This window comes from Bradyrhizobium sp. BRP20 (genome assembly GCF_020194215.1).
In the GTDB taxonomy this organism is placed as follows: Bacteria; Pseudomonadota; Alphaproteobacteria; order Rhizobiales; family Xanthobacteraceae; genus Bradyrhizobium; species Bradyrhizobium yuanmingense.
In genome coordinates this window covers 1-111,750 of record NZ_JADYVY010000020.1, presented here as the reverse complement: position 1 = coordinate 111,750, position 111,750 = coordinate 1, and the positions used below count along the sequence as shown (strand labels likewise).

General features: G+C 65.2%; 107 protein-coding genes, 1 tRNA gene and 1 pseudogene (1 of these 109 only partly in view). 55 read left to right on the top strand and 54 right to left on the bottom strand.

All coding sequences use genetic code 11. The features are described from left to right. Together I6F33_RS32430 and I6F33_RS32425 are read left to right on the top strand one after the other, a co-directional pair. Positions 1-996, top strand: partial view of an FAD-dependent monooxygenase gene (locus I6F33_RS32430; protein WP_225145232.1) — the 3' portion only. 168 nt of this gene lie to the left of the window's left edge; the window shows 996 of its 1,164 coding nt (coding positions 169-1,164); the start codon falls outside the window, past its left edge; the stop codon is at positions 994-996. Further along, complete coding sequence (locus I6F33_RS32425; protein ID WP_225145231.1) at positions 993-2,606, top strand: benzoate-CoA ligase family protein; 1,614 nt, start codon at positions 993-995, stop codon at positions 2,604-2,606. Before I6F33_RS32430 ends, I6F33_RS32425 begins: the two co-directional genes overlap by 4 nt. Before the next feature lie 153 nt (positions 2,607-2,759). On the opposite strand, the gene I6F33_RS32420 is transcribed toward I6F33_RS32425, so the two are convergent. Both I6F33_RS32420 and maiA read right to left on the bottom strand, forming a co-directional pair. Then, on the bottom strand, positions 2,760-3,272 hold the full coding sequence (locus I6F33_RS32420) for a MarR family winged helix-turn-helix transcriptional regulator (protein ID WP_225113689.1): 513 nt from the start codon (positions 3,270-3,272) through the stop codon (positions 2,760-2,762). Beyond that, complete coding sequence (gene maiA, locus I6F33_RS32415) at positions 3,262-3,894, bottom strand: maleylacetoacetate isomerase (protein ID WP_109145513.1); 633 nt, start codon at positions 3,892-3,894, stop codon at positions 3,262-3,264. Before maiA ends, I6F33_RS32420 begins: the two co-directional genes overlap by 11 nt. A 212-nt stretch (positions 3,895-4,106) precedes the next feature. Between maiA and gtdA the strand changes: the two genes are divergently transcribed. After that, complete coding sequence (gene gtdA / locus I6F33_RS32410; protein WP_225145230.1) at positions 4,107-5,147, top strand: gentisate 1,2-dioxygenase; 1,041 nt, start codon at positions 4,107-4,109, stop codon at positions 5,145-5,147. Positions 5,148-5,267: 120 nt separating this feature from the next. Here the strand turns inward: gtdA and I6F33_RS32405 are convergent, their stop codons facing one another. From I6F33_RS32405 to I6F33_RS32390, 4 genes are all read right to left on the bottom strand, one after another. Continuing rightward, positions 5,268-6,089, bottom strand: coding sequence for an ABC transporter permease (locus I6F33_RS32405; RefSeq protein ID WP_225145229.1), 822 nt, complete (start codon positions 6,087-6,089; stop codon positions 5,268-5,270). After that, entirely contained in the window at positions 6,082-6,855 is a 774-nt protein-coding gene (locus I6F33_RS32400) for an ABC transporter ATP-binding protein (RefSeq protein ID WP_057027464.1), read from the bottom strand. Before I6F33_RS32400 ends, I6F33_RS32405 begins: the two co-directional genes overlap by 8 nt. Before the next feature lie 358 nt (positions 6,856-7,213). Beyond that, on the bottom strand, positions 7,214-8,218 hold the full coding sequence (locus I6F33_RS32395) for an ABC transporter substrate-binding protein (protein WP_225145228.1): 1,005 nt from the start codon (positions 8,216-8,218) through the stop codon (positions 7,214-7,216). Between the two features lie 30 nt (positions 8,219-8,248). Continuing rightward, complete coding sequence (locus I6F33_RS32390; protein ID WP_225141031.1) at positions 8,249-9,616, bottom strand: FAD-dependent oxidoreductase; 1,368 nt, start codon at positions 9,614-9,616, stop codon at positions 8,249-8,251. A 112-nt stretch (positions 9,617-9,728) separates the two neighbouring features. Between I6F33_RS32390 and I6F33_RS32385 the strand changes: the two genes are divergently transcribed. Next, the gene (locus I6F33_RS32385; RefSeq protein WP_225113683.1) at positions 9,729-10,001 is read left to right on the top strand and encodes a hypothetical protein; all 273 of its coding nucleotides are present in this window, start codon (positions 9,729-9,731) and stop codon (positions 9,999-10,001) included. Between the two features lie 3 nt (positions 10,002-10,004). Here the strand turns inward: I6F33_RS32385 and I6F33_RS32380 are convergent, their stop codons facing one another. Continuing rightward, a complete protein-coding gene (locus tag I6F33_RS32380) occupies positions 10,005-10,808 on the bottom strand; it encodes an enoyl-CoA hydratase-related protein (RefSeq protein WP_225145227.1) in 804 nt (267 codons plus the stop codon). Between the two features lie 151 nt (positions 10,809-10,959). Here I6F33_RS32380 and I6F33_RS32375 point away from each other — a divergent pair, with 151 nt between their 5' ends. Next, a complete protein-coding gene (locus I6F33_RS32375; protein ID WP_225145226.1) occupies positions 10,960-11,934 on the top strand; it encodes a ketopantoate reductase family protein in 975 nt (324 codons plus the stop codon). 3 nt (positions 11,935-11,937) lie between these two features. On the opposite strand, the gene I6F33_RS32370 is transcribed toward I6F33_RS32375, so the two are convergent. Together I6F33_RS32370 and I6F33_RS32365 are read right to left on the bottom strand one after the other, a co-directional pair. Beyond that, positions 11,938-12,615: an alpha/beta family hydrolase gene (locus tag I6F33_RS32370; RefSeq protein ID WP_225145225.1), complete on the bottom strand. Its 678-nt coding sequence runs from the start codon at positions 12,613-12,615 to the stop codon at positions 11,938-11,940. Positions 12,616-12,733: 118 nt separating this feature from the next. Then, positions 12,734-13,390, bottom strand: a complete 657-nt coding sequence (locus I6F33_RS32365; RefSeq protein WP_225145224.1) for a TetR/AcrR family transcriptional regulator — start codon at positions 13,388-13,390, stop codon at positions 12,734-12,736. Positions 13,391-13,462: 72 nt separating this feature from the next. Between I6F33_RS32365 and I6F33_RS32360 the strand changes: the two genes are divergently transcribed. Then, positions 13,463-14,404, top strand: a complete 942-nt coding sequence (locus tag I6F33_RS32360) for an SDR family NAD(P)-dependent oxidoreductase (RefSeq protein WP_225141042.1) — start codon at positions 13,463-13,465, stop codon at positions 14,402-14,404. A gap of 122 nt (positions 14,405-14,526) precedes the next feature. Here I6F33_RS32360 and I6F33_RS32355 read toward each other — a convergent pair whose 3' ends face one another. After that, on the bottom strand, positions 14,527-16,083 hold the full coding sequence (locus I6F33_RS32355; protein WP_225145223.1) for a long-chain fatty acid--CoA ligase: 1,557 nt from the start codon (positions 16,081-16,083) through the stop codon (positions 14,527-14,529). Further along, a complete protein-coding gene (locus tag I6F33_RS32350; protein ID WP_225127095.1) occupies positions 16,080-16,817 on the bottom strand; it encodes a TetR/AcrR family transcriptional regulator in 738 nt (245 codons plus the stop codon). Before I6F33_RS32350 ends, I6F33_RS32355 begins: the two co-directional genes overlap by 4 nt. A gap of 88 nt (positions 16,818-16,905) precedes the next feature. On the opposite strand from I6F33_RS32350, the gene I6F33_RS32345 reads away from it, so the two are divergent. Genes I6F33_RS32345 through I6F33_RS32325 form a run of 5 tightly spaced genes read left to right on the top strand, consistent with a single transcriptional unit; the run spans position 16,906 to position 20,965 of the window. Further along, entirely contained in the window at positions 16,906-18,087 is a 1,182-nt protein-coding gene (locus tag I6F33_RS32345; protein WP_225127096.1) for a lipid-transfer protein, read from the top strand. A gap of 8 nt (positions 18,088-18,095) precedes the next feature. Next, positions 18,096-18,551 (top strand): MaoC family dehydratase N-terminal domain-containing protein, encoded by a 456-nt coding sequence (locus I6F33_RS32340; protein ID WP_225145222.1) that lies wholly within the window; start codon positions 18,096-18,098, stop codon positions 18,549-18,551. Continuing rightward, positions 18,548-18,958 carry a MaoC family dehydratase gene (locus tag I6F33_RS32335; protein ID WP_225127098.1) on the top strand — a complete coding sequence of 137 codons (411 nt, stop codon included), beginning with the start codon at positions 18,548-18,550 and terminating at the stop codon, positions 18,956-18,958. The genes I6F33_RS32340 and I6F33_RS32335 overlap by 4 nt, the downstream gene beginning before the upstream one ends. Positions 18,959-18,978: 20 nt before the next feature. Then, on the top strand, positions 18,979-19,806 hold the full coding sequence (locus tag I6F33_RS32330; protein ID WP_225145221.1) for an SDR family NAD(P)-dependent oxidoreductase: 828 nt from the start codon (positions 18,979-18,981) through the stop codon (positions 19,804-19,806). Between the two features lie 13 nt (positions 19,807-19,819). Next, positions 19,820-20,965, top strand: coding sequence for an acyl-CoA dehydrogenase family protein (locus I6F33_RS32325; RefSeq protein ID WP_225127100.1), 1,146 nt, complete (start codon positions 19,820-19,822; stop codon positions 20,963-20,965). Positions 20,966-21,140: 175 nt separating this feature from the next. On the opposite strand, the gene I6F33_RS32320 is transcribed toward I6F33_RS32325, so the two are convergent. Then, complete coding sequence (locus tag I6F33_RS32320; RefSeq protein ID WP_225127101.1) at positions 21,141-22,121, bottom strand: helix-turn-helix domain-containing protein; 981 nt, start codon at positions 22,119-22,121, stop codon at positions 21,141-21,143. Between the two features lie 120 nt (positions 22,122-22,241). Between I6F33_RS32320 and I6F33_RS32315 the strand changes: the two genes are divergently transcribed. Next, on the top strand, positions 22,242-22,967 hold the full coding sequence (locus tag I6F33_RS32315) for an alpha/beta hydrolase (RefSeq protein ID WP_225145220.1): 726 nt from the start codon (positions 22,242-22,244) through the stop codon (positions 22,965-22,967). A 44-nt stretch (positions 22,968-23,011) separates the two neighbouring features. Here I6F33_RS32315 and I6F33_RS32310 read toward each other — a convergent pair whose 3' ends face one another. The 3 genes from I6F33_RS32310 to I6F33_RS32300 form a co-directional block, all read right to left on the bottom strand. Next, complete coding sequence (locus I6F33_RS32310) at positions 23,012-24,151, bottom strand: amidohydrolase/deacetylase family metallohydrolase (protein WP_225127105.1); 1,140 nt, start codon at positions 24,149-24,151, stop codon at positions 23,012-23,014. Positions 24,152-24,304: 153 nt separating this feature from the next. After that, positions 24,305-24,691 carry a DUF2569 family protein gene (locus I6F33_RS32305; protein ID WP_225145219.1) on the bottom strand — a complete coding sequence of 129 codons (387 nt, stop codon included), beginning with the start codon at positions 24,689-24,691 and terminating at the stop codon, positions 24,305-24,307. 171 nt (positions 24,692-24,862) lie between these two features. After that, positions 24,863-24,939, bottom strand: a tRNA-Arg gene (locus I6F33_RS32300). Positions 24,940-25,076: 137 nt separating this feature from the next. On the opposite strand from I6F33_RS32300, the gene I6F33_RS32295 reads away from it, so the two are divergent. Further along, a complete protein-coding gene (locus I6F33_RS32295; RefSeq protein WP_036014526.1) occupies positions 25,077-25,436 on the top strand; it encodes a VOC family protein in 360 nt (119 codons plus the stop codon). Between the two features lie 7 nt (positions 25,437-25,443). Here the strand turns inward: I6F33_RS32295 and I6F33_RS32290 are convergent, their stop codons facing one another. From I6F33_RS32290 to I6F33_RS32275, 4 genes are read right to left on the bottom strand one after another with little or no spacing between them, the layout of a single operon-like run. Continuing rightward, complete coding sequence (locus tag I6F33_RS32290) at positions 25,444-26,400, bottom strand: tripartite tricarboxylate transporter substrate-binding protein (RefSeq protein WP_225145218.1); 957 nt, start codon at positions 26,398-26,400, stop codon at positions 25,444-25,446. 47 nt (positions 26,401-26,447) lie between these two features. Next, positions 26,448-26,819, bottom strand: coding sequence for a dimethylsulfonioproprionate lyase family protein (locus tag I6F33_RS32285; protein WP_225145217.1), 372 nt, complete (start codon positions 26,817-26,819; stop codon positions 26,448-26,450). A gap of 26 nt (positions 26,820-26,845) precedes the next feature. Continuing rightward, on the bottom strand, positions 26,846-27,484 hold the full coding sequence (locus tag I6F33_RS32280; protein WP_036026331.1) for an RraA family protein: 639 nt from the start codon (positions 27,482-27,484) through the stop codon (positions 26,846-26,848). A 21-nt stretch (positions 27,485-27,505) separates the two neighbouring features. Further along, positions 27,506-29,023, bottom strand: a complete 1,518-nt coding sequence (locus tag I6F33_RS32275) for an AMP-binding protein (protein WP_109141715.1) — start codon at positions 29,021-29,023, stop codon at positions 27,506-27,508. A gap of 231 nt (positions 29,024-29,254) precedes the next feature. Between I6F33_RS32275 and I6F33_RS32270 the strand changes: the two genes are divergently transcribed. Continuing rightward, positions 29,255-29,878: a hypothetical protein gene (locus I6F33_RS32270; protein ID WP_057027447.1), complete on the top strand. Its 624-nt coding sequence runs from the start codon at positions 29,255-29,257 to the stop codon at positions 29,876-29,878. A gap of 163 nt (positions 29,879-30,041) precedes the next feature. Here the strand turns inward: I6F33_RS32270 and I6F33_RS32265 are convergent, their stop codons facing one another. Both I6F33_RS32265 and I6F33_RS32260 read right to left on the bottom strand, forming a co-directional pair. Next, positions 30,042-30,257, bottom strand: a complete 216-nt coding sequence (locus I6F33_RS32265) for a hypothetical protein (RefSeq protein ID WP_074448068.1) — start codon at positions 30,255-30,257, stop codon at positions 30,042-30,044. 20 nt (positions 30,258-30,277) lie between these two features. Next, on the bottom strand, positions 30,278-31,279 hold the full coding sequence (locus tag I6F33_RS32260) for a 2-dehydropantoate 2-reductase (protein ID WP_225145216.1): 1,002 nt from the start codon (positions 31,277-31,279) through the stop codon (positions 30,278-30,280). A gap of 161 nt (positions 31,280-31,440) precedes the next feature. Between I6F33_RS32260 and I6F33_RS32255 the strand changes: the two genes are divergently transcribed. Next, complete coding sequence (locus I6F33_RS32255) at positions 31,441-32,007, top strand: YidB family protein (RefSeq protein ID WP_036014559.1); 567 nt, start codon at positions 31,441-31,443, stop codon at positions 32,005-32,007. Between the two features lie 33 nt (positions 32,008-32,040). Next, positions 32,041-32,307, top strand: a complete 267-nt coding sequence (locus I6F33_RS32250; RefSeq protein WP_036014563.1) for a GlsB/YeaQ/YmgE family stress response membrane protein — start codon at positions 32,041-32,043, stop codon at positions 32,305-32,307. Positions 32,308-32,454: 147 nt separating this feature from the next. Here the strand turns inward: I6F33_RS32250 and I6F33_RS32245 are convergent, their stop codons facing one another. Continuing rightward, a complete protein-coding gene (locus I6F33_RS32245) occupies positions 32,455-33,240 on the bottom strand; it encodes an SDR family NAD(P)-dependent oxidoreductase (protein WP_225145215.1) in 786 nt (261 codons plus the stop codon). Between the two features lie 247 nt (positions 33,241-33,487). Between I6F33_RS32245 and I6F33_RS32240 the strand changes: the two genes are divergently transcribed. Genes I6F33_RS32240 through I6F33_RS32230 form a run of 3 tightly spaced genes read left to right on the top strand, consistent with a single transcriptional unit; the run spans position 33,488 to position 36,560 of the window. After that, positions 33,488-34,552 (top strand): acyl-CoA dehydrogenase family protein, encoded by a 1,065-nt coding sequence (locus I6F33_RS32240; RefSeq protein ID WP_225145214.1) that lies wholly within the window; start codon positions 33,488-33,490, stop codon positions 34,550-34,552. Positions 34,553-34,569: 17 nt separating this feature from the next. After that, positions 34,570-35,730, top strand: coding sequence for an acyl-CoA dehydrogenase family protein (locus I6F33_RS32235; RefSeq protein ID WP_225145213.1), 1,161 nt, complete (start codon positions 34,570-34,572; stop codon positions 35,728-35,730). A 17-nt stretch (positions 35,731-35,747) separates the two neighbouring features. Continuing rightward, entirely contained in the window at positions 35,748-36,560 is an 813-nt protein-coding gene (locus I6F33_RS32230) for an enoyl-CoA hydratase/isomerase family protein (RefSeq protein WP_109141718.1), read from the top strand. 186 nt (positions 36,561-36,746) lie between these two features. Here the strand turns inward: I6F33_RS32230 and I6F33_RS32225 are convergent, their stop codons facing one another. From I6F33_RS32225 to I6F33_RS32215, 3 genes are all read right to left on the bottom strand, one after another. Then, positions 36,747-37,493, bottom strand: a complete 747-nt coding sequence (locus I6F33_RS32225) for a hypothetical protein (protein WP_225145212.1) — start codon at positions 37,491-37,493, stop codon at positions 36,747-36,749. A gap of 2 nt (positions 37,494-37,495) precedes the next feature. After that, a complete protein-coding gene (locus I6F33_RS32220) occupies positions 37,496-38,284 on the bottom strand; it encodes an enoyl-CoA hydratase (protein ID WP_225145211.1) in 789 nt (262 codons plus the stop codon). 195 nt (positions 38,285-38,479) lie between these two features. Further along, complete coding sequence (locus tag I6F33_RS32215) at positions 38,480-39,685, bottom strand: ABC transporter substrate-binding protein (RefSeq protein ID WP_225145210.1); 1,206 nt, start codon at positions 39,683-39,685, stop codon at positions 38,480-38,482. A 392-nt stretch (positions 39,686-40,077) separates the two neighbouring features. On the opposite strand from I6F33_RS32215, the gene I6F33_RS32210 reads away from it, so the two are divergent. Both I6F33_RS32210 and I6F33_RS32205 read left to right on the top strand, forming a co-directional pair. Continuing rightward, a complete protein-coding gene (locus I6F33_RS32210) occupies positions 40,078-40,848 on the top strand; it encodes a thermonuclease family protein (RefSeq protein ID WP_225145209.1) in 771 nt (256 codons plus the stop codon). A gap of 134 nt (positions 40,849-40,982) precedes the next feature. Beyond that, positions 40,983-42,374 (top strand): M48 family metalloprotease, encoded by a 1,392-nt coding sequence (locus I6F33_RS32205; RefSeq protein WP_074448070.1) that lies wholly within the window; start codon positions 40,983-40,985, stop codon positions 42,372-42,374. Positions 42,375-42,479: 105 nt separating this feature from the next. On the opposite strand, the gene I6F33_RS32200 is transcribed toward I6F33_RS32205, so the two are convergent. After that, positions 42,480-43,724 (bottom strand): MFS transporter, encoded by a 1,245-nt coding sequence (locus I6F33_RS32200; protein ID WP_225145208.1) that lies wholly within the window; start codon positions 43,722-43,724, stop codon positions 42,480-42,482. Between the two features lie 186 nt (positions 43,725-43,910). Further along, positions 43,911-45,158 (bottom strand): MFS transporter, encoded by a 1,248-nt coding sequence (locus tag I6F33_RS32195; RefSeq protein ID WP_225145207.1) that lies wholly within the window; start codon positions 45,156-45,158, stop codon positions 43,911-43,913. A 187-nt stretch (positions 45,159-45,345) separates the two neighbouring features. On the opposite strand from I6F33_RS32195, the gene I6F33_RS32190 reads away from it, so the two are divergent. Then, positions 45,346-47,412: a prolyl oligopeptidase family protein gene (locus tag I6F33_RS32190; protein WP_036014588.1), complete on the top strand. Its 2,067-nt coding sequence runs from the start codon at positions 45,346-45,348 to the stop codon at positions 47,410-47,412. Between the two features lie 117 nt (positions 47,413-47,529). On the opposite strand, the gene I6F33_RS32185 is transcribed toward I6F33_RS32190, so the two are convergent. Further along, positions 47,530-48,204, bottom strand: coding sequence for a DUF938 domain-containing protein (locus I6F33_RS32185; RefSeq protein WP_036014591.1), 675 nt, complete (start codon positions 48,202-48,204; stop codon positions 47,530-47,532). A 284-nt stretch (positions 48,205-48,488) separates the two neighbouring features. On the opposite strand from I6F33_RS32185, the gene soxX reads away from it, so the two are divergent. The 9 genes from soxX to I6F33_RS32140 all read left to right on the top strand — a co-directional run bounded on the left by soxX (position 48,489) and on the right by I6F33_RS32140 (position 55,404). Then, positions 48,489-48,782 carry a sulfur oxidation c-type cytochrome SoxX gene (soxX, locus tag I6F33_RS32180; RefSeq protein WP_225113698.1) on the top strand — a complete coding sequence of 98 codons (294 nt, stop codon included), beginning with the start codon at positions 48,489-48,491 and terminating at the stop codon, positions 48,780-48,782. 27 nt (positions 48,783-48,809) lie between these two features. Next, positions 48,810-49,307: a thiosulfate oxidation carrier protein SoxY gene (soxY, locus tag I6F33_RS32175; protein ID WP_036014597.1), complete on the top strand. Its 498-nt coding sequence runs from the start codon at positions 48,810-48,812 to the stop codon at positions 49,305-49,307. A 15-nt stretch (positions 49,308-49,322) separates the two neighbouring features. Then, positions 49,323-49,634 (top strand): thiosulfate oxidation carrier complex protein SoxZ, encoded by a 312-nt coding sequence (soxZ, locus tag I6F33_RS32170; RefSeq protein ID WP_036014600.1) that lies wholly within the window; start codon positions 49,323-49,325, stop codon positions 49,632-49,634. Beyond that, complete coding sequence (gene soxA / locus I6F33_RS32165) at positions 49,634-50,497, top strand: sulfur oxidation c-type cytochrome SoxA (protein WP_225145206.1); 864 nt, start codon at positions 49,634-49,636, stop codon at positions 50,495-50,497. The genes soxZ and soxA overlap by 1 nt, the downstream gene beginning before the upstream one ends. After that, positions 50,494-50,799, top strand: a complete 306-nt coding sequence (locus I6F33_RS32160; RefSeq protein ID WP_036014604.1) for a hypothetical protein — start codon at positions 50,494-50,496, stop codon at positions 50,797-50,799. Before soxA ends, I6F33_RS32160 begins: the two co-directional genes overlap by 4 nt. 50 nt (positions 50,800-50,849) lie before the next feature. After that, a complete protein-coding gene (soxB, locus tag I6F33_RS32155; RefSeq protein WP_225145205.1) occupies positions 50,850-52,601 on the top strand; it encodes a thiosulfohydrolase SoxB in 1,752 nt (583 codons plus the stop codon). Positions 52,602-52,732: 131 nt separating this feature from the next. Further along, positions 52,733-53,770 carry an MBL fold metallo-hydrolase gene (locus I6F33_RS32150; protein WP_225127113.1) on the top strand — a complete coding sequence of 346 codons (1,038 nt, stop codon included), beginning with the start codon at positions 52,733-52,735 and terminating at the stop codon, positions 53,768-53,770. Between the two features lie 86 nt (positions 53,771-53,856). Then, positions 53,857-54,030, top strand: coding sequence for a hypothetical protein (locus I6F33_RS32145; protein ID WP_036026278.1), 174 nt, complete (start codon positions 53,857-53,859; stop codon positions 54,028-54,030). Positions 54,031-54,195: 165 nt separating this feature from the next. Next, complete coding sequence (locus I6F33_RS32140; protein WP_225145204.1) at positions 54,196-55,404, top strand: MFS transporter; 1,209 nt, start codon at positions 54,196-54,198, stop codon at positions 55,402-55,404. A gap of 196 nt (positions 55,405-55,600) precedes the next feature. Here the strand turns inward: I6F33_RS32140 and I6F33_RS32135 are convergent. After that, positions 55,601-56,928, bottom strand: a pseudogene (locus I6F33_RS32135) (MFS transporter). A 144-nt stretch (positions 56,929-57,072) separates the two neighbouring features. Here I6F33_RS32135 and I6F33_RS32130 point away from each other — a divergent pair. The 4 genes from I6F33_RS32130 to I6F33_RS32115 are packed head-to-tail and all read left to right on the top strand — an operon-like array spanning position 57,073 to position 61,671. After that, the gene (locus tag I6F33_RS32130; protein WP_036014611.1) at positions 57,073-57,726 is read left to right on the top strand and encodes an ABC transporter ATP-binding protein; all 654 of its coding nucleotides are present in this window, start codon (positions 57,073-57,075) and stop codon (positions 57,724-57,726) included. Next, complete coding sequence (locus I6F33_RS32125; protein WP_225145203.1) at positions 57,723-60,185, top strand: ABC transporter permease; 2,463 nt, start codon at positions 57,723-57,725, stop codon at positions 60,183-60,185. Before I6F33_RS32130 ends, I6F33_RS32125 begins: the two co-directional genes overlap by 4 nt. Continuing rightward, a complete protein-coding gene (locus I6F33_RS32120) occupies positions 60,175-61,257 on the top strand; it encodes a lipocalin-like domain-containing protein (RefSeq protein WP_225145202.1) in 1,083 nt (360 codons plus the stop codon). Before I6F33_RS32125 ends, I6F33_RS32120 begins: the two co-directional genes overlap by 11 nt. Positions 61,258-61,284: 27 nt before the next feature. Continuing rightward, positions 61,285-61,671, top strand: a complete 387-nt coding sequence (locus I6F33_RS32115) for an MAPEG family protein (RefSeq protein WP_057027794.1) — start codon at positions 61,285-61,287, stop codon at positions 61,669-61,671. Positions 61,672-61,884: 213 nt separating this feature from the next. Here the strand turns inward: I6F33_RS32115 and I6F33_RS32110 are convergent, their stop codons facing one another. The 9 genes from I6F33_RS32110 to cobS form a co-directional block, all read right to left on the bottom strand. Next, positions 61,885-63,075 carry an ABC transporter substrate-binding protein gene (locus I6F33_RS32110; RefSeq protein WP_036014626.1) on the bottom strand — a complete coding sequence of 397 codons (1,191 nt, stop codon included), beginning with the start codon at positions 63,073-63,075 and terminating at the stop codon, positions 61,885-61,887. Positions 63,076-63,361: 286 nt separating this feature from the next. Beyond that, positions 63,362-66,526, bottom strand: coding sequence for an efflux RND transporter permease subunit (locus I6F33_RS32105; RefSeq protein ID WP_225127125.1), 3,165 nt, complete (start codon positions 66,524-66,526; stop codon positions 63,362-63,364). Continuing rightward, the gene (locus I6F33_RS32100) at positions 66,523-67,722 is read right to left on the bottom strand and encodes an efflux RND transporter periplasmic adaptor subunit (protein WP_036026265.1); all 1,200 of its coding nucleotides are present in this window, start codon (positions 67,720-67,722) and stop codon (positions 66,523-66,525) included. The genes I6F33_RS32105 and I6F33_RS32100 overlap by 4 nt, the downstream gene beginning before the upstream one ends. 286 nt (positions 67,723-68,008) lie before the next feature. Continuing rightward, the gene (locus I6F33_RS32095) at positions 68,009-68,416 is read right to left on the bottom strand and encodes a hypothetical protein (protein WP_109141731.1); all 408 of its coding nucleotides are present in this window, start codon (positions 68,414-68,416) and stop codon (positions 68,009-68,011) included. A 115-nt stretch (positions 68,417-68,531) separates the two neighbouring features. Then, a complete protein-coding gene (locus tag I6F33_RS32090; protein ID WP_225145201.1) occupies positions 68,532-69,644 on the bottom strand; it encodes an NADH:flavin oxidoreductase/NADH oxidase in 1,113 nt (370 codons plus the stop codon). Positions 69,645-69,849: 205 nt separating this feature from the next. Continuing rightward, positions 69,850-70,818: a tripartite tricarboxylate transporter substrate binding protein gene (locus I6F33_RS32085; protein ID WP_225145200.1), complete on the bottom strand. Its 969-nt coding sequence runs from the start codon at positions 70,816-70,818 to the stop codon at positions 69,850-69,852. Between the two features lie 54 nt (positions 70,819-70,872). Next, positions 70,873-71,976: an esterase-like activity of phytase family protein gene (locus tag I6F33_RS32080; RefSeq protein WP_225145199.1), complete on the bottom strand. Its 1,104-nt coding sequence runs from the start codon at positions 71,974-71,976 to the stop codon at positions 70,873-70,875. After that, positions 71,973-73,874, bottom strand: coding sequence for a cobaltochelatase subunit CobT (cobT, locus tag I6F33_RS32075; RefSeq protein WP_225145198.1), 1,902 nt, complete (start codon positions 73,872-73,874; stop codon positions 71,973-71,975). Before cobT ends, I6F33_RS32080 begins: the two co-directional genes overlap by 4 nt. Before the next feature lie 142 nt (positions 73,875-74,016). After that, positions 74,017-75,015 carry a cobaltochelatase subunit CobS gene (gene cobS, locus I6F33_RS32070; protein ID WP_225145197.1) on the bottom strand — a complete coding sequence of 333 codons (999 nt, stop codon included), beginning with the start codon at positions 75,013-75,015 and terminating at the stop codon, positions 74,017-74,019. A 294-nt stretch (positions 75,016-75,309) separates the two neighbouring features. On the opposite strand from cobS, the gene I6F33_RS32065 reads away from it, so the two are divergent. Both I6F33_RS32065 and I6F33_RS32060 read left to right on the top strand, forming a co-directional pair. Continuing rightward, a complete protein-coding gene (locus I6F33_RS32065) occupies positions 75,310-75,963 on the top strand; it encodes a DedA family protein (protein WP_225145196.1) in 654 nt (217 codons plus the stop codon). Positions 75,964-76,103: 140 nt separating this feature from the next. Further along, positions 76,104-77,003 (top strand): EamA family transporter, encoded by a 900-nt coding sequence (locus I6F33_RS32060; protein ID WP_225145195.1) that lies wholly within the window; start codon positions 76,104-76,106, stop codon positions 77,001-77,003. Here I6F33_RS32060 and I6F33_RS32055 read toward each other — a convergent pair. The 4 genes from I6F33_RS32055 to I6F33_RS32040 are packed head-to-tail and all read right to left on the bottom strand — an operon-like array spanning position 77,000 to position 79,473. Beyond that, positions 77,000-77,482 carry a DUF1178 family protein gene (locus I6F33_RS32055; protein ID WP_225145194.1) on the bottom strand — a complete coding sequence of 161 codons (483 nt, stop codon included), beginning with the start codon at positions 77,480-77,482 and terminating at the stop codon, positions 77,000-77,002. The genes I6F33_RS32060 and I6F33_RS32055 overlap by 4 nt on opposite strands. Then, positions 77,479-78,357 (bottom strand): carbon-nitrogen hydrolase family protein, encoded by an 879-nt coding sequence (locus I6F33_RS32050; protein WP_036014649.1) that lies wholly within the window; start codon positions 78,355-78,357, stop codon positions 77,479-77,481. The genes I6F33_RS32055 and I6F33_RS32050 overlap by 4 nt, the downstream gene beginning before the upstream one ends. Beyond that, a complete protein-coding gene (grxC, locus tag I6F33_RS32045; protein ID WP_036026245.1) occupies positions 78,354-78,629 on the bottom strand; it encodes a glutaredoxin 3 in 276 nt (91 codons plus the stop codon). Before grxC ends, I6F33_RS32050 begins: the two co-directional genes overlap by 4 nt. A 34-nt stretch (positions 78,630-78,663) precedes the next feature. Continuing rightward, on the bottom strand, positions 78,664-79,473 hold the full coding sequence (locus tag I6F33_RS32040) for a ComF family protein (protein WP_225145193.1): 810 nt from the start codon (positions 79,471-79,473) through the stop codon (positions 78,664-78,666). Positions 79,474-79,537: 64 nt separating this feature from the next. On the opposite strand from I6F33_RS32040, the gene I6F33_RS32035 reads away from it, so the two are divergent. Next, positions 79,538-80,386, top strand: a complete 849-nt coding sequence (locus tag I6F33_RS32035; RefSeq protein ID WP_225145192.1) for a methyltransferase domain-containing protein — start codon at positions 79,538-79,540, stop codon at positions 80,384-80,386. 120 nt (positions 80,387-80,506) lie between these two features. Here I6F33_RS32035 and I6F33_RS32030 read toward each other — a convergent pair whose 3' ends face one another. Then, positions 80,507-80,917, bottom strand: coding sequence for a (deoxy)nucleoside triphosphate pyrophosphohydrolase (locus I6F33_RS32030; protein ID WP_036014656.1), 411 nt, complete (start codon positions 80,915-80,917; stop codon positions 80,507-80,509). A gap of 137 nt (positions 80,918-81,054) precedes the next feature. On the opposite strand from I6F33_RS32030, the gene I6F33_RS32025 reads away from it, so the two are divergent. Beyond that, entirely contained in the window at positions 81,055-82,380 is a 1,326-nt protein-coding gene (locus tag I6F33_RS32025; protein WP_225145191.1) for a TadE/TadG family type IV pilus assembly protein, read from the top strand. Positions 82,381-82,423: 43 nt separating this feature from the next. Here the strand turns inward: I6F33_RS32025 and argJ are convergent, their stop codons facing one another. Together argJ and I6F33_RS32015 are read right to left on the bottom strand one after the other, a co-directional pair. Continuing rightward, entirely contained in the window at positions 82,424-83,665 is a 1,242-nt protein-coding gene (gene argJ, locus I6F33_RS32020) for a bifunctional glutamate N-acetyltransferase/amino-acid acetyltransferase ArgJ (RefSeq protein ID WP_036014660.1), read from the bottom strand. A 100-nt stretch (positions 83,666-83,765) separates the two neighbouring features. Continuing rightward, positions 83,766-84,680: a peptidylprolyl isomerase gene (locus tag I6F33_RS32015; protein ID WP_225145190.1), complete on the bottom strand. Its 915-nt coding sequence runs from the start codon at positions 84,678-84,680 to the stop codon at positions 83,766-83,768. A gap of 352 nt (positions 84,681-85,032) precedes the next feature. Between I6F33_RS32015 and secA the strand changes: the two genes are divergently transcribed. Continuing rightward, complete coding sequence (gene secA, locus I6F33_RS32010; protein WP_225145189.1) at positions 85,033-87,873, top strand: preprotein translocase subunit SecA; 2,841 nt, start codon at positions 85,033-85,035, stop codon at positions 87,871-87,873. A 477-nt stretch (positions 87,874-88,350) separates the two neighbouring features. Further along, complete coding sequence (locus tag I6F33_RS32005; protein ID WP_074448072.1) at positions 88,351-88,755, top strand: DUF6006 family protein; 405 nt, start codon at positions 88,351-88,353, stop codon at positions 88,753-88,755. Positions 88,756-88,841: 86 nt separating this feature from the next. On the opposite strand, the gene I6F33_RS32000 is transcribed toward I6F33_RS32005, so the two are convergent. Next, on the bottom strand, positions 88,842-89,285 hold the full coding sequence (locus tag I6F33_RS32000; RefSeq protein ID WP_025032676.1) for a MarR family winged helix-turn-helix transcriptional regulator: 444 nt from the start codon (positions 89,283-89,285) through the stop codon (positions 88,842-88,844). A gap of 37 nt (positions 89,286-89,322) precedes the next feature. On the opposite strand from I6F33_RS32000, the gene I6F33_RS31995 reads away from it, so the two are divergent. From I6F33_RS31995 to ligD, 9 genes are all read left to right on the top strand, one after another. Next, positions 89,323-89,577: a hypothetical protein gene (locus I6F33_RS31995; RefSeq protein WP_162131185.1), complete on the top strand. Its 255-nt coding sequence runs from the start codon at positions 89,323-89,325 to the stop codon at positions 89,575-89,577. After that, positions 89,465-90,649, top strand: a complete 1,185-nt coding sequence (locus I6F33_RS31990) for a substrate-binding domain-containing protein (protein ID WP_036026234.1) — start codon at positions 89,465-89,467, stop codon at positions 90,647-90,649. The genes I6F33_RS31995 and I6F33_RS31990 overlap by 113 nt, the downstream gene beginning before the upstream one ends. A 151-nt stretch (positions 90,650-90,800) precedes the next feature. Beyond that, positions 90,801-92,315 carry an amidase gene (locus tag I6F33_RS31985; protein ID WP_036014727.1) on the top strand — a complete coding sequence of 505 codons (1,515 nt, stop codon included), beginning with the start codon at positions 90,801-90,803 and terminating at the stop codon, positions 92,313-92,315. Positions 92,316-92,351: 36 nt separating this feature from the next. After that, a complete protein-coding gene (locus I6F33_RS31980; RefSeq protein WP_225145188.1) occupies positions 92,352-93,209 on the top strand; it encodes a branched-chain amino acid ABC transporter permease in 858 nt (285 codons plus the stop codon). Between the two features lie 4 nt (positions 93,210-93,213). Continuing rightward, a complete protein-coding gene (locus tag I6F33_RS31975; RefSeq protein WP_225145187.1) occupies positions 93,214-94,431 on the top strand; it encodes a substrate-binding protein in 1,218 nt (405 codons plus the stop codon). A 6-nt stretch (positions 94,432-94,437) separates the two neighbouring features. Beyond that, positions 94,438-95,541 (top strand): branched-chain amino acid ABC transporter permease, encoded by a 1,104-nt coding sequence (locus I6F33_RS31970; protein ID WP_225145186.1) that lies wholly within the window; start codon positions 94,438-94,440, stop codon positions 95,539-95,541. Further along, complete coding sequence (locus I6F33_RS31965) at positions 95,531-96,262, top strand: ABC transporter ATP-binding protein (RefSeq protein WP_225145185.1); 732 nt, start codon at positions 95,531-95,533, stop codon at positions 96,260-96,262. Before I6F33_RS31970 ends, I6F33_RS31965 begins: the two co-directional genes overlap by 11 nt. After that, positions 96,255-96,950: an ABC transporter ATP-binding protein gene (locus I6F33_RS31960; RefSeq protein ID WP_036014686.1), complete on the top strand. Its 696-nt coding sequence runs from the start codon at positions 96,255-96,257 to the stop codon at positions 96,948-96,950. The genes I6F33_RS31965 and I6F33_RS31960 overlap by 8 nt, the downstream gene beginning before the upstream one ends. Before the next feature lie 111 nt (positions 96,951-97,061). After that, on the top strand, positions 97,062-98,879 hold the full coding sequence (gene ligD / locus I6F33_RS31955) for a DNA ligase D (protein ID WP_225145184.1): 1,818 nt from the start codon (positions 97,062-97,064) through the stop codon (positions 98,877-98,879). Between the two features lie 20 nt (positions 98,880-98,899). On the opposite strand, the gene I6F33_RS31950 is transcribed toward ligD, so the two are convergent. The 4 genes from I6F33_RS31950 to I6F33_RS31935 form a co-directional block, all read right to left on the bottom strand. Further along, positions 98,900-100,441 carry a murein L,D-transpeptidase family protein gene (locus tag I6F33_RS31950; RefSeq protein WP_225145183.1) on the bottom strand — a complete coding sequence of 514 codons (1,542 nt, stop codon included), beginning with the start codon at positions 100,439-100,441 and terminating at the stop codon, positions 98,900-98,902. A gap of 490 nt (positions 100,442-100,931) precedes the next feature. Then, complete coding sequence (locus tag I6F33_RS31945; protein ID WP_036014693.1) at positions 100,932-101,894, bottom strand: acetyl-CoA carboxylase carboxyltransferase subunit alpha; 963 nt, start codon at positions 101,892-101,894, stop codon at positions 100,932-100,934. Positions 101,895-102,165: 271 nt separating this feature from the next. Beyond that, a complete protein-coding gene (gene xerD, locus I6F33_RS31940; RefSeq protein WP_225145182.1) occupies positions 102,166-103,122 on the bottom strand; it encodes a site-specific tyrosine recombinase XerD in 957 nt (318 codons plus the stop codon). Between the two features lie 17 nt (positions 103,123-103,139). Continuing rightward, positions 103,140-103,286, bottom strand: coding sequence for a hypothetical protein (locus I6F33_RS31935; RefSeq protein WP_036026218.1), 147 nt, complete (start codon positions 103,284-103,286; stop codon positions 103,140-103,142). Positions 103,287-103,460: 174 nt separating this feature from the next. Here I6F33_RS31935 and I6F33_RS31930 point away from each other — a divergent pair, with 174 nt between their 5' ends. From I6F33_RS31930 to I6F33_RS31920, 3 genes are all read left to right on the top strand, one after another. Next, a complete protein-coding gene (locus I6F33_RS31930) occupies positions 103,461-104,087 on the top strand; it encodes a shikimate kinase (RefSeq protein ID WP_036042618.1) in 627 nt (208 codons plus the stop codon). Then, on the top strand, positions 104,084-105,226 hold the full coding sequence (gene aroB / locus I6F33_RS31925) for a 3-dehydroquinate synthase (protein WP_036014703.1): 1,143 nt from the start codon (positions 104,084-104,086) through the stop codon (positions 105,224-105,226). Before I6F33_RS31930 ends, aroB begins: the two co-directional genes overlap by 4 nt. 67 nt (positions 105,227-105,293) lie before the next feature. After that, complete coding sequence (locus tag I6F33_RS31920) at positions 105,294-106,646, top strand: hemolysin family protein (protein ID WP_036014704.1); 1,353 nt, start codon at positions 105,294-105,296, stop codon at positions 106,644-106,646. A 200-nt stretch (positions 106,647-106,846) separates the two neighbouring features. Here I6F33_RS31920 and I6F33_RS31915 read toward each other — a convergent pair whose 3' ends face one another. After that, positions 106,847-107,116: a BolA family transcriptional regulator gene (locus tag I6F33_RS31915; protein WP_050995968.1), complete on the bottom strand. Its 270-nt coding sequence runs from the start codon at positions 107,114-107,116 to the stop codon at positions 106,847-106,849. Between the two features lie 127 nt (positions 107,117-107,243). Here I6F33_RS31915 and I6F33_RS31910 point away from each other — a divergent pair, with 127 nt between their 5' ends. Then, positions 107,244-107,873 (top strand): J domain-containing protein, encoded by a 630-nt coding sequence (locus tag I6F33_RS31910; RefSeq protein WP_036014711.1) that lies wholly within the window; start codon positions 107,244-107,246, stop codon positions 107,871-107,873. A gap of 111 nt (positions 107,874-107,984) precedes the next feature. Here I6F33_RS31910 and I6F33_RS31905 read toward each other — a convergent pair whose 3' ends face one another. Continuing rightward, on the bottom strand, positions 107,985-109,079 hold the full coding sequence (locus tag I6F33_RS31905) for a citrate synthase/methylcitrate synthase (RefSeq protein WP_225145181.1): 1,095 nt from the start codon (positions 109,077-109,079) through the stop codon (positions 107,985-107,987). Positions 109,080-109,155: 76 nt separating this feature from the next. Here I6F33_RS31905 and I6F33_RS31900 point away from each other — a divergent pair, with 76 nt between their 5' ends. Beyond that, positions 109,156-110,376 carry a citrate synthase family protein gene (locus I6F33_RS31900; RefSeq protein WP_036014714.1) on the top strand — a complete coding sequence of 407 codons (1,221 nt, stop codon included), beginning with the start codon at positions 109,156-109,158 and terminating at the stop codon, positions 110,374-110,376. A gap of 93 nt (positions 110,377-110,469) precedes the next feature. Here I6F33_RS31900 and ubiG read toward each other — a convergent pair whose 3' ends face one another. Further along, positions 110,470-111,237: a bifunctional 2-polyprenyl-6-hydroxyphenol methylase/3-demethylubiquinol 3-O-methyltransferase UbiG gene (gene ubiG / locus I6F33_RS31895; protein WP_036026212.1), complete on the bottom strand. Its 768-nt coding sequence runs from the start codon at positions 111,235-111,237 to the stop codon at positions 110,470-110,472. 14 nt (positions 111,238-111,251) lie between these two features. Then, a complete protein-coding gene (locus I6F33_RS31890; protein WP_036014717.1) occupies positions 111,252-111,719 on the bottom strand; it encodes a PH domain-containing protein in 468 nt (155 codons plus the stop codon). Positions 111,720-111,750 lie beyond the last annotated feature (31 nt).

Genomic DNA, 111,750 nt, shown 5'->3' with positions numbered 1-111,750 from the left:
GACGACCCCGATACGGTCGATGCGATCGCCCCGCACATGGAGAGCTGGGAGAACATCACGCTGCACCTGCATGGCGACAGCGTCGCCATCGACGGCGTCGGCTTCTCATCGATCGGGCGACTGGATCTGCTCAGATTCCTGCAGCAGCGCGCGCTCGATGTCGGCGTGACCCCGCGCTTCGACACGCAGATCCAGGCGATCGACCAGCTCAACGGCCACGATCTGATCGTCGCCGCCGACGGGCTGAACTCGCTGGTGCGCCGCGCCTATGAGGGCGATTTCGGCACCTCGCTGTCCTACTCATCCAACAAGTTCGTCTGGTACGGCACCTCGAAGCGCTTCGACACGCTGTCGCAGACCTTCGTGAAGACCGAGCGCGGCGCCTTCAACGCCCATCACTACCGCTATTCGCCGACCATGAGCACCTTCCTGGTCGAATGCGATTACGCCACCTGGCAGGCCTATGGGTTCGCCTACAAGGACGTCGAGCAGTCCAAGGGCGCCTGCGAGGAGGTGTTCGCCGACACGCTCGGCGGCCATTGCCTCGTCTCCAACAAATCGGTCTGGCGCAATTTTCCCTGGATCTGGAACGAGCACTGGTCGTTCAAGAACATGGTGCTGCTCGGCGACGCCCTGCATTCGGCACATTTCTCGATCGGCTCGGGCACGCGGCTCGCGATCGAGGACGCCATCGCCCTCGTCAAGGCGCTGGAGTCGGACGCGCATCTTGCGACCGCGCTGCATCGCTATCAGGCCGCGCGCAAGCCCATCGTGCAGAAGCTCGTCAACGCGGCGCGCACCAGTGCGTTCTGGTACGAACATTTCGCCGAGCACATGAAGCTTCCCCTGATGGACTTCGCCTACAGCTACATCACCCGCTCCGGCCGCATCGACGATTCCCGGCTGCGTGCGATGTCGCCGGCCTTCATGGCCCGCTACGAGGCGGCCAGGAACGCCGGAGACGGCGCCGAAGACAAGGGCGGAGATGCGGCATGAGCCACGACATCCGTGACCAGGTGCCGGCGGACAGCGATGGCGCGCGCGAGGTCGGCTTTGCCGTTCCCGACATCTACAATGCCGGCCGCGTGCTGTTCGACAATCTCGGCAAGGGCCGCGGCGACAAGCTCGCTCTCCTGGGGCCGGCAGGCACGCGCACTTATTCCGAGCTCTGCGCGGAGGCCTGCCGCTGGGGCAACGGTTTCGCCTCGCTTGGCCTTGCGCGCGGCGATCGCGTGCTGTTGTTTCTCGACGACACGCCGGCCTACCCCGCCGCCTTCTTCGGCGCCGTGCGCGCCGGCTTCGTGCCGTTGCTGATCAACACGTTGACGCCGCCGGACTTGTTGCAATTCTACCTCGCCGATTCCGGCGCGACCGTCGCGGTGGCGGATGCGGAATTCGCAGCGCGCTTCAATGCCGAGGCTTGCAGGGAGACCAAGCTGCATACGCTGATCGTCGCCAACGGCGCGGCCGGCGAGCACGCGGCGCCGCGGGCGCTCGCGGCGGCGAGCTGGCTCGCGCAATTTTCTGCTGAGCTGGCGGAAGCGCCGACGCGGCGCGACGAAATGGCGTTCTGGATGTACTCCTCCGGCTCGACCGGACGGCCCAAAGGCATCGTGCACCTGCAGCACGACATGGCCTACACGGATGCCGCCTTTGCGCGGAACGTACTGAAGCTGACGCCTGACGACATCTGCTTCTCGGTGCCGAAGATTTTCTTCGCCTATGGCTTCGGCAATTCCGTCACCTTCCCGTTCTCGGCCGGCGCCGCAACATTGCTGCTGCCGGGCCAGCCGAAGCCGGCAGCGATCTTCGCGGCGATCGAGCAGTACAGGCCCACGGTCTTCTTCGGCCTGCCGACGCTCTACACCGCGCTGACCAAGGCCGAAGGCGCGGACAAGACGGATTTCTCGTCGCTGCGCATGGCGCTCTCCGCCGCCGAGGTGCTCTCGGCCGAGGTCTTCAACGGCTGGAAGACGCTGACGGGGCTCGAAATCGTCGAAGGCCTCGGCTCGACCGAGGTGCTGCACATCTATCTCTCCAACCGGCCCGAGCAGAAGAAGCTCGGCGCTGCGGGCCTGCGCGTTCCCGGCTACGAGGTCGCGCTGCGCGACAAGGACGGCCGCGACGTCGGCGACAACGAGGAAGGGATTCTGTGGGTGCGCGGCGATTCCAACACGCCGCTCTACTGGAACCGGCCGGACAAATCCGCCGAGACCATCCGCGAGGGCGGCTGGATCTATACCGGCGATCGCTTCGTGCGGGATGCCGACGGCTTCCACTTCTTCCGTGGCCGCGCCGACGATCTCATCAAGATCTCCGGCCAGTGGGTCTATCCGCTCGAGGTCGAGCTGTGCCTCGCCGATCACCCCGACATCCGCGAATGCGCGGTGTTCGCCGCCGAGCTGCCGGACCGTCGCATGACGCTGAAGGCGGTGGTGGTGATGAACAGCCGAGCGGTCGACCAGAGTGAGGCGACGCGCAGGCTGCAGGACTATGTCAAGGGCAGGCTGCTGCCCTACAAATATCCGCGCGAGGTGATCTTCATCGACGAGCTGCCGAAGACCGGCACGGGGAAGATCGATCGGCAGGCGTTGCTGCGGATGTGAGGCGCGCTGTCATCGACCGGCTTGACCGGGCGATCCAGTACTCCGAGACGGTAGCGGTTGAATCGAGACGCCGCGGGGTACTGGATTCCCCGCCTGCGCGGGGAATGACAGTCGAGATTGAGGGCGACAGTGTCGCTCTACAACTGGAGCCCCTCACCCAGCCTTCCCAAGATGCTCCAGCGCGTCCTCCGCGCGCAGCGGCACGCGGGAGGCTTCGTTGTTGAGATCGACCAGCTGCGCCAGCAGGCCCATCAGCGCCTTGCGGTCGGCGGGCTTGAGCGGCTCCAGCATCCGGGCCTGGGCGCGCTCGACGGCGGGGATGATCTCGCGCAGGATCGCGGCGCCGGACTTCGTCAAGTACAGGAGCTTGATCCGCTTGTCTTCCGGCGCCGGCTTGCGCTCGATATAGGCCTTGGCCTGGAGACGTTCGATCACGCTGCCGAGCGTGGAGCGGTCGAAAGCGATCACCGCCGACAGCCGCGTCGCGTCGATGCCGGGATGGGTGTGGATCGCGACCAGCGCGGCATATTGCACCGGCGTGAGGTCGAACGCCTTGCACTCCTCCATGAAGATCGAGACGGCGATCTGCTGCATGCGCCGGAACAGATAGCCCGGCGCGGCATAGACCGCGTCGATCGTGATCGGAGGGGGCGGCTTACTCGGCATCGGGCTGCTTCTCCGGCGCGGCATCGGCAAATGCCGGCAGTGCCTTGGCGGCGGCCTCGGCCTGGAGCAGGCGCGGATAGGCGGAGACGTCGACGCCGAAGCGGCGCGCATTGCCGAGCTGCGGCACGAGGCAGAGATCGGCCAGCGTCGGCGCATTGCCGAAGCAGAATGGGCCCTTCTCGTCCTTGATCAGCGTCTCGCAGGCCGACAGGCCCTCGCGGTTGACCCAGGCGGCCCAATCCTGGACCTTCTCCTCGGGCAGGCCGAGCTCACGCAGCCGCGCCAGCACTTTCAGGTTCTGCACCGGATGGGTGTCGCAGGCGATCGCCAGCGCAAACGCCCGCACCTTGGCGCGGCGCAGCGGATCCTTCGGCAACAGCGGCGGATTGGGATGGGTCTCGTCGAGCCATTCGATGATGGCGACCGATTGCGTCAGCACTCCGCCCGCATCGTCCTCCAGCGCCGGCACCAGGCCCTGCGGGTTGATGGCGAGATAGCTGGGGGCGCATTGCTCGCCCTTCCGCAAATGATGCGGCAGATGCTCGGCGCCGAGCCCCTTGAGGTTCAGCGCGATCCGCACGCGATAGGCGGCGCTGGAGCGGAAATAGCCGTGCAGCTTCATTGAGACTCCCTGCTTTTGTCATTCCGGGGCGACGCGCCAGCGTCGAGCCCGGAATCCATACTCCCGATCGTGGTTATGGATTCCGGGCTCGCCGGGCCACGCGTTGCGCGGCCCTTCGCCCCGGAATGACAACCTTGTATGTCATCCGTCACGTTGACGCTACCTAGATCCTCAGTATACTGTCAATCAACAAACGATCGGGAGCAGCAACCATGGAAGCCGTGACCAAGACGCCGGAACGCGAGGCGTTCTACCGGAAGATCGACGGCGAGAATCTCACCGCGCTGTGGACGGTGATGAGCGACCTGATCACGCCGGAGCCGAAGAGCGCCTGCCGGCCACACCTCTGGAAGTTCGACGTCATCCGAGACTACATGACGGAGGCCGGCAAGCTGATCACCGCCAAGGAAGCCGAGCGGCGCGTGCTGGTGCTGGAGAACCCGGGGCTGCGCGGGCAATCCAAGATCACGACCTCGCTCTATGCCGGCGTGCAGATGGTGGTGCCCGGCGACGTCGCGCCTGCGCACCGCCACAGCCAGTCGGCGCTGCGCTTCGTGCTCGAAGGCAAGGGCGCCCACACCGCGGTCGACGGCGAGCGCACCGCGATGGAGCCTGGGGACTTCATCATCACACCGTCGATGACCTGGCACGATCATTCCAACGAAACCGATCAGCCGATGTTCTGGCTCGACGGCCTCGACATTCCCCTGGTGCAGTTCTTCGACTGTTCCTTCGCCGAAGGCGCGAAAGAGGACCAGCAGAAAATTACAAAACCCGCGGGCGACAGCTTTGCCCGCTATGGCCACAACCTCCTGCCCGTCGATGTGAAGCGGAGCTCGAAGACTTCGCCGATCTTCAGCTATCCCTATGCCTACACGCGCGAGGCGCTGGAGAAGGCCAGGGCGAGCCAGGAATGGGATGCCTGCCACGGCCTGAAGCTGAAGTTCAGCAATCCCGAGACGGGCGATTTCGCGATGCCGACCATTGGCACCTTCATCCAGCTGCTGCCGAAGGGTTTCAACACCGCGCGCTATCGTTCGACCGATGCGACGGTGTTCTGCCCGATTGAGGGTAAGGGTCGGAGCCGCGTCGGCGATACAATGTTCGAATGGGGCCCGCGCGACCTGTTCGTGGTGCCGAGCTGGCATTGGGTGACGCACGAGGCGGATGAGGACGCCGTGCTGTTCAGCTTCTCGGATCGGCCGGTGCAGCAGAAGCTGGATCTGTTCAGGGAAGACCGCGGGAACGCGTGACGGTCGCCGGTCTCGTAGGGTGGGCAAAGGCGCCCTTGCGCCGTGCCCACGTCTTCGCGACTCATGAAGGAATGGTGGGCACGCTTCGCTTTGCCCACCCTACGGCGCCGGTGATCGTATCTAACGCCAGTGCAACAGCCGCATCTCCAGCCAGCCGATCACCTTCCCGACCGCCAGCCCAAACACCGACAGGATCACGACGCCCGCGAGCAGCTGATCGGTCTGCATCAGGTTGCCGGCCTGCAGCACGAAGGCGCCGATGCCGTGTTGGGCGCCGATCATCTCGGCGCTGACGACCAGCAGCAGCGCGACGGAGGCGGTGATGCGGAAGCCGGCGAGGATCGCCGGCAGCGCGCCCGGCCAGATCACCTTGCGCACGATGGTGGCGAACGGAACGTTGAAGCTCTGCGCCATGCGGATCAGGTTGCGCGGCACGGCATCGACGCCGCTATAGACCGAGATTGCGGTCGAGAAGAATACCCCTAACGCAATCGTCGCGATCTTCGGCTCTTCACCGATGCCGAGCCACAGAATGAGCAGCGGCAGCAGCGCGATCTTCGGGATCGGAAACAGCGCCGAGATGAAGGTGATGCCGACGCTGCGCGCGAGGCGCGACAGGCCGATGGCGAAGCCGACGGCGACGCCGGCCGCCGTTCCCAACAGCCAGCCGACGCCGATCCGCAGCAGCGAGGCCGAAAGATGCTGCCAGAGTGCGCCGGAAACAGCGAGCTGATAGATCGCGCGGACAATTGCGGAAGGAGTCGGCAGAAACAGCGCATTGACGAGGCCGGCGCTGCCGGCGGCCTGCCAGATCGCGATAAGCAGGCCGAGCGCGATCCAGCCGCCGTACCGGCTCGAGGCAGGCACGAAACCGGCGCCGCGGAAGCGGACGGGCCGCGTCGCTTCGTTCTTGGCCGTGTCCGTTGCCGCGCGATCAAGCATGCTGGACCTCGCGCTCGGCATCGATCGCCTCGTTGCGGATCAGCGACCAGATCTGGTTCTGCAGCACCAGGAGCTTTTCGCGCGCCGCCGCTTCGCCGCGCGTCGCCCGCGCCATCGGCACGGTGACGACCTCGCGGGTGCGGCCAGGACGGCGCGACAGCACCACGATGCGGTCGGCGAGCCGCGCGGCCTCTTCGAGATTGTGGGTGACGTAGACCGCGCCCATGCCGCCATCGGCAAGCAGGCGGATGAAATCCTCCAGCAGCAGCTCGCGAGTCTGCGAATCCAGCGCCGACAGCGGCTCGTCCATCAAGAGGATCGCGGGCCTCACCGCAAGCGCGCGCGAGATGCCGACGCGCTGGCGCATGCCGCCGGAGAGCTGCTTTGGATAGGTCTGGCGAAAATCGGTGAGGCCGGTGCGGCGCAGCGCATCCTCGACCAGCGCGCGGCGCTGCGCGGCCGAGAGCTGGGTGTGCAGCAGCGGGAATTCGACGTTTTCCTCCACCGTCGCCCAGGGCAGCAGCGCGAAGTCCTGGAACACGAAGGTCAGCGGATTGAGACTGTCCGCCGGCGGCGCGCCGCGCAGCTCGGGCGCGCCGGAGGTCGGCTGCAGCAACCCGCCGAGGATCGACAGCAGCGTGCTTTTGCCGCAGCCGGAGGGCCCGACGATCGCTACCACCTCGCCGGCCCCGACGGTGAACGAGACGTCGTCGAGCACGGCGAGATCGCCGAAGCGATGGGAGATGTGGCTGGCGATCAGGTCCATGAGGCGCACCGTTTCTGCTCGGGCTGGTGTGCGCGCTCTTCACCCTTCTCTGGAGGGGGAGGGCATAGGCCGCCTATGGCGGCCGTCCCTGAGAACGCCGAAGCCAAGCTTCGGCTATGTCGTATTGAGCGAAGCGAAATGCGAACCGGGGTGGGGTGACAGTCTATCGGCGCGGATGCTGGCAATTCCTGCCCCCGAACTTCCCGCGAATGGTCGGAGCAAGCGACAGATAGACCACCGCCGTGGCTCACCCCGCCCCGCTCGCTCCGGACGATGCTGCGCATCGCCGGTGCGATCGACCCTCCCCCTCCAGGGGAGGGTGGCAGATCGCCTGCCGCGGGAGTTTGCACAATCAGCATCAATCCACCTTCACGAATTCCTTCGCGATGATCGCTTCCGCATCAAAGCCCTTGTCGACGAAGCCCTGCTCCTGCAGCCATTTGATCTGGTTGTCGACGTTCTTCACGTCGAGCTTGCCGTCGGGATCGATATAGGCGCAGTTGCCGACCACCTGCTCGACCGGCAGGTTGGTGTACTTTGCGATGATCTCCAGCAGCGGCCTGGTCTTGTCGTTGATCGGGGCGACACCGTCCTTCATCGCGGCAAGGATGACGTCGTGATATTCGCGGTCGGCTTTCGCGAGCACGCCGAGGAATTTCGTCACCAGCGCCTTGTTGGCCAACGTCTTCGGCGCGGCGAATACCGCGCCCAGCTGCCACGGCGTCTCGTCACCGACCCAGCCTAGGAATTTCGCGCCGCCCTCGTCCATCAGCTTTCGCGCGGTCGAGATCGGCAGCAAGGCGGCATCCACGGTCTCGCCCTTGAGCGCGGCGGCGGCATTCGACAGCGATTGCAGCGGCACGATCTTCACGTCCGCCAGCTTGAAGCCGTATTTGTCGGCGAGCAGGCCGAGCGAATAATGGAAGCTCGATCCGACCTGCGTCATCGCCACACGCTTGCCCGCAAGGTCCTTCGGCGTCTTCAGGCCGCTCGCATAGGCATTGTTGCTGGCGAAATAGCCGATCAGGGGATAGCCCGGCTTCTCGCGGCTCATGCCGCCGATCACCTTCAGCGTGCCCTTGCCTCCGAGATTGTAGAGCCCGGCGGTGAAGGCGGTGACGCCGAAATCGACGTCGCCCGAGGTGGTGGCGACCGCAATCGGCTGCGCCGCGTCGAAGAATTTCAGCTCGACCTCCAAGCCGGCCTCACGGAAATAACCCTTGTCCTGCGCGATGAAGACCGGCGCCGACGAAGACAGGCGGAGCACGCCGATCCTGGCTTTCAGCGGATCCTCGGCCCATGCCGTGCCCATAGCCAAGATCGCCATCAGGCCCCCTACCGCGAGCCGCGCAATCCCGATCATCCCGTTTCCTCCGCTTTGTCTTGCAGTGCGTTACAGGCCTTCGGGCACCGCCTGGTCCCGTCCGATGAAGGCGCCCTGTTGTTTCAACGTTTCCTGCAACTTTTCAATGGGGATTTCGCGTGGAATCCGGTTTCCGGACAGCGCCAGCGCGGCGGCGGAACCGGCGGCCTCACCCATCGCGAAGCAGGCACCGGAGACCCGGGCGGCCGACTGGCCCTCGTGGGTCATCGAGGCGCAGCGGCCGGCGACCAGGAGATTGTCGACGCCCTCAGGGACCAGCATCCGGTAAGGCAGCTCATTATAGCCGCGCGATTCCGGGATCGGCGGGAAGGTGAAGACGACGTCGCCGGGCACATGGGCCTCGATCGGCCAGCCGTTGACGCCGATGGAATCCGCGAACGAGGCGCAGCCGAGCACGTCCTCGCCGCTGAGCTGGTAGCCACCCTTGATGCGGCGGGTCTCGCGGATGCCGAGCTGTGGCGGCAGGTCGACGATGTAGGACTTCTCAAATCCGGGCACCGTGCTGCGCAGGAATTCGTACGCGGCGAGCGCCTGCTTGCGGCCTTCGATCTCGCCGCGGGTGAGATCGTCGGGCTCGATGCCGTTGATGGCATGACCGTCCTCGCGCGCCACCTGCGTAAAGTTCACCCGCCATTCGATACCGGATTTCTGTGGCCGCACGATCGCGCTTCTGCGCGGAAACCTGTGCGTGCCGGCCGCTACGGCCTTTTCCATCAATTGCGGAATGGTGCGCCAGGCCTCGCCGGCCTTTGCGGGATCGATGCCGTTGAGACGGAGCATCATCGAGGGGTAGAGCGGATGGCCATGCTCGTCGCCGATCTCGAACGGCGCGCCGGCCCACACGGCGAGATCGCCGTCGCCGGAGCAGTCGATGAAGATCTCCGCGCGCACCGCCTGCCGGCCGGCCTTGGTCTCGATCAGCATCGCGTCGATGCGGCGCTCATCGGCCATCACGACGCTGGCGCCGAGGGCGTGGAAGAGCATATTCACCTTATGGCTGGCGAGCAGCTGGTCGGCCGCGATCTTGTAGGCGGCGGTGTCATAGGCCTGGGCAAAAACCTTGCCGAGGATCAGATGCGGCGCGTTGAGGCCGTTCAAGCGATCGATCCGCGCCAGCAGCTCCGAGGCGAGCCCCTGCACCAGCCGCCGGTGCTCGCCATGGACATTGCCGTGCAGGCCGCAGAAATTGGTGACGCCGGCCGCTGTGCCCATGCCGCCGAGAAAGCCGTAACGTTCGATCAGCAGCGTCTTCCGCCCCGCGCGCGCCGCTGCGGCTGCCGCCACGATGCCGGCCGGCCCGCCGCCGAGCACGACGACTTCATATTCGCCATAGAGCGGTACTTTGCGCGCTGGTTCGTCGATCGTCGTGGCCCACATGGCGCGTTCCTTCCCGGAATCTGGTTCGAACTGGATCACGGCTTAGCCGGCGGTCCTCATGCCCGCAAGATCGCGGTTGCTCGCTAACGGTGGACCTGAGACAAGTGCAGGCATGGATTCGATCATCGTCAGATACTGCTTCGCCGCTTCTATCGCCCTCGCGATCTCGGCCGTTCCCGCCTCGGCCGTGGAGCAAAACTGCCGCTTCATCCCCGCCAAGCCCGATCGCGAGGCCTGCTACAAGCGGCAGGAGGAAGACCTGTCGGCTAAGCGCAAGCCGGCCACGCCGGCGGCTGAGAGCACGACGCTCGACACGCTGCGCCAGTTGCGGCAGGACGACGACGCGGTCTATCGCAGCATCAACAACATCTGCCGCGGCTGCTGACGCCTAACCTTTGCCACTGCCCCAATTCGCCGCCCGCTTCTCGGCGAAGGAGGCCAGTCCCTCCGCCGCCTCCGCGCTCTGGCGCTTGAGCGAATGCAGCTCCACGAGCCGGGTGTAAGCGCCATCGTCCACGGCCATGCCGCCGAACGAGCTCTCCAGCGCGAGCCGCTTGGTTTCGGCCATGGCCTCCGGTCCGTTGGCGAGCAGCTGCTCGACCACCTTGGCGCCTGCGGCCTCGAGATCGGCGAGCGGCACCACCTCGTGGACGAGGCCGATGCGGCGGGCGTCCTCGGCGCCGAAGCGCTCGCCGGTCAGCGCGTAACGGCGGACTTGCCGTACACTAATGGCATCGCAGAGCTGCGGGATGATGATCGCCGCGGTCAGGCCCCAGCGCACCTCGGTGATCGAGAACAGGGCGTTGTCGGCGGCAATCACGACATCGCAGGCCGCGATGACGCCGGTGCCGCCCCCGAAGCAGCCGCCCTGCACCAGCGCGACGGTCGGAAGCGGCAAAGTGTTGAGCCGCTGCACGGCCTCGAACGTCGCCCGCGAGGCCGCCTCGTTCGCCTCAGCCGATTGCGGACGCACACTGTTGATCCATTTGAGATCGGCGCCGGCCTGGAAGTGCTTGCCGTTGCCCCGGAGCACGACGACGCGCAAATTGGGCTTGCTGCCGAGGTCGTCCATGGCCGCGAGCACGCCTGAGATCAGCGCGCCGTCATAGGCGTTGTTGACCTCCGGCCGGTTCAACGTGACGGTCGCAACCCCGCGTTCATCGAGGCTCCACAGGACGGGGCTGGTACTCATCGGCGGTCCTCCGGTTGTTTGCCGCACACTATGGCTGAGCGCGCCTGCCCTGATCCATATCTTTCCGGCGTAGGGTGGCCGCGTCCATCGCATGGCGGCTTGTGTCATGCTGGCGCCGGGCGACACCACGGGATGGACACGGGATATCAACATGCGCATCTGCATTTTCGGCGCAGGCGCCGTCGGCAGCCACATTGCGGTACGGCTGGCGCGCGCCGGCCATGAGGTCAGTTGCGTGATGCGGGGGGCGCATCTGGAGGCGGCCCGCGCGGGTGGGCTCAAGCTGCGCGTCGGCGATTCCGAGGTCGGCGCCAAGGTGAACGCGTCAGGCGACCCGGCCCAGCTCGGCCCGCAGGACGTCGTGATCTCGACCTTGAAGGCGACGGCGCTTCAGGGACTGGTTTCCAGCATCAAGCCGCTGCTCCAGGACGATACCGCGATCGTGTTCGCCCAAAACGGCATTCCCTGGTGGTACGGCATCGGCCTGCCGCCGCGGCACCCGACGCCGCCGGACATTTCATTCCTCGACCCCGGCGGACGCCTGCGCGCCTGCATCCCGAAGGAGCGGATCGTCGGCGGCGTGATCTTCTCCTCCAACGAGGTGATCGCGCCCGGCGTGGTGCAGAACCTGACGCCGGACCGCAACCGCCTCCTGATCGGCGAATGCGACGACCGCAATTGCGAGCGGATCACGAAACTGCGCGGCGTCTTCAACGATGCGCGGCTGGAATCGCCGCCGGTCGCCGAGATCCGCGAGGCGATCTGGTCAAAGCTGCTGACCAACATGTCGCTGTCGGTGCTGTGCCTGCTCACCGGCCAGACCGCGCGCGGCGTGCGCGACGACCCCGCCTTCACGGAGGTGATTCCGCGCATGCTGAACGAGGCCAACGAAATCGCCCAATACTTCATTCCCGAGGTCAAGCGTGCCAGCCGCAGCGGCCCCGCCCCCAATCACAAGCCGTCGCTGCTGCAGGATTACGAGCTCGGCCGCGCCATGGAAATCGACGTGCTGGTGAAGGCGCCCCAGGCCTTCGCGCGCACCGCCGGCCTGTCCACGCCGACGCTCGACCTGATCGCCGCGCTCGCGATCCAGAAGGCGCGCGACAAGGGGCTTTATTCCGCGTGAGCCTCAGGCGAGCGCATCGATCCAGGCCGCGAGCGTGTCCAGCACCTCGTTGAGCGCCTCGTCATTGCTACGGCCGGATTTCTTGAGCACCGCAAAGGAATGGTCGCCGCCTGCGACCTCATGCAGCGTCGCCTTACGCCCGAGCCGCTCGATGACGGGCTCGAGATGGGCAAGATCGGCAAGCTCATCGCGTGTGCCTTGCAGGAACAGCATGGGAATCGCGATTGCAGCGAGGTGCTCGGCGCGCTCGCTCGACGGCTTCTTGGCAGCATGGAGGGGAAAGCCGAGGAAGGCCAGCCCTTTGACATCGGGGAGCGGCGACCTCGACTGCGCCTGCGAGGTCATGCGGCCGCCGAATGATTTTCCACCGGCAACGAGCTTCAGCCCGGGGCAGAGCCGCCCCGCCTCCGCGACCGCGGCGCGCACGCTCGCGTGTGCGATTGCGGGCGGGTCAGGACGTCCCTTCTTCGCTTCCATGTAGGGAAAATTGAAGCGGAACGTCGCAATGCCGCGTTCGGCAAGGCCGGCTGCAACCTTCTCCATGAAGGAATGCCGCATGTCTGCGCCGGCGCCGTGCGCCAGGACGTAGCAGGCGCGCGCGTGGGTCGGCTGCGTCAGGATCGCCGAGATCGTGCCGATGCGCTCGATGTCGAACTTGAGCTCTGTCGTCTTGCCCGTCATGACCGCCTCGATTTGCATCTAAAGCGCGATGAGATCTGGATGAACGTCATCGCGCTTCAGGTTGTTGTTCGCGCATGATCTTTCCGGAAAACCGCTTCGCACTTTTCCGGATCATGCTCTAGCGGCGCGTGCCGCTCGCGGGCCAGAGATAGTTCAGGACCTGATCGAGCGTCATCATGATCTCGCGGCGTCCGGCCTCGTTGTTCACAGAGCCGAATTTCTCCTCGAGCGCAAGCTTGGCGAAGCCGTGAACGGTGGACCAGGCTGCCGCAGCCGCCGTCTTCGCCTCCTTCGCGGTGCCGCCGGTCAGCTCGGCGACGACGACCTCGAACGCATGGCCGGCGGCCCTGCTCGCCTGCTTCAGGCGCGCATCGTCGGCAACCAGCCGCTTGTTGGCAAACATCATCTGGAAACGGCCGGGATGCCTCAACGCAAAATCGACATAAGCAAGCCCCTGGGCATGGAGCTTGTCGCGGGTGCCCTGCTTGCCGGAGGCCGCCTCGCGCAAGGCGCCGGCAAGCGCGTCGTAGCCGCGGATCGCCACTTCGGTGAGAAGGCCCTGGGCGTTGCCGAAATGATGCGACGGCGCGGCCGGCGAAACGCCGGCGCGGCGTGCGGCTTCGCGCAGCGTGAAGGCTTCCGCACCCTGCTCGGCGAGAATGGCTTCGCTCGCGGCGATCAGCGCCTCCTGCAATTCGCCGTGATGGTATCCGACCTCCGGCTTTGCCTGGGTCGGAGCGGTGCTGCGCTTGGCGGCGGGGGACCGTTTCTTCATGTAACTTGACACTGTTCAGATTGCAGCATATCTATCTTAACACTGTTCAGATTGAGCGGACCGGAGTTCGAAATGACCGAAATGCAGAATATCACCGCGAGCCATCCCGTAAAGCGGCGTCATCTGGTCGGGGGCGCGGCCCTCGGCATGCTCGCAGGTGCCGTCGGCGGCCTCGCCGGCGGCGTGGCGCTCGGCCAGGGCGCGGCGCTGCCGCAGCAAAAGCCGAGCGGCAAGCAAAGGTTCGCGGGCAAGGTCGTCATCGTCACGGGCGGCACCTCCGGAATCGGGCGGGCCGCAACGCTGATGTTCGCCGCCGAGGGCGGCCGCGTCGCCTTTTGCGGGCGCAACACCGACCGTGGCAAGCAGGTGGAGACCGAGGTGCGCGAGTCCGGCGGCGAGGCCGTCTTCGTTCGCGCCGACCTGCGCCACGAATCCGAGGTGAAGGCGCTGGTCGATACGACCATCGCGCGCTACGGGCGGCTCGACGTCGCCTTCAACAATGCCGGCATCTCAATCGAGAAGCCGCTGCATGAATTCAGCGCGGCCGAATTCGACGACGTGATCGGCACGGATCTGCGCGGCGTGTTCCTGTCGATGAAATATCAAATCCCGCACATGCTGGAGAAAGGCGGATCGATCGTCGTCACCTCCTCGTCCAACGCCATTGCGACGTCGGCCAAGCGCTCGGCCTATTCGGCTGCCAAGCGGGGACTGGTCGGCCTGGTGCAGGCCGCGGCACTCGACTACGCAAAGCATGGCATCCGCATCAACACCTTGATCCCCGGCACCACGGACACCCCGATGATCCGCCGGCTCGCCGGCATGGAGGGCCTGCCCGATGCGGCCTGGCATATCGGCATCGCGCAATGGGCCAAATCCAACGTCCCGGGGTTACAGCGCGTGGCAGCGCCTGAGGAGATCGCGGCTTTTGCGCTGGTGCTGGCCTCCGACGATCATCCCTACACGACCGGCGGCCAGTTCGTGATCGACGGCGGCAAGACGGCTCATGGCTAGATCGGACGCAGCCTGAAAACACAGTTCATGGCGATCCCGGTGGGCGTATCCGCGCGACCACGATCTGGAAAACATCAATCTTCGCGCGTCCTCGGCGCGCAGGCCGTAACGCGCGGGAGCCGTCAGCTGACCCGCCGTTCCCGCCCCTCCCAGAACGGCCTGCGCAGCTCGCGCTTCAGCACCTTGCCGGCACCGGACAACGGCAGTGGCGTCTCGGTGATCTCGATGCTGCGCGGACATTTGTAGCCGGCAATCAACGTCTTCGTGAACTCGATCAGCTCGCCGGTCGAAACCTCTACGCCGCTGCGTTTGACCACGACGGCATGGACCTGCTCTCCCCATTGCTCATTGGGAATTCCGATCACGGCGCATTGCAGCACCGACGGATGCTGCGCCAGCGCGTTCTCGACCTCGACCGAGTACACATTCTCCCCGCCCGAGATGATCATGTCTTTCACCCGGTCGACGACATAGATGAACCCGTCCTCGTCCATGTAGCCGCCATCGCCCGTGTGCATCCAGCCGTCGACGACGGCGCGCGCGGTCTCCTCCGGCCGCTCCCAATAGCCCATCATCACGGTGTCGCCGCGCACCACGATCTCGCCGACGGCGCCCGCCGGCAGCGGCTGGTCGTTCTCGTCGACGATCCGCACCTCGCAACCGAGCGTGGCGCGGCCCGCACCGCGATGACGTCCCTTTCTGCGCCCCTCCGCGACATGCTCGTTCGCATGTAGCAGCGTCGCGATCGGCGACAATTCGGTCATGCCATAGGCCTGGGTGAAGCGCACATGCGGCAGTGCGCGCGCGGCACGATCGAGCACCGCCTCGCTGATCGGCGAGGCCCCGTAGATGATGTTCTTCAGGGACGACAGGTCGTATTTGCCGATCGCGGGGTGATCGACGAACATCTGGATCATCGTGGGCACCAGCAGCACGTCTGTGACGCGCTCGTTCTGCATCGCAGCCATCACGCCTTCGGGCGTGAAGCCCTGAACGATCACGTTCGAGCCGCCGGAGAGCAGCAGCGAATACATCGCCGCCCCGTTGGCAAGGTGAAACATCGGAGCCGCATGCAGATAGATCGCGCTTGCCGGAAACAGGCCTTCGCCGAGTGCGTTGAGCGCATTGGCCATCAGATTCTGGTGACTGAGCATCACGCCTTTGGAACGGCCGGTGGTGCCGCCGGTGTAAAAGATGCCGGCGAGATCGTCGCTTTTGCGCATGGCGTCGGGCACCCGAGCGCTGCCCGCAACCAAAGCCTCATAGCTCTCCATCCCCGCCGGCGCCTCGCCATCGTCGGCATAGATCAGCTTCAGCCCCGGAATGGCGCCGGCGATCTGCGCGCCAACCTGCGCAAAGGCCTTGTCGACCAGCAGAACGGACGCGCGGCAGTCGCGCAGCGCATCCTCGTTCTCCAGCTCGCTCCAGCGAATGTTGAGCGGCACGATCACGCCGCCCGCCCAGCCGGTCGCCAGATAGAGCTCGAGATAGCGGTCCGAGTTGAAGGACAGCACCGCAACACGGTCGCCGTTCCCGACGCCGCGCGTGCGCAGGCCGCCGGCCAGCCGTGTAACGCGCTCGCCGAGTTCGCCCCAGCTGCGCCGCCGCTGGCCATAAACGGTCGCCAGCCCATTCGGATTGATCTGCAGCGCCCTGCGCAGGCCGTGCGTGATGTTCATCCCGTTCCTCCTCCCGTGCGTTTCTTCCCTGTTGCTTTGCGTCCTGAGTTGCGCCCTTGCGGCGCCCTCGGCGTCTTCTTTGTCATTTGCAGCCGAACCTCGGCCGCTAGGCCGTCCGTCAGCCGCACCGTGAACTCGTCGGCGATCGCGGTCGGCGACAGCTTGCCCTCCCGTCGATACCAATGGCCGATCCAATTGAGCGAACCCGCGATCGCGAAGGCTGCAAGCTTGGGATCGCAAGGCCTGATCGAACCGTCGGCGATGCCCGCGGCAATGTAACGCCGGAAGGTGGCGTCGATCCGCCTCTTGGCGGCGCGTGCGACACCGGCGTTCCGCTCGGCCAGATCGCGCAAGTCGAAACGCACCAGGCTCGCGCCGAAATCGGTTGCCATCAGCGTGGCATAGGCGTGAACCAGCTTGCGCAGCTTGGCGAGACCCGAACCGCCGCCGGCGTTGATCTCCGTGATCACGCCGTCAACGAGTTCGGCGCCCATCGACCAGCATTCGAACAGGATCTCGTCTTTGCCCCGGAAGTAATTGTACAGCGCGGGCTTGGTGATGTTCAGCCGGTCCGCAACCTCGTTCAGCGTTGCGCGATGATAGCCCTGCTCCAGGAACAGCTGCACGGCGGCGCGCAGCACCGCCTCGCGCTTCTCGTCGCGGGCGCGGCGCCGGCTCTCGAACGGCAGCCAGGGCGAAGGCGATGACGGCGGAGCGGGCGGCGCTGAATCCATGGTCGGTCGCTTGACTCTGGTGGAGATCGGACGATATGTTACCCATGGGTAATAAAAAGTCCAATGGGTAATTTATTGGGAGGAATCGATGTCTGACGTGGTCGTCGCCGGGGTCGGCATGATTCCGTTTGCCAAGCCGGGCGCCAGCGCCCCCTATCACGAGATGGGAACGGAAGCCGTCAAGCTCGCGCTCGCCGATGCCGGCCTCGGCTACGAGAAGATCGAGCAGGCCTATGTCGGATACGTCTATGGCGATTCCACCTGCGGGCAGCGCGCGCTCTACCCCGTCGGGATGACCGGCATCCCCATCGTCAACGTCAACAACAATTGCTCGACCGGATCGACCGCGCTGTTCATGGCGCGGCAAATGATCGCAAGCGGGGCGCTGGATTGCGTGCTGGCGGTCGGCTTCGAGCAGATGAAGCCCGGCGCGCTCGGCAGCGTCTATGCCGATCGCCCGAGCGCGTTCGAGGAGTTCGACGCGGCTGCGGACCAGCTGATCGACGCTCCCGGCATTCCGCTGGCGTTGCGCTATTTCGGCGGCGCCGGGCTCAGCCACATGAAGAAATACGGCACGCCGCTCGACGCCTTCGCCAAGGTGCGCGCCAAGGCGAGCCGACATGCGAAGAACAATCCGCTCGCGCTTTTCCGTAAGGAAGTCACGGCGGACGATGTGATGAACGACCAGGTGATCTGGCCCGGCGTCATGACGCGCCTGATGGCGTGCCCGCCGACCTGCGGCGGCGCCGCCGCCGTGCTGGTCTCCGAGCGGTTTGCGGACAAGCATGGCATCGGCAAAGAAGTACGCATCGCGGCGCAGGCCATGACCACCGATACGCCCTCGACCTTCAAGGCCGGCGACATGATGCAGCTGGTCGGCTACGACATGGCCAAAGAGGCGGCAGGCCGAGTCTATGAAAGCGCCGGCATCGGCCCCGCCGATCTCGATGTGGTGGAGCTGCACGACTGCTTTGCTCATAACGAGCTCATCACCTACGAGGCGCTCGGCCTCTGCGGCGAGGGTGAAGCCGGCAAGTTCATCAATGACGGCGACAATACCTATGGCGGCCGGATCGTGACCAATCCGTCCGGCGGATTGCTGTCCAAGGGACATCCGCTCGGCGCCACCGGGCTTGCGCAGTGCTACGAGCTGACGCGGCAGCTGCGCGGCACCGCAGGCTCGACGCAAGTCGAGGGTGCCAAGGTCGCGCTCCAGCACAATCTGGGCCTCGGCGGGGCCTGCGTCGTCACGCTCTACAAGCGGCACTGATATCGGCCATGGTCGACCAGTCCGCCGTAGGGCGCAGCTTCACGCCGGTCACCGCGCGCGTGGAGCCCGGCCGTCTCCGCTACTTCCTCAACACGCTGGGTGAACAGAACCCGGTCTACCGCAATGCGGACGCTGCGCGGGCGGCCGGATTCACCGGCATGCCGGTGCCGCCGACCTATTTGTTCTGCCTGGAGATGATGGACGTCGACGACCCATTCGAGATGTTCAGCGCGCTCGGCATCGACCTTGCCCGCGTGCTGCATGGCGAGCAGAGCTTCGTCTATCACGCGCCGGTTCTGGTCGGCGACACCCTGACGTTCCGGCCACGCGTGACCAGCGTGACCGACAAGAAGGGCGGCGCAATGACGCTGATCGGCATCCGGTGCGAGGTGACCAACCAGGACGGCGTGCATGTCGCCGATACCGCGCGCACCATCGTCGTCCGCAACGAGGCGGCGTCATGACGGCATCCGAAGACATAAAGGCCGGCGAGCGCATCGTCCACAAGGTCTTTCCGCCGATCACCCGCCACACGCTCGCGCTCTATTGCGGTGCATCGGGCGATCATAATCCGATCCACGTCGACATCGACTTCGCCAAGGCGGCCGGATTTCCCGATGTGTTCGCCCACGGCATGCTGGTGATGGCCTCTCTTGGGCAGGCGCTGACGGATGTGGTGCCGCCGTCGAAGCTCCGCAGCTTTGCGACCCGGTTCGTCTCGATCACTCAGCTCGGCGCCAAGCTCACTTGCGAAGGCACCGTGACCGAGCTCTTCGTCGAGGACGGCGAGCGTCGCGCAAGGCTCGCGCTCACCACCAAGGACGATCGCGGCGAGGTCAAGCTCGAAGGCAGCGCCGTCGTCGCGCTGTGACAGCAAGAGGACTCATTCAAATGACAAGACTGCAGGGAAAGGTCGCGCTCGTCACCGGCTCAGGCCGGGGCATCGGACGCGCGATCGCGCTCAAGCTGGCGCGCGAAGGCGCCAGGGTGGTCGTCAACGACCTCGATGCCGAGCCCGGCAACGCCGTGGTCGCGGAGATCGAGGCACTCGGCGGCAATGCCACTGCCGTGAACGGCAGCGTCGCCGAGGCGGGCTTCGCCGGTCGCTTCGTCGGCGCCGCGCTGGACAAGTTCGGCGGGCTCGACATCATCGTCAACAATGCCGGCTATACCTGGGACTCCACCATCCAGAAGATGACCGACGAGCAGTTCCAGGCCATGCTCGACGTCCACCTCGTCGCGCCGTTCCGGATCCTGCGCGCGGCCGCCGAGCCGATCCGCGTCTTCGCCAGGAAGGAGGCCGAAGAGGGACGCGAGGTGTTCCGCAAGGTCGTGAACATCTCCTCCATCGCGGGTCTCTACGGCAATGCCGGGCAGGCCAGCTATTCCTCGGCCAAGGCCTCGCTGATCGGCTTGACCCGAACCATGTGCAAGGAGTGGGGCCGCTACAAGGTCAACGTCAATTGCGTCGCCTTCGGCCTCATCAACACCCGCCTGACCCAGCCGATCGAGGCGCAGCAGAAGACCATCGACGTCGCCGGCCGCGACATCAAGGTCGGCGTGCAGCCGCACATGCTCGAAGCCATGTCGCGCATGATCCCGCTCGGCCGCGGCGGTACGCCGGAAGAGGCAGCCGATGCCGTCTATCTGTTCTGCAGTCCGGAATCCAATTATATCAGCGGTCAGGTGGTCGTCGCCGGCGGCGGCCTGATTGTCTGAGAGCGAGGCGCTGATGCAGTACCGATCGTCGTGGATGACCGAAGAGCTGGACACGTTCCGCGACCAGTTCCGCAAATATCTCGCCAAGGACCTGGCGCCGCATGCCGAGAAATGGCGCGAGCAGAAAATGGTCGACCGCTTCGCCTGGCGCGGGCTCGGCGAGATGGGAGCGCTGCTGGCGAGCGTGCCGGAGGAATATGGCGGTCTCGGCGCCACCTTCGCCTATGACGCCGCCGTGCTCGACGATCTCGAGAGCACGGTGCCAGAGCTGACCACCGGCGTCTCCGTGCACAGCGCCATCGTCGCGCATTACATCCTCAATTACGGTTCGGAGGAGCAGAAGAAACGCTGGCTGCCGAAGATGGCGTCCGGCGAGATGGTCGGCGCCATCGCCATGACCGAGCCCGGCACCGGCTCGGACTTGCAAGCTGTCAAGACCACGGCGAAGAAGCAGGGCAATTCCTACGTCATCAACGGCCAGAAGACCTTCATCACCAACGGCCAGGCCGCCGATCTCGTCATCGTGGTCGCGCGCACCGGCGAGCTAGGTGCCAAAGGCATTTCGCTGATCGTGGTCGAGACCGCGGGCGCGGACGGCTACAAGCGTGGGCGCAACCTCGACAAGATCGGCCTGCACGCCTCCGACACCTCGGAGCTGTTTTTCGACAACGTGACCGTGCCGCCGGAAAACCTGCTCGGCAAGGAGGAGGGCCAGGGTTTTGTCCAGTTGATGCAGCAATTGCCGCAGGAACGCCTTGCGCTCGCGGTCGGCGCCGTCGCCTCGATGGAGCGCGCGGTCAAGCTCACCACCGACTACACCAAGGAGCGCAAGGCGTTCGGCAAGCCGCTGATGGATTTCCAGAACACCGCCTTTACGCTGGCCGAGCGCAAGACCGAGGCGATGATCGCGCGCGTCTTCGTCGACTGGTGCATCGAGCGCCTGATCGCCAAGGACCTCGACACCGTGACGGCCTCGATGGCGAAATATTGGTGCTCGGAGAAGCAGGTCGAGACCGCCGACGAATGCCTGCAGCTATTCGGCGGCTACGGCTACATGCAGGAATACCCGATCTCGCGCATCTTCATCGATTCCCGCATCCAGAAGATCTATGGCGGCACCAACGAGATCATGAAGCTGCTAATCGCGCGGTCGCTGTGAGGCGCTCCACCTCGCCCCGCTTGCGGGGAGAGGTCGATCGCGTAGCGATCGGGTGAGGGGGACTCTCCACAGGTCCGTCTCTCACCGTATTCGCGGAAGCAGCCCCTCACCCCAACCCTCTCCCCGTAAGAACGGGGAGAGGGGGCTCATCGAGCGAGTCGCCGCGCAGTTTCTCTCACCGCGCGCGCCAGTCGCGCGGCCGGCAGCCGAAGCGCTGCTTGAAGCGGCGGGTGAAGTGGGAGAGGTCCGAAAAACCCCAATCGAACGCGATGGCGCCGATCGCGCGCTCCGCCATCGCGGGAGTCCTGAGATCCCTGGCCGCGCCGTCGAGACGATGGTCGATGACGTAGTCGGTGAAGCTGGAGCCCGATCGCGCCAGCAGCTTGTGCACGTAGCGCTCGCTGATGCCGACGGCGGCGGCGACGTCTGCGACCGCAAGTCCCGGCTGGCGGAGCCGCCGGTGGATGGCACGTTTCACCGCCAGCGTGGTTGCATCGGCGAGACTCTCGGCTTCAGCTGCGTGCAGGCGGCTGCTTCGCGACAGGCTCACGGCAACCAATTCGATCAGCGCCCGGAACAGCCGCACACCTTCGTCCTCGCCCATCTGCAGCGCGCCCTCGCTGAGCGTGCGCGCGGTCTCGACAATGAGGTGGCCGACGACGGGATCGTCCGAGAGGCGTGCCGCAACGACGTCGAACGAAGCCGGCAGCCGTTCACGCAAGGCTTCTGCCGGCACCCAGAACGAGGCGACGCGCAGCTGCGGACCACGATCGTGCAGGAGCGCGAACTGGCGGTCGCTGTCGAAGATGCCGACCTGTCCGGGCGACAGGCTGATCTCGCGACCGTCCTGCTGGATGCGGCAGCGGCCGGCCAGCTTCAGGTTGAGGTAGAAGCAGCTGCGATCCGACGCCGCAATATCGGCCGCGGAACGGCGCACCAAATGCTCAGGGAAGCTGACGCGGTTGATCGCGGCATTACCGAGACGGACGTGCTCGACGCTGGCGGGAAAGCCGCTTGCCGCCGCCGGCTCCGGCGTCAGATTCATGAAAGCCTGGCAGATTGCCTCGCGATAATAGGCGAATTGCTCGTGAGGCCGTACACCCACCGTATTCCAGGCCGAGTGGCGCGACGGGACGGGGCGCTCGATCTGCTGCATCGGTTCACTCCGAGACCAATACGGTTCACTTCCAGCCAAGCGGCAAATCGGCCGCCGGTCCACACTTGCCGTACGGCGACGCTGCGCCGATCTAACCACACCCTCGGGAGGAGCCACAACATGTCGACCTACGTTCTCGTCCATGGCGCCTGGCACACAGGTGCCGAGCTCGAGCCGGTCGCGGCGCCGATCCGCGCCGCCGGCCATCAGGTCCATACCCCCACCATCAAGGGCAACCGTCCGGGCGATGCCAAGACGACCGGGCTGAAGGACGCGATCCAGTCGATTGCCGACTACCTTGCCCAGAACAGCCTGAAGGACGTCATCCTGCTCGGCCATTCCTATGGCGGCATGGTCATCACGGGGGTCGCCGACCTCGCGCCGGAGCGCATCCGCCGTCTGGTCTACTGGAATGCCTTTGTGCCCAACGACGGCGAATGCCTCAACGACATGGTGCCGCCGCACTATCTCGGGCTGTTCGACGCCATCGCGGCCGAGCGCGGCGACGGCTCGGTGGTGCTGCCCTTCCCGATCTGGCGCGAGGCCTTCATCAACGATGCCGATCTGGAGACGGCGCAGCGCGCTTATGACGTGCTCAATCCGCATCCGCTGGCGACCTTCAGCGACAAGATCGCGCTCAAGAGCAATCCGGCCGAGATGCCGCTGGCCAAATCCTACATCAACTGCACCGAGGATACCGCGATGCCGCACAGCCATGGCTGGCATCCGCGCCTGTCGGAGAAGCTCGGCCTGTTCCGCCTGGTGCAGGTGCCGGGAAGCCACGAACTGTGCTTCTCGGACCCGGCGCGGCTCGCCAAGGCGATCATGGAGGCGGGACGCGACTGATCAGTGCGTCATGCGAGCACGTGGTCACGATCCGCGCGCGCCGCTCAATTCGGATGCCACCAGCGGCCGCCGATGACGACGCCTTCGGACACGATCTTGCGATCGCCGATCAGGTGCTCGCCGACGACGTCTTCATAGTCGAACTGGCCCTGCCGCACCGAGATCAACGTGGCGTCGCCGACGCTGCCCGGCTTGAGGCTGCCGAGCTCAGGACGCCGCAGCGCCATCGCCGCATTCACCGTCGATGCCGCGATCACATCCGGCAGCTCCATGCCCATGCACAGGAACTTCGACATGGTCGTCACCTGGTCATAGGCCGGTCCGTCGATGCAGAGCTGATGGATGTCCGAGGAAATCGTGTCCGGATGGAAACCATTGGCCAGCATGGCGCGCGCGGTCTTGAACGCGAACGAACCCTTGCCGTGGCCGATATCGAACAGCACGCCGCGCTCGCGCGCTTCCAGCACCGCCTTCTTCACAGTGCCTTGCGCCGTCGCCGGCGTGTTCGGGAAGGGGCGGAACGCGTGGGTCAGCACGTCGCCGGGACGCAGCCGCGCCAACACGTCCTCATAGCTCGGCGGCGGATGGTCGATATGCGCCATCAGCGGCATGCCGACCTCGTTCGCGACCTCGAGCGCGATGTCGAGCGGCACCGCGCCCGACGTGCCCGAGGAATGCAGGCCCACGCGCACCTTGATGCCGACGATGAGATCGCGGTTGGCATCGGCCACTTCGGCCGCCTCGATCGGATTCATCAGGCGCAGCTCCTCGCTCTCGCCGACCATAATCCGGTGCGAGAAGCCGAAGATGCCGGCATGCGAGACGTGCAAATAGGCGAGGATGCGGACCTGGCTCGGCTCGATCACATGCTTGCGGAAGCCGGCGAAATTGCCGGGGCCAGCGCTGCCGGTATCCACCGCCGTGGTGACGCCGGAGAGGCGGCAGAACTCCTCGGCATCAATGCCGAGCGAGGTGCCGCCCCAGTAGACATGGGTGTGGAGATCGATGAGTCCCGGCGTCACGATGAACCGGGAGACGTCACGCACCTCCGTGCCCGGATCCGCCTTGAGCCCTGTGCCAACAGCGGCAACCTTGCCGTTCGAAAATGCGACATCCGTCACGGCATCGAGCTTCTGCGAGGGGTCAATGACCCTTCCGCCGCGAAGGATCAAGTCAAAAGGCATCATGGTCTCCGGGTATGGCAACGGACAGGCATGGACCGGGCTGGAAGGTGCCCCTTCCGGCCCGGCCCCTTCTGTTAGCAATTTTTGCACCAGCCGAGCAAATTAGCGGGCATCCTGTCCGCTCGGCTTGCGGGCCGCCAGATGCATGACGGCTTACTCCGTGAACGTATTCGCGACTCTACGGGAGCGAAGGACATAGGTTATCCAAATCGCGGCACTGATCGCACCGACGACCATTCGTGCGACTTGAAGAGGTTCGATAGTGAAAAAATCACCGAACGGACGGTTCAAGCCGATGGAAAAGATCGATGCAACCCAAACCAGATCGATCAACGGGATCAGTACCGCACAGATCATCTGCACAATGAAGAACGCTGGAAATCTACGGGAATGCATGAACAGGAGCACCGCCGTCCAGATTGCGAGACCGATCAGCGCGACGTTCATCGCAATCTCGCCCCAAAATACGATTGAGAATTGCACCCAGGTCTCGCTGGAGATCGACTGCACATATTGCGCGGTATTGACGACTAGGCGCACGATGCCGATCGCGCCGCTGCCCGCCCTCAGCGTAGTACCATGAGTCCGCCATGCAAGGCCCCCTGCACCCGCCGTATTTTAGCCGGCTGTCGGCACACGTCACGATGGAATAACGCTTGGGGGGAATACCGGCGTTGCGTGCCCTAGGCGCGGCGCAAACGCGCGGAAAAGTGGCGATCCCGGGAAGACTCGAACTTCCGACCTACGGTTTAGGAAACCGCCGCTCTATCCGGCTGAGCTACGGGACCGCGGAACCCGTGGGTGCGGGCTCGGCCCCCTCATAGCAGAGCAAAATGCGGTTCGCCAGCCGTCAGGCGGGCGAGATCGATCGTCAGCCTGAACGGGGCGGCTATACTTCCAGGCCCCGCCCAACGGAGCAGCTCACATGATCGAAAGCATCAGCGCCATCACGCTCGGCACGCATGACATGGGGCGCGCCGTGCACTTCTACCGGTCGCTGGGGTTCGAGCTCTTGTATGGTGGCGAAGCCGCCGCATTCACGAGCTTTCGCGTCGGCCCCGGTTATCTCAACCTGACGGCACAGCCGGACGACAAGCGCTGGTCCTGGTGGGGCCGCGTCATCTTCCATGTCGCCGATGTCGACGCAACCTATGAGCAGGCGCGCGCCGCCGGATGGCAGCCGTCAACCACGCCGCGCGACGCCGAATGGGGCGAGCGCTACTTCCATCTCACCGACCCCGATGGCCATGAGCTCAGTTTCGCACGTCCCCTTCGCCGGGCATGACGGGGCCTCACGCCTTGATATTGTTGTCCTTCACGACCTTGCCCCAGGTGGCGACCTGCTTGTCGAAGAAGGTCTTGAAGGCGGCGCCGTCCTGGAGCAGCAGCGTCATGTGTTGCGTCTCCTTCAGCTGGGCGGCGGTCGCGGGCTCGCTCAGGATCTCCTTGGACGCCGCCGCGAAGGCCGCGACGACGTCCGGCGGCGTGCCCGTGGGCGCGAAGATGCCCCACCAGGCCAGCGTCTCGAAGTCCGGGAAGCCGGCCTCGATCGCGGTCTGAGTATCAGGCAGGGCCGGCAGCCGCTCGCGGCCGAGCTGCAGGATCGGACGCAGCATATTCGTGCCGAGCTGGGCGGCGACCAGCGCCGCCGATCCCGCGATGAGATCGACGTGGCCGCCGAGCACGTCGTTCATGGCCGGCCCGCCGCCGCGATAAGGCACGTGCATGATCTCGACACCGGCCTTGCTGCCGAGCACGGTCGTGGCGAGATGGCCGAGCGTGCCGATGCCGACCGAGGCGTATTTCACCGCGCCGGGGCTTGCCTTGCAGGCGGCGACCACGTCGGCAAAGCTCTTGTAGGGGCGGCCGGCGCCGGCCGCGATCACGTAAGGCGCGGTGCCGATCAGCAGCACCGGCATCAGCTCGCGCTCGACATCGACCGGCGGCTTGTCGAGAATCGACGGGATCACCGCGTGGGAATCGAAGGTGACCAGGAAGGTCGAGCCGTCGGCCGGACTCTTGGCGACCTGCGCAGCGCCGAGCGCACCGGCCGCGCCCGACTTGTTCTCGACCACCACGATGCGACCAAGCTTGGTCTGCAGGTTCGTCTGCAGCAGCCGCGCCATGGCGTCGGTCGATCCGCCCGGCGGGAACGGCACCACCAGCGTGATTTTGCCGGCCTGCGCCATCGCCGGCGTCAATGCGAGAATAGCCGGCGCGGCCAGCAGCGCCCGTCGTGTGATCGTCATGGTCCCCTCCCTTTATGTGTAGCGCTTTGCTTTTTTGCTTTTGAGCGCTAGGTCGTGCCGAAGCCTGATCCTGCTTTTCTGTATTCTGGCCGAGGCGGACTGAAGATGTCCAGCACGCGGGCGCCGTCCGGCCCGGCGCGCATGGTGTGCGGCACGTTCCCGGGCGTGCGCCAGAAATCGCCCTTCTTCACCGGGATTTCCTCCTCGCCCTGGACGCGGATGGCGGAGCCGTCGAGCAGCACGCCCCACTGCTCCTCGGGGTGATGATGCAGCGTGCCTTGCGCATGCGGTGCCAGCGTCACCACCGATAGCATCGCCTGCTCGCCGGAGAAGATGCGCGTGGTCACGCCGGCGGCAAGCTCGCGGAAGAGTCCGTCGCTGGCATCATCGAGATTGTGGAATTCGTCCTTCTGGCTCACGCCATCCTCCCTTCACGCTCCTCTGATCAGGACTTGCCGTAGGCGCCCTGGTAACGGCCCTCGCGGATCGCCTTCAGCGTCTCCTCCTCGCGCGCGACCTGGACACGCACCGCTTCCAACAGGGCGGCCGCGCCGGCAGCGGGAAACGACACCACGCCGTCCTCGTCGCCGACGACGATGTCGCCGGGCGCAATCACGCTGCCGCCGATCGTCACCGGCACGTTGATCTCGCCGGGGCCGTTCTTGTAGGGACCGCGATGGATCACTGCGCGGGCGTAGCAGGGGAAGTCGTCGGCCGCGAATGCTGCGACGTCGCGGATCGCGCCGTCGATTACGTAGCCTTCGGCTTTGCGCCATTGCGCGATGTTCTTCATGATCTCACCGATCAGCGCGCGCGTCTCGTCGCCGCCGCCGTCGACCACGATGACGTCGCCGGGCCCGACCAGATCCAGCGCGCGGTGGATCGCGAGATTGTCGCCGGGACGGGTGCGCACGGTGAAGGCCGTGCCCACCAGCTTGCCGCCGCGGTGATAGGGCCTCAGCCCCACTGCGCCGGGCAGCCGGGCGAGATTGTCCGAGATCACCGAGGTCGGCGCGTCCCTGAAACCTTCGATGATATTTGCCGGCGGCTTCGGCACGCTGCTCGCTACGATGGTGATCGTCATGTCAGTCCTTCCTTGCTTGTCTCATTCGGCATGCGCCCGCGCCTTCGAAGGCAAGATCCGGAACGCGCGCCCCTCCTTCATCCACGTCGCACGCTCATCGCGCAACAGGGTGCGCCGAACTTTTCCGGAATCGTCGCGCGGCGGGGCGCTGACGAATTCGAAGCTTTCGGGATGCTTATAGCGGCTGAGCCGGTCCTTGAGAAAATCCGCCATGCCGTCGGCAATGGCCTGCCCGTCCGCATCGGGCTCCGGCTCGATGATGGCATGCACACGCTGGCCCAATTCCGGATCGGGCAGGCCCACCACGACGCAGGAGCGCACACCGGGAGCCTCGGACACCGCGGCCTCGACCTCGGCCGGATAGATGTTGGCGCCGCCGCGCAGCACCATGTCGGCGAGGCGGTCGCCGAGATAGAGATAACCTTCGGCGTCCAGCCGGCCGATATCGCCGAGCGATTCCCAGCCGTCGGCGCGGCGCTTCGGCTCGGCGCCGAGATAATGGTAGGTGGCGTCCTTGCCGTCATTGTTGAGGAAATAGATCTCGCCGGTCTCGCCGGGCGCAACGTCCTTGCCGTCCTCGCCGACGATGCGAAGCTTCGCCATGTCGCCGATCTTGCCAACCGAGCCCTTGTGCGTCAGCCATTCAGTGCCGGAGATGATGCAGGCGCCCTGCCGCTCGGTGCCACCATAGAGCTCCCAAATCCGCTCGGGTCCGAGCCAGCCGATCCAGTTCTCCTTTAGCCACGGCGGCATCGGCGCAGCCATGTGGAAGACCGTCTGCAGGCTCGACAGATCGTAAGAGTTGCGCACGCTCGCAGGCAGCGCCCAGATCCGGTGCATCATGGTCGGCACGAAATTGACCCATTGCACGCGCTCGCGTTCGATCTGCCGCAGCGTCTCCTCGGCGTCGAACTTGGTCAGCCCCGTGAGCTTGCCGCCGACGAACAGCGCATAATGCGACACGATGAACGGCGCGTTGTGGTAGAGCGGACCGGGATTGAGCAGCGATACGCCGAATGGAATATTGAGCGGCGGCGCAGCCGCAGTATCGGTCACGGCCGGCTGGTGATCGAGGATCACTTTGGGTCGGCCGGTCGAGCCGCCTGAGGTCATCGCCTTCCAGTATCGCGCCACCGGCGGCGCCAGCGGCCCATCCGAGAATCCTTCCGGCACGAAGTCGGCGGCCAACCGGTTGGGCGCATTCCAGTCGGCCTCGCCGCCGACCACCAGCGCAGGCTTGAGAATGTCGAGCACGGCGGCGGCTTCGCCGCGCGGCAGCCGCCACGACAGCGAGGTCGGCGTCGCGCCGCATTTCCACACCGCAAAGGAGGTCTCGAAGAACGCGTTGCCGTTCGGCAATCCGATCGCGACGAAATCCCCGGGCTTGACGCCCTTGGCCATGAATGCCCGCGCGCGGCGGTTGGCGCCGCGCTCGAGCTCGTCCCAGGTCAGCGTGTCCTGCCCGTGACGGATCGCAATCGTGCCGTGTGGTTTGCGTTCCGCGTACCAGCGCGGCACATCTGAGAGCGGCAGCAACATCAGGCGTTTCCATTTCGTCTTCTTGGCGTCGCCGCAGGAGTGAGGCGCTCGCGGCACGAGTGTACCAGCCTGCCGTCAGGGCGCTGTGACTCTCGCGCCACGTCAAGCACAAAATGTCAGCATCGCAGCCCTGAATTTCCTGGGTTCCATGGGTGACAAGCCGGCAAGAAAGGGGCAAAAATCCGGCTCGACTCAGTTCGGGTTGAGTTGCGCAAGGAATGCTCTCGTAGAATGTCGTCGGTCGTTACATCGCGTCGTGCGGCGCTGCTCGCCGTAGGTACAGCAGGTTTGTTCCTGCTGACGCACGGGCATGCCGAGGCGCAATGGTGGAAGCGCGCTCCGGTTGATTTCGAGGAATGCGCCGACGCCGCCGAGAAGGCCGCAACCAAAGCGGAGAAGACGGCCGCCCTTGCCGATTGCAACGCCAAGTTCGCCGGCCGCCGCAAGCCGGGCGGCGGCTATTCCTATTACGATTTCCTCCAGGATCGCACCTTCGATATCGCCGGTCCCAATCCGACGCCGGAGGAGCAGAAGAAGATCGACGAAGCCTATACGGCCTATCTCGCCAACCAGCGCCGCAGCAACGAAGCGGCCCAGGCTATCGCCCGGCAGCAGCGCGAACAGCAGGAGCAGCAGTTGCAGCAGCTGCAGCAGGTCGCGCTGCGGACCGAAGTCGCGCGCGTGCCGGTGCCGGTCGAGCGGCCGAAGGTGCAGCAAGCCGCGGGCGCGAAGCCGAAGGCTGCACCTTGCGCCAAGGGCTCGTTCTCCTGCGAATGGCCGCGGCTGTCGGAGAGCTTGAACGACCTGAAGAAGCTGTTCAACCCGACCCCGAGCAAGCCCGCGAAGAAGGGGTGAGTTGCATCCATAACCGTCATTGCGAGGAGCCCTTGCGACGAAGCAATCCAGGGTCTTTCCGCGGCGGGATTCTGGATTGCTTCGCGGAGCCTGTCATCGGGCGGCGCTTTGCGCCGACCCGGTGGCTCGCAATGACGAGTTGGATGGAGATCAGCTCCCACCCTCAGTTCGTGCGCTTCTTCTTGCCCTGCTTCGGTTTCGCCAACGGCGCAGTCGCCGGCTCCGTCACCATCGGCGAAGCACCCAACTGCGACCGGCTCTCCTGCAATCGCCTGTCATATCCAGGTGAGTTCATCACCGTCGGCGGCCTCGCATAGGCGAGCGTCGATGTGCCGCAGAAGGCGGTCAGCGCGAGCCCGATCACAAGACCACGTTTCATCGCGCTCCTCCTTTCGGGCGCTACCCCCGAATCTGCTGCGGCGTCATACGGAGCGGACCGTTGCCGGCCGCCTCGGCTTCCTTGATCAGCGCAACAATGCGGCGCATCAGCGGCACGGCGACATGGTTCCGCTCGGCGAGCGCGATCACCGCGCCCTGCAGATAGTCGATCTCGGTCTTGCGGCCCTGCTTCAGATCCTGCCACATCGAGGAGCGCGCCTCGGGATCGATCTTCATGGTCCGGCCCAGGATTGCACCGAAGATCGCATCCGGCAGCCGCAGCAGGGTTGGAGACCAGCTCATCGGGATCGGCGTCGACGACACCGGCACGATGTGGGCGGCCTTCAGCACGGCCAGCCCTTCGGCCATCTGGTCGGCGAACAGCCTGCGCCAGTCGCGGCTGGCCAGTTGCGCGGCAAGCGGCATGTCCGACAGCGCGCTGAGCGCGTTGTTCAGGTTGATGATCAGCTTGCCCCATTGCACGCCCGTGATGTCGCTGCTCGCGCGCATCGTGAGGCCGGCGACCGAGAGCTTCCCGGCCGTGTTCTCCGCATCCTCGCCAACATGAATGTCGCCGGAGGTCGAGCGGTGGAAGCGGCCCTCGCCCATCGCGATCACGTTGAACGGCACCATGCCGGCCAGCACGCGGCGGCCGCCCAGCCGCTCGCGCAGCGCAGCGACATTGCCGACGCCGTTCTGAAGCGAGACGATGACGGCATCCTCAGGCGCATGCTGCGCGATCTGCTCGGCGACAGCAGCGGTATCGGCGCTTTTCACCGTCACCAGCACGATGCCGGCGCTGTGGAAGATCGAGGGATCCTCCGACAGCGCCAGTTGACCCGCGCCGAGCTTGTTCTCGGAGCCGTCGAAATCAGTCAGAAGCAAGCCGAACCGCTCGATCTCGGTCTTTACCCGCGGCCGCACCAGGAGCGCGACGCGGCGGCCGCTGGCGGCCAGCATGCCGCCGACGAAACAGCCGATGGCGCCGGCGCCGGCCACAACGATCGGTCGATCCGCAATCACCGAGCTCACTCCCTGAATGACCGGCCTTCGATAGCAGAGCCGAGCCCGACAACCAATCGCGGCGCATCCGACTTGTAACGGTCATGAGTGCCCCATATCTTCTCGCCCCGGGGGCAGTCAGCGGCGAGCGCTCGCCGAACGAGACGCCAAAGGAGAGCACCATGGGTCTACTCGACGTCCTCAACGGCATGCAGAACGGCCCGCGCGGCCAGAGCACACCGAGCTCCGAGAAATCCTCCGGCGGCATGTCGCCGATGACCATGGCGCTGCTCGGCCTGCTCGCCTGGAAGGCATTCAAGCATTTCACCGGCAACCAGTCCGGCTCAGCGCCCCAACCGTTGCCGACACCCGCGCCTCCGCCGGTGAACGTAGGTCGGGGCGGCGGTCTGAACGACATGCTCAAGGGCGGCCTCGGCGGCCTGCTCGCCGGCGGTGCGGCCGGCAGCATTCTGAGCGGCGGGCTTGGCGATCTCCTCAACCAGCTCCAGCAGAGCGGACACGGTGATGCCGCCAATTCCTGGGTCGGCAAGGGCGAGAACAAGCCAATCGCGCCGGGCGATCTCGCCAGCGCGCTCGGCGCCGACCAGATCGAGAGCCTGTCCGCCCAGAGCGGCCTGTCACGCGAAGAGCTGCTCTCCGGCCTCAGCCAGTATCTGCCCCAGGTGGTCGACCATTTGACGCCGGACGGACGGCTGCCGACCGAGAATGAACTCTCGGATCGGGTCTGATCGGTTCAAAGAGAGGGGAGCACAGTCATGAGCATGGGCGGCCTGTTTTGGATCATCCTGGTCGGCTTCATTGCCGGCCTCATCGCGCGCTGGCTGTCGCCGGGGCCGAACAATCCGAGCGGCTTCATCCTCACCACCATCCTCGGCATTGCCGGTGCGTTTCTGGCCACCTGGATCGGCCAAGCCATCGGCCATTACAGCCCCGACCAGGGCGCCGGCTTCATCACCGCGACCATCGGCGCGGTGGTGGTGCTGTTCATCTGGAATCGGCTGGTAGCGAGCGGCGTGATCAAGGGATAGCGCTTAGAAGCGGTAACGACGAGAGCACGCCACCTCCTCATCGTCATGCCCGGGCTTGACCCGGGCATCCACGTCCTTCGACCCGAGCGGCCTCACGTGGATGGCCGGGTCAAGCCCGGCCATGACGCGGAGAGGGCGTATCGGGTCTCACGTAATCAAATGCATTCCCGCATCCATGCGCACGACCTCGCCGGTCATGTTGCTGGAGGCCGGCAGCGCCAGGAAGCAGACGAGCTGGGCGATGTCCTCCGCGGATGATGCGACCTTCAGCGGCACTTTCGCCACGACGCTGTCGCGCACCTGCTTGGCCTGCGCCTCGCCGCGACCCTTGGTGAACCAGGGCGTATCGATGTAACCGGGGCACACCGTGTTGACGCGGATCAGCGGCGCCAGCGCGCGCGACAGCGACAGCGTCATGGTGTTGAGCGCACCCTTGCTCGCGGCGTACGCAATCGACGAGCCGACGCCGCTGATGCCGGCGACCGAGGAGACGTTCACGACCGCAGATGGCCGCCCAGATGTTTTGGCAGCGGCTTCGAGCAGGCTGCGCGCCGCGCGCACCATCTGGAACGGGCCGATGGTGTTGACGCCATAGACCCGCTGGAAGTCTTCCGCTGACAATCCATCGAGATCGGCGTGAGCCACATGCTTCGTGGTGCCGGCATTGTTGACGAGGATATCGAGCCGACCCCAGCCGCTCGCCGCCGCGACGATCTTGCGGCAATCCTCATCCTTCGAGACGTCGCCCTGTGCGACCAGCACCTCCGCAGCACCGGCCTTGCGGCAGGTCTCGGCCGTCGCCTCGGCTTCCTTCTGGCTCGACGAATAGTTGATGACGAGCCGCGCCCCGCTGCGGGCGAGAATTTCCGCGGTCGCTGCGCCCAGGCCGGATGCAGACCCAGTCACGATTGCGCACAAGCCGTCTTTTGCCATCCGGATTTCCTTCCCCTGTATCTGGTGTGGCGTCCTGTTTAGCGAGTTTGCCGCGCCCTGCAAATCGAGCAAACTCCGCTAAGCGGAATTAGCATTTCCTGCAGCCTGGCCCCATGCCGGCGCCGCAGATGGACCTGCGATCAACGCTTGTCAGGGCCATGGCTTTTTCCGATCATCGGGCGCAAGAAGAGACTGCGCGCTGGCCCGATCAGACCGGACGCGCCAATGGCAAGATACGGGGAACGCTGTGGCGGAGAGTGACAATATCATCGTCGAGACCGCGGAGAAAATCTTCGCCGATCTCGCCGATCCGCAAACCATCAACAACGACAAGACGAATTCGTGGCAGGCGCCGCTGTGGCAGGCGCTGAGCGAAGCCGGCCTGCCGCTGGCCTGGGTGCCGGATGATCTCGGCGGCTCGGGCGCGAGCCTCGCCGACGGCTTTGCGCTGCTGAACGCCGCCGGCCGTTTCGCAGTCGCGGTTCCGCTAGCCGAGACCATGCTGGCGGGCTGGCTGCTGGCGCAGGCGAGGATCGCTTCCCCCGAAGGCGAGATGACGGTGCTGCCTGCTACGCCAAAGGACCGCATCAGCCTCGATGCCGACGGTGCGCTCTCCGGCCGTGTGCGCGGCGTGCCTTTTGCCAAAGCGGCGAAGCACTTTGCGGTGCTGGCGCACGGCAAGAACGGTGTTTCCATCGCCCTGGTCGATGCGACCAAGGTGCGCATCGAGGCGGGCCTCAACGTCGGCTATGACCACAGCGACACGGTGACGCTCGACAAGGTCCAGCCCGTCACGCTCAAGCCTGCGCCGAAAGGCGTCGACCAGGCCCATCTGATGCTGATGGGCGGCGTCGCGCGCAGCCTGCAGATCGCAGGCGCCCTCGAATCCATGCTCGACATTTCCGTGCGCTATTCCAACGAGCGCGTCGCCTTCGAGAAGAAGATCTCGAAGTTCCAGGCCGTGCAGCACAATCTCGCCCGCCTCGCCGGTGAATCCGCCGCGGCGCTGGCGGCGGCGACCTCCGCCGCCGACGCCATCGCGAATGCAACATCGTTCAACGACGAGATCTATCTCGAAGCCGCCTCGGCAAAGATCCGCTGCGCGGAAGCCGCTGAGAAAGGCGGCGGCATCGCCCATCAGGTTCATGGCGCGATCGGCTTCACAATGGAGCACATCCTGCACCGCTATTCGCTGCGCGCGCTCGCCTGGCGCGACGATTTCGGCTCGGAAAGCTACTGGGCCGTCGAACTCGGCAAGCTCGTCGCAAACCGCGGTGCCGACGAATTGTGGCCGCTCGTGGCATCGCGCTGATCAGGGAACGAGACACAATGACCGCTGCCCTCCGTTTCGATCCGATCCGCCTGCCGGAAAAGTGCGAGCAATTGCGCAAGGAAGTACGCGCCTTCCTCGCCGAGGAGATCGCCGCCGGCACTTTCGATCCGCACAAGCCCAACCGCGAAGACACCGACGCGCCGGAATTTTCCCGCCGGGTCGGTGCCAAGGGCTGGCTCGGCATGACCTGGCCGAAGAAGTATGGCGGCCAGGAACGCTCCTTCCTCGAGCGCTACGTGGTGACCGAGGAGATGCGCGTCGCCAACGCGCCGACGCGGCGCTTTTTCGTCGCCGACCGCCAGAGCGGGCCGGTGCTTTTGAAGTACGCGCCCGAGCACATAAAGATGGAGATCCTGCCGCGGATCTGCCGCGGCGAGATCTGCTTTGCGATCGGCATGAGCGAGCCGAACTCGGGCTCCGATTTGTTCGCGGCGAAGACGCGCGCGACCAAGATCGAGGGCGGCTATCTCATCAACGGCACCAAGATCTGGACCTCGTCGGCGCATATCGCCGACTACATGATCGCGATCTTCCGGACCTCGCCGCCGACCAAGGAAAACCGCCGCCACGGCCTGACCCAGTTCCTAGTCAAGATGAAGCAGCCGGGCATCAAGGTGAACCCGATCGGCCAGATCACCGGCCAGTACGAGTTCAACGAGGTGGTCTTCACCGATCACTTCATCCCTGACGATCACGTGCTCGGCGAAGTCGACGGCGCCTGGAAACAGGCGACGAGCGAGCTCGCCTATGAACGCTCGGGCCCTGAGCGTTTCCTCGAGACCTATTACGTCCTCACCGAGCTGGTCCGCGCTGTCGGTCCCAATCCCGACACGCGCAGCGCCGAGGGCATCGGCCGCCTGGTCGCGCAGCTCCACACTATGCGGCGGATGTCGGTCTCGGTGGCCGGCATGCTCGAAGCCGGCAAGGAGCCGGTGGTCGAAGCGTCCATCGTCAAGGACATCGGCACGGTCTGGGAGCAGCAGCTGCCGCATCGCGTGCGCGATCTCGCCGCCTTCGTCGAGGAGACCGCGACCAACCGTGAGACCTTGGAGCGGCAGCTCGACTTCGCGATCAAGACCGCGCCGAAACTCACCATCCAGGGCGGCACCACCGAGGTGCTGCGCGGTATCATCGCCCGCGGATTGGGTCTGCGTTAAGTCAATCGAGGATCATCATGAGCACCTATCAAGATATCGGCGTCGAGAAGGTCGGGCATGTCGGCACCATCGAGATTCGCCGTCCGCCGCTCAACTTCTTCGATATCTCGCTGATCAACCAGATCGCGGACGCGCTCGACGAGTTCGACCGCGATATCGAGATCCGTGCCTCCGTGCTCTCCGCGCAGGGCAAGGCGTTCTGCGCCGGCGCCAATTTCGGCGATCCGGCGCGGCAGGCCCAGGAGGCGCGCGAGGCCGAGAAAAAGGGCGATCCGGCCGACAGTCTCGGCCCGATCAACCATCTCTACATCCAGGCCGTGCGCATCTTCCGCGCCAAGAAGCCGATCGTTGCCGCCGTGCAGGGCGCGGCCATCGGTGGCGGACTCGGGCTTGCCGTGTCGGCCGATTTCCGCGTCACCTGTCCCGAAGCGCGCTTCTCCGCAAACTTCACCAAGCTCGGCTTCCACCCCGGCTTCGGCCTGACCGTGACGCTGCCGGAGCTGATCGGCAAGAACAACGCCGAACTGATGTTCTATACCAGCCGCCGCGTCACGGGCGAGGAAGCCTACAAATGGGGCCTCGCCAACGAGCTGGTGCCGCAGGACCAGGTCAAGGTGGCCGCGATGAAGCTCGCCGGCGAGATCGCCGAATGCTCCCCGCTCGGCCTGCTCTCCACCCGCGCCACGATGCGCAATGGCCTCGCCGACCGCGTGATGGCCGCGACCAATCACGAGCTCGCCGAGCAGACGCGGCTGCGCGCGACGGACGATTTCAAGGAAGGCGTGAAGGCCACGGAAGAGCGGCGGGTGGCGAATTTCAAGGGAAGGTAGTTTATTACAAAGCGATCGCTTCTTTCTTCCTTCTCCCCTTGTGGGAGAAGGTGGCGCGAAGCGCCGGATGAGGGGTTGCTTCAGCGCATTCAAACGCAAGTGATTCGCTCGCGGAGAGAGACCCCTCACCCGTCTCGCCGCTCGCGGCGAGCCACCCTCTCCCACAGGGGGAGAGGGTTTGCCCGATCAACTCACGCGGAACGTCACTCCGCCCAGCAGAAACTCGTTGCCCTCAACCGCGAGCCCTTTTGCCTTGGCGGTATGCAGCACCTGCGCCACGTCAGTCACCCGAAACTCCAGCGCACTCATGATCTCGCTGGCGCCCTTGACGAAGCGGAAGGTCGCGTTGGGTAGCTTCAGTTCGGCGCCTTCAGGCGCAATTCCGATGATCCTGCCCCAATGCTCGGCGAGCCCCGCGGGATCCGGGCTCTGCATCTCCACCGCCGTCAGCGCCTCGGTCACATCCTTGCGGATGAATTTCTGCCAGTCCGGTCCCGCCGGAGGATACGGCCCGAGGATGTCGTCGCTGCCTTCGGTGTGATTGAACTCGATGAAGGCGGCGCGGCAGTCGCGGGGGTGGAGCTGGACGCCGTGATACGGCGCGTGGTCGATGACATTGGCGGTGCGCACGCCGAGCGCATTGGCGTTGCGGCCGCGCTCGTCCGGGTCGTCGCAGCAGAAGATCGCCATGTAACCGCCGCGGCCGCCGGTCTTCTCGATGAAGCGACCGGCCGTGGTGCCGTCCTTGAACGGCGCGACCACCTCCAGCAGGATCGTGTCGACCGGGAGCAGCGCGTTCTCCAGACCGTATTTGGCGACATTGCCGTCGCGGTAGCAGACGGCGAGGCCCATGATCCGACCGATATCCGTGATGACGGGCTCGAGCTGCGGGGCGACCAGGCAGATCTGACGCAGCCGGATATAGGGCGTCATCGTCATGCGCCCTTAAAGGTCGGCTTGCGCTTCTCGACGAAGGCCTTGGCCGCCTCCTTGTGGTCCTCGGTGTCGCCGCAACGGGTGTGATGGATGGCTTCACCGTCGAAACAATCTTCCAGCGCCAGGTGCTCGGCGTTGTTGATGTTGCGCTTGATGAAGCCGAGCGCGATCGACGGCCCTTGCGCCAGCGACAGCGCGAGCTCATGCGCGGCCGCGTCGATCTCGGCGTCGGGCACGACCTTCGTCACCATGCCGATCGCATGTGCCTCCTTCGCGGTGAGCACCGGCGACATCAGATAGAGCTCGCGCGCCCGCGCACTGCCGAGCAGCTGGGTCAGGAAATAGGTGCCGCCGTAATCACCGGAGAACCCGACCTTGGCGAAGGCGGTGGTGATCTTGCAGGATTCGGAGGCGATGCGCAGGTCGCAGGACAGCGCCATGGACAGGCCGGCGCCCGCCGCCGCGCCATCGAGCTGGGCCACCACGGGCTTTGGCATCTGATGCAGGATGCGCGAGACCTCCATGCCGCGGCGCAAGTTTGCGAGCTTCTGCTCGAACGGCAGCGGCGCGCGACCAGCTGCCATCGATTTGACGTCGCCGCCGACGCAGAAGGAGCCGCCGGCGCCCTTGAACAGCACCGCCCGCACCTCGGGATCATCAGCCGCGCGCCGCGCCGCCTCGACCAGCCCGGCGACCATCTCGGGATTGAGCGCGTTCTTCCGCTCCGGCCGATTCATCGTGATGGTGAGCAGCCCGCCTTCGAGCTTTTGCAGGACCATGTCGTTCATGGATGTTGGCCTCATTCTGTGGTGCCACTCTCTCACTTTATCATTCCGGGGCGCGACGAAGTCGCGAACCCGGAATCCATCTCTCAACCGTCAATGCCGCCCAATGGATCCCGGGCTCTCGCTTTCGCGAGCCCCGGGATGACGACCTATTGTTTGGCGCGCCCCGGGATGACGGCGTGCCCTTACGTCACGCCGTCACTTCTTCACCAGCGGGCAGCGCGACAGCTCCAATGACTGGAACGCCTCGTTGCCGGGGACGGTGGCGAGCAGCTTGTAATCGTCCCAGCGGCCCTTGGACTCCGACGGCTTCTTCACCTCGAACAGGTACATGTCGTGGATCATGCGGCCGTCCTCGCGGATCTTGCCGTTCTTGGCGAAGAAGTCGTTGATCGGCGTCTCCTTCATCAGCTTGATCACCGCCGCGGCGTCGGTCGTGCCGGCTGCCTTCACGGCTTTCAGGTAATGCGTGATGGAGGAATAGACTCCGGCCTGGGCCGAGGTCGGCACCCGCTTGGTGCGCTCCATGAAGCGCTTCGAGAATGCACGCGTGTCGTCGTTGAGATCCCAGTAGAACGCTTCCGCGAGCAGCAGCCCCTGCGCGGTCTCGAGCCCGATCGAGTCGATATCGGTGACGAACGCGAGCAGCGGCGAGACCTTCTGGCCGCCCTTGGTGATGCCGAACTCCGCCGCCTGCTTGATGGCGTTGATGGTGTCGCCGCCGGCATTCGCAAGCCCGATAACCTTGGCCTTGGAAGCCTGGGCCTGGAGCAGGAAGGAGGAGAAATCCGAGGTGTTGAGCGGATGGCGGACGCTGCCGAGCACCTTGCCGCCGGTCTTGGTCACGACGGTGCTGGTGTCCTTTTCCAGATCCTGGCCGAAGGCGTAATCGGCGGTGAGGAAGAACCAGCTGTCGAGGCCCGACTTCACGGTTGCGAGGCCGGTCACGTTGGCCTGACCGTAAGTATCGAACACGTAGTGGATGGTGTAGGGGCCGCAGGCTTCGTTGGAGAGACGGATCGAGCCCGGCCCGTTGAACATGATGATCTTGTTGCGCGCTTTTGCGATCTCGCCGGCGGCGAGTGCGGTCGCGGAGGCCGCGACGTCGTAGATCATCTCGACGCCCTGGTTGTCGAGCATGTCGCGGGCAATATTGGCGGAGAGGTCGGCCTTGTTTTGATGATCGGCTGCCAGCACCTGGATCTTGCGCCCCAGCACCTCGCCGCCGAAATCCTCGACCGCCATCTTCGCCGCAGTCTCGCTGCCGGAGCCGGTGATATCTGCATAAAGGCTCGACATGTCGAGGATGCCGCCGATCTTCAGCGGCGGCTTGTCCTGAGCCTGTGCGGCGCTCGCATTGAGGGCAAACGCGGCGGCAAAAATGCCGGACAAAATAGTCTTCATCGAAAACGACCTCCCTTATCGCGCCGTGCTCTGATGGCGGCTTGGTTATTGCTCTTGGGTTATTGCTGTTCGCTGTTGCCGCAATCATGCCGCATGCGCAAGAGCGCAGCAAGCGCAGGTGCGATGCAGATCAATGATCAATGCGCGCTTTCCGCAAAGCGGAATGCCGAGAGGACGGAAGCTGTCCCCGCATTGTCATTGCGAGCCAACGGGTCCGCGCGAAGCGCGGCCCGATGACAGGCACCGCGAAGCAATCCAGAAATGCATCCGCGGAAACAGTCTGGATTGCTTCGTCGCGAAGAGCTCCTCGCAATGACCGGTGTGAGAAAGCCCCTTCGCGTCTCACCACGCATGAGTTAAAGTCCTGCCACAATGCAACCTCTCCGGATCACGTGACGCAACAGCTTCGCTTCATCGTCGCATGTCTTCTCGTCGCAAGTAGCTCGGCATTCGCGGCCCCCTGCCAGTTCGAGTCCCAAGGCGAAGGCCGCGTCGCTGCCATCGTCGATGCGCGCAGCGTGCGGCTCGATGACGGGCGCGAGATCCGCCTCAGCGGCATCGCGCCGACCGCGACCACGAAGCAGGCGCTGACCTCGCTGCTCGCCGGCCGCGACGTGATGCTGCGGAGCGCCGACGACACGCCCGATCGCTATGGCCGCCAGAGCGCGCTGGTCTTCATCGGCGAAAGCGACATCACGGTGCAGGCCATGCTGCTCGCTCGGGGCGATGCCATCGCCTCCGCCGAGATCCTGGACAAGGACTGCGCGGCCGCCCTGATGGCGTCCGAAGCTGCGGCGCGGCGCCAAAAAATGGGCAGCTGGGCTGACCCGTCGGCCATAAAAAACGCGGAAAGTCCGGACGATATTTTGGCGGAGATCGGGCGCTTTACGGTGGTCGAAGGCAAAGTCCTGTCGGTCCGGCAAGCTGGGGCAACGACCTACCTCAACTTCGGACGAAACTGGACACGCGGCTTTGCCGTGACTATTTCAAAGCGCACGCTAGCGGCGTTCGAAAGCGCTGGTATGGCCCTTAAGTCCCTGGAGAATCGGCGTATTCGCGTTCGGGGCTGGGTTGAGGGGAATACGGGGCCACGCATCGATGTACGCCTCGTGGGGCAGATCGAGTTGCTGGGCGCAAACGAGCCGACAGGGGTAAGGCCTTAAGACAGGCCGGGCACGGGTTAAACGACGTGAATGGGGTGCTAGAACGGCACGGACTGGGCGATTGCCGCCGCCTGCGGGCTGCGCCGGCCGCGCTTTGCCTTGCGCTGGGCGCACTTCTCGCTGGCTGCGGCGATATGGGCCGGTTCCAGACTGCGGCGACCCCGGCAGCCGTCGCGATGCCGAAGCCGAAGCCCGCCGTCGCCCAAACCCCGGCCACCGAGAAGGAGCACGAGCGCATCCTGGCGAGCTATGGCGGGACCTATGACGATCCCAAGCTCGAGGCGCTCGTCAGCAAGACCGTCGACCGGCTGGTCGCGGCCTCCGAGCGGCCCGACCAGGGCTACAAGGTCACCATCCTCAATTCCGGGGCGGTGAACGCCTTCGCGCTGCCCAACGGCCAGCTCTATGTCACGCGCGGCCTGCTCGCGCTCGCCAGCGACACCTCCGAATTGTCCTCCGTGCTCAGCCACGAGATGGCGCACGTGCTGTCCAAGCACGCGGCGATGCGCGAGGACCAGGCCCGCCAGGCCGCGATCGTCACACGCGTCGTCACCGACATGAGCAACGATCCCGACCTCACCGCGCTGGCGCTGGCCAAGACCAAGCTCACCATGGCGAGCTTCTCGCGCAAGCAGGAGTTCGAGGCCGACGGCATCGGCGTCGGCATCTCCGCCAAGGCGCATTTCGACCCGTACGGCGCGGCGCGCTTCCTGTCCGCGATGGAGCGAAATGCCGAGCTGAAGGCCGGCAAGAGCTCGCTCGATCCGCGCGCGCAGGATTTCACCTCGTCGCATCCGGCAACTCCGGAACGCGTCCAGAACGCGCAGAACATTGCCCGCCAATACACCGCGCCTGAAGGCGCCGAGCGCGATCGCGAAAGCTATCTCGCCGCGATCGACAATCTCGTCTATGGCGAAGACCCGAGCGAAGGTTTTGTCCGCGGCCGGCGCTTCCTGCATCCGAAGCTCGGCTTCACCTTCCAGGCGCCGGACAATTTCACGCTCGACAACACCGCGCAGGCCGTGATCGGCGTCCGCGAGGGCGGCGCGCAGGCGATGCGCTTCGACGTCGTGCGCGTGCCGGCCGAACAGTCGCTCGGCGACTACCTCAATTCCGGCTGGATGGAAGGCGTCGAGAAGGCTTCGACCGAGGATCTCACCGTCAACGGTTTTCCAGCGGCGTCCGCCACCGCCAAGGGCGACCAGTGGCAGTTCAAGGTCTATGCGCTGCGCTTCGGCAGCGACGTCTATCGCTTCATCTTCGCGGCACGGCAGAAATCGACCGAGAGCGAGCGGAATGCGCGCGAGACCGTCAACTCGTTCCGGCGGCTGACGCTGGAGGAAATCCAGGCCGCGCGCCCGCTGCGCATCAAGGTCATCACTGTGCAGCCCGGCGATACCGTGGAGTCGCTCTCCCACCGCATGGCCGGCGTCGACCATCCCGCCGAGCGCTTCCGCGTGCTGAACGGCCTCGATCGCACCGCGCAGGTGAAGGTGCGCGACCGCGTCAAGATCGTGGCGGACTAAAGCGCGATGCGATTGGGATCGTCATCGCGCTTTAGGTTATTCTTTTGAGCATGATCTTTTCGGAAAACCGCTACACACTTTTCCGGACCATGCTCCGACGCCGCGCTAAGCGGATGTCATCCCAGAGAGACGCGGCCTCCCCCGCACCATGATCAGCGCCGCCGCCATCACCTCCAGCACGATGCAGAGATAGAAGGGCAGCGTATAGCCGCCGGAGAGATCGCGCAGGAAACCGACCACGCCGGGACCGAACGCGTAGGTCACCTGGTTGATCGCCGTGTTGAGGCTGATCAGCACGCCGAAGGCGGCGGAGTCGAACTCCTGCTGCACGATGAGCGAGGGCAGCGTGATGAGGTTGCCGACCGAAAAGCCAAACACGGCGCAGACCGCGATCAGCACGTAATCGTTGTGCAGGTTGACGACGACGAGAAGCGCGGCGGCCTGGCTGAGGAACGACAGCGCGGACGCGAGGCGCTGATTGATGCGGTCGATCACCAGCGAGAACAGCACGCGGCCGACCACCGCCATCGCGGTGAGCACCGCGACGGCCACGGCGGCGCGCTCGCGTCCGATCACGGGATCGAGGAACGAGATCAGATGCACGATGAAGCCGACCTGGGCGAACAGCACCAGGGCGAAGGCGATCGTCACCGTGAGGAAGCCGGCGTCCCGCAGCGCCCAGGCGCGGATCTCAGTCGATGATTGCGGCTTCGCCTTCGCCGCCGCCTGCCACCCGTGGCGATCGGGCGGGCGGCCGACGAGAAGGAGGATGACCGGCACGAGCAGGATCAGCATGGCGCCGGCGGCGGCGTACATCGCACCGGCGAAGCCGATATGGCCGATCAATGCTACCAGCAGCGGCACGCCGGCGATGCCGCCGAAGCTGGCGCCGTTGAGCGCGAGACTGATCGCCATGCCGCGCTTCTGGTCGAACCACAGGCTGATCGTGTTGGTGATCATGCCGAGACTGGTGCCGGCCCAGCCGAAGGCGAGCACGGCATTGGCGAGATAGAGCTGCCAGGGCTCGCGCACCGCGCCGATCGCGACCGCGGCGGACGCCATCGCCAGCGTCCCGGCGATCAGGCTGAGCCGTGGACCGTATTTCCGCACGGCCTCGCCGACGAAGACGACCAGCAGCGCGCCGAACAAATAGAAGAACGTGGTGCCGGAGGAGATCAGCGAGGCCGGCCAGCCCCGTGCGCGCTGCAGCTCGGCGACATAGACGCTCTGGCCGTAGAAGCCGAGCCCCCAGCCGAAGGTGGCGAGCAGGAAGCAGACCGCGACGATGCGCCAGCCTTCATAGCGGACCGAGGATTCGTGGGCCGCTGGGGTCTGAGGATTGTCGAGCATTTCATCTGCCGTTTGTTTTGCTCCGTCATGCCCGGACTTGTTCCGGGCATCCACGTTCTTCTTCCGACCTCGCAAAGACGTGGATGGCCGGGACAAGCCCGGCCATGACGACATCTAAATAAACTTCCTCAGAAAATCACTTCGACCTGGATCGAAGTGTCAACGCTGCTGACAACCTCCCGCCACTCACACGGCGTCGGGGAATTCGCCCATGGCCGCCTCCAGCCGCGCCTTGCGGCGCTTCGCCCAGGAGACCAGCGAGAGCACCGCAAGGCCCAGCACCACCGGCGGGAACACCACGAGGTTCACCGCGGACCAGCCGTAATTGGCGAGCAGCTGGCCCGATGAGAACGAGCCGATCGCCATCATGCCGAACACCAGGAAATCGTTGAAGGCCTGCACCTTGTTGCGCTCCTGCGGGCGATGCGTCTCCAGCACCAGCGCGGAGGCGCCGATGAAGGAGAAATTCCAGCCTACGCCGAGCACGATCAGCGTCGCCCAGAAATGCATCGCCGTAAGGCCGGAGAGACCGATGATGGCGGCGCCCGCTTCCAGCAGCAGGCCGGCGGCGACGATCTTCGGAGCGCCGAAGCGCGCGATCAGCGTGCCCGTGAAGAAGCTCGGCCCGTACATCGCAACGATGTGCCATTGCAGGCCGAAATTGGAATCGGACACGGACAGGCCGCACAGCTTCATCGCAAGCGGCGCCGAGGTCATGACCAGGTTCATCATGGGATAGGAGATGACGCCGCACAGCGCTGCCGCGATGAAGCGCGGCTGGGACACGATCGTGAGCAGCGGCCGGCCGCCGTGCAGATCGGCCGGCGCGGGCTTCGGCATATCGACGCCGGCGACGATGCCCATCGCGATCAGCGCGACGGCGGCCTGCACCAGGAAGCTGAAGGCGAACAGATAAGGCTGCCAGACATCCATGGTCCATTGCACGAGCTGCGGACCGAGCACGCCGGCGAACACGCCGCCCGCCATCACCCAGGACACGGCCTTCGGCCGGTAGGCCGCACTGGCGCCATCCGCGGCGGCGAAGCGATAGGATTGCGCCACCGCGCCGTAGAGACCGCCGAGGAAGGTAGCAAAGCAGAACAGCGCGAACGAGCCGCGCAGAATTGCGAGCGAGCCGAGCAGGCCGGTGAGCGTGCCGAGACCCGTGCCGATGACGAAGGCGTCGCGGCGGCCGAAGCGGCGCGAGATCGCGCCGGTCGGCAGCGTCCCGGCGGCGAGCCCGACCACATACATCGAGATCGGCACGGTCGCGAACGACATGTCGGGCGCGAGCGTGGCGCCGACGATCGCTCCGGTGGCGAAGATCACGGCCGAGTTGGCGCCGGTCAGCGCCTGCGCGGCGGCGAGGCGCACCACGTTGGCGCGCGCGCGGGCATCGTCGGCGATCTCATGGGCTGCAGTCACGTCCAGCATCGGCATTTCCGCCCAAAGGGCTCTGTTGATTCGCGGCACTATGGAGGGGTGAGAGAGGGCCGGCAACCGGCGCAAACGGGCGCGGGCCATGCCCCTGACGCAATCGCTGGAATGATAACGCTGCGCACCCTTGACGGCTTGCGCTCGATCAAATCCTATCCGCCGCGATCTTCCGGGAGTTACCTTCATGTCCGTCGACGACAGGCCCACGCTTCAAGCGCCCGACGACGATCCCTGGCTGTGGCTGGAGGAGATCGAGGGCCGGCAGGCGCTCGATTTTGTCGAGCGGCAGAACAGCCTGACGCTCGCCGCGTTCGGCGGCAAGGCCTTCGAGCACGATCGCGACATCCTCGCGGCGATCTATGACCGACCTGACAACATTCCCTATGTCAGCCGGCGCGGCAACGACCTGCACAATCTCTGGAAAGACGCCGCCAACCCGCGCGGCCTGTGGCGGCGGACTTCGCTTGCGGAATTTCGCAAAGCCGATCCGGCATGGGAGACCATGCTGGACATCGACCAGCTCGCGAGAAGCGAAGACGAGGACTGGTTGCTTAGCGGTATCGCCACGATGCCGGGAAGCTCGCGGGCGATCTTGAGCCTGTCGCGCGGCGGCAGCGATGCCGTCACCTTGCGGGAATTCGACCTCGCCACGAAAAGTTTCGTGGCGAACGGCTTTGCGCTGCCGGAAGCGAAAGGCGGCGTCGACTGGCTCGATGCCGACACGCTGCTGCTGTCAAGCGCGCATGGCGAGGACATGGCGACGAGCTCGGGCTATGCGCGCACCGTCCGCCTGTGGCGGCGCGGCCAACCGGTCGATCAGGCACAGATGGTCATCGAGACCACCGCCGATCACATGGTGATCTATGGCATGGCCGACGACACCGGAGCGGCGCCCCGGGTCTGGATCGTCGACCAGATCGACTTCTTCAACCACGCCATCTGGCTGCGCGATGCGGCCGGCACGACGACGAAGCTCGATCTGCCGACCGGGATTTGGATGCAGGCGCATGGCGACTGGTTCGCGATGAAGCTACGCAAGGACTGGCAGGTCGATGGCCGGACCTATGCCACCGACACCGTGCTCGGCATCTCGCTCTCGGCCTTCCTCGCCGGCAGCCGCGATTTTGTCGTCCTGTTCGAGCCCGCACCGCGGCGCGCGCTGCAAGGGTTGTTCTGGGCGGAAGGAAAGCTGGTGATGTCGATTCTCGACGAGCTCAAACCTCGCTTCGAGATCTGCACACCGTCTGCCACTAGCTGGAGCCGCGAGACACTTGGCGGCCTGCCGCAGATCGGCGTCGTCGATGTCTGGCCGCTCGACCGCCATGCATCGGAGAGCAATGGCGATCTGCTCGCCAATGTGCAGGACCCGCTGACGCCGCCGGCGCTGCTGCTGATCGAGCGCGGCGTCGCAAGCCCGATCGTGCTGAAGCAGGCGCCGAAGACGTTCACCGCCGATGGCCTCGTGGTGACGCAGCACGAGGCGATCTCCGTTGACGGCGAGCGTATCCCCTATGTGCAGACGGGCCCTGCCGGCGAGACCGGCGATGCGCCGGTCTATCTGAGCGCCTATGGCGGCTTTGGTCACTCGGTGAAGCCGTACTACAATTCCTCGCTCGGCAAGTTGTGGCTGGAGCGCGGCGGCACGATTGTGCAGGCGAATCTGCGCGGCGGCGGCGAGTTCGGCACGCGCTGGCACGATGCCGGACGGCTTGCCGGCAAGAAGCTTTCACACGACGATTTCGCCGCGGTCGCGGCCGATCTCGTCCGCCGCGGTGTGACGAGCGCAAAACGCATCGCCGCGCAGGGCGGATCGAACGGCGGCATCCTCATCACCAACATGCTGGTGCGCTATCCCGAGCGTTTCGGCGCATTGTTCTGTACCATCCCGCTGATCGACATGCGCCGCTACACCAAGCTGCTCGCCGGCGCGAGCTGGATCGCGGAATATGGCGATCCCGACAAGCCGGAGGAATGGGAATGGCTGCAGACATACTCGGCCTATCACAATGTGAAAGCCGGCCGGTCCTATCCGCCGATCCTGATTGCAACGACGCGGCGCGACGACCGCGTCCATCCCGGCCATGCCCGCAAGATGGCGGCAAAGCTGCAGGCCATGGGCTATGAGGCCTGGTTCTACGAGCCGCCCGCAGGCGGCCACGGCTACGGCAAGGACAACAAGGAGCGCGCCGGTTTCGAGGTGCTGGGCTATCGGTTCTTGAAGGAGAAGATCGGGTGGCGGGATGAAGGCTAGAGTTGGGTGCGCTGACGTCTCCACATCGTCATGGCCGGGCTTGGCCCCGCCATCCACGCCTTGCCTTACCGCCCGAAGAATGTGGATGCCCGGGACAAGCCCGGGCATGACGACCTCCTAGCCTCTTGCAAACACCAGCGTCAGATTGTTCGCGGGCATCTCGATCGTGTCGACGAGGCCGAGGCCTGCCGCCTTCGCCAGCTTCTCGACGTCGACGACGTCGCGCACGCCCCATTCGGGATTGCCCTCGCGCAAGGAGGTGTCGAACACCGCATTGCTGAGCGCGGTATGCTTGCCGTCGCGCTTGAAGGGGCCGTAGAGGAACAGCTTGCCGTCGCGGCGCAGATAACGGCCCGCGCCGGCGAACAGGCCTTCGGCCACGGCCCAGGGCGCGATGTGAATGACATTGGCGCAGAACACGGCCGCGAGGCTGGTCGGCCCCTGCCCGCTTTTCATTTCCGGGCACCAGTCGGGATCGGTGAGGTCGATGCGCAGGGGTGAACGGATGTTCGGCAGGCCGGCATGCACGCGCCAGGCTTCGATGCTCTTGAGGTGGCGCTGGTTGAGATCGCTCGGCCACCAGATCAGGCCCGGCGTGTGGCGGGCGAAATGCACCACGTGCTGCCCGGTTCCACTGCCGAGTTCCACGACGTTGCCGGTCGCATCCGCGAGATGCTTTTCCAGCGCTGCCCAGATCGGTTCGTGATTGCGATGGAAGGCAGGCGCATCGAGCCGGCCATCCGGCTCGACCCGTCCGCCATCCCTGCCAAATTCGACCACATATTCAGCCAAGTGACGTCCCCAAAAAATGCGAACCAGAAAAGGCGGCCAAACGTCCGAGAATAATCTGCTAGTTCATGCCCATCCGAATGAACGAACTATCTCGTCAGTTGCAATGCGCAGGATATTAACTCCATTTCACCGCGTGCATAGTCTTGATTGTCAGGCGATGGCCTTTGTGCTTTTGAACAATTCCGCAAACGAGATCATCGAGATAACGCCGGGACGATGCCTTGACCGCCTTTCCTCGCAAGCCCGCTCTGCTTGCTGCGCTGGCCCTCCTCGCCGGCGCGGCAATGGCCCCGGCGGGGGCGCAATCCACCGTGACGGAGGGCCAGAAGCTCGCCTTCGACCGCGGCAAGGGCAATTGCCTCACCTGCCACGTCATCAAAGGCGGCGACCTGCCGGGGACGATCGGACCGGAGCTGAAGGACATCAAGGCCAAATACCCCGATCGCAACGAGCTCACCGCGATCATCTTCGACGAGACCAAGCGCAATCCGCAAACCATGATGCCGCCGTTCGGCCGGAACCGGATTTTGACCGAGCAGGAGATCAACGCGATTGTTGATTTCCTGCAGACCCTGTAACCGCCGGCGGCCCCTAGGAGACTTGAGATGACCACAACCCCCAAGCCTCATTGGAGGCCTCATCCGACGCGGCGCCTGATCCTTCAGGGCGCTGCCTCCGTGGCGCTGCTCGGCCTCGGCAATCTGCCGTTCGCGCCCGCGCGCGCCGCGGCGAACGACAAATATCCGGAAGAGGCCTTCAGGCAGAAGAGCGAGGCGGATGCGATCAAGGCGCTCTACGGCAAGGCCGCCGAGCCGTCGGACAAGGTCAAGCTGGATGCGCCGGAGATCGCCGAGAACGGCGGCGTCGTGCCGATCTCGGTGACGACGACGCTGGACAAGGTCACCTCGATCTCGTTCTTCGTGGCGGAGAACCCGAGCGCGCTGGCGGCCAGCTACAGGATTCCCGATGGCACGATCCCTGCCGTTGCCAACCGGCTCAAGATGGCCAGGACCACCAAATTGACCGCGATCGTAGAGGCCGACGGCAAGCTCTACAGCGCGACCAAGGAGGTCAAGGTCACCGTCGGCGGTTGCGGCGGCTAAGCGAGGCAGTTCGACATGGCATCCAGCATTCGCGTGCGCGCAACATCGACCGGCGACATCACCGAGGTGCAGACGCTGATCCAGCACCCCATGGACACCGGCCTCGTCAAGGACTCCAAGGGCGAGTTGATCCCGGCGCATTTCATCCAGCAGCTGAAGTTCGAATGTAACGGCAAGGACGTGTTCGTCGCCGATTGGGGCACAGCGGTCTCCAAGGACCCCTACGTCAAGTTCAGCTTCAAGGGCGCCAAGAAGGGCGACGAGCTCAAGATCTCCTGGACCGACAACAAGGGCGGCTCGGATACGACCACCGCGAAGATCGCGTGATGAAGGCCCGCATCCACCTCCTGCTTGGCTCGCTCAGCGCTGCGCTCGTCGCGTTCGCGCTCGCCGCGCCGCGCGTGATCGCTGCCGACAAGGTCGATCCCGTCGCCGACGCCAAGGCGTTCCAGAACTTCTTCTTCCAGAAATTTCCGAACGTGAAGCACGAGGATTTCGTCAACGGTCCGTATTCCATGAACGAGGACATGAAGCGGCAGTGGCAGCAGAAGGAGGAATTCCCGCCTTACGAGTTCGCGCTCGAGGCCGGCAAGGAGATGTTCTCGACCCCGTTCAAGAACGGCAAGACCTATGCCGACTGCTTCCCGAACGGCGGCATCGGCATCCGCCAGAATTATCCGTACTTCGACAGCGGCGAAGGCAAGGTCATCACGCTGGAGCTCGCGCTCAACCGCTGCCGCGAGGCCAATGGCGAGGCGCCCTATTCCTACGTCAAGGACGAGATGGCCTCGCTCACCGCCTACATGGCCTACACCTCGCGCGGCAAGCTGATGGACATCAAGATCCCCGACGATCCCCGCGCGCTGGCGGCGTACGAGAACGGCAAGCGCTATTTCTACACGCGGCGCGGCCAGATGAATTTCTCCTGCGCGAGCTGCCACGTGCAGAGCCCGGGCGAGCGCATCCGCGCCGAGACCCTCGCCCCAGCGCTCGGCATCCTCAACGCGATGCCGATCTACCGCTCCGAATGGAGCGGCATGGGCACGACCAGCCGCCGCTTCGTTACCTGCAACAGCCAGACCCGCGCGGTTCCACTGGAGCCGCAGTCGGATGAATATCGCGACGTCGAATATTTCCTGTCCTACGTCGCCAACGGCCTGCCGATCTCGGGACCGGGAGCACGGCCATGAAGCTGTCACTTGGCTTGGCCATGCTGCTCGCCTTGAGCCTTGCGCCATCCGCGCGCGCGGCGAGTGAGGCGGACTACAAGGCGGCCTATGCGGCCGCCGAAGCCGCCTCCAAGGAGGCGGCGGGCATGCGCAACCAGTGGACGGTGACCGTATCTGCGCTGGCGGCCGCGAAAAGGGCTGCCGATGGCGGCGATTTCGGCCGTGCGGTGGCCGCGGCCAGGGAAGCCGAAGCGCTGGCGAGGGCGTCGATCTTCCAGGCTGTTTCCGAAAAAGAAGCCTGGAAGGCGATGGAAATCCGCTAGACTGCCCCGCGGTGAACGCAGTCCCCACGAGAGGCGCGGAGAATTCTTGAATGGCGATCCGCCGCCGCGATTTTCTGAAAGGTGCAGGCCTTGCCGCGGCAACGATTGGCCTGCCGCGGCTCGCCCGCGGCGCTGACGCCGCCAGCATCTACGACCTCGAACGGTTCGGCAATGCGCGCATCCTGCACATCACCGACACGCATGCGCAGCTCAATCCGGTCTATTTCCGCGAGCCCAGCGTCAATATCGGCATCGGCGAGATGGCGGGACGGCCGCCGCATCTGGTCGGCCGGGCCTTTCTCGAGCGCTTCGGCATCCGCTCCGACAGCGCCGATGCCTATGCCTTCACCTGCTTCGAGTTCGAGAAGTCCGCAGGCCGCTTCGGCAAGCTCGGGGGCTTTGCCCATCTGAAGACGCTGGTCGATCGCCTGCGCGCCGATTTCGGCGAGCGGCGTTCGCTGCTCGTCGACGGCGGCGATCTCTGGCAGGGCACGGGGCTGGCCAACCTGATGCAGGGCCGCGACATGGTCGAGGTCGCCAATCTGCTCGGCATCGAGGCGATGACGGGCCATTGGGAATTCACCTATGGCGAGCAGGCGCTGCGCGACAATCTCGAGCGTTTCAAGGGCGAGTTCCTGGCGCAGAACGTGTTCCTGACCGAAGAGGCCGCGTTCAACGACGCGCCCGCCTTCGACAAGGCCACTGGGCGCGTGTTCAAGCCTTCCGTCATCAAGGAGCTCGGCGGGCATCGCATCGCGATCGTCGGCCAGGCCTTCCCCTACACTCCGATCGCGCATCCCAGGAGGTTCACACCGGACTGGAGCTTCGGCATCCGCGAGGAGGAGTTGCAGAAGCATGTCGATGCCTTGCGCGGCACCGACAAGGTCGACGCCGTCGTGCTGCTGTCGCACAACGGCATGGACGTGGATCTCAAGCTCGCCAGCCGGGTCACCGGCATCGACGTCATTCTCGGCGGCCACTCCCATGATGCCGTGCCGCAGCCCATGCCGGTGAAGAACGCAGGTGGTACGACGCTCGTCACCAATGCCGGCTCCAACGGGAAATTTCTGGGTGTGCTCGATCTCGCGCTCGACAGCGGCAAAGTCAGCGATGCCAGATATCGTCTGCTGCCGGTCTATTCGGAGCTGCTGAAGCCCGATCCGGCGATGGCCGAGCTGATCGGCCGGGTCCGTGCACCGCACGTGGCCGACTGGTCGGAAAAGATCGCGACGCCCGACCGGCTGCTTTATCGCCGCGGCAATTTCTCCGGCCCCATGGACGAGCTGATCTGCACCGCGCTGCGCACCGAGCTCGACGCCGAAATCGCGCTGTCGCCGGGCTTCCGCTGGGGCGTCACCGCGCTGTCCGGCCAGGCCATGACTATGGAGGATCTGCTGGCGGAAACCGCGATCACCTATCCCGAGACCTATGTGCAGGAGATAACGGGGGCCCAGATCAAGGACCTGCTCGAGGACGTCTGCGACAACCTCTTCAACGCCGATCCCTACTACCAGCAGGGCGGCGACATGGTCCGTGCCGGCGGGCTCAGCTACACCTGCACGCCGGACGCTGCGATCGGCAGCCGCATCTCGGAGCTGAAGATCAGTAGCGGCAAGGCGCTCAACGCCAGCCACCGCTACAAGGTCGCGGGCTGGGCCTCAGTCAACGGCCAGCAGGGCGCGCCGGTGTGGGACGTGGTCGGCAAATATCTGCGCTCGGGCCGGATGATGCCCGAACGGCTCGGCTCCGGCGTGACGCTGAAAGGCGTCGAAGGCAATCCAGGCATTGCAGGACTGGGATGATGTGTTTTGTCCGCGATCATGCGACCATAATAATAATCTTCTAAATTTTTCTGCTCATGCAGTGAATTACTTCTCTTTCCGACCCGTATTGTAGTAGAATCTTGGAACTCAGTTCCAAGCCGGGTCCTGCCATGATCTTCCGACAGCTCTTCGACAGCGTTTCGGGCACCTACAGCTACGTCCTCGCCAGCCGCCCCGGCGGCGAGGCGCTGATTCTCGACCCCGTGCTGGAGAAGGTCGACCGCTACTGCCAATTGCTGCGCGAGCTCGACCTCAAGCTGGTCAAGGCGGTGGACACGCATCTGCATGCCGACCACGTCACCGGCCTCGGCGAGCTGCGCGATCGCACCCATTGCATGACCGTGATGGGCGACCAGACCAAGGCCGACGTCGTCGCCATGCGGGTGGCCGACGGCGACAAGGTGACGATCGAGGGCCTGTCGCTCGACGTGATGTACACGCCGGGCCACACCGACGATTCCTATTCTTATTTGATGGGCGACCGCGTCTTCACCGGTGACACGCTGCTGATCCGCGGCACCGGCCGCACCGATTTCCAGAACGGCTCGGCGCGCGCGCAATACGATTCGATCTTCAACCGCCTCTTGAAGCTGCCGGACGAGACGATGGTGTTTCCGGCCCACGACTACAAGGGCGACACCGTCTCCACCATCGGCGAGGAAAGACGCTACAATCCGCGGCTCCAGGTGCGCTCGGTCGACGAATATGTCGAGCTGATGGCCAATCTGAAGCTGCCCAATCCGAAGATGATGGACGTGGCGATCCCCGCCAACATGCATGTCGGCCTGCATCAGGAAGAGCTGGAGAAGGAAGGCCGCGCGCTCAGCGCGATCGAGGCGATCCGCAGCCTCGGCCGGCCCGACATCCTGCTGGTCGACTTGCGCGAGACCAATGAGCGGATGAAGCACGGCATGCTCGAAGGCGCGCTGCACACGCCCTACCCTTCCGTCGAGGAGAGCCTGAAGCCCGGCGGCATGCTGCGCGAGGTCGCGGCCGCTAGCGGCCGCCGCGTGGTGTTCTTCTGCGCTTTCGGCGAACGCTCGGCGATGGCCGTTGCGGCTGCAAAGGAGGCGGGGCTTCTCAACACCGCGCATATCGCCGGCGGCCTCGATGCCTGGAAGAAGGCGGGCGGGCCGGTGGTGCACTGACGGCCTCGTCGCCCCTTGAGATAAATCAGGCGCCGCACATATTTGGCAGGTACATTCGGATGCAGCATCACCATCCGGGACCAGCCATGGCCAAGACCGGCAAGCCGAGCGAGCCGCCCAAGACCACCGAGAACAAGCCCGCGGACAACAAGGCGAAGAGAGCCCCGCGCCGGCCCCAGACCGATGACGACGATTACGAAGACGGCGACATCGCAACGCCGAAGCGCGACCGCTATGGCCCGGACGACGAGCCGTTCTGAGGATGCAGCTCCGCTGTCGTTCCTGCGCTCGCCGGGGACAACGGCGTGAAGCACACCTGACCCGCACGGCCCCGCCCGCACTACCTGCCATGCGCCTGCGTTCATGGACAAATAACCGCCAGCCCCGATAGTTTGCCGGTCCATCGGGAGTGAAACGGAACTGCAATGGTCGACGTTCTCGCCGCACCGCAACAAGGCAAGACGGACAGTGCGCTGCGCACGCTGACGGGGATCTCGATCGCGCATTGGGTCAGCCATTTCCATCTGCTGGTCCTGCCGATGCTGTTTCCGTTCCTGAAGGAGAAGCTCGGCGTCGGCTATGTCGAGCTCGGCTTCGCCCTCACCGTGTTCGCGGTGGTATCGGGGTTAACCCAGGCGCCGACCGGCTACCTCGTCGACCATTTTGGCGCGCGGCGCATTCTCTTGGCCGGGCTCGCGCTCGGCGGCGCCGCGCTGATCCTGCTCGGTCTGCATCTCAGCTACGCCTCGCTGATCGCCTGCGCAGTGCTGCTGGGTCTTGCCAACAGCGTCTATCATCCCGCCGATTACGCGATTCTTGCGGAGCACATGGACGAGGGGCGGATGGGCCGCGCCTTCTCGATCCATACCTTTGCCGGCTTTCTCGGCGGCGCCGTCGCACCGGCGATCGTGGCCGCGCTCGTAACGCTGTCCGGCGGCACCGGCGCGCTGATCGCCTCGGGCGCGATCGGCATTGCGGTGGCGCTGCTGCTGATCATCATGAACATACCCGATGCCGGTGCGCACAAGAAGAAGCCCGGCAGCGAGAGCGCGCCAAAGCAGGCCATCATCACGCCGGCGCTGATCACGCTTACTGCGCTGTTCATGCTGCTCAGCCTGTCGGTGGCCGGCATCAACAATTTCGGCGTGGTGGCGCTGATGAGCGGCTACGGCGCCTCCTACTCTGCCGCCAACATCGCGCTGACGGCTTTCCTTGGCGCCAGCGCCATTGGCGTGCTCGCGGGCGGCTTCCTCGCCGACCGCACCGAGCGACACGGCTATGTCGCCGCGGCCTGCTTCGCTGCGAATGCAGCCATCGTGCTGCTGATCGCGCTTGTAACGCTGCCGGGCTGGGTCCTGATGGCGACAATGGCGACCGCGGGCTTCCTCTCCGGCGTGATCGCGCCATCCCGCGACATGCTGGTGCGCAATGCCGCGCCTCCTGGCGCAGCGGGACGCGCCTTCGGCATCGTCTCCACCGGCTTCAACCTCGGCGGCATCGTCTCACCGCTGCTGTTCGGCTGGATCATGGATCAAAGCGCGCCGCATTGGGTGTTCGGCGCGTCCGTGATCTTCATGGTGGCGACGGTGGTGCTGTCACCGTTCACGGAGCGGCGGCCGCCGAAAGCAGATTGAGTGGCGCGACGTCCGCTTACCCTCCCCTGGAGGGGGAGGGTCGGCACGCGATCGAGCGAAGCGAGATTGCGTGACGGAGTGGGGTGATCTCTCCACTCGGGCACTGTTCGTCGCGGAGAGACCGTCACCCCACCCCCGCTCGCGCTGCGCGCGATCGACCCTCCCCCTCCAGGGGAGGGTAGAAGAGAGCCGCCGCTTACGTCGGCGACACTGCGCCCTTCAGCGCCGTGCCCTGCGCCGCCGCACCACGCGTCAGCCTGGCCTTCTCCGTGTTCGGCCACAGCAGCAGCAGGCCGATGACGCCGGAGCCGATCATGACCACCGCGTTGATGGTGAAGCCCGTCAGGTAGCCGTCGAGCATGCTGCCGGCGCGCTGGATCACGGTGCCCATCACGCTCGGCGCGATGATCCCTGAAAGCGTGTAGAGCGCGCCGTAGATCGCGAGCACTGCACCGCGCTGCGAGGCCGGCGTGAACTCGCCGAGCATCGGCGGGCAGACCACGTAGATCGCTCCGCAGAGTCCGGAGCCGACGACGAGCAGCGCGATCTGCAGGCCGGCGCCCTCGACATGCGCCATCGCGGTGAGGATCAGGCCGCCGACGATGAGCGGCACCGAGCGCCGAGCACGCCGCGCGAGACGCGCGTGGTGTAGCCGCGGGCCATCATCACCTGCGAGATCCAGCCGGTGAGGATGACGATGGTGGCGCCGAACACCCAGGGCAGGATCGAGATGAAGCCGGCCTGGCTCTGCGAGAAGCCGAGCCCCTTGACGATGAAGGGCGTGAACCAGGTAAGGCCGAGCGACAGCGCCCAATAAGCGCCGAAGGTCGCGACCACGCACCCGAGGAAGGTGCGCGAGGTCAGCAGCTGCACGTACGGAATCTTCGGCTCGGTGGCGGCCAGGACCTCGGTATCCTCCAGCGGGCCTTCCTTGCCGAGCGCGAGCCAGGCTGCGACCCAGATCAAGCCGACGACCCCGAGCGCGCCGAAGGCGTAGTGCCAGGAATGGTTGACGATGATCCAGTTCAGCGCCGGCACCGCCAGAATGACGCCGAAGGCCGAGCCCTGTGACAGGATCGCGGTCGGCAGCGTGCGCTTCTCGTCGGGGAACCATTTGTAGATGGCGTGCGCGGCGACCGAGAAGGCCGGCCCTTCGCCCGCCCCCAGCACGATGCGGCAGATCAAGAGCGTGGTGAAGGAGACTGTGCCGACCATCGGGAACTGCGACACCGCCCAGATCACCGCCAGCGTCAACAACACCCAGCGCGTCGGCACCTTGTTGACGATGAAGCCGACCACGATGGCCGAGATCGAGAACAGGAAGAAGAACGAGGACCCGAGCAGGCCGAACTGCTCGGCGCTGAGCTTCATGTCGGTCATGATCGGCACGCCGGCGAGACCGACCACGATCTTGTCCGCGAAGTTCACTACCATGAAGAGAAAGAGGAGAAATGTAACAGTCCAGGCGCCCTTTGGCGTTTTGGTCGTCTTAGCCGCCACATTCGGCATTTCCTGCGCGCTCATCATTCTCCCCGTATGTCTTTTCGGTACCTATTTGATTTGGCCGTCTTGGAAGCTAACAGCGGCTTCAGGGCCAACGCAACCCCGGCATTTCCGCATCAGGTGTGCTAGGCAGCAATTCCGTTAATTCCGTCCGGCGCCATCATCGTGCTGAGCATCCGAAACCTCTCAAAGACCTTCTCTTCGGCCGGCGAGCCCGTCCATGTTCTGCGCGGCGTCGACCTCGATCTCGGGGCTGGCGAGCGCGTCGCGCTGACCGGTGAATCCGGCAGCGGCAAGAGCACCCTGCTGCACCTGATCGCCGGCCTCGACGCCGCCGATGGCGGCTCGATCCGGCTGGGTGACGCCGAGGTCACCACGCTATCGGATGCCGGACGCGCCAGCTTGCGGCGGAATCGCGTTGGCCTGGTCTTTCAGCAGTTCAACCTGATCCCGAGCCTCTCCGTCGCGGACAATCTCGCCTTCCAGGCGCGGATCGCCGGCCGGCATGATGCGGCCTGGACGAAAGAGCTTGTCGAGCGCCTCGGACTCGGCAGCCTGCTCAAACGGTATCCAGAGCAGATATCAGGCGGCCAGCAGCAGCGGGTCGCGATCGGCCGGGCGCTGGCGACAAAGCCCGCGCTGCTGCTGGCGGACGAGCCGACCGGCAATCTCGACGAAGCTACCGCCGAGGAGGTGCTGGCGCTGGCGCGCGACCTCGTCGCGCGCACCGGCTGCGGCTTCCTGATGGTGACGCACAGCCTGCATCTCGCCGCCACGCTCGACCGTCATCTCACGTTGCATGCGGGGCGCATTTCATGAAGCGCGCGCTCTGGGTTCTCGCCGTGCTGCTCAGCCATTGGCGGCGCCACAAGATGCAGTTCGCGACGCTCCTGATTGGCCTGATTGCGGCGACCGCGCTGTGGAGCGGGGTGCAGGCCATCAATCAGCAGGCCCGCAATGCCTATGACCGCGCTGCAGCGACGTTCGGCGGCGTGCGCACCGCGATGCTAGTCGCTCCCAACGCGGCGACTTTCCCGCAGGAGCTGTTCATAAAGCTCCGCCGCGCCGGCTGGCCGGTGTCGCCGGTGCTGGAGGGACGCGTCCAGATCAACGGGCATTCGGTGCGGCTGCTCGGCATCGAGCCGGTCACGCTGCCGGTCGATGTCGGCAACGCGCCACGCCTGGGTGCCACGGATCTCAGCAGCTTCGTTGCTCCGCCCGGCCAGACGTTGGTGGCCCGGGAGACGCTGAGGGGCTTGCAGCAAGCAGAGGGCACGGCCCCGGCGATCAGCAGCGGCGCAAGGCTGCCGCCGCTGCGGGTCCAGCCGCAGCTCGCACCCGATGTGCTCGTGGTCGATATCGGCGTGGCACAGCGGCTGCTGAGCAAGCCCGACCAGGTCTCGCGGCTGCTGATCGGCAAGCCGAGGGGCAAGCCCGCACCGCTCGCGAGCGTGGTCGGCGAGCAGTTAGAGCGAGTCGAGCCCAATGCGGAGACGGAGCTCGAGCGTCTCACCGACAGTTTTCATCTCAACCTCACCGCCTTCGGCCTGCTGTCGTTCTTCGTCGGCCTGTTCATCGTCAATTCGGCCGTCGGCCTTGCGTTCGAGCAGCGGCTGCCAATGCTGCGCACTTTGCGGGCCTGTGGCGCCTCGGCGCGGCTAGTCAATACGGTGCTGGTGCTCGAGCTGGTGGCGCTGGCGCTGGTCGCAGGCCTGATCGGGCTCGCGTGCGGCTATTTCATCGCAGCCGCCCTGCTGCCCGATGTCGCGGCCTCGCTGCGCGGACTCTATGGCGCGCAGATCCCTGGGCAGCTCAGCCTGCGGCCCGAATGGTGGCTCGCCGGCATCGGGATCAGCGTGGCGGGTGCGCTTGTGGCGGCGGCGACCAGCCTGATCAAGGCGATCAGGATGCCGGTGCTGGCGACGGCGCAGCCGGGCGCCTGGCAGCAGCGCCAACGCCGCTGGCTGATCCTGCAGAGCTGTGCGGCCTGCGGCGCGTTCGCCGTCGCGCTGCTGCTGCTCCACTACGGGCAATCACTGATCGCAGGGTTCGGCGTGCTGGCCGCGCTGATGTTCGGTGCGGCACTGATCCTGCCGGCCTTCCTCGACATCATCCTGCTCGTAGGCCAGCGCTTCGCGCGAGGCCCGCTCGTGCTGTGGTTCTGGGCGGACGGCCGGCAGCAGCTCTCCGGATTGTCGTTGGCGCTGATGGCGCTGCTGCTCGCGCTTGCCGTCAATGTCGGGGTCTCCACCATGGTGGAGACCTTCAGCCGCACCTTCATCGGCTGGCTCGACGGGCGCCTTGCGGCCGACGTCTACATCAGCGCCTCCGACAATGCGCAAGGTACGGCGATCCGCAACTGGCTGAAGGATCGCAGCGATGTTCAGGCGATCCTCTCGGGCGGGCGCGCGGAGGCGCAGGTTCAGGGCCAGCCGGTCGAGTTGCTCGGTCTGCCCGATCACACGCTCTATCGCGAACGCTGGCCGCTGCTGGACACGGCGCCGCGGGCCTGGACGCGGCTGGTGCCGGGCAATGCCGCCTTCATCAGCGAGCAATTGAGCCGCCGGCTGAACGTGCAGATCGGCGACGTCGTCGAGGTGCCGGCGCCGGGCGGGACCTGGGAGCTCGACATCGTCGGCATCTATGCCGATTACGGCAACCCCAAGGGGCAGCTCACTGTGAACGTCGCCGCATTGATCCGGCAGTTTCCGCAGACGCCGCAGACGCGGATCGGCCTGATCGTCGCGAGAGAGAATATCCCCGGCCTGATTGCGGCTTTGCAGAAGCAGTTCGGGCTCGACGACCGCAGAATCGCCGACCAGGCGACGGTGAAGGCGGAATCGATCCGCATCTTCAACCGCACCTTTGCGGTGACGTCGGCGCTGAACGCCTTCACGCTCGGCGTCGCCGGAATCGCATTGCTCACGAGCCTGCTGACCCTGGCGAACTCCCGACTGCCGCAGCTTGCGCCGCTGTGGGCGATCGGCCTGACCCGGCCGCGCCTTGCCGCGATCGAGCTGACCAAGACGCTCTCGGTCGCGCTGTTCACGGCACTGCTGGCCGTGCCGCTCGGACTACTGGTCGCCTGGTGCGTCATCGCGATCGTCAATGTGAAAGCATTCGGCTGGCGGCTGCCGTTCCATGTGTTTCCGCTGCAATTGGTCGAGCTGGTCGCGGTGGCGCTGTTCGCCTCGCTGCTTGCGGCGCTGCTGCCGATGGTGCGGCTGGCGCGGATGCAGCCGGCGAACCTCGTCAAGGTGTTTGCCAATGAGCGTTGAAAGAATCACGCGGCGCGCCTTCGCCGCCGGCATCGTCGCCCTCGCCCTCCCGCGCCGCGCCGGCGCACAGGGCTATGCCGGGCTCGGCGAGACCGCCGATGGGTTTGCAAAGGTAACGCCGGGAAAGACATTCACCTTCCCCGAAGATCACGGACCGCATCCGCAGTTTCGTATCGAATGGTGGTATCTCACGGCAAACCTCGTCGACGCGCGCGGCGCGGCGTGCGGCCTGCAATGGACGCTGTTCCGCCAGGCGGCGCAGCCAGGTCCGCAAGGCGAGGGCTGGGCCAATCAGCAGGTCTGGATGGCGCATGCCGCGGTGACGCGCGCCGAGACCCACCGCTTCTCCGAAACGTTTTCACGGGGTGGCGTCGGGCAAGCCGGCGTGACGGCAAAACCGTTCGATGCCTGGATTGACGATTGGGAGATGAAGAGTTTTGACCGCACCGATGACCGCGCTTTGGCGCCGCTGTCGCTGAAGGCAGCTGGCACCGATTTCAGCTACGCACTGACGCTCGAGGCCGACCGGCCGGTCGTGCTGCAGGGCGATCGCGGCTTCAGCCGAAAGTCGGAGCGTGGGCAGGCCTCGTACTACTACAGCCAGCCGTTCTACCGCGCGCGCGGTACGCTCAGCATCGACGACAAGCCGGTCGAGGTCTCGGGCCAGGCCTGGATGGACCGGGAATGGAGCAGCCAGCCACTCGACGCCGACCAGACCGGCTGGGACTGGCTGTCGCTGCATCTGTCATCCGGAGACAAGCTGATGCTGTACCGGCTGCGGCAGAAGGACGGCAGAAATTATCCGTTCGGCAATTGGATCAGCGCGGCCGGCGAGACGCAGATGATTGCAGGCAGCGACATCCAGATGATGCCGAAGGCGACGGCTGAGATTGCGGGACGCAAGTTGCCGTTGCAATGGCAGATCGCGATCCCCGCGCGATCATTCTCGATCCTCTGCAAGCCGCTCAATCCGAACGCCTGGATGGGGACCGGTTTCTCGTACTGGGAAGGGCCGATCAGCTTTGCCGGCACACATGATGGCATTGGCTATCTCGAGCTGACCGGCTATTGAGGCGCGATTTCTATGAAGGAACCGACGATGTATCATCTCACCGCCCTCGTCACGCTGCTGGCGATCGCGTTTTATTTCTTCACCTCCATCAACGTCTCGCGCTCGCGCACCAAGACCGGCGTCAAGGTACCTGCGATGTCGGGGCATCCGGATTTCGAACGGGCCTTCCGCATCCAGATGAACACGTTGGAATGGATGCCGATCGTCCTGCCAGCCCTTTGGCTGTTCGCGATCTATATCAGCGACGCCATCGCGGCGGCGATTGGCGTGATCTGGATCATCGGCCGGATCGTCTATTTCATCGGCTATTCGCAAGCCGTGGCCAAGCGCGGCACCGGCTTTGCGATCCAGGCGCTCGCGGCAATGGCGCTGTGGGTCGGGGCGCTCGGGGCGGTGGTGCTGCGGTTGGTGTGAGGCAATCCGCCGCCACACATTCCGCTGCCGTCCCGGACAAGCGTAAGCGCCGATCCGGGACCCATAACCGCAGGAAGATGTCGTGATGCGAGCTGATCACTCCGAGTCCCCGTAACCACGCGTGCCTGTGGTTATGGGTCCATGATCGGCGCGCGCTTGAGGCGCGCTTGTCCGGGACGACAGCGAGGGTGTGGCGCTCGCTGTGCCACTTCCCTACTTCGTCAGCGGACAGCCGCTCTCCTTGGCGGTGAAGAAGGCCTTGTCGCCGGGGACGGTGGCGAGCAGCTTGTAATAATCCCAGGGCTTCTTCGATTCCGAGGGCTTCTTGACCTCGAACAGATACATGTCGTGGATCATGCGGCCATTCTCGAGCACCTTGCCGCCTTGCGCGAAGTCGTCGTCGACCGGCAGCTCCTTCAGCTTCTTGGCGACGGCATCCGGATCCTTGGTGCCGGCAGCCTTGACGGCCTTGAGATAGCTCAGCGTCGCCGAATAGGTACCGGCGTGGATCATGCTCGGCATCCGCCCGGTGCGCTTGAGGAAGCGCTCGCCGAGATTGCGCGTCCTGTCGTTGAGATCCCAGTAATAACCTTCGGTCAGCACCAGGCCTTGCGCGGCCTGCAAGCCGAGGCCGTTCACCTCGGCAAGCGTCATCAGGAGGCCCGCGAGCTTCTGGCCACTCGCGACGATGCCGAACTCGGACGCCTGCTTGATCGAATTGGTGGTGTCGAGGCCGGCGTTGGCGAGGCCGACGATCTTCGCCTTCGAGCTCTGCGCCTGCAGCAGGAAGGAGGAGAAGTCCGACGAATTGAGCGGAACGCGCACCGAGCCGAGCACCTTGCCGCCATTGGCGGTGACGATCTCGCTGGTGTCCTTCTCCAGCGCGTAGCCGAAGGCGTAGTCCGCGGTGAGGAAGAACCAGGTGTCGCCGCCGGCTTTGGTCAGCGCGCCGCCGGTGCCGACGCCGAGCGCGCGGGTGTCGTAAGCCCAGTGGAAGCCGTAGGGCTGGCAGGCATCGCCGGTGAGGCGCGATGTCGCGGCGCCGACGACGATGTCGATCTTCTTCTTTTCCTTGGAGAGCTCGTGGATCGCGAGCGCGACCGAGGAGGTCGTCAGCTCCGTGATCATGTCGACGTTCTCGACGTCATACCAGCGCCGCGCGATCGAGCTTGCGAGGTCAGGCTTGTTCTGGTGGTCTGCAGTGACGAGCTCGATCTTCTGGCCGAGTACTTCGCCGCCGAAATCCTCGATCGCCATCCTGGCCGCTTCGACCGACCATTTGCCGCCGTAATCGGCATAGACGCCGGACTGGTCGTTGAGGATGCCGATCTTGACGCCTTGCGCGGAGGCGGGAACCGCAATCAAGAGGGCCGAGGCCGCTGCGGCCCAAAGTGCTGATTTCATATGTTAACTCCCGGCATTCTTCTGTGAAATCGCGCGGATAGTAGTGAAGAACCCCGCGCGCGCCCATCCATTTCATGTTGGTCGTTAGTATGGGATTCTGCGTGCCACATTCTCCACCGTCGTCCCGGGGCGTGCGCAGCGCGAGCCCGGGACCCATAACCACAGGATGGTGTTTGGCGAAGACTCGCCGCTGTCGCGCTAAACCCCTCCCTGTGGTTATGGATTCCCGCGTTCGCGAGGATGACAGCGGAGGATGTGGCGGAGTCTTTGGCCATCGAGAGAGACGTCAGGCCATCGCCTCCGGCTTCTTGTCGCGCCGCCCTTCCGCCAGGTTCCGCACCACGACGTAGAAGATCGGTGTGAACAGAAGGCCGAACAGGGTGACGCCGATCATGCCGAAGAACACGGCGACGCCGACGGCCTGGCGCATCTCCGAGCCAGAGCCGGTCGAGATCACCAGCGGCAAGACGCCGAGGATGAACGCGAACGAGGTCATCAGGATCGGCCGCAAGCGCAGGCGGCAGGCATCGATGACGGCCTCCAGCCGCGGCTTGCCTTCGTTCTCGATATCGCGCGCGAATTCGACGATCAGGATCGCGTTCTTCGCCGCCAGTCCCACCAGCACGACGAAGCCGATCTGGGTCAGAATGTTGACGTCCTGGCCCATGACGCGAACGCCGATGGTGGCGGCGAGCAGGCACATCGGCACGATCAGAATCACCGCGAACGGCAGCGTCCAGCTGCCATATTGCGCGGCGAGGACGAGATAGACGAACAGCACGCAGATCGGAAATACGTAGAGACCGGCATTGCCGCCGGTGACCTGCTGATAGGACAGGTCGGTCCATTCGAAGGTGAAGCCGCTCGGTAAAGTATCGTTCGCGAGCTGCTTGATGGCGTTGAGCGCGGTGGTCGAGCTCGTGCCCGGCGCCGGCTCGCCCTGGAGTTCGGACGCCGCATAGAGATTGTAGCGCGCGACGCGGTCGGGTCCCGAGACGTCCTTGAACTCGACCACGCTGCCGAGCATCACCATGTCGCCGGAAGCGTTGCGCGTGCGCAGGCGCGCAAGGTCGCTCGGTTCTTTCCGGAACGGGAAGTCGGCCTGCGCGGTGACGTGGTAGGTGCGGCCGAACAGGTTGAAGTCGTTGACATAGGTTGACCCGAAATAGGTCTGGATCGTCTCGTTGATGTTGGAGATGGGCACGCCCAGCTTCTGCGCCTTGGTGCGGTCGATGTCGACGAAGAGCTGCGGCGTGTTGGCCGTGAACGGCGAGAACACCGAGGGGGCGAGCAGCGAGGGCGATTTGCGCGCGGCGGCGACAAGCTCGTCGGTGGCGGCTGCGAGCATTTCAGGCCCGCGGCCCTGGCGGTCCTGGATGCGGATGGCAAAGCCGCCGCCGGTGCCGATGCCGGGCACGGCCGGCGGTGGAATCACGATGATGAAGGCACCCTGGATCGCGGACAGGCGCTTGCGCAGCTCGGCCGTGATGGCATTCGCGGACAGGCCCTTCTTCAGCCGCGCCTCGGGCTCGTCGAACACCGGGAACAGCGCCGCCGCATTGCCGGCCTGCGTGCGGGTGGCGCCGGAGAAACCGGCAAAGGCGGCGACTCGAACGATGCCCGGCGTATCCAGCGAGATCCGCTCGATCTCGCGCACGACCTCGGTGGTGCGCGCCAGCGACGCCGCGCCCGGCAATTGCACGGATATGATGACGTAGCCGCGATCCTGCGCCGGGATGAAGCCCTGCGGCGTGGTCACGATCAGCCAGCCGGCGCCGCCGATCAGCACGACGTAGATCAGCAGCATCACCACCGAATGGCGAATCGCGAAATTGGCGAGGCCGGCATAGCCATGCGCCAGCCGGTCGAACACGCGATTGAACACGCCGGTGAACGCATTCCAGCCGCGCGCGATGATGTTCCAGGCGGCCGGCGGCCGCTTTTCTTCGTGTGGTGTGAGGATCTGCGAGGCTAGCGCGGGCGAGAGCGTCAGCGAGCAGAAGCAGGAGATCGCCGTCGCAACGGCGATGGTGACGGCGAATTGCTGGAAGAACTGCCCGGAGATGCCGCCGAGGAACGCGGTCGGGACGAACACCGCGCATAGCACCAGGGCGATCGAGACCAGTGCGCCGCCGACCTCCTCCATCGTCTTCAGCGCGGCATCGCGACGACTGAGGCCGTGTTCGAGATGGCGTTCGACATTCTCGACCACGACGATGGCGTCGTCGACCACGATGCCGACCGCGAGGACGAGCCCGAACAGGGTGAGATTGTTGATGGAGAAGCCGAGCGCCGCCATCACCGCGAACGTGCCGACCAGCGAGACCGGAATCGCGATGATCGGAATGATCGCGGGCCGCCATCCCTGCAGGAACACCAGCACGACGACGACCACGAGCAGCATGGCCTCGTAAATGGTCTTGATCAGCTCGTGGACCGACTGGGCGATGAACTCGGTCGGGTTGTAGCCGATATTGAAGTCGAGCCCCCTGGGAAAGCTCTCCTTGAGCCTCGTCATGGTGTCGGAGATGTTCTTTGCGGTCGCGAGCGCGTTCGAGCCCGGCCGCTGCGTCACCAGCATCGCGACCGCCGACTTGCGCAGCAGGAAGCTGTTGGTGCTGTAGGCCAGCGCCCCGAGCTCGATGCGGGCGACGTCGCGCAGCCGCACCGTGCGGCCGTCAGGGCCGGCCTTGATCAGGATATCCTCGAACTGCTTCTGGTCCTTCAAACGTCCGGTGAAGGTGAGATTGGGCTGGAAGGCCCGATCGGTGATCGGCGGCTCGGCGATCTGGCCGCCGGCGATCTGCACGTTCTGGGCGCGGATGGCCGCGAGCACCTCGGCCGAGGTCAGGCCGAGATTGGCGATTCTGTCAGGATCGAGCCACAGCCGCATCGAATAGTCGCGGGCGCCGAAGATCTGGATGTCGCCGACGCCGTCGATGCGCAAGAGCTGGTCGCGGACCTGGAGCAGCGCATAATTGGAGATGTAGAGCTGGTCGAACGTGTCGTCCGGCGACAGCATGAACACGACCATTAGGATGTCGGGCGAGTTCTTGCGGGTGGTGACGCCGTTGCGCTGCACTTCCTCTGGAAGGCGCGGCTGCGCGATGGCGACGCGATTCTGCACCAGCACCTGGGCCTTGTCGAGATCGGTGCCGAGCTTGAAGGTGACGGTGATGGTGAGCTGGCCGTTCGAGGTCGCCTGGCTGTAGAGATACAGCATGTCCTCGACACCGTTGATCTCCTGCTCGATGGGAGCTGCGACCGTGTCGGACACGGTCTGGGCGGAGGCGCCGGGATATTGCGTCGTGACGACGACGGTCGGCGGCACCACTTGCGGATATTCGGAGACCGGCAGCGTGGTGTAGGCGAGTGCACCGACGATCAGGAGCACGATCGACAGCACCATCGCCAAAATGGGCTGGTTGATGGAGAGGCGGCCAAGATTCATGACTTGCCACCGGCCGGCGCTTGCGCGGTCTGGGGAGCGACCTTGGCGCCGACGCGGGCGCGCTGGATGCCGTTGACGATGACGCGATCGTCCGGCTTCAGCCCTTCACGGATCACGCGCAGGCCGTCGTCGAGCGGACCGAGCACGACGGGGCGTGCCTCGACCGTATCATCAGGCTTGACCACGAACACGATCTTGCGGGACTGGTCGGTTGCGATCGCAGCGTCCGGAATCAGCAGCGCCTCGTAAGGCGCGCTGCCGATCAGGCGGACGCGGCCGAACTGGCCGGGCAGGATCGAAAGATCCGTGTTCTTCACCACCGCGCGGCTGCGCAGCGTGCCGGTCGACACGTCCAGCCGATTGTCGAGGAAATTGACGGTGCCCTCGCGCGAGGGCTTGGTCTCGCCGGCCAGCGTCACTTGCACCGGGTTCGCGGTATCGCGCGAACTTGGCCGCCGTCCTTCGAACCACAATTTGCTGTATTTGATGAACGTCGCCTCATCCATGTCGAAATAGATGTAGATCGGATCGAGCGCGACGATCGAAGTCAGCAGCGTCGAGGTGCCGGTGTCGCTGCCCTGCACGAGATTGCCGGGGCTGACGAGATGGCGGCTGACGCGGCCGGTCAAGGGCGCTGCCACATGCGTGAACTCGATGTTGAGCTTGGCGGCCTTCAGCGCGCCCTCGGCCTGCATCTCGGCGGCGTGCGCAGCCTGCAAGGCCTGGCGGCGCTGATCGACGACCTGTTCGGAGACCGCGCTGGTCTGCACGAGGCTGAGACCACGGTCGAGCTCGCGCTTGGCGAGCTCCACTCGCGCCCGTGCGTCTGACAGCTGGCCCTCCGCCTGAGTGGCCACCGCCTCGAACGGGCGCGGATCGATCACGTAGAGCAGGTCACCCTGACGCACGATGGCGCCGTCCTGGAATTCGACCGAGTTGACGAAGCCGCCGACCCGCGGCCGCACCTGGACCTCCTCCACCGCCTCGAAGCGGCCGGTGAACTCGTCCCAATCGGTGACTGTGCGCTTGACCGGCTGGGCGACCGTCACCGCCGGCGCCGGCGGAGCCGCAGCCTGCGATGCCGGCTTGTCGCAGCCGGACAGGGCGAACGCGGCGGCGAGAAGCCCGGCAATTGCGCTGACCTGAACGAAATCGTGCTTTTTGATCAACTGCCTGCTTCCGTCCGGTCCGCTCATCCCCAGGTCCTCGCATCAAAGCCGCAGAAGATGCAGGGTACGCCTCTACCTGCGGGCGCCACAAGATGTGTTGCAAAGATGAACTCTTCAAGACCAATGCGCGCGCAATGCTCCGAACGGCGCCCTGACCGGATGACGGGTTGACAGAGAGAGAGACGGTGCCGGGCAAGGCAGTTGCGGCAAGCCGAACCCTGCCGTGAACGACGGGCACTCGGAATTGCGAGCTTTTCCCGGCGGCTGTCCTTCGAGACGCCCGCTTCAGGCGGGCCCATCCTGACAAAGAGAGCTACTTACGCAGCCTGGCCTTGGCGCCGGCGACGATCTGCATGGTGACGCCGGCCATCCAGCCGACCAAGACGAGCCAGGTCCAGGCCATGTGCGGATCGAGCCGGAGCACGATCACGGCGACCGAGGCGAAGGCGGTGAGCGTGGCGGAGAGCGTGCCGGCGGCGCTCATGAGCTCGGCGGCGTCAATTTGGCTGTGCGCATCGTCGAAAGGCATCTGCGGCGTGTCGATGCCGAGATAGAAGCCGATGCCGCCGAGCAGCATCATCAGCAGCAGGAAGCCCTGCGTGGTGAGGGTGGGGATCGCCGAGCCGACATAGGCGCCGACGAACAATCCGCACGCGGCCCCCGCCATGGCAAGGCCAACGCGCTCGAACACATGGGCAGTTTTACGAAAACGAAAGCGCATGGCCAGCCTCCGCGAGGCGTTGAGTATGGAGAGGTTAGGCCAGTTTTGGGGGGCATGGAAGGTGAGGAGGTTTACGGATGCGTGAGGGGTGGCAGCGCGCGCACCCCACTCGCTCTCACCTCGCCCCGAACGTGGTCTTGCCGAACAGCGCCTTTTGCGTGGACGGCTGCGAGCGCCAGTATTGCGGCGGCGCCTCGACCACGCCGCCGAGCTCGGCGGCGGCGTGCCAACCCCAGCGCGGATCGTAGAGCAGGCCGCGGGCGAGCGCGACCATGTCGGCCTTGCCCGACGCGACGATCTCCTCCGCGTGCTTCGACTCGGTGATCAGGCCGACGGCGATGGTGGGCAGGCCGGTCTCGCGCTTGATCGCCTCTGCAAACTGCACCTGATAGCCGGGGCCGAGCGGGATTTTCTGCAGCGGCGAGACGCCGCCGGAGGATGCATCGATCCAGTCGACGCCGCGCGCCTTGAGTGCGTTCGCGAATTCGATGGTCTGTGCCAGATCCCAGCTGCCCTCGACCCAATCGGTCGACGACACCCGCATGCCGACCGGCTTGTCGGCGGGGAACGCGGCGCGCACCGCCTCGAACACCTCCAGCGGAAAGCGCATGCGGTTCGCGAGGCTACCGCCATATTCGTCGGTGCGCCGGTTCGAGATCGGCGACAGGAATTGATGCAAGAGATAGCCATGCGCGCCATGCACCTCGATGGCGTCGATGCCGAGCCGCGCGGCGCGCTTTGTGCTGTCGACGAAGGCCTCGCGGATGCGCTTCAAGCCCGCGGCATCGAGCGCGAGCGGCGCGGCCTCGCCCTCCTTGTGCGGCACCGCCGACGGCCCGACCGTCTGCCAGCCGCCCTGCTCGACCGGGATCAGCTGGCCGCCGTCCCAGGGGCGGGCGCTGGAGGCCTTGCGGCCGGCATGGGCGAGCTGCATTGCGATCGCGGTGGAGGAATGCTTGCGAACCGAATGCAGAATCGGCTTCAGCGCGGCCTCGCAGGCGTCGCTGTAGAGCCCGAGGCAGCCCGGCGTGATACGGCCGATCGCCTCGACATGCGTCGCCTCGATGCAGAACATCGCCGCGCCCGACAGGCTGAGATTGTTGATGTGGGTGAAGTGCCAGTCGGTGGCGACGCCGTCATCGGCCGAATATTGGCACATCGGCGACACCACGAGGCGGTTCTTCAACGTCAGTCCGCGCAGCTTGATCGGAGAAAAAAGGGCGCTCATGCGAGGGTCCGGGGCTGGAGAAATGGAAGCGATTGCATGAAGTTTAGTGGGTGGGCGGCGAATTGCCAGCCGCACGGGCAGCATGGCGACCAGCAGCGGCATGCATTGCGCTGGAGATGCCGCGGCGAACATGTCTCCCTATTGTCGTCCCGGATCCGCGCTTCGCTTGTCCGGGACGATGGAGGAATGCGGGCGTAACCCGCCCCTACGGCTTGATGCCGGCGGCCTTGATCAGCTCCTGATTGGCCGCCAGCTCGCGCTTGACGAGGTCGTCCATCTCGGCGGGCTTCATCGGCCTCGGTTCGAGCCCGAGCTTTGTCAGGCTCACCTGCGTCGCCGGCGTGGCCAGGACTTTCTCGGCGGCCGCGTGCAGCTTGTCGACGACCTCGCGCGGGGTCTTCGCCGGCACGAACACGCCGAACCAGATCTCGCTGTCGGCGTCCTTCAAGCCGATCTCGGCCGGCGTCGGCACATCGGGCAGCTCGGCAACGCGCTTCGGTGTCGAGACCACCAGCGCGCGCACTTGGCCCTCGCGGATCAGCGGCAACGCGGTCGCCAGCGGGCAGAAATACAGATCGATGCGCCCACCGAGAATGTCGGCGATCACTTCCGGGCCGGCGCGATACGGCACATGAATAGCCTCGATGCCGGCGGCGTAGCGGAACTTCTCGCTCGAGATGTGCACGGCGCTGCCGATGCCGACCGAGCCGAACGAGATCGAACCGGGCTTTGCCTTGGCAGCGGCGATGAAGTCCTGGATGGTTCTCCAAGGGCGCTCCTTCGGCACGATCATCACATTGGCACCGGATCCGATCATGAACACCGAGGCGAGATCGCGGCTGGGGTCGAAGCTCGCATTCGGGAACATCAGGGGCGCAATGGTCAGCGCCGACGACTGGGCGAGCAGGCTGTAACCATCGGGATCGGACTTCGCGACCGCCGCCGAACCGACCACACCGCCGCCGCCGGCGCGGTTTTCGATCACGATCGGCTGACCGAGTTCGGCGGAGAGATGCTCGAACACCAGCCGCGGCACCACGTCCGCCGCGCTGCCCGGACCGAACGGAATGGTCGCCTTGATCAGTCGCGCCGGCCAGTCTTGTGCCTGGACTTGTGTTGCAGCGGCGATCCAGAAGGACGCATATAGACAAAACACGCGAAGGAACCTGGTCATCGAAATCTCCGGTCGACTCTCGCGATCGCTGCAAGAACCGTTCCGGCGCGATCTCTACTCCGCCAGCGTGAATTGCAGCAGCAAAGTCCGCTGCAGCATCGAGAAATTGTCGTCGGAGATCAGCGTCAGCAGGGTCTCGCCCTCGCTCGTGACGTGAGCGTCGATGGCTTCCATGTTGTCGATCTCGTGGCCGAGATCGGCGGCGAACAAAGCGGGGCCGTCGACCAGCGCGCCAGGGGCGATCGATTTCAAGGGGATCGCGCGGATGCGGATGTTGACGCCGGTGAACCAGGAAAATTTGCGTTCGAGGATGAGGAGATCGCCCGAGGGCAGCAGCACCGCGTCGCTGATGTCGAAATTCTCCGAGCGGCGCACGCTGAACTGGCCGGGCGTCGAGCCGCCGATCAGGAAAGCGAGGAGGTTGCCGTCGGCATCGAGCCCGCGCTCGGAAAAGGCAATCAGCGTGCCCGCGAGCGGCTGGGCCTGACTCTTGCCCGGTCCCTGCCCTTTGGGCACGACGACCATCGCCTCCAGCCCCTTGTTGTAGGGCAGCTTGCGAAGGGACGGCGGGACGGCGATCACTTCGCCGCGGGCGCCCGTGGCGCCCTTGGCGAAATCATAGCGAAGGATCTGATTGACGCGTTCGAGCCCGACATAGACAAGGTTGCCGTCGCGCGCGAGCGACTCGGTATCGTACCAGAGCCGCTTCTCGGTGATCGGCCGCCCGTCCGCGCCCAGCACCGGCGCGGCCTCGACGTCGGCGAGCCCGATCATCTCGCGGCCGGAATAGCGGATCGTGCCGGTGAACCAGCCGCCCTGATCGGAGATGGCGAGAAAGCGCTCGCCCTTGGCGTCGAGGAAGCGGAGGCCCGACAGGCCGCCGAAGCCGCGATAGGGCGAGGTCAGCACCAGGCCGCTGCGAAAATCCAGCGAGCCGAAGCGCGTGCGCGAGCGATCGCGCGGCTCGAAATTGGCAATGCTGCGCGCGTTGACCTCGACGCTGACTGGCGCGGTGACGGCGTGCTCGAGCTGGAGGGCGCGCGGCGGCGGCTCGGACTTGGGCTGCAGCTGCGCCTGCGCCAAACGCGGCAGCGCGAGAGTGGAAAATCCCGCCGCCGCGAGGCTGACGAAGCTGCGGCGGGATGAAATCGTGCTCACGAATGCAATTTGCGTCGCGGGCGACCGGGTGCTTGCGTGGGCGCCGTGTTGGTCTCGCTGAAGAGCTCGGCAAGCTTCTCGGTGATGGCGCCGCCGAGTTCTTCGGCGTCCACGATCGTCACCGCGCGGCGATAGTAGCGCGTCACGTCATGGCCGATGCCGATCGCGATCAGCTCGACCGGCGAGCGGGTCTCGATCTCCTCGATGATGTGGCGCAGATGCCGCTCGAGATAATTGCCCGGATTGACCGACAACGTGGAATCGTCGACCGGCGCGCCGTCCGAGATCATCATCAAGATCTTGCGCTGCTCGGGCCGGCCGAGCAGGCGCTTGTGCGCCCAGTCCAGCGCCTCGCCGTCGATGTTCTCCTTCAAGAGGCCCTCGCGCATCATCAGGCCCAGGTTTTTCCGCGCACGACGCCACGGGGCGTCCGCGGACTTGTAGATGATGTGGCGGAGATCGTTGAGGCGGCCGGGATTGGCCGGCTTGCCGGCGGCAAGCCACGCCTCGCGCGATTGCCCGCCCTTCCAGGCCCGCGTGGTGAAGCCGAGAATCTCGACCTTGACGCCGCAACGCTCCAGCGTGCGCGCGAGGATGTCGGCACAGGTCGCGGCGACCGTGATCGGGCGGCCGCGCATGGAGCCGGAATTGTCGAGCAGCAGCGTCACTACGGTGTCGCGGAACGTCGCCTCCTTCTCGTGCATGAAGGACAGCGGGTGATAGGGATCGGTGACGACGCGCGACAGCCGCGCAGGGTCGAGGATGCCCTCCTCGAGATCGAATTCCCAGGCGCGATTCTGTTGCGCCATCAGGCGGCGCTGCAGCCGGTTGGCGAGGCGGGCGACGATGCCTTGCAGATGTGCGAGCTGCTTGTCGAGATAGGCGCGCAGCCGCTCCAGCTCGTCATGGTCGCAGAGATCCTCGGCGGCGATAACCTCGTCGAACTTGGGCGCGAAGGCGTGATATTCCGGCCCACGCGGCTCGTTCCTGCCGTGCTGGTTCGGGCGCGTCGCCTCGCCCGGCGTCTCGTCGTCACCGAGCTCGCCATCGTCGAAGGTGTCGGAGGTCGAGGCCTGCGCGCTTTCCATCGCGCTCTCGCTCATCTCCTCGCTGGTTGCCTGCGCCTGGTCGGCGCTCATCTCCTGCGCGGCGTCGGAATCGGGCGAGCCTTCGGCGCCGGACTGGTCGTTGTCGCCGTCCTGGTTCTCCTCGTTCTCGTCATTGTCCTCGCTGTCGGCGTTGCGCTCGTCGCCGAGCTCGAGTGCCGACAGCAGGTCATGCACGGCATCGCCGAACTTGGTCTGATCCTCGAGCACGCCGTCGAGCCGATCGAGCCGCTTGCCGATCTTGTCTTCGAGGATCGGTCGCCAGAGATCGACCATCTTCTTGGCCGCCGTCGGCGGCGCCATGCCGGTGAGGCGCTCGCGCACCAGCATCGCCAGCGCGTCCGCCAGCGGCGCGTCGGCGCGGTCGGTGATCTCGTCGAACTTGCCGCGGTGGAAATGGTCGTCGAGCATCGCGGTGAGGTTCTTGGCAACGCCCGCCATGCGGCGCGCGCCGATCGCCTCGACGCGGGCCTGCTCCACCGCCTCGAACACGCCGCGCGCCTGCGGATTGCCGGGCATCAGCTTGCGGTGAACCTTGGGATCGTGACAGGCGATCTTGAGCGCGATGGAATCGGCATGGCCGCGCACGATCGCGGCGTCACGCTTCGTCATCTTGCGCGCGGGCTCGGGCAGCCGCGCCTTGCCGGGCGCAAGTCCCGGGCGCTCGGCCGCGAAGGAGACGTCGAGCTCGGGCGCCTTTGCGATCGCCTTCAGACAGGAGGCGACCGAGCGCTTGAACGGCTCGGTCGGTGCTTCCTTGTTGCTGCGGAATTTGGAGTTGGAGGTGGTCATCTGACCCTATCTGTCGTCCCGGCGAAGGCCGGGACCCATAACCACCGGCCGCTCTTGTGTCAGGAAACTATCAGCGTCGCTTCAATCGAGATATCACGCGGTATGGGTCCCGGCCTTCGCCGGGACGACACACCGTGAGAGATCAGCTCAGCGCGACGTTGACTGCCGATTCCGGCAGCTCCGCATTGAAGCAGCGCTGGTAGAACTCGGCGACCAAGGGCCGTTCGAGCTCGTCGCATTTGTTGAGGAAGGTGACGCGGAACGCAAAGCCGATATCGCCGAAGATGTCGGAGTTTTCCGCCCAGGTGATCACCGTGCGCGGGCTCATCACCGTCGACAGATCGCCATTGGCGAAGGCGTTGCGGGTGAGATCGGCGAGGCGCACCATCTTGTTGACGATGTCGCGGCCCTCCTGCGTGCGATAGTGCTTGGCCTTGGCCAGCACGATCTCGACTTCCTCGTCGTGGCCGAGATAGTTCAGCGTGGTGACGATCGACCAGCGGTCCATCTGGCCCTGGTTGATCTGCTGGGTGCCGTGATAGAGGCCCGAGGTGTCGCCGAGGCCGACGGTGTTGGCGGTGGCGAACAGCCGGAACGCCGGATGCGGCTTGATCACCTTGTTCTGGTCCAAGAGCGTCAGGCGGCCCGAAACCTCCAGCACGCGCTGGATCACGAACATGACGTCCGGGCGGCCGGCGTCGTATTCGTCGAACACCAGCGCGACGTTGTTCTGCAGCGCCCAGGGCAGGATGCCGTCGCGGAATTCGGTGACCTGCTTGCCGTCGCGGACCACGATCGAGTCCTTGCCGACGAGGTCGATACGGCTGATGTGGCTGTCGAGGTTGACGCGCACGCAGGGCCAGTTCAGACGTGCCGCGACCTGCTCGATATGGGTGGATTTGCCGGTGCCGTGATAGCCGGTCACCATCACGCGGCGGTTCCTGGCAAAGCCCGCGAGAATGGCCAGCGTGGTGGCGCGGTCGAAGCGGTAATCGGAATCCACTTCGGGCACATGAGGATCGACTTCGGAATAGGCCGGGACTTCGAGATCACTGTCGATCCCGAACACCTGGCGCACCGACACCTTCATGTCGGGCAGGCCGGAAACTTCCTCAACTTTGGACAGGGCGGCGGTCGTCATCAATCCTCCGAGGTCCCGGGCGGTCCCGAAACCGGTTATTCGCACGTTGGCTGCGGCTGGGTGCTGAAAATCAACCTATCAGAGACAACGAGCCGGCAGAAGCCCGCCCACCAATCAAAGTTCCGTTGTCTTTTCATTTAGATAGGCAAGGAACGCAGTTTTTGGAGGGCTGCCTTGCGAATCACGCCGAAATTCGGGCGGGTCGGCCCCAATCCGTGCGAATGGTACTTTGGCCGTATGCAGTTACTTATGTAGGGTCCGAAGCCCTCATGCTCCAGCCCTTCAAGAGACGACGTGACGTCCTTCCTCGATCCCCTCATCGCCTTCGTTTCCGCCCATGCGTGGCTGGCCTATCTGACCCTGTTCCTGGCGGCGCTGCTCGAAGCCGTTCCGGTGGTGGGATCGGTGATCCCCGGCTCGACCATCATCCTGGCGCTGAGCGCCCTGATCCCCGGCGGCGAATTGCAGCTGCCATGGGTGCTCTTGGCGGCCGCAACTGGTGCCGTACTCGGCGACGGGGCGGCCTATTGGATCGGGCACAGGCGGCAGCGCGAGATCCTCAACACCTGGCCGCTGACCAATTATCCACGCGTGGTCGCGGAGAGCGAAAACTTCTTCAACCGCTTCGGCACCTGGGCCGTGTTCTTCGCCCGCTTCGTGCCCCCGATCCGCGCCTTCGTGCCCGTGACCGCCGGCGCGCTGGGCATGGCGCCCACGAAATTCTATGCCGTGAACATCCCGGCGATCCTGGCCTGGGCGCCCGCCCATGTGCTGCCGGGCGTCTTGGCCGTGTCGGCCCTGCATGAATATGCCGGGCTGCATCATCATGCGCATGTCGGCAAGCACATGTGGATGCTGACCGTTGCAGGGGTTGCGATCGTGCTGGGCGTGGGGATGTGGATCTATCGCCGACGGTATGGCGGCGCGACGGCCAAGCCGCAGGTTTAGGCAGACGCCACATCACAACCGTCGTCCCTGCGTTCGCAGGCACCGAGTTTGTGCGAGAGCATCGCACCCATGACATCCGTGTGATTGACCTGCTCCACCGCTAGCGGCACGTTGGCCCGGATCCTCGCGCCCGCCACCCCATGTTCACCATCGCCAGCCTCTGGATTCCCTTCACCATCGTTGCCGCGCTCGGGCAGGTCGCGCGCAATGCGATGCAGCGGTCGTTGACGAAGCCGCTGGGGACCTGGGGCGCGACCAATATCCGCTTCCTGTTCGGCTTTCCGTTCTCGCTGCTGTTCCTGGGGCTGGTGCTGCTCGCGACCGGCGATCATCTGAGCCCGCCGCCAGCCGTGTTCTGGCCATGGCTGCTGTTGGGCGCGCTCAGCCAGATCGTCGCCACCGGGCTGATGCTGCTCGCGATGAACGACCGCTCGTTTGTCGTGACGACGGCCTACCTGAAGACCGAGGCGATCCAGACCGCGATATTCGGCTTCGTCTTCCTCGGCGATCACCTGACCTGGCTGAAGGTGCTCGCGATCATGATCGCCACCGTCGGCGTCGTCATCACCGCGCTCCGCCCCGGCGGCGACAAGAGCTTTGCCGAGCTGAAGCCGACCATCACCGGCCTCGTTGCCGCGGCGGCCTTCGCGCTGTCAGCGGTCGGCTTTCGCGGCGCCATCATCAATGTGCCCGGCGTGTCCTTCGTGACCGCGGCGTCAATCACGCTGGTGCTCGGCCTGTTCGTGCAGACGTTGATCCTGACGATCTACCTGCTCTGGCGCACGCCGGACGTGCTGCGAGGAATCCTCAGGTTATGGCGACCGTCGATGCTCGCGGGCTTCATCGGCGCCTTCGCCTCGCAATTCTGGTTCCTCGCCTTTGCGCTGACGGCGGCCGCCAACGTCCGCACGCTCGCGCTGATCGAGGTGCTGTTCGCGCAAGCCGTGGCGTATTACTCGTTCAAGCAGCCGATCGCACCGCGCGAGCTTGCGGGCATTGCGCTGATCGTCGTCGGAGTCGCTGTGCTGGTGGGAGCTTAATTCCGGTCTTCCGGCAGGGTCGGCAGCGGTGAGACCTCGATGCCTTCGTCAATCAGCGACTTCGCCTCTTCGGGCGAGGCTTCGCCATAGATCGGACGATGCTCCTTGTCGCCGTAATGCATGGCGCGGGCTTCGTTGGCGAAGCGCTCGCCGACATTGTCGGCATTCTTAACGATGTGGTCGCGCAGCTCTTTCAGCTTGGCGCGCAGCTCGCGCTCCTGCGCCATCAGCAGCGAGGTCGGCCCTGACGGCGCAGCCTCGGGTGTGGTCGCGGCCACGGGCTCCGGCGGCGGCGTGGCGCGGCCGCGCTCCTTCTTGCCGACGATGCGCGGCGCCATGATCGCCTTGTCGACCTTGGCTGAGCCGCAGATCGGGCAGGTCACGAGCTTGCGCTTCACCTGCGAATCATAGGCCGACGAGCTCTGGAACCAACTTTCGAAGGCGTGATTGCGGTCGCAGTGGAGCGCGTAGCGGATCATGCCGAGCCCCGCACGAGGTGCAAATGGTCCGGCCCGGCCTTGGGATCGGAGACGCCGAAGCGGCGGCCGTGCTGGAGCGAGGGAATCGCCCGGCGCGCGGTCTCGACCTTGGCCGGGTCGATCCTGGCCATGATGATGCCCGGCTCGACATCGCCTTCGGCGAGGATCTCGCCCCAAGGATCGACGATCAGCGAATGCCCGTAGGTCTCGCGCTTGTTCTCGTGGGTGCCGGCCTGCGCCGCGGCGAAGACGAAGCAGCCGGTCTCGATCGCACGGGCTCGCAGCAGCACGTGCCAATGCGCTTCACCGGTCTTGCGGGTGAAGGCGGACGGCACGGTGATGAAATAGGCGCCGCTTTCTGCGAGCGCACGGTACAGCGCCGGGAAGCGCACATCGTAGCAGATCGTCAAGCCGATGCGGCCCCAGGGCAGATCCGAGATCACGGCGGTCTCGCCCGGCTGGTAATTGGCGGATTCGCGATAGCTCTCGCCGTCCGGCAGCTCGATGTCGAACATGTGGATCTTGTCGTAGCTCGCGAGCACATTGCCCTCGGGCCCGATCAGGAAGGAGCGGTTGACCGCCTTCTCCGGCGAGAAGCGCAGCGCCAGCGAGCCGACATGGAGGTGAATCTTCAGCTCCGCCGCGAGCGCCCGGTAGGCCTTCAGCGAGGCGTCGTCCTCTTCGCTCTGGAGATGCTCGAACAGCGCCTTGCGGTTCAGCTGCATCATGTTGCTGACTTCGGGTGTCTGCACGTAATCGGCGCCATCGGCCGCAGCCTGCCGGATCAGCTTCGTAGCCTGCTCGAGGCTCGGCCCGGGCATCAGGCCGGTGCGCATCTGCACCATGGCGGCCGTGAACGTGCGGTTCTCGCTCATGATACCGCCTTCACGCTTTCGAGCATGCCATCGAGCTTGCCTTCGCGATCGAGCGCATAGAGGTCGTCACAGCCGCCGACATGGGTGCCGCCGATCCAGATCTGCGGGAAGGTCGAGCCCTGGCCGGCGCGGCCGTACATTTCCTGGCGCCAGGACGGGTTCTTGGCGACGTCGAATTCGGTGAAGGTCGCCTTCTTGCGGGTCAGCAGTGACTTGGCGGCGGAACAATAGCCGCAGCCCGGCCGGGTGTAGATCTCGACAGCAGCAGTCATTCGTCTGGCGCTCTCATGTCATGAATTCATTGAATTATATGGGACGGGGCCCGCTCTCGACAACCCGGGCAAAGACCAGCACGTCGACCTGGGCCGCCTTGGCGCGGAGCAGGGCCCGCGCGCAGGTGTCGAGCGTAGCCCCTGACGTCAGGACATCGTCGATCAGGACAACGCGGCGGCCCTGGATCTCGGCCTGACGGTCGGGAGATACCTGGAATGCGCCTTGCACATTGGTGGCGCGCTGGGCCCGCGACAGGCCGATCTGCTGCTCGGTGGCGCGCACCCGCCGCAGCACGTCGCCCCGCACCTTGATCCCGCTCTGCCGCTCGATGACGCGCGCGAGCGCGCCGGACTGGTTGTAACGGCGCCGCCAGGCCCGCCGCCAATGCAGGGGCACGGGCACCAGCATGTCGGCGCCGGTCAGCAACTCGCCGCCCGCGCGCGCCATCCAGCGGCCCATGGCCGGCGCCAGATCGGTACGGTCCTGATACTTCAGCGCATGCACCAGCGTGCGCGCGACGTCGTCGTAGCGCACCGCCGCGCGAGCGCGCTGGTAAGCCGGCGGGCTCGCGATCGCCTCCATCGACAGCATCTCGGGGCCGGGGTCGTAGACGAAGGGAATGCCGAGCCGCGGGCAATAGGGCCGCTCGATGAACGACAGCCGCGCCCAGCAGGAAGCGCAAACGCCCTCGCCATCAACCGGCTCCCGGCACGATACGCACTGTGTCGGCAGGGCGATGTCGAGCGTGAGCCGCGCCGCCCGCGCCAGCACGTGGCGGCCGGCCGTCCACGCGCTCCGCAGCGGTGCGGCGATGGAACGGATGGGGGGAGCGTCGGCTTCCATGTGGGGAGGCTAACGCTGCACGCAGCGGATTGCCAGAACTGTGGAGATCGGCGTAACCAGCGGCATGGTCCGGACCGCTCAGATCCCGCCCGCCTTGTTTGATCGTGCCTTGCTGCAGAGGCGGCAGCAGCGCGCCCAGGCCCAAGGCGCGGTCACATTCCTGCTCGAGCGGGTCGCCGAGGACATGTCCGACCGCTTGGCAGCGGTGATGCGGGAGTTTCACGCTCCCGCCGACCTCTGGACGCCCGGCGCGGGACTGGCGGCGTTGCGCACGCGGCTTCCCTCCATCGTACACATCGCGCTCGACGCGGCCGGCGCGGAGAAGTTGCCCCTCGCGCCTGAGAGCCTCGATCTCGTCGTCTCGGCGCTGGCGCTGCAATACGTCAACGACCTGCCGGGCGTGCTCGCGCAAATCCGCCGGGCACTCAAGCCGGACGGGCTGCTGCTTGCTGCCATGATCGGCGGCGACAGCCTCACCGAGCTGCGGCAGGCCTTTGCCGCGGCGGAAGCCGAATGCGAGGGCGGTGTGTCGCCGCGCGTGGCGCCGTTCGCTGACCTTCGCGACATCGGTGCGCTATTGCAGCGGGCGGGCTTTGCGCTGCCGGTGACCGACGTCGACCGTGTCGTGGTGCGCTATGCCAATGCGTTCGCGTTGATGCAGGATCTCCGCCGCATGGGTGCGGCCAACGTGCTGATCGAGCGGCGGCGGACACCGACGCGCCGCGCGACGCTGCTGCGCATGGCCGAGATCTACGCCGAGCGTTTTGCCGATGCCGACGGCCGCATCCGCGCGACCTTCGACATCGTCTGGCTCTCGGGCTGGGCTCCGCATGCGAGCCAGCAGCAGCCGCTGAAGCCGGGGTCGGCGAAAGCGAGCCTGGCGGAGGCGGTGAAGAAGGCGGGGAAGGAGTGATCTTTCTCTTCCGTCATGGCCGGGCTTGTCCCGGCCATCCACGTCTTTCAGGCTGGCACGAAGGCCGTGGATGCCCGGGACAAGCCCGGGCATGACGCCAGAGAGCGGTACCCTTCGACCTCACATCAACAAATCGATCAGATGCGGGATCAGCGGAATGTCCGCGGGCGGCATCGGGTAATCGCGCAGCTTGTTGGCGCGGACCCAGGCAAGGTTCTGGCCCTCGCGTGCGGTGACCAACCCCTCCCAGCGCCGGCAGATATAGAGCGGCATCAGCAGATGGAAGGTCTCGTAACCGTAGCTGGCGAAGGTCAGCGGCGCGAGGCACGGCTCGGCGACGTTGATGCCGAGCTCCTCATGAAGCTCCCGGATCAGGCTCTGCTCCGGCCGCTCGCCCGGCTCGAGCTTGCCGCCGGGGAATTCCCACAGGCCGGCCAGGGCCTTTCCTTCCGGGCGCTGCGCGATCAGGACGCGTTTGTCGGCGTCGACGAGCGCGCAGGCCACCACCAGTGTCAGTTTAAGATCGGCCATGCGCGTCTGTCGCTCGCTGAGATCGTTTGCAACGGTTTGTTAACCTCGTTGCAGTCTACGTTTCCAAGGTCACCATAAGTCATATTTAATCCGCAGTTCCTAGAGTGGGAACTCTTTAAACCACTCCAGGCCACCTCATGCGCGCTGCGCTTTCGGCTCTCCTCCGCCGGTTCGTTGACGACCGGCGCGGCAATATCGCAGTGATTTTCGCACTCGCCTGCGTTCCCCTGATCAGTGCGGTCGGCTGCGCCATCGACTATTCGCGCGCGACGCTGATCCGGTCCAAGCTTCAGGCCGCGGCGGATGCCGCCAGTGTCGGCTCGATCGCCAAGGCTTCGCCCGCCTTCAAGGCCGCCGGCAACATGACTGCGGACGGCTCGATTTCGGTCGGCGTCACGGACGCCACGAACATCTTCAATGCCAATCGCGCCAGTCAGTCCGGCTACACGCTGACCGGCCTCACACCGACCGTGGTCAAATCCGGCTCGACCGTCACCGCGACGGTTTCGTTCACCGCAACTTTGAACACCATGTTCCTCGGCGTGATCGGCAAGTCGGTGCTGACGTTGAGCGGCACGTCGAAGGCGACGGCCAGCATGCCGCTCTATATCGATTTCTACCTGCTGCTGGACAATTCGCCGTCGATGGGCGTCGGTGCGACCCCGGCCGACGTGCAGAAGATGGTCAACAACACGTCAGACAAGTGCGCTTTCGCCTGCCACGATCTCAAGGACAAGAACAACTATTACGACCTTGCCAAGAAGCTTGGCGTGACCACCCGGATCGACGTGCTTCGGAGCGCCACCGAGTCCTTGATGGATACGGCAAACGCCACCGAGACCTATTCAAACCAGTTCAGAATGGCGATCTATGATTTCGGCGGCTCTGCAAGTTCGCTCGGCCTGCGCAGTCTGTTTTCGTTGTCGGCCTCTCTCTCCAGCGCCAAGGCGGCGGCCGGCAAGATCGACTTGATGTCGGTGAACGGCCAGAACGAGAATCACGATCAAGATACCCCATTCACTGCGGTCTTTCCTGCGATCAACGGCGAGATCAGCTCCCCCGGAAGCGGCACGTCGGCCAGTCCGCTCAAATACCTGTTCTTCGTGTCCGATGGCGTGGCCGATGAGAGCAACACCGGATGCCTGAAACCGCTCTCGGGCAGCACGCGGTGCCAGTCGCCGCTCAACCCTGCGCTTTGCAAGACGATGAAGGATCGCGGCGTCAAGGTCGCGGTGTTGTACACGACGTATCTCGCGCTGCCGACCAACCCCTGGTACATGAAGTGGATCGATCCGTTCAATGCCGGCCCCTATGGCCCGTCGCCGAACAGCCAGATCGCACAGAACATGCAGAGCTGCGCTTCGCCGGGCCTGTATTTCGAGGTCAGCCCGACGCAAGGCATCGCGGACGCCATGAACGCGCTGTTCAAGAAGGCGGTCGCGGACGCGCGGATCTCCGGATGATGGCGCTCACCTCTCCCCGTAAGAACGGGGAGAGGGAGAAGACCTACGACCTGTAGTCCCCGTTGATCGCCACATATTCCTTGGTGAGGTCGCAGGTCATGACGCGGTCGCGGCCTTTGCCGAGGCCGAGCGACACCAGAATCGCAATCTCCGGCGCCTTCATCGCTTCCGACACCTGCGCTTCGTCATAATCGGGATCGCGCGCCCCGCGCTTGGCGACGCGGATGCCGTTGAACGAGATCGACAGCTTGTCGCGATCGGCCGGCTCGCCGGCCTTGCCGACGGCCATCACCACGCGGCCCCAATTGGCATCCTCGCCGGCGATCGCGGTCTTCACCAGCGGCGAGTTCGCGATCGACATCGCGATCTTGCGGGCCGAGGCCTTGGTCTTGGCGCCCTCCACGGTGATCTCGACCAGCTTGCGCGCGCCTTCGCCGTCGCGGGCGACCTGCTCGGCGAGATTGGCGAGCACCTGGTTGAACGCCTTGACGAAGGCCTTCAGGCGCGGGTCGCTGGCGCGGCTGATCTTTGGCGCGCCGTGCTCAGCGGCGGCGCCGGTGGCGAAAGCCAGCAGCGTATCCGATGTCGAGGTATCGCCGTCGATGGTCACGGCGTTGAACGTGTCCTCGACGCCGCTCTTGAGCAGCGCCTGCAGCGCGGCGGGCGCGATCGGCGCGTCAGTGAAGATGAAGGACAGCATCGTCGCCATGTCGGGCGCGATCATGCCGGCGCCCTTGGCCATGCCGTTGATGGTGACCTTGGCCTTGCCGAGCTTGACGGTCGCGGTCGCCACTTTCGGGAAGGTGTCGGTGGTCATGATCGCCTTGGCCGCGGCCAGGTAATCGCCGGGCTCGGCGGCTTCGGCGAGGCGACCGAGCACGCCGTCGAACTTGGTGGCATCCAGCGGCTCGCCGATCACGCCGGTCGAGGCCAGGAAGATTTCGCTCTCGCTGCAGCCGACCGCCTTGGCTGCGATCTTCGCCGTCAGCGCGGTGGAGGCGCGGCCGGTCTTGCCGGTGAAGGCGTTGGCATTGCCGGAATTGACCACGAGCGCGCGCGCCTTGCCGCCCTTCAGCTTGGCGCGGCACCATTCCACCGGGGCCGAGGGACACTTTGACCTGGTGAAGACGCCGGCGACGGCAGTGCCCTTGTCCATCACCGCGAGCAGCACGTCGGTACGGTTCTTGTAGCGGATGCCGGCTTCAGCCGTCGCCAGACGGATGCCCGCGATCACGGGCATATCAGGGACGGTTTTGGGGGCGAGCGGAGAGACGGAGGAGGACATCGCGGGCGCCTTGGTAGGGTCTGGACATGCAGATGGCCGGGGGAGCCCCGGCCATTGCGACGTTAGATATACTTGGCGTCCGCGAAGTGACAGCGAATTCTTACTTCTTCGCCGGCGGCGCCATCTTGCTGTCGGACGGCTTCGCCTCCGGCTTGGCGTCCTTCGACGCATCCGGCGCCGGCTGGTCCAGCCGCTCGACCTTGGCTTCGGTACGCAGCTTGGCGACATACTCGGCCTGGGCCTTGCGGGTCACGTACTGCTCGATCTGGGCCTTGACCTGCTCGAAATCGGGCGCCTTGCGGTTGCGCTTTTCCTCGACCTTGATGATGTGCCAGCCGAACTGCGACTTCACGGGGTCGGAGATCTTGCCGGGCTCCAGCGAGAAGGCCACGGCCGAGAATTCCGGCACCATCTGCTCCTTGGTGAAGAAGCCGAGGTCGCCGCCATCGGCGGAGCCGGGGTCCTTGGACTTCTTCTTGGCGAGCTCGGCGAAATCGGCCCCCTTCCCGAGCTCGGCCTTCACCGCCTTGGCCTCGTCCTCGGTTTCGACCAGGATGTGGCGGGCGCGCACCTCCTGCTCGCCGGTGATCTGCTTGGCGGCCTCCTCATAGACCTTCTTCATGGCGTCCGGCGTGGTCGCGGCCTTGCCCTCGCTGGCGAGCAGGCTGTCCATCAGAAGCCGGTTGCGGGCGAATGCCAGGCGCTTCTTGAACTCCTCGCCGTCGGCGATCTTCTTGTCTTCGGCAGCCTTGCTGACGATCTTCATGTCGATCAGGAACGACAGGACGTTCTCGTCCTTGGTCGCCGGGTCCATCTGGGCAAGGCTCGGCCCGAGTTCCTCCTCGGCCATGGTGACGTCGCTCTTCTTGATTTCCGCGCCATTGACCTTCGCCAGCACCGGATCATCGGCGGCCCGGAGCGGGCCCGCAAACGCCAGGGACAGCGCCAGAGCGAGGCTGCCAGCCAGGGCGGACGCGGAGCGGAAGCGCTGGGTTGCCGGGAACGAGGTGGTCATGGAAAATCCTTATGTTGAAGCAGGGGGCTGCTCGAGCGGGGCGGACACTCGCCCAATCAGGGGGGCTTGGCAACGCGAAAAGTCTGTCAAAATGATGAATTAGCCGCACTGCGCCCGCCGTTGACAAGGCCCCGACCGGGCCATATCTCTGCGCGGTCGCGACCATGGCGATGGCGTTTATTTTGCTGCGTTTTTGGCCGTTGAACCCAGACTTGCCCAATTCCCACCCATATGGCGGATGTCCCCCGCAGTCCGGGCTCTGACGCCGCGAAGCGTCACGGTGAGTTGATAGGCGGGCGGGTGACAACTTCTTAGGCCCAACGCGGTTGAATCGCGAACACAGGAACCTGGCATGATCGGCGCGCTCGCCCGCAAGTTTTTCGGCTCCGCCAACGACCGGCGGGTGAAGGGATATCAGTCCCGCGTCAACGCGATCAATGCGCTGGAGCCTGAGCTCGCCAAGCTCTCCGACGAGGCGCTCAAGGCCCGCACCGCGGAATTCAAGCAGCAGCTCGCGAACGGCAAGACGCTGGACGATCTCCTCGTCCCGGCCTTCGCCACCGTGCGCGAGGCCGCCAAGCGCACGCTCGGCCAGCGCCATTTCGACGTCCAGCTGATTGGCGGCATGGTGCTGCACGAGGGCGACATCGCCGAGATGAAGACCGGCGAAGGCAAGACGCTGGTCGCGACGCTTGCGGTGTATCTGAACGCGCTCGCCGGCAAAGGCGTCCACGTCGTCACGGTCAACGACTACCTCGCCCGCCGCGACTCCGGCTGGATGGGCCAGATCTACGGCTTCCTCGGCATGACCACCGGCGTGATCGTGCACGGCCTCGACGATGCCGAGCGCAAGGCGGCCTATGCCTGCGACATCACCTACGGCACCAACAACGAATACGGCTTCGACTATCTCCGCGACAACATGAAGTACCGGCTCGAGGACATGGTCCAGCGGCCGCACTTCTTCGCCATCGTCGACGAGGTCGACTCCATTCTGATCGACGAAGCGCGCACGCCGCTGATCATCTCCGGCCCGCTCGACGACCGCTCCGACTTCTACAACACCATCGACGGCTTCCTGCCGAGGCTCGACAAGACCGACTACGAGGTCGACGAGAAGCAGCGCACGGTGACGCTGACCGAAGGCGGCATGGAGAAGATCGAGACGCTGCTGCGCGATGCCGGCCAGCTCAAGGGCGAGTCGCTCTACGACGTCGAGAACGTCTCCGTCGTGCACCACATCAACCAGGCCCTGCGCGCTCACACGCTGTTCACGCGCGACAAGGACTACATCGTCCGCGACGGCGAAGTCGTCATCATCGACGAGTTCACCGGCCGCATGATGCCGGGCCGCCGCTATTCGGAAGGCCTGCATCAGGCGCTGGAAGCCAAGGAGCACGTCCAGGTCCAGCCCGAGAACCAGACGCTGGCCTCGATCACCTTCCAGAACTACTTCCGCATGTACGAGAAGCTGGCGGGCATGACCGGCACCGCCGCGACCGAAGCGGACGAATTGTTCGACATCTACAAGCTCGAGGTCGTGGAGATCCCGACCAATCTGTCGATCGCGCGCCTCGACGAGGACGACGAGGTCTATCGGACCCAGAAGGAAAAATATCAGGCCATCCTCGCCGAGATCGAGCGCGCCAATGCGCGCCTGCAGCCGGTGCTGGTCGGTACCGCCTCGATCGAGAAGTCGGAGGTGCTCGCCGAATTCCTCAAGAAGAACGGCTACAAGCAGATCGATTTCGGCAAGGAGGGCGCGCTCGACAAGCTCTATGCCGCCGCCCGCGCCGGCAAGCCGGCGAAACTGTTCGCGGTGCTGAACGCGCGCTTCCACGAGCAGGAAGCCTACATCGTCGCCGAAGCCGGCGTGCCGGGCGCGATCACGATCGCCACTAACATGGCCGGCCGCGGCACCGACATCAAGCTCGGCGGCTCGCTGGAGATGCGCATCCAGCAGGAGACTGCTGATATCACCGACGAGGCCGAGAAGGCCAAGAAGATCGAGCAGATCAAGGCCGATATCGAGCACTTCCGCGACATCGTGCTGAAGGCCGAGGAGACCGTCGAGGTCGAGCCGGCCAAGGGAAGCAAGCCTGCCAAGACCGTGAAGAAGCCCGGCGGCCTCTACATCATCGGCTCCGAGCGCCACGAATCCCGCCGCATCGACAACCAGCTGCGCGGCCGTTCCGGCCGTCAGGGCGATCCCGGCCGCTCGAAGTTCTTCCTGTCGCTGGAAGACGACCTGATGCGCATCTTCGGCTCGGACCGTCTCGACAGCATGCTGCAGCGTCTCGGCCTGCAAGAGGGCGAGGCCATCATCCATCCCTGGATCAACAAGGCGCTGGAGAAGGCGCAGCAGAAGGTCGAGGCGCGCAACTTCGACATCCGCAAGAACCTGCTCAAGTTCGACAACGTCCAGAACGACCAGCGCAAGGTGATCTTCGACCAGCGCGTCGAGCTGATGAAGGACGAGAGCGTCGCCGAGACCGTCGCCGACATGCGCCACGCCTTCATCGACGACCTCGTCGCCAAGCACGTGCCCGAGCATGCCTATGCCGAGCAGTGGGACGTCGCCGGGCTCAAGGACGAATTGAAGCGCGTGCTCGATCTCGACCTGCCGGTCGACGAATGGGCCAAGGAAGAGGGCATCGCCGACGAGGAGCTGCTGACTCGCATCGAGACCAAGGCCGACGAACACATGGCGGCCAAGGTCGCGCAATGGGGTCCCGACGTGATGCGTTACGTCGAGAAGACCATCCTCTTGCAGACGCTCGACCATCTCTGGCGCGAGCACCTGATCATGCTCGACCATCTGCGCCAGGTCATCGGTCTGCGCGGCTACGGCCAGCGCGATCCGTTGCAGGAGTACAAGACCGAAGCCTTCAATCTCTTCCAGGAGATGAGCGCTCACTTGCGCGAGGCCGTCACGGCGCAGCTGATGCGCGTCGAGATCGTCCCGCCGGAGCAGGAGGCCCCCGTCCTGCCGCCGATGGAGGCGCACAAGTTCGATCCGAACACCGGCGAGGACGAGATGGCTCTCGCCAGCGTCACCCTCGGCGCCCAATCCACCGACGCGGCGTTGCGCGACCCGAAGAACCCGACGAGCTGGGGCAAGGTCGGCCGCAACGAGGACTGCCCGTGCGGTAGTGGCAAGAAGTACAAGCACTGCCACGGGCGGTATGCTTGATCGATGACCTCAAAACCCAGCGAACTCGCGGTGTTGTCTTGGCCCACGAGTTCGCCAGGCGTCGAATGCTTTCGATCCATATGATGCCTGCTGGTCTTCCGTTGCATAACGAATGGTAGGCGCACGCCATTGAGGATGGCTGGCGCACAATTGTCAGACGGTCCTTTATCCGTCACGCGCGGCTGAGCACGCTTCAGTCATCTGGCAACCCGCCTCAGCGCCTGTTCCTGTGATCACTCCGGAGTGCTGCTGCTTCTGCAGATGGCCGGCGGCCACTCGCTCGCGCGGCTGCGTCGCTGAAGAACTCTTCACCCGGAGAGCCAATGGTCAAAGCGCGGCATCGCGTCTCGGCGAACGCCCTCGGGTAGACCATCCAATTTTTTACCACTGCTCATTGTGATCTGGATCACCGCTACAGAGCTCAATCCGTGGTTTGATTGAATCACGAGACGTGGCCTGAAAATTGGGAGCCAGACAATGTCCAAACGCGCGCTGCCAACCGCCTTTTGTGTCCTTGCCCTGAGTTTTTACGCCTGCGGTTCCGCCCCTGCGAGCCAAGTGGGCGGATGGTGGGGCGGAACATGGTCGTGCAACATCGACGGCCGCCCGGCCCGGATGAAATGGGCCGCCGTCGATGACAGTCAGACAACCTGCAACGGCAACACTTGCACCAGCACTTCGGGAGCACGCTGGTCAGGCCGCTTCTCAGATAATGGCTCGCGATGGGTGAAGTTGACAAATCCACGCACCGGAACCCAGGGCGGCGTGTACTTCAACCATGCCGACGGCAACAAATGGTATCTAGCCAAGCCGGTCAGCAACAAGGCCGTGGGCTGGACGACATGGAATGGCCAACGCTATCGCCTCTCGTGCTGGCGATGATGCGCGAGTGCTTTCCTCTGGCTATGCATTGAAACGGCAGATGTGTGTGTGCGCTTCGCAAGGCGCCACGCTCCACTTCACGAGGTCTAATTCGAGCTGTCGATCAAGCTCTCCAGCAGCCGCTTGAGCTCGCTCGTCGACTTGTCGCCGTAGCTCTCCAGGATGTGCTCCTCCTGGTCGACCGCGAGCGAGTTGAGCTTCTTGCACAGCACCTTGCCGCGGTCGGAGATGAACATCAGCACCTTGCGGCGGTCGTTCGGGTCCTGCACGCGGTAGACCAGCGTGTCGGAGACCATGCGGTCGATCATCTTCGTGAGCGTCGGATGGTTGAGCAGCACGGCGTCCGCGAGCTCGCCCATCGAATGGCCCTCGCCGTCCGACAGCACTTTCAGGATGCGCCATTGCTCGACCGGCACGCCCTCCTTGCTCAACCTCAGTTCGAGCTGCCGGTTGATTTCCCGGTTGGCTTGCGCGAGCAGGTAAGCGAGGTGTTCGGTGATTGGGGAATTTTGTTTCGGCGGTTTTGCCACGGCTGAGACTTCGCCTTGACCCAAATGAGTGAATGTCTTGCAATCGATGCTGCATCTATATGCACTTCAATTCTTGAATATTCAATATTTTCAAAATAAGATCATTGCCCAACAAAAGGGCGGAAGCCGCGGCCGCCTGCTCAATGTGCTTTCAGGTCTGGCCTCAGACAGGAGTTGGCGTGCGCGCGACGGTGAACTTCCCGGCTCACGGCGGCTCGGCGTTACCGCCGTCCTTGCTGTTCAGGAATCTGTCGTCTTCGGCAGCTGGCGGTGCCTTGTCGCCGCACGGTGACGCCTTGTTCAAGCGCCGCGGCGTCAACAAGCTGCGCGTCGGCGGCTTCATCTGCTGCACCGGCTCGCCTGGCGTGTGGGGCCCGTGTGCCACGAACAGCGCGCAGCTTGCCGTCGCCGAGATCAACAAGCGCGGCGGCATTCTCGGCCGCGAGCTCGAGCTGTCGATCTACGATGCCGGCGGGCCGCTGGATGAGGTTCTGGACCGCGCCGAGCAGGCAATCGCATTCGACGAGGTCGATCTGATCGTCGGATTGCACACCAGCGCGGTTCGCGTGGGCCTCCGCGACGTCACCACACGCCACCGCATTCCCTATATCTACACGCCGGTCTACGAGGGCGGCGAGCGCACGCCCGGCGTGATGGCGATCGGCGAGACGCCGCGCTGGCAGAGCCGCCCCGCCATCCATTGGCTCGCGGACGTCAAGAAGGCCAAACGCTGGTACCTGATCGGCAGCGACTACGTTTGGCCCTGGCAATCGCATCGCGCGGTGAAGAACTACATCAAGGAAACCGGCGGCCGCGTCGTCGGCGAAGAGTTCGTCCCGCTCGGCGAAGACAATCACGGGCCGCATCTGGCGCGGATCCGCGCCGCCAAGCCCGATGTCGTGTTGATCTCGCTGATCGGTACCGACAGCATCACCTTCAACCGGGCCTTCGGCGAATGTGGGCTAGGCGCCACGACGCTGCGGCTCGCGGGCGCGATGGACGATACCGTGCTACTCGGCATCGGCGCCGACAACAGCGAGAACATGTTCTGCGCTTCCGGCTACTTCACCGGCACCGGCGCGCGCGCCAATGACGACTTCCAGAGCCGTTATCACGCGATGTTCGGGCCGAATGCGCCGCCGATCGGCTCGGTGGGGCAATCGAGTTACGAAGGCCTGCGCTTCCTCGAAGCCGTTGCGAACAAGGCTGGTTCGCTGGCGATGCGGCCGCTGCTCGCGGCCGGCCGCAACATCGTCTACAGCGGCGCCCGCGGTCGGGTTACCGTCTGCAACGGGCACGTGCGGATGCCGATGCATCTCGCCGAGGCCGACGGTCTCGATTTCAAGCTGATCAAGCCGCTCTGACCGCCTCGCGGCTAGACCGGCCGGCGCATTTGCAAAATAATACTTGAAACGGAAAATATTTCCGTTTTGAATGTTTCGGCGAGGCCGCGGGTGCGTGCGTCGCGCCGGGGCGGCCACGCCCAACGTTGCAAAGAACTTCAAGGAGAGCGCCGTGACAGTTGCCCTTCCCACGCCAGCCCAACTTCGCAGTGTCGCCGAGCAATGCGGTCTTTCGCTCACCGATGACGACGTCGCCTCGTTCCGCGGTCTCATGCAGGGCTCGATCGAAGCCTACAATCTCGTTGCCGCGATGCCGGACGAATTGCCCGAAGTGAAATATCCGCGCACGCCGGGCTATCGGCCCTCGGCGGAGGAGAACCCGCGCAATGCCTGGTATCGCAAGTCGACAGTGAAGGGCGCCGCCAGCGGCAAGCTCAAGGGCAAGACCATCGCGCTGAAGGACAACATCATGCTGGCCGGCGTGCCCATGACCAACGGCTCGTCGACCTTGGAAGGCTATGTGCCCGATTTCGACGCCACCATCGTCACGCGCATGCTGGATGCCGGCGCCGAGATCAAGGGCAAGGTGCATTGCGAGCATTTCTGCCTGTCCGGCGGCAGCCACACCGGCTCCTACGGGCCGGTGCATAATCCGCACAAGATGGGCTACTCGGCCGGCGGCTCGTCGTCGGGATCGGGCGTCGTGGTCGCGCTCGGCGAGGTCGACATGGCCATTGGCGGCGACCAGGGCGGCTCGATCCGCATGCCGTCGTCGTTCTGCGGCATCTACGGCATGAAGCCGACCTGGGGCCTCGTCCCCTACACCGGCATCATGCCGATCGAGATCTATGTCGATCACACCGGTCCGATGACGGCAACGGTCGAAGACAATGCGCTGCTGCTCGAGGTGCTCGCCGGGGACGACGGCTACGATCCGCGCATCAAGGCTCCGAAGGTCGAGGAATACACCAAGGCGCTAGGCCAGGGCGTCAAGGGCATGAAGATCGGCATCGTCAAGGAGGGTTTCGAACAGCCGACCGCCGAGTCTGCGGTGAATGAAAGCGTGCGCGAGGCCGCAAAGCGCTTTAGGGATCTCGGCGCCACGGTCGAGACCGTCTCGATCCCGATGCACCTGATGGGCGGGGCGATCTGGACGCCGATCGGCACGGAAGGCCTGACCCAGACCATGATGTTCGGCGACGGCTACGGCCTCAGCCGCGGCGATCTCTATTCGACCTCGCTGATGGATTTCCATCGCGGCTGGCGTCGGCAGGCCGATTCGCTGTCCGAGACCACGAAGCTGTTCATGATGCTCGGCACCTACATCAACAACAATTTCGGCCCTCGCTTCTACGGCAAGGCCCTCAACATCTCGCGCCGGCTGACCGCGGCCTACGACAAGGCGTTTGGGGATTACGACCTGCTCCTGATGCCGACGACGCCGATGAAGGCGACCAAGCTGCCGGAGCCCAATGCCAGCCGCGAGGAATATGTCGCCCGCGCGCTCGAGATGATCTCCAACACCGCGCCGTTCGACATCACCCACCATCCGGCGATGTCGCTGCCCTGCGGCATGGTCGACGGCCTGCCCGTCGGCCTGATGCTGGTCGGCCGCATGTTCGAGGAATCCACCATCTACCGCGCCGCCCATGCCTTCGAGCAGATCGGCGACTGGAAGAAGATGTGAGGAAACCTTTGCTTCAACTCGGCGGAAACGCAACGCATGGCTAACGCGTTCGTCGCGGCGTTCGAGATCCTGAGCTTCGGCGCGATCATCGTCCTGATCGTGCTGGGGCTCGGGATCATCGCCAGCATGATGGGCATCTTCAACTTCGCGCAGGGCGAGTTCGTCCTGCTCGGCGCCTACATCACCTATCTCGCTTATGCCAAGGGCCTGCCGATCTGGGCGGGCATGGTTGCAGCGCCTTTCGTCGTCGGTGCGCTCGGCTTCGTGCTGGAGGCGCTGATCATCCGGCGATTCTACGCCGCGCCGATCGTTGCCATGCTCGGCACCTATGCGCTCGGCCTGATCATCCGCGAAGCCGTTCGCGGGCTGATCGGCGGCTTCTATCTCACCGTGCCGGAGCCGGTCGGCGGATCGATCGACATCGGCGCCATGCATATCTCGGCGTGGCGCTTCACCATCATCGTCATCACGCTGCTGGTGATGGGCCTCTGCTATCTCTTGCTGTCGCGCACCAGCTTCGGCCTGCGCGTGCGGGCGACGTTGGAGAACCCGTCGCTGGCGCGTGCGTCAGGCATCTCGACGCCGCTGATCTACGGCGCCACCTTTGCCTTTGGCGCTGCACTCGCCGGCCTTGCCGGCGCGCTGATCGTGCCGGTGTTCAGCCTGTTTGCCGATCTCGGCCTGCGCTTCCTGATCCAGGGTTTTGTCGCGGTCATGGTCGGCGGGGTCGGCTCCTTCATCGGCCCGGTCGCGGGCGCCGGCGTCATCGGCACGCTGAGCGCGGCGCTGCCCTGGGTAATGGCACCCGTCGTCGCCGACGTGCTCGTCTTCGTGCTCGCCATCGTCTTCATCAAATTCCGTCCGCAAGGTCTCATCGCTGGAAAAGGGGTTTAATCACATGCTCGATCGTACTCAGCTCACGCGACGTCGTTTCCTGTCCAATTTCGCCTTTGCATCCGGCGCGGTCGCAACCGGCGTCGGCAGCTGGGTGATTCCGGCGCCCTGGGCCAATGCGGCCGAGGCGCCGATCAAGGTCGGCATCGCCACCGACCTCACCGGCCCGATCGCCTATGCCGGCAACGCCGACGCCAACGTCGCGAAAATGGTCATCAAGGAGATCAACGGAGCCGGCGGCCTGCTCGGCCGTCCGCTCGAGCTCTACATCGAGGATACCGCATCCAACGAATCGGTCGCCGTCGGCAACGTGCGCAAGCTGATCCAGCGCGATAAGGTCGACATGGTCCTCGGCGGCATCACCTCCTCGATGCGCAACGCGATCAAGGACCCGATCGTGGCGCGCGGCAAGACCCTCTACATCTATCCGCAGCTCTACGAGGGCAAGGAGTGCACGCCCTATTTGTTCTGCACCGGCCCGACGCCGGCGCAGCAATGCGACGAGTTCATCCCCTGGCTGATCAAGAACGGCGGCAAGAAGTTCGCGCTGCCCAGCGCCAACTACGTCTGGCCGCACACGCTCAACGTCTATGCCCGCAAGGTGATCGAATCGAATGGCGGCGAGGTCGTGTTCGAGGAGTACTACCCGCTCGACCAGGTCGACTTCTCCGCGACCGTCAACCGCATCATCTCCAACAAGGTCGACGTCGTCTTCAACACCGTCATCCCGCCCGGCGTCGGTCCGTTCTTCAAGCAACTCTATGAAGCGGGCTTCCTCAAGAACGGCGGCCGGCTCGCCTGCGTCTACTATGACGAAAACACGCTCAACATCAACCAGGCCGCCGAAATCGAGGGCCTTGCGAGCTGCCTCGACTATTTCAAGGTGCTGACCAAGGAGAACCCGTTCGACGCCAAGATCCAGGCGGCTTACGAGAAGGATTTCCCGGGCAACTTCCTGTTCGCCGCCGGCAGCGCCGCCACCGGCACCTATCGCGGCCTCAAGCTGTGGGAGGCCGCGGTCAAGGAGGCCGGCAAGATCGACCGCGAGTCCGTGGCCGCCGCGCTCGACCACGCCAAGATCGCCGAAGGTCCCGGCGGACCTGCCGAGATGGTGCCGGGCAAGCGGCATTGCAAGATGAAGATGTACACCGCCGTCGCCAAGAGCGGAAACTACGAGATCGTCGGGCGCAGCAACGGCCTCGTCGATCCCAAGGAATGCTGAGACGGAATGCTGAAGCCGATGAGTGTGGTAAGAGAGGCCATCGCCGCCGACGCGGACGACGAAGCGGACGGTGCGATGGCTGAAGGCGCAGCGGCGGAACGGGCCAATGACCGGGCCAAGGCAGGACGAAAGATCCTGCCGATCGTCGAGGGCCTCGTGCTCCTCGCGGCGCTGCTCGCGCCGCTGGTGCTGCAGGACTATCTCACGGTGTTCGCGACGCGCGTCATCATCCTGGCGCTGTTTGCACTGTCGTTCGACCTGGTCTGGGGCTATGCCGGCATCATGAGCTTTGGCCAGGCCCTGTTCTTCGGCTCCGCCGGCTACGGCGTCGCGCTGCTCGCGCGTGACCTGAACGTCACCAACATCTTCCTGGTGCTGCCGGCGGGAACGTTGATCGGCCTCACCTTCGCGCTGCTGCTCGGCGGCTTCCTGCTGTTGGGACGGCATCCCTCCAGCGTGATCTTCGTCTCGCTCGGCACGCTCACCGGCTCCTACGCCGCCGATCGTCTCGCGCGCGGCTGGTATTATCTCGGCGGCCAGAACGGCATTCCCTCGATCGCGCCGATGTCGCTGGGGTCATACGACTTCACGGAAGGCCCGGCGTTCTACTATCTCGTGCTCGGCATCCTCGTCGTGGTCTATCTGCTGTGCCGCTTCCTGGTGCGCTCGCAATTCGGTCTGGCGCTCGCGGGCCTCCGCGAGAACGAGCAGCGCATCGCCTTCTTCGGCTACAAGGCGCAGCACCTGAAGGCGATCATCTTCACCATCGGCGGCGCCGTCGCAGGCCTTGCCGGCAGCCTCTATGCCTTCCACGAGGGTTTCGTCTGGCCCAACATGGTCGGCGTCGTGGTTTCGACCCAGGTCGTGCTCTATGTGCTGTTCGGCGGCTCCGGCACGCTGATCGGCGCCGTCATCGGCGCTGTCATCGTGGAGGGCGTCAGCTTCTGGCTCTCGGACAATTACCGCGATATCTGGCCGATCATCCTCGGCCTGCTTCTCCTGCTCGTGATCCTGTTCCGGCCGCTCGGCCTGATCAGCTTCGTGCTCGGCGAACGCGAGCGGGTCGGCAGCTTCGGTGCCAAATCCAAGGAGTCGCGCAATGCTCCTTGAGGCTGCCGGCATCAAGAAGGTCTTCGGCAAGCTCACCGCGCTCGACGGCGCAGCCCTCAGCGTCGGCGAGAACGAGTTCCACGGCCTGATCGGCCCGAACGGCTCCGGCAAGAGCACGCTGATGAAATGCATCGCCGGGGCCGAGGTGCCGACGCAAGGCAAGGTATCCTTCGTCAACACCGACATCACCGCGTTCACGCCGACCGAACGTGCGCGCGCCGGCATGAGCCTGAAATTCCAGATCACATCCGTGCTGCCGTCGCTCACGCTCTACGACAACATCCTGCTCGCGCTGCAGGCGCAGTCCTCGCTGTTCGACCTCGTGTTCTCGCGCACGCGCGGTGCGTTGCACGACCAGGTCATGTCCATGCTGACGCAGTTCCGTCTCGCCGACCGCGCCTTCGATGCGGCCGCTGCGCTGTCGCACGGCCAGCAGCAATGGCTGGAGATCGCGATGGCGCTCGCCGGCAAGCCGAAGCTCCTATTGCTCGACGAGCCCACCGGCGGCATGAGCCTGGAAGAGCGCCGCGTCACCGGCGAGCTGCTGCAGCCGATCAAAAAACATTGCTCGCTGGTCATCGTCGAGCACGACCTCGATTTCATTCGCGACATCTGCGATCGCCTCACCGTGCTCGACCAGGGCAAGGTGCTGGCAACAGGCACGGTGTCCGAGATCCAGGCCAACACATCCGTCCAGGAGATCTATCTGCGCCGTGCCTGAATTTTTGGACATCAAGCATCTCGACGCCGGCTACGGCCGCAGCCAGGTCCTGTTCGACGTCAGCCTCGGCATTCCCTGGCGCGGCGGTGTTGCCGTGCTCGGCCGCAACGGCGCCGGCAAGACCACGCTGATGAAGACCATCGTCGGCGAGCTGCCGGCATGGAAGGGCGAGGTCGCCTTCGATGGCCGCGACATCAGTCGCCGCGCCACCCAGGAGCGCGTCCGCGCCGGCATCGGCTACGTGCCGCAGGAGCATTCGGTGTTCGCGCGCCTGTCGGTGCGCGACAATCTCGCCGTCGGCTCGCTGGCTAAGAAGGATTCCTCCGCCATCGACCGCGTGCTGGCGATCTTCCCAAAGCTCGGCCAGCGCCTCGACCAGCCCGCCGGCACGCTTTCCGGCGGCGAGCGCAAGATGCTCGCGATCGGCCGCGCCATGCTCGGGGATCCAAAACTGCTGCTGCTGGATGAGCCCACCGAGGGCGTCTGGATCGGCGTCATCGAGGAGATCACCGAGCGCCTGATCGAGCTTGCCAAGAGCATCGCCGTCATCATCGTCGAGCAGCACCTCGACCTCGCTTTGCGAGTCGCCGACTACGCCTATGTGCTCGACCGCGGCCGCGTCGCGCTGCAGGGCGACGCCGGCGAGGTGAAAGGCAGTCCGGAGCTGATGCGGTATCTGGCGCCTTAGCGCGCGGCGCCCCTCGCACTGCGAAATATTCGGGTTGTTCAAGAGCTTCGCGGCATTCCATCGATTTTATTTCAGATCGGAACGAATCTGTCGGGCCGCGTTGAATCCCGCATGTGTGCCGTTGCGTTGCGTCAGTCGGGACTATCGCGCCTAGCCGGCGCGCGGAAGATTCCGATTCCATCATACATCGTGCCATGCGATCCCACGCTACGCGAGAACCCGCCGCAAGGCAGCGGCTGGGTGTTCGAGATAAAAGCCGACGGCTATCGCGCGCAACTTCACCTGCAGGCGGGCGCGGCGACGGTCTATTCGCGCGCCGGATACGATTGGACCGAGCAGTTCTCGTCAATTGCAGCCGGCGCGCGAATGCTCAGAGCCGGGAGTGCGATCATTGATGGCGAGGCCGTTGTCTACGGCAGTAATGGCCGGCCGGACTTCCAGCAGCTGCGGCGCGAGCTCGGCGCCAAGCAGAGCCGCCGCATTCGCTATCACGCGTTCGATCTATTGTATCTTGACGGATACGATTTGCGCGGCGTCGGCTTTGTCGAGCGCAAGCAGCTGCTGCAGCGGCTCCTGAAAGAAGCGCCCGAGACTTTCATCTACGTCGAGCACGTCGAAGCCGACGGCGAGCAAATCCTTCGCCATGCTTGCAGGCTTGGCCTCGAAGGGCTGCTCGCCAAGCGCGCGGACGCACCTTATCGCTCCGGACGGCAGGAAGCCTGGCTCAAGCTGAAATGTAAGAAGAGCGAGACGTTTCCGATCGTCGCATTCGTCGAAAAGCTGGGCGCGTACCCGCGCAAGGTGGCTTCGCTTTACGTCGGGCATCACGAGGATGGGCGCCTGCTTTATGCCGGCAAGGTCCGCACCGGATACACCGAGGCGACCGCGCGTGAATTGCGTGAACGGCTTGACCCACTGATCCGGCGCGATTCTCCGCTCGATCTGCCGGTAAAGAAGCCCAAGGCTACATGGGTTGAGCCCGTGGTGAATGCCGAGGTGGAATATGGCGCCCTGACCGACGATGGCCTGCTGCGTGAAGCCGTATTCAAGGGCCTGCGCGACGATCTTGCGCCGCGGAAGGTCAGGGCGCCCCGGTTGGTGCCTTCATCGGTCAGACGGCCGAAGCTCGGCGTTCCCAAAGAGAATATCCTGCAGCTGCTGCCCGATGCGATCGTGCCCTCCAAGCAAGAGCTCGCGCATTACTGGGCGCGTGTCTGGAAGAAGGCGCTGCTGCATCTAGGACATCGCCCGCTCAAGCTGGTGCGGCACGTGCACGGCACGACGTTCTATCACAAGGGGCCGCTGCCGAAGGACATTCCGCAAGCGGTGCACCAGCTACGCATCCGAAAGCGCGAAGGCGGCGAAGGCACGCGGCTTTGGGTGGACAGCCTTGACGGTTTCCTGGGACTCGTCGAGATCGGCGCAGTCGAATTGCATCCCTGGAATTCGACTGTTGAGGATTTCGAGCACGCCGATCGCATCGTGATCGACCTTGATCCCGGCGAGGGCGTCGAATGGCATGCTGTGATCGAGACCGCTCTGGAGCTTCGCGCGCTGATGAGCCGTGAGGGGTTTGCGACCTGGCCCAAGCTGACCGGTGGCAAGGGCATTCATCTGACGGCACCGCTTGAGGTGGCAATGCTGCACGATCAGGCGCATCGCGTGGCGCGCAGCCTCGTGGCCGATTTCGCATTGCGTCGGCCGGACCGCTACGTCCTCTCGGCCCAGGCCAGGCGCAGCGGCCGCATTTTTCTCGACTATTTGCGCAACGGCCGCGGCACCACCGCGATCGGCACCTTCTCGCCGCGGGCACGCGAGAACTTTCCCATTGCTGCACAGGTGACATGGAAGCGGATCGAAAGCGGCATAGTGCCCGACGCGTTCACGATTCACAGTCCCTACCGTGCGGTGCGGAGGAAAGAGCGATAATTGCGCGCTCGGGCGCTAGCCTACTTCACCGCCGAGAAGCGGCTGTCGAACGAGTTCGACTGCACCACCGGCGCGGCGCCTGATATCATCGGGGTGCTGTCGCCCGCGCCTTCGCTCACCGATGGCTTCAGCGCCGGACGCGTTGCGGCAAGGCGGGTGTCGGGCTTCGGCGGCTCGGCCGGCTTGGCGGCTGCTACGGCCGGCTTCGGCGTATCCTTCGCCGCCTCCTTGACTGAATCCTTGGACTTGTCATGTCCCGGCACGAAGCGGGTCACGGCGGCCTTGAGTCGCGAGGCGGCCGTGGCCGGCGTCGTGGACGTCTGGGCGGCCGGGGCCACGGACGCGGTGGCTTGCGGCGCAGGCGTCGCGGTCGCGGTCACGGTGGTGTCGGCGGTGCCGAGCCCCATCTTGCGGCCGAGATTGGAGAAGAAGCCGCCGCTTTCAGATTTCGCAGCAGGCGCCGCCGCGGCAACGCGGGTGCTCGCGGCAGGCGCGCTGACGGCGACCACCGGCTCTTCCCGCGGCGCCGGCGCGCTTGCCACAGCGTCGAGGTTCGGCTTCGGCGGATTGACGTGGCCGGGGATCGTGCCCGGCGCCTTCGCCATGGCCAGCATCTGCAGCGTGGTGCCTTCGGCGCTCTCGGACAGGCCGGTCGAGCCTTCTGGAATCTTGGCGGCGAACACCTTGTGCATGCCGCCGTCAATGCCGGTGTTCATCCGCGCCACCGGCGTGCCCTTGGCGACGAGCCTTGCGTATTCGGTTTCGTCCTTGGCCTGCTTCTCGCGGACCGCGCTGGCGATCTCTTCGGGGATCACATAGGCCGGACATCTGGCAGAGGCGTCGAACACCAGATCGCGCTTGGCGTCCGCCGGCTTGGCGGCGTCGAACACGTATCTCTTCTCGCAGAAATCGACCTTCGGCTCCTGCCGCGTCACCTCGAAATGATCATAGCCTTCTTTGATCATCTTCCAGAACGGCATGTTCGGATTGTTCCGGTGCCTGGCCATGTTCACCGGCGTCATCTTGAACGGATAGGCCTGCAGCTGGAACGCCTTCTGGCCGCCGAAGAAGGACTCGCGGCCGAGCGAATAAATCTCCGCGATCTGCTCGTCCGTCATCGCGTAGCAGCCGCGCGACGAACAATCGCCATGCACCATCAGCTGCGAGCCGGTGCGGCCCAGCGCCTTGTCGAACGCGTTCGGGTAGCCGGTGTTGAACGAGAGGTAATAGGACGATTGCGGATTCATCTGGCTCGGATTGATCGAGTAGAATCCCTCCGGCGCCTGGCGGTCGCCTTCGCGCACCTTGGGGCCGAGATCGCCCGACCAGCGGCAGATCGGATAGGTCTTGAGCAGCGCGAACTGGCCCGAGCGGGTCTGCTTCCAGACCTCGAGCTCGGCCTCCTGCTTGAACAGGCGGACCAGGATCGGCGATTGCAGGTCCATGTCCTTCTCAGCCATCGCGGCGATCAGCTTCGGCGGCACCGGCTGATTGGCCTTGGCGTTGGTCGCAAGCGAGACCTGATCGGTGTTGCAGCCGGCGAGCAGACCGCCGGCCGTCATCAGCGCAACCGAAACCAAGAGCGCGCGAGCAAGCGAACGAGAAATCAAGATGGACCCCACACCGTGCCGGGCATTGAAGCGCGAACCCCAATTATTCCGAAGCGCAATCCGACCGGTAAACCGACCCGCCGAGACGGGCCCGGTCAGACCCCGCTCCAGCGCTTATGCCCTGAAGCCATTGATTAAAATTCTAACCTCTGGGTCATGTGGTCGCAACCCGAGCGGGGATCACGAGGGCGTTGGCCCAGTGGCATGGTCAACGAAGACTAAATGGACGCGACTTGGGACGGAACTTGGGCTTTCGGGCCGAGGGGACTCAGATCGCCGATTTGGGCAAAAAAAGGGTTAAGGCGGGGTTACCGGGGGCTGCTCGAAAGGCCTGGTAGGGTGGGCAAAGGCGCGAAGCGCCGTGCCCACGAGCCGTTCGTACAGCCGGGATTGGTGGGCACGCTTCGCTTTGCCCACCCTACGAGAGCGGAATCGAGGCGAATCAGCCCAGTTTGCGGCCGATATCGAGGAATTTCTGCCGCCGCTGCTTGCGGATGGCATCCCCATCAAAGTTCCGGAGCTCGTCGAACGCCTTGGCGATGGCCTCGCCCGTGGTGGCGATCATGGCGGCGGGGTCGCGGTGGGCGCCGCCGACCGGCTCCTTCAGGATGGCGTCGATCACGCCGAAGCGGAGCATATCCTGGGCGGTGATCTTCATGTTGTTGGCGGCTTCCTGCGCCTTGGTGCCGTCGCGCCAGAGGATCGAGGACGCCGCCTCCGGCGAGATCACGCTGTAGATCGCGTGCTCGAGCATCAGGACCTTGTTGGCGGTGGTGATGGCGATGGCGCCGCCCGACATGCCCTCGCCGGTGATGATCGCGACGTTGGGCACGGTCAGCGCCAGGCACGCATCGGTCGAGCGCGCGATGGCTTCCGCCTGGCCGCGCTCCTCGGCGCCGATGCCGGGATAGGCGCCGGCCGAATCGGCGAGCGACAGCACCGGCAGGCCGAACCGCTCGGCCATCTCCATCAGCCGCACGCATTTGCGATACCCTTCCGGCCGCGCCATGCCGAAATTGTGCCGGATGCGGCTCTCGGTGGAATCGCCCTTTTCCTGGCCCATCACGCAGATCGGCTCACCGCGGAAGCGGCCGAAGCCGGCGACCAGCGCCTCGTCCTCGCCGAACTTGCGGTCGCCGGCGAGCGGGGTGAATTCGGTGATCAGGCCCTTGATGAAGTCGTTGAAATGCGGCCGCTGCGGATGCCGCGCCACAAGCGTCTTCTGCCACGGCGTCAGGTTCGCATAGAGGTCGGCCAGCGCCTGCGCCGCCTTGTCCTCGATCCGCCCGACCTCGTCGCTGATGTCGGTGCCGGTGGCGGCGAGCGCGCGCAATTCGTCGACCTTGGAGTCGAGCTCGGCGACGGGCTTTTCGAAGTCGAGATAGCTGCGCATCTGGTCTAGCATCAACTCAATATAGGGGGACGGGGCGCGAGAAGCGAAGCAAGTTGGGGCGGCGGAAAGAAGTGTAGCGTCTTCAATGGTTTGGCTTGTGTGCTGGTGCAGTCGGCCAAATCAGCCGTGAGACCCCGGCTCTTTCCGCGGAGATGTGGCCGAAGTCAAGGCGGTTTCACCCTTTACCCGTAGCCCGGATGGAGCGCAGCGCAATCCGGGAAGGTCTGGCCGCGAGGAGGCGGCCCCGGATTACGCGTCGCTCCATCCGGGCTACCAGCAGCAACTACTTCTCCGCCAGCGGGTGCAGGTCGCGCACCAAGCTCTTCAGCCGCTCCTCGACCACATGGGTATAGATCTGGGTGGTCGAGATGTCGGTGTGACCGAGCAGGGTCTGCACGATGCGCAGGTCCGCGCCGTTGTGCAGCAGATGGCTGGCAAAGGCGTGGCGCAGCACGTGCGGGGAGACCAGGCGGGCCTGCAAGCCGGACGCAACCGCGAGCTCCTTGAGGTCGCGGGCAAAATGCTGGCGCGTCAGATGTCCGCTCTCGCCGAACGAGGGGAACAGCCATTTCGACGCGGCCACGCTGTTCTTCCTGTCGGCCTTTGCCGCTTCCGTGGCGGCGAGATAGTCCGCCATCGCCTGCCGCGAGGCGTCGTTGAGCGGTACCAGCCGTTCCTTGTTGCCCTTGCCGCGCACCACGATCATGCGGGCGTCGCGCTTGGCCGCCGAGCGCGGCAGCGCCACCAGCTCGGAGACGCGCAGGCCCGTGGCGTAGAGCACCTCGAGCAGGCAATAGAGCCGCAAGGCACGCAGCCGTTTCGACCGCGAGGCATCTTCCGCCTCGCTCAATTCCCTGGCGCGGCGGAGCATGCGGTCGACGTCGGCGATCGACAACACTTTCGGCAGGCCGCGGCCGCGCTTCGGACCTGACAGGATCGCGGCGGGATCGTCACCGCGGATGCGCTCGTTCAGCAGGAAACGGTAGAGGTGCCGCATCGCGGACAGCCGGCGGGCCACACTGGTGGATTTGAAGCCGCGGGTGTCGAGATCGGCAAGGTAGTCGCGCAGCGTCTGGGTCTCGGCATCCACGAATGTATGGCCGACGCGGCCCAGAAATTCCGAGAAATCGCTGAGGTCACGGCGGTAGGCATCGAGCGTGTTGGGGCCGGCGCCCTGTTCCGCGGCGAGCATGTCGAGGAACAGGCCGATGAGCCTGGTGTCTGAGGGTTTGGCGGGCATGCCCGGGAGGCTAGCTCCTATTTCTTGAGAAACTTGTCCGGCGGGATCGTCACCGTCATTTCCCGCGGCTTCGGGTTGACGAAGTTCGCCAGCGCGAAGACCACGCCATAGACGATGCCGCCGATCACGGCGACGACCGTCAGGAAGCGGAACAGGCTCGGCATCGTTCTGGGGTCTCGGGTCGGGGCGCGGCAGCCAAATTAACCAATGAAATCATCCAACATGTTCGCCGTTTCGTGGCAAGAGTCCTCTGGCGAGGGCCCCCATGGGGTCGTATAGGTGGCCAAAGCCATGCCGCATCTGGCGGCAGTTCGAGCGAGATCCAGTCGAGCGAGACGATGTCCGACGCCGCGTTGCCGCTTCCTGCTTCGCCCGAGGCCGACATCCTGTCGGCGCTCGGGGCGCGCTCGATCGTGCTCGTCGGCATGATGGGGGTGGGCAAATCCACCATCGGCCGCCGCCTCGCGGCCCGGCTCAGGCTGCCCTTCATCGATGCCGACACCGAAATCGAGGTGGCCCATGCCGGCATGACCATCCCGGAGATCTTTGCGGCCCATGGCGAGCCCTATTTCCGCGACGGCGAGGCCCGTGTGATCGCGCGGCTGCTCGAGGGCGGGCCGATCGTGCTGGCGACCGGTGGCGGCGCTTTCATGCGCGAGGAGACGCGCGCACGCATCGCGGCGAAGGCCATCTCGATCTGGCTGAGGGCGGACCATGACGTCATCATGCGCCGCGTGCGGCGCCGTGCCGACCGTCCGCTGCTTCAGACCGCCGATCCCGAAGGAACCGTGACGCGCCTTCTCGCCCAGCGCGAGCCGATCTATGCCAATGCCGACCTCACCATCGCCTCGCGCGACGTGCCGCACGACAGAATCGTCGAGGAATGCATCGAGGCGCTGCACGCCCGTCTCTGCGGCGGAGAGCCAGCCCAACCGCCTGCCGACATTGCGAGTGCGTCAAGATGACTGCGCCGTTGAAACATTCCGATCCCATCAAGGTCGACGTCGCACTCGGTGACCGCGCCTATGACATCGTCATCGGCCGCGGCGTGCTGGCCTCGCTCGGCGAGCGTGTCGCCGCTCTGCGTCCCGGCGTGCGCACGGCCATCGTGACCGACCGCACCGTCGCGAAATACTGGCTCGAGCCCACTGAGGCGTCGCTCGCAGCCAGCGGTATTCCGACCTCGCGCATCGTCGTCGAGGAAGGCGAGATCTCGAAAACCTATGCCGGGCTCGAAAAGGTCAGCGAGGCCCTGATCGCAGCGAAGATCGAGCGCAACGATCTCGTCATCGCGCTCGGCGGCGGCGTGGTCGGCGATCTCGCCGGCTTTGCCGCGGCGATCCTGCGCCGCGGCGTCGATTTCGTGCAGGTGCCGACCTCGCTTCTCGCGCAGGTCGATTCCAGCGTCGGCGGCAAGACCGGCATCAACTCGCCGCAGGGCAAGAATCTGCTCGGGGCCTTCCACCAGCCGGTGCTCGTCATCGCCGACACCGCCGTGCTCGACACGCTGTCGCCGCGCCAGTTCCGGGCCGGCTATGCCGAGGTCGCCAAATACGGCGTGCTTGGCGACGAGGCCTTCTTCAGCTGGCTGGAGAAGAACCATGCCGACATCTCGAGGGGCGGATCGGCCCGCGAGCATGCGATCGCGACCTCCTGCCGGGCCAAGGCCGCAATCGTCGCGCGCGACGAGCGCGAGACCGGCGAGCGCGCGCTGCTCAATCTCGGCCACACCTTCGGCCACGCGCTGGAGGCTGTGACCGGCTTCTCCGACCGCCTGTTCCACGGCGAGGGCGTCGCCATCGGCATGACGCTGGCAGCGCAGTTCTCCGCGAAGCTCGGCATGATCGGCGAGCGTGAGGCGGCGCGCATCGAGCGCCACCTGATCGAGGCAGGCCTGCCGACGCGCCTGCAGGACATCGCCGGCTTTGCGCAGGAAGGGCTCGCCGATGCCGACGCGCTGATGGCGCTGATGGCGCAGGACAAGAAGGTCAAGCGCGGCAAGCTCACCTTCATCCTACTGGAGGCCGTGGGCCGCGCGGTGATCGCAAAGGACGTCGAGCCGGCGCCGGTGCGCGACTTCCTGAAAGAGAAGCTCGCGCAGTGATAACGGGACCGTTCAGATCGGCCGCGCGCGAAACGGCGAGGAACGCCGGGGCGGTCGCGAGGCAAACATGAGTTCGATCTCGATCAATCTGCTGCTTGCGGCCCTCCTGCTCGCCGCCAACGCGTTTTACGTGGCGGCGGAATTTGCGCTGGTGAAGAGCCGCGGCTTCCGCGTCAAGGCCATGGTCGAGCAGAACCGCTTCGGCGCGCGCCTGCTGCAGACGATGATGGGGAACATCGAATCCTATCTCGCCTGCTGCCAGCTCGGCATCACCATGGCCTCGCTCGGTCTCGGCTGGATCGGTGAGCCGACGGTGTCTGCGCTGCTGAGCCCCGTCCTCAGCCCGCTCGGAATGTCGGAGGCCACGCTGCACTTCACCTCGTTCGTGGCGGGTTTTCTGGTCTTCTCTTCGCTGCACATCGTCATCGGCGAGCAGGTGCCGAAGACGCTTGCGATCAGGGAGCCGATGCCAGTGTCGCAGTGGATTGCCTATCCGCTGCATTTTTCCTACCTCCTGTTCTACCCGCTGAGCTGGTGCCTCAACACGGCGTCGAGCGCGATCCTCCGTCTGATGGGGGTGCAGGAGTTCTCGCAACACGAAATCCTGACGGATTCGGAGATCGAGGGCCTGGTCGAGGAATCGGCCGTGCACGGCAAGATCGAGAGCGGCGAGGCCGAGTACATTCACAACGTCTTCCGTCTCGGCGAGCTGACGGTGTCTGACGTGATGGTCCACCGCACGGCCATGGTGATGATCAACGCCGACCTGCCGCCGGAGGAGCTGGTGCGGGAGGTGCTGGCCACCGAATACACCCGCATTCCGCTGTGGCGGGACAAGTCGGAGAACATCATCGGCATTCTGCACGCCAAGGATCTGTTGCGCGCGATCCGCGCATCGGAGGGCGACACGTCGCGCATCGACGTCACCACCATCATGCTGCCGCCCTGGTTCGTGCCGGAGATGCGGCCGATATCCCAGCAGCTCAAGGCGTTCCGCCGCCGCAAGACCCATTTCGCACTCGTCGTCGACGAGTATGGTGAGGTCGAAGGCCTCGTGACGCTGGAAGACATTCTGGAGGAGATCGTCGGCGACATCTCCGACGAGCATGACGTGGTGGTCGCCGGCGTGCGCCGTCAGCCGGACGGCTCCGTCGTGGTCGACGGGTCGGTGCCGATCCGCGACCTCAACCGCGCCATGGACTGGCATCTGCCCGATGAAGAGGCAACCACGGTCGCCGGTCTCGTCATTCACGAGGCGCGCTCGATCCCCGACCGCGGCCAGAGCTTCACCTTCCACGGTTTCCGCTTCCGCGTCCTCCGCCGCGAGCGCAACCGCATCACCGCGCTCCGTATTTCACCGGTGACGCGCGAGGCCGAGCTCGAAGAGGCAAAGCCGAGACGGGCCGGGACGTCGTTCTAATTTTTCCCTTACCCTCCCCTGGAGGGGTCCGGGACGAGCGTAGCTCGCCCGTGGGTCGCTACGCATGAAGAGCAGCGCAATGCGTAGCGGGGTGGGGTGACGGTCTTCCCACATCCAACAGTACCCGAGTGGAGAGATCACCCCACCCCGCTCGCGCTGCGCGCGATCGACCCTCCCCCTCCAGGGCAGGGTCAGAGAATTCAACCTTCCCCCGGCGCCTGCGCATTGATCGCCAGCGCGTGCACGCTGCCGGCGAGTTCCGCGGCGAGCGCTGAATTTATCATGCGATGACGGTCGATCCGGCTCTTCCCTTTGAAGGCGGCAGACACGATATACACACGGAAGTGCGTCTCGCCGCCTGCTCGGTGGCCGGCGTGGCCCTCATGCAAATGTGACTCGTCGACGACTTGCAGGCTTTCCGGCGTGAAAGCTTCCTGCAACTTGTTGCTGATAGTGTCTTTCATAGCCATGTGTGCCATTAAGGTGCGCGCTCGCATCCCGTCAATACCCGGACGTCCAAGCTCGTCGCGACCGGGTGCTCAGCGAATTGCAATGTCAAGACTTGAAGGTTTTTGCATTGCGTAGTCAAAGTCAGCCATGCCGATCGATTCATCAAAATTCTTCGACTCCATCCGCGTGAAGCCGCGGGGCAAGCAGCCGGAAGTGAAGCCGCGCGACACCGCGGTCAATTGCGAATGGGCGGGCTGCGCCAACAAGGGCTCGCACCGGGCGCCGAAGGGCCGCGAGAACCAGCGCGAGTACTGGCACTTCTGCCTCGACCACGTGCGCGAGTACAACCAGAACTACAATTTCTTTTCCGGCATGAATGCCGAAGCCGTCGCGCGCTATCAGAAGGATGCGCTGACCGGTCACCGTCCGACCTGGAAGATGGGCGCCAATGGCGGCAAGAAGGGCGCGGAAGAGATCGACATGGCGGCCGATCCTTTCAGCATGTTCAGCGAGATCAACGGCCGCGCCAGCTGGCGCAAGGGCCCCGAAGCGGAGCCCAAGGCCGAGACGCGCAAAGTGATGAACGCCGAGCGCAAGGCGCTTCAGGTCATGGGCCTCGGCCCCAGCGCGACGCTTGCCGACGTCAAGACCAAGTACAAGGCGCTGGTGAAGCAGCACCACCCCGACGCCAATGGCGGCGACCGCTCGACCGAAGACCGCCTGATCGAGATCATCAAGGCCTACAACTATCTGAAGACGGTCGTGCGCGAGGCGTAAGGCCTTCCCCAGCTTCGTAGCCCGGATGGAGCGCAAGCGTAATCCGGGACCTTTCTCTCCCAATGGCGACTTTCCCGGATTACGCTTCGCTCCATCCGGACTACACATTCCCTACCCCTCCGGCATCGCCCCGACATAGGACGAGCTCGGCCTGATCAGACGCCCCGTCCGCTGCTGCTCGCGGGCATGCGCGGTCCAGCCCGCGCTGCGCGCGATCGCGAAGATCGGCGTGAACGCCTGCCGCGGAATCGCCAGCGCATCGAGCAGGATCGCGGTGAAGAACTCGACGTTCGTCTCCAGCGGCCGCTCCGGATTCTTCTTGCGCAAGGCGCTGCGGATATAGGCCTCGACCTCGCCGGCAAACGGCAAATCGGTGCCATTGGACGCAAGCGCCTCGACCGCGGTCTTGAGCACGTCGGCGCGCGGATCGCGGACGCGATAGACGCGGTGACCGAAACCCATCATGCGCTCGCCGCGCGCCAGCGCAGCATCGACCCAGGGTTCTATGCGCTCGCGCGAGCCGATCGCGTCCAGCATTTCCAGCACCGGCTCCGGCGCGCCGCCATGCAGCGGACCGGTCAGCGCGCAATAGCCGGCGGTGACGGCCGCGAACAGGTCGGCCTGCGTCGAGGCCACCACGCGCGCGGCGAAGGTCGATGCGTTCATGCCGTGGTCGCTGGCGGTGACGAGATAGGCGTCGAGCGCCGTGACCTCGCGCGTTGCAGGCGAACGGCCGTGCAACATGCGCAGCGTGTCGGCGGCATGGCTCACGGTGGGATCGGGCGCGACCGGCTCGAGCCCCTTGGCGCGCCGGACCAGCGCGCCCGCGATCACCGGAAACGCGCCGACGATCGTCGCCTCGTGCTCCAGCCCGTGCTCGGCGCGAAGTCCGGCGACGGCGGCACGAAACCCGTCGATGATGCCCATGCCGCGCGTCGCCGGCAGCAGGTCCGGCAGCCGCGCGAAGGCGCGCTCGCGCGCCACGCCCAGGTTTGAGCGCACATTGGCTTCGGTGAGGGTGGTCTTGCTGGCGCCATTCCAGAGCCGGGCGGTAACGCCTTCGAAGCTCGAGATGGCGGCGAGCCGCCCGACGTGCTCCCCGGCGATGATGAGCTCGCCGCGCTCGCCGTCGACATGGCTCAGCACGGTCTCGGCCGCGGGAACGCCGTCCAGCCCGATCTGGCTTTTGGTGAGGTGGATGTTCATGACCCAAATCTCCTGTTCACGGAGAACAAGGTCAGGCCTCTCGACACATTGATCAATCTTGATTACATAAATCAATATGAAAAATTCTGATGGGCTGTACCTCTCCGCTCGGGAAGCCGCCGCCGAGCTCGCGATCTCTCCGGCCACCCTCTACGCCTATGTCAGCCGCGGCCTGATCCGCTCCGAGCCGACGCCGGACTCGCGAAAGAACCGCTATCGCGCCGAGGACGTTCGGGCGCTGAAGGAGCGCCGTGTGCCGTCGCCGGAGCCACGCGGCCTGCGCAGCTTCGATGCCGATCTGCCGGTGATGGACACGGAGATCTCGACCATCACCGAGGAGGGCGCCATCTATCGCGGCGTCAATTGCGTCGATCTTTCCGAGAGTGACACGCTGGAGCACGCCGCGACGCTGCTGTGGGATGTCGCCGACGTCGATCCGTTTGCCCCCGACAATCAACCGGAACTCTCCGAGGAAATGCGCGTGATCGCGAAGGCCGCGCGCCGGGCCGCACCGATCGACCGCGCCATCGCCGTGCTCGCACTGGCCGCCAGCGTCGATCCCCGCGCCTTCACCCGGGCACCCGATGGCCGCGCTATGGTCGGCGCGCGCATCGTCCGCCTGCTGGTTGCGACCATGCTCAATGCGGACGCCTCGGCCGAGCCGCTGCATCAGCAGGTCGCGCGCGCCTGGGCGGCGGACAACAAGCACGCGCCCGACCTGATCCGCCGCGCGCTGGTACTGCTCGCCGATCACGAGCTGAACGCGTCGACCTTCACCGCGCGCTGCGCTGCCTCGACCGGCCTCAACCTTTATGACTCCGTCATCGCCGGGCTCGCCGCGTTGAAAGGGCCGAAGCATGGCGGCGCCGGCGTCCTGGCCTCACAGCTCGTCAAGACGCTGGTCGACCGCGACGTCGAGCCTGTCGTGCGCGAGCGTGTCGCCCTCGGTGAACGCTTTGCCGGCTTTGGCCACGGCGTCTACAAGCACGGCGACCCCCGCGCGCAGTCGCTGCTGAACGCGCTGTCGCGCTCCGGCGCGCCGCGCAAATTCACCAGGGAAGTGCCAGAGCGGATCGCGGAAGCCACCGGCGAGTTCGTCAATATCGACTACGCGCTCGCCGTGCTGGTCCACGCACTGCGCCTGCCCGCCGGCAGCGAGCTGGCGCTGTTCGCGATGGCCCGCAGCGTCGGCTGGATCGCGCATGCCAGCGAGCAATTGCAGTTCGGCAAGCTGATCAGACCGAGGGCAAGATATGTGGGGCCTGCGCCGGGACGCAGGGCGGGGGCTGCCGGTTAGAACCTCTGTCAGTGCGGCAATCTCCGCTGTCGTCGCTGCGAACGCAGGAGGACAGCGTTCCTGGAATGACGGCTCGCACTCACCCTGGGCAGTTCACACCATCGCTTCCGCGACCACCATATAGTTCACGTCCATATCCGACGACAGAGACCATTTGTCGGCGAAGGGCGAGTAGACGACGCCGGTCTGCTCGGTGATGACAAGACGGTTGTCGAGCAGGTATTTCGTCAGTTCGTCGGGCGTGACGAACTTGTTCCACTCATGCGTGCCGCGCGGTAGCCAGCGCAGGACGTATTCGGCACCGACGATGGCGAGGGCAAAGCTCTTCCAGTTGCGGTTCAGCGTCGAGACCACCATCAGGCCGTTCGGCTTCAGCATCGCGGCGCAGCGCTTCAGGAACATGCCGACGTCGGTGACGTGCTCGACCACCTCCATCGCCAGCACGATGTCGAAGCGCTCGCGCGGGTCGATCTCCTCCACCGTGGTGCAGCGATAGTCGATCGCCAGATGGCTCTTGTCGGCGTGCAGCTTCGCCGCCGCGATGTTGCTCGCGGAGGGATCGATGCCGATGACCTGCGCTCCGAGGCGCGACAGCGGCTCGCAGAGCAGGCCGGCGCCGCAGCCGATGTCGAGCACGCGCAAGGACCCAAGACAATTGAGGCTGCGCACGTTGCGCTCGAACTTGCGGCAGGCGGCGTCGCGGATATAGCCGAGCCGCAACGGGTTGATCCGGTGCAGCGGCGCCATCTTGCCCTTGGGATCCCACCATTCCGCCGAGAGTTTCGAGAATTTCGCGATCTCGGCGGCGTCGACGCTCGAGCCGAGCTGGGCGGAAAGAGAAGTATTTTGCTGCATGCTCATGGTTGGGCGCGGTCCTACCGCGTGGTGATCGAACTACGGAAGGCGAGCGGCGAGGCGATGGTCTTGATCGTCTCGATACCCTCGCCGACGCCGCGAATCGTCACGTCGCCGTAGTTGAGAATACGTCCAAGAATGGTCTGGTCGACATCGACGCTCTCGACCTTGTCCAGCGCCATCTCGAAGGTTCGGCGCTTGATGAAGCCGGTCTTGTGCACGACCCTGAGGTTGGTGACGTCGGTCTCGGTGGTGAAACGATGGAACCAGCCCTTCACGGTCCAATACAGGGCCGCCAGAGCCGCGAGACCCGCGGCCCCGAGGCAAAGCAGAACGAGCCAGTCGACGGTCGCCTGCCGCGACAGGATGAGCAGGGCCAGCGCCGCGATCCAGGCCACGATGGCCGGAAAGTAGAAGATCCAGTGCGCATTGGTCGAATACAGCACGCGCTCGCCGGGCTGCAGGATCTCGTCGATGTAACGCGCCATGATCTAGCTTAACCCACTACCCCTGTCTCTT

Bases quoted from the DNA above. Each gene is read 5' to 3' on its own strand.
- I6F33_RS32425 (WP_225145231.1), top strand. From the start codon at position 993: ATGAGCCACGACATCCGTGACCAGGTGCCGGCGGACAGCGATGGCGCG.
- I6F33_RS32420 (WP_225113689.1), bottom strand. From the start codon at position 3,272: ATGCCGAGTAAGCCGCCCCCTCCGATCACGATCGACGCGGTCTATGCC.
- maiA (WP_109145513.1), bottom strand. From the start codon at position 3,894: ATGAAGCTGCACGGCTATTTCCGCTCCAGCGCCGCCTATCGCGTGCGG.
- gtdA (WP_225145230.1), top strand. From the start codon at position 4,107: ATGGAAGCCGTGACCAAGACGCCGGAACGCGAGGCGTTCTACCGGAAG.
- I6F33_RS32405 (WP_225145229.1), bottom strand. From the start codon at position 6,089: ATGCTTGATCGCGCGGCAACGGACACGGCCAAGAACGAAGCGACGCGG.
- I6F33_RS32400 (WP_057027464.1), bottom strand. From the start codon at position 6,855: ATGGACCTGATCGCCAGCCACATCTCCCATCGCTTCGGCGATCTCGCC.
- I6F33_RS32395 (WP_225145228.1), bottom strand. From the start codon at position 8,218: ATGATCGGGATTGCGCGGCTCGCGGTAGGGGGCCTGATGGCGATCTTG.
- I6F33_RS32390 (WP_225141031.1), bottom strand. From the start codon at position 9,616: ATGTGGGCCACGACGATCGACGAACCAGCGCGCAAAGTACCGCTCTAT.
- I6F33_RS32385 (WP_225113683.1), top strand. From the start codon at position 9,729: ATGGATTCGATCATCGTCAGATACTGCTTCGCCGCTTCTATCGCCCTC.
- I6F33_RS32380 (WP_225145227.1), bottom strand. From the start codon at position 10,808: ATGAGTACCAGCCCCGTCCTGTGGAGCCTCGATGAACGCGGGGTTGCG.
- I6F33_RS32375 (WP_225145226.1), top strand. From the start codon at position 10,960: ATGCGCATCTGCATTTTCGGCGCAGGCGCCGTCGGCAGCCACATTGCG.
- I6F33_RS32370 (WP_225145225.1), bottom strand. From the start codon at position 12,615: ATGACGGGCAAGACGACAGAGCTCAAGTTCGACATCGAGCGCATCGGC.
- I6F33_RS32365 (WP_225145224.1), bottom strand. From the start codon at position 13,390: ATGAAGAAACGGTCCCCCGCCGCCAAGCGCAGCACCGCTCCGACCCAG.
- I6F33_RS32360 (WP_225141042.1), top strand. From the start codon at position 13,463: ATGACCGAAATGCAGAATATCACCGCGAGCCATCCCGTAAAGCGGCGT.
- I6F33_RS32355 (WP_225145223.1), bottom strand. From the start codon at position 16,083: ATGAACATCACGCACGGCCTGCGCAGGGCGCTGCAGATCAATCCGAAT.
- I6F33_RS32350 (WP_225127095.1), bottom strand. From the start codon at position 16,817: ATGGATTCAGCGCCGCCCGCTCCGCCGTCATCGCCTTCGCCCTGGCTG.
- I6F33_RS32345 (WP_225127096.1), top strand. From the start codon at position 16,906: ATGTCTGACGTGGTCGTCGCCGGGGTCGGCATGATTCCGTTTGCCAAG.
- I6F33_RS32340 (WP_225145222.1), top strand. From the start codon at position 18,096: ATGGTCGACCAGTCCGCCGTAGGGCGCAGCTTCACGCCGGTCACCGCG.
- I6F33_RS32335 (WP_225127098.1), top strand. From the start codon at position 18,548: ATGACGGCATCCGAAGACATAAAGGCCGGCGAGCGCATCGTCCACAAG.
- I6F33_RS32330 (WP_225145221.1), top strand. From the start codon at position 18,979: ATGACAAGACTGCAGGGAAAGGTCGCGCTCGTCACCGGCTCAGGCCGG.
- I6F33_RS32325 (WP_225127100.1), top strand. From the start codon at position 19,820: ATGCAGTACCGATCGTCGTGGATGACCGAAGAGCTGGACACGTTCCGC.
- I6F33_RS32320 (WP_225127101.1), bottom strand. From the start codon at position 22,121: ATGCAGCAGATCGAGCGCCCCGTCCCGTCGCGCCACTCGGCCTGGAAT.
- I6F33_RS32315 (WP_225145220.1), top strand. From the start codon at position 22,242: ATGTCGACCTACGTTCTCGTCCATGGCGCCTGGCACACAGGTGCCGAG.
- I6F33_RS32310 (WP_225127105.1), bottom strand. From the start codon at position 24,151: ATGCCTTTTGACTTGATCCTTCGCGGCGGAAGGGTCATTGACCCCTCG.
- I6F33_RS32295 (WP_036014526.1), top strand. From the start codon at position 25,077: ATGATCGAAAGCATCAGCGCCATCACGCTCGGCACGCATGACATGGGG.
- I6F33_RS32290 (WP_225145218.1), bottom strand. From the start codon at position 26,400: ATGACGATCACACGACGGGCGCTGCTGGCCGCGCCGGCTATTCTCGCA.
- I6F33_RS32280 (WP_036026331.1), bottom strand. From the start codon at position 27,484: ATGACGATCACCATCGTAGCGAGCAGCGTGCCGAAGCCGCCGGCAAAT.
- I6F33_RS32275 (WP_109141715.1), bottom strand. From the start codon at position 29,023: ATGTTGCTGCCGCTCTCAGATGTGCCGCGCTGGTACGCGGAACGCAAA.
- I6F33_RS32270 (WP_057027447.1), top strand. From the start codon at position 29,255: ATGTCGTCGGTCGTTACATCGCGTCGTGCGGCGCTGCTCGCCGTAGGT.
- I6F33_RS32265 (WP_074448068.1), bottom strand. From the start codon at position 30,257: ATGAAACGTGGTCTTGTGATCGGGCTCGCGCTGACCGCCTTCTGCGGC.
- I6F33_RS32255 (WP_036014559.1), top strand. From the start codon at position 31,441: ATGGGTCTACTCGACGTCCTCAACGGCATGCAGAACGGCCCGCGCGGC.
- I6F33_RS32250 (WP_036014563.1), top strand. From the start codon at position 32,041: ATGGGCGGCCTGTTTTGGATCATCCTGGTCGGCTTCATTGCCGGCCTC.
- I6F33_RS32245 (WP_225145215.1), bottom strand. From the start codon at position 33,240: ATGGCAAAAGACGGCTTGTGCGCAATCGTGACTGGGTCTGCATCCGGC.
- I6F33_RS32235 (WP_225145213.1), top strand. From the start codon at position 34,570: ATGACCGCTGCCCTCCGTTTCGATCCGATCCGCCTGCCGGAAAAGTGC.
- I6F33_RS32230 (WP_109141718.1), top strand. From the start codon at position 35,748: ATGAGCACCTATCAAGATATCGGCGTCGAGAAGGTCGGGCATGTCGGC.
- I6F33_RS32225 (WP_225145212.1), bottom strand. From the start codon at position 37,493: ATGACGCCCTATATCCGGCTGCGTCAGATCTGCCTGGTCGCCCCGCAG.
- I6F33_RS32220 (WP_225145211.1), bottom strand. From the start codon at position 38,284: ATGAACGACATGGTCCTGCAAAAGCTCGAAGGCGGGCTGCTCACCATC.
- I6F33_RS32215 (WP_225145210.1), bottom strand. From the start codon at position 39,685: ATGAAGACTATTTTGTCCGGCATTTTTGCCGCCGCGTTTGCCCTCAAT.
- I6F33_RS32205 (WP_074448070.1), top strand. From the start codon at position 40,983: ATGGGCCGGTTCCAGACTGCGGCGACCCCGGCAGCCGTCGCGATGCCG.
- I6F33_RS32200 (WP_225145208.1), bottom strand. From the start codon at position 43,724: ATGCTCGACAATCCTCAGACCCCAGCGGCCCACGAATCCTCGGTCCGC.
- I6F33_RS32195 (WP_225145207.1), bottom strand. From the start codon at position 45,158: ATGCTGGACGTGACTGCAGCCCATGAGATCGCCGACGATGCCCGCGCG.
- I6F33_RS32190 (WP_036014588.1), top strand. From the start codon at position 45,346: ATGTCCGTCGACGACAGGCCCACGCTTCAAGCGCCCGACGACGATCCC.
- soxX (WP_225113698.1), top strand. From the start codon at position 48,489: ATGGCCCCGGCGGGGGCGCAATCCACCGTGACGGAGGGCCAGAAGCTC.
- soxY (WP_036014597.1), top strand. From the start codon at position 48,810: ATGACCACAACCCCCAAGCCTCATTGGAGGCCTCATCCGACGCGGCGC.
- soxZ (WP_036014600.1), top strand. From the start codon at position 49,323: ATGGCATCCAGCATTCGCGTGCGCGCAACATCGACCGGCGACATCACC.
- soxA (WP_225145206.1), top strand. From the start codon at position 49,634: ATGAAGGCCCGCATCCACCTCCTGCTTGGCTCGCTCAGCGCTGCGCTC.
- I6F33_RS32160 (WP_036014604.1), top strand. From the start codon at position 50,494: ATGAAGCTGTCACTTGGCTTGGCCATGCTGCTCGCCTTGAGCCTTGCG.
- soxB (WP_225145205.1), top strand. From the start codon at position 50,850: ATGGCGATCCGCCGCCGCGATTTTCTGAAAGGTGCAGGCCTTGCCGCG.
- I6F33_RS32150 (WP_225127113.1), top strand. From the start codon at position 52,733: ATGATCTTCCGACAGCTCTTCGACAGCGTTTCGGGCACCTACAGCTAC.
- I6F33_RS32145 (WP_036026278.1), top strand. From the start codon at position 53,857: ATGGCCAAGACCGGCAAGCCGAGCGAGCCGCCCAAGACCACCGAGAAC.
- I6F33_RS32140 (WP_225145204.1), top strand. From the start codon at position 54,196: ATGGTCGACGTTCTCGCCGCACCGCAACAAGGCAAGACGGACAGTGCG.
- I6F33_RS32125 (WP_225145203.1), top strand. From the start codon at position 57,723: ATGAAGCGCGCGCTCTGGGTTCTCGCCGTGCTGCTCAGCCATTGGCGG.
- I6F33_RS32120 (WP_225145202.1), top strand. From the start codon at position 60,175: ATGAGCGTTGAAAGAATCACGCGGCGCGCCTTCGCCGCCGGCATCGTC.
- I6F33_RS32115 (WP_057027794.1), top strand. From the start codon at position 61,285: ATGTATCATCTCACCGCCCTCGTCACGCTGCTGGCGATCGCGTTTTAT.
- I6F33_RS32110 (WP_036014626.1), bottom strand. From the start codon at position 63,075: ATGAAATCAGCACTTTGGGCCGCAGCGGCCTCGGCCCTCTTGATTGCG.
- I6F33_RS32105 (WP_225127125.1), bottom strand. From the start codon at position 66,526: ATGAATCTTGGCCGCCTCTCCATCAACCAGCCCATTTTGGCGATGGTG.
- I6F33_RS32100 (WP_036026265.1), bottom strand. From the start codon at position 67,722: ATGAGCGGACCGGACGGAAGCAGGCAGTTGATCAAAAAGCACGATTTC.
- I6F33_RS32095 (WP_109141731.1), bottom strand. From the start codon at position 68,416: ATGCGCTTTCGTTTTCGTAAAACTGCCCATGTGTTCGAGCGCGTTGGC.
- I6F33_RS32090 (WP_225145201.1), bottom strand. From the start codon at position 69,644: ATGAGCGCCCTTTTTTCTCCGATCAAGCTGCGCGGACTGACGTTGAAG.
- I6F33_RS32085 (WP_225145200.1), bottom strand. From the start codon at position 70,818: ATGACCAGGTTCCTTCGCGTGTTTTGTCTATATGCGTCCTTCTGGATC.
- cobT (WP_225145198.1), bottom strand. From the start codon at position 73,874: ATGACCACCTCCAACTCCAAATTCCGCAGCAACAAGGAAGCACCGACC.
- cobS (WP_225145197.1), bottom strand. From the start codon at position 75,015: ATGACGACCGCCGCCCTGTCCAAAGTTGAGGAAGTTTCCGGCCTGCCC.
- I6F33_RS32060 (WP_225145195.1), top strand. From the start codon at position 76,104: ATGTTCACCATCGCCAGCCTCTGGATTCCCTTCACCATCGTTGCCGCG.
- I6F33_RS32055 (WP_225145194.1), bottom strand. From the start codon at position 77,482: ATGATCCGCTACGCGCTCCACTGCGACCGCAATCACGCCTTCGAAAGT.
- I6F33_RS32050 (WP_036014649.1), bottom strand. From the start codon at position 78,357: ATGAGCGAGAACCGCACGTTCACGGCCGCCATGGTGCAGATGCGCACC.
- grxC (WP_036026245.1), bottom strand. From the start codon at position 78,629: ATGACTGCTGCTGTCGAGATCTACACCCGGCCGGGCTGCGGCTATTGT.
- I6F33_RS32040 (WP_225145193.1), bottom strand. From the start codon at position 79,473: ATGGAAGCCGACGCTCCCCCCATCCGTTCCATCGCCGCACCGCTGCGG.
- I6F33_RS32035 (WP_225145192.1), top strand. From the start codon at position 79,538: ATGGTCCGGACCGCTCAGATCCCGCCCGCCTTGTTTGATCGTGCCTTG.
- I6F33_RS32030 (WP_036014656.1), bottom strand. From the start codon at position 80,917: ATGGCCGATCTTAAACTGACACTGGTGGTGGCCTGCGCGCTCGTCGAC.
- I6F33_RS32025 (WP_225145191.1), top strand. From the start codon at position 81,055: ATGCGCGCTGCGCTTTCGGCTCTCCTCCGCCGGTTCGTTGACGACCGG.
- argJ (WP_036014660.1), bottom strand. From the start codon at position 83,665: ATGTCCTCCTCCGTCTCTCCGCTCGCCCCCAAAACCGTCCCTGATATG.
- I6F33_RS32015 (WP_225145190.1), bottom strand. From the start codon at position 84,680: ATGACCACCTCGTTCCCGGCAACCCAGCGCTTCCGCTCCGCGTCCGCC.
- secA (WP_225145189.1), top strand. From the start codon at position 85,033: ATGATCGGCGCGCTCGCCCGCAAGTTTTTCGGCTCCGCCAACGACCGG.
- I6F33_RS32005 (WP_074448072.1), top strand. From the start codon at position 88,351: ATGTCCAAACGCGCGCTGCCAACCGCCTTTTGTGTCCTTGCCCTGAGT.
- I6F33_RS31980 (WP_225145188.1), top strand. From the start codon at position 92,352: ATGGCTAACGCGTTCGTCGCGGCGTTCGAGATCCTGAGCTTCGGCGCG.
- I6F33_RS31975 (WP_225145187.1), top strand. From the start codon at position 93,214: ATGCTCGATCGTACTCAGCTCACGCGACGTCGTTTCCTGTCCAATTTC.
- I6F33_RS31970 (WP_225145186.1), top strand. From the start codon at position 94,438: ATGCTGAAGCCGATGAGTGTGGTAAGAGAGGCCATCGCCGCCGACGCG.
- I6F33_RS31965 (WP_225145185.1), top strand. From the start codon at position 95,531: ATGCTCCTTGAGGCTGCCGGCATCAAGAAGGTCTTCGGCAAGCTCACC.
- ligD (WP_225145184.1), top strand. From the start codon at position 97,062: ATGTGTGCCGTTGCGTTGCGTCAGTCGGGACTATCGCGCCTAGCCGGC.
- I6F33_RS31950 (WP_225145183.1), bottom strand. From the start codon at position 100,441: ATGACGGCCGGCGGTCTGCTCGCCGGCTGCAACACCGATCAGGTCTCG.
- I6F33_RS31945 (WP_036014693.1), bottom strand. From the start codon at position 101,894: ATGCTAGACCAGATGCGCAGCTATCTCGACTTCGAAAAGCCCGTCGCC.
- xerD (WP_225145182.1), bottom strand. From the start codon at position 103,122: ATGCCCGCCAAACCCTCAGACACCAGGCTCATCGGCCTGTTCCTCGAC.
- I6F33_RS31935 (WP_036026218.1), bottom strand. From the start codon at position 103,286: ATGCCGAGCCTGTTCCGCTTCCTGACGGTCGTCGCCGTGATCGGCGGC.
- I6F33_RS31930 (WP_036042618.1), top strand. From the start codon at position 103,461: ATGTCCGACGCCGCGTTGCCGCTTCCTGCTTCGCCCGAGGCCGACATC.
- aroB (WP_036014703.1), top strand. From the start codon at position 104,084: ATGACTGCGCCGTTGAAACATTCCGATCCCATCAAGGTCGACGTCGCA.
- I6F33_RS31920 (WP_036014704.1), top strand. From the start codon at position 105,294: ATGAGTTCGATCTCGATCAATCTGCTGCTTGCGGCCCTCCTGCTCGCC.
- I6F33_RS31915 (WP_050995968.1), bottom strand. From the start codon at position 107,116: ATGGCTATGAAAGACACTATCAGCAACAAGTTGCAGGAAGCTTTCACG.
- I6F33_RS31910 (WP_036014711.1), top strand. From the start codon at position 107,244: ATGCCGATCGATTCATCAAAATTCTTCGACTCCATCCGCGTGAAGCCG.
- I6F33_RS31905 (WP_225145181.1), bottom strand. From the start codon at position 109,079: ATGAACATCCACCTCACCAAAAGCCAGATCGGGCTGGACGGCGTTCCC.
- I6F33_RS31900 (WP_036014714.1), top strand. From the start codon at position 109,156: ATGAAAAATTCTGATGGGCTGTACCTCTCCGCTCGGGAAGCCGCCGCC.
- ubiG (WP_036026212.1), bottom strand. From the start codon at position 111,237: ATGAGCATGCAGCAAAATACTTCTCTTTCCGCCCAGCTCGGCTCGAGC.
- I6F33_RS31890 (WP_036014717.1), bottom strand. From the start codon at position 111,719: ATGGCGCGTTACATCGACGAGATCCTGCAGCCCGGCGAGCGCGTGCTG.